This is a genomic window from Novosphingobium anseongense, assembly GCF_037482895.1.
Classification (GTDB): domain Bacteria; phylum Pseudomonadota; class Alphaproteobacteria; order Sphingomonadales; family Sphingomonadaceae; genus Novosphingobium; species Novosphingobium anseongense.
This window is the reverse complement of record NZ_JBBHJZ010000002.1, coordinates 1-111,384: the sequence shown is the minus strand read 5'-3', so window position 1 is coordinate 111,384 and position 111,384 is coordinate 1. Positions and strand designations below refer to the sequence as shown.

Sequence of the window (111,384 nt, the reverse complement as noted above, 5' to 3'; positions counted from 1 at the left end):
CAGCCGCTGCAGATGCTCTTCCGCATGTCCCGAGGTGAACAGCAGCGGCAGTTCGGGCCGGATGGCGCGCGCGCGATGAGCCAGTTCGATGCCATCCATGCCGCCGTCCATGGCAATGTCGGTGAACAGCAGGTCGACCGGCGTGTCGCTGCCCAGCACGGCGAGGGCCGAGTGCCCGTCGAGCACGGCGATCGTCCGATAGCCGAGCGCATCGACCTGCGATGAGACGAACTTGCGCACCATCGAATCGTCCTCGGCGATCAGCACGACTTCGCCGGTACCGCGATCGTCCGCCGTGGCGTGAACCGACGGCGTGCGCGGCAAGGCGTCGGTGGTGGCCGGCAGGTAGAGCCGCACCGTCGTTCCTTCGCCGGGACGCGAGGTGAGTTCGACGTGACCGCCCGACTGGCGCGCGAAGCCGTAGACCATGCTGAGGCCAAGGCCGCTGCCCTGGCCCGGGCCCTTGGTGGTAAAGAAGGGATCGAAGGCCTTTTCCAGGGTCTCTTCGCCCATGCCCACGCCGTTGTCGCCGAGCGCGATGACGACGTAAGGCCCGGGCTGCAGCTCGATGAGCCCGGACTCGTTGCCGACGAGGATGTTTTCCGAAGAGATCTCGATCGTGCCGCCGTCGGGCAGCGCGTCGCGCGCATTGAGCACGAGGTTGAGCAGCGCCATCTCGAGCTGTGCCGGATCGGCGTAGACCGATCGGCTCGAGAACCGCGCGGGCAGCTTGAGCTCGATGCCGTCGGGCACGGCCCGGCGCAGCAGCGGGAGCAGCCCGTCGATCAGTTCACCGATCTTGATTGCGCGCGGGATCAGCGACTGCTTGCGTGCAAACGTCAGCAGGCGTCCGGTGAGGTCGGCGGCGCGTTCGCCGGTGGAGAGGATCAGCCCGGCGAGCTCTCCCAGGTCGCCTTCGCCGAGCTCGAGCGCCAGGGCTTCGCTGTTGCCGATGATGACGGTCAGCAGATTGTTGAAGTCATGCGCGATGCCGCCGGTGAGCTGGCCGAGGGCTTCGAGCCGCTGGCGCTGCGAGAGCTGCTGCTGCAGGTCGATGCGTTCGGTGATGTCCTCGATCATCACCAGGTGGCGCGGGTTCTCGCCATCGGGCGTGTCGAAGCGCGTGGCGGTCAGGCTGGTCGGAACGACCGAGCCGTCGGGCCGCAGATAGCCCTTTTCGCACGAGTAACTGGGGACTTCCCCGTTCAGGAAGGGGGTCACCCCCTCGATGCACTTCTCGAGTTCGGCGAGCGGGGTGATATCCTGCCAGCTCAGCCGTTGCAGTGCAGCCAGATCGCGATCGAGGATCTCCTGGAACTTCGCATTGGCATCGAGGAACAGCCCCGTCACCGAGTCGACCAGCGCAATGCCTAGGGGCGCTCGCTCGAAGATCGCGCGCGCGCGCCATTCGGACAGGCGCAGGCTGTTGCGAAAGCGTGTCGCGGCGCGCTCGGCCTCGAGCGCATCGAGCGCGAGGCCGAACTGAGCACCCATGTCCTGCAGCAGCGTCTTGGTCGTCTCGTCGAAGAACGCGGGTTCGTCGGTGTAGAGCGTGAGCACGTTGACGATCCGGCCCTTCTGGTAGATCGGGATCGCGGCCGCGCCCTTGAGGCCCGAGTTCGCCGCGCGGTCGTGCCAGACCGCCGTGCTGGCATCGGTCACGACGTCGTCGATCCACACCGCGCCCGGGCCGCGATAGGCGGTGCCCGTCGGGCCGCGCCCGAACGGATGTTCGGCGCTGGTCATGATGACGAAGTGCTTGATGTCGTGCGCTTCGGGGTCGCGGCTGAAGCTGGTGATGGGCTCGATGAGGCGGCCATCGGGCGAGGGGCGCCCGACCCAGGCCATGTCGATCTCACCGCGTTCGACCAGGATGCGGCAAATGTCGCTCGACAACTCGTCGATCGACTTGCGTCGGGCGATCGCGAGATTGCAGGCGGCGATCGCCTCGAGCAGCTTGCCGTGGCGACGCGCCAGGATCGCCGCGCGCTTGGCGACGTCGATGTCGAGGTTGGTGCCGACGATCCGTAGCGGGCGACCGTCCTCGTCGCGCTCGCAGGCCATGCCCCGGGCAATGACCCACTTGTAGCGGCCATCCTTGCACTTGATCCGGTGTTCGAACTCGTAGTGGGGGGTGAGGCCGGCGAGATGATCGACAATCAGCTTGTCGACCACGGCATGATCGTCCGGGTGAACCCAATCACGCCACTGGCCCACGGCCGGACCGTCCTCGCCGTCGCCGAAGCCGCGCATTTCCTTCCAGATCCGGGAATAGTAGATGCGACCGGCAACGACGTCCCAATCCCAGACGCCCATACCTGCGGCGTCTAGCGCGGTGCGCCAGCGATCTTCCCCGTCCAGCATAACACTGCTGCCCCCATGACCCTTGATCATCCCGTAAGCCAAAGAATTCAGCAATATGGGGATTCTACCGTAGCCCCGCTCACCTGGTTCCGTGCCTTCGGTGCTCGGCCAGATCGATTGTCGTCGGAATCGACCTGATCTCAGTTTTCCACAGAAAACCATTTGCGATCAAGCTGATACCGGAAATGCCAAGAAAAACTGGCGGTTCGTGAGAAGGTCGCGTCGGATTTTTTCGGCGAAACGTGCCGCAGATGCGGTAGTTCTCCGATATCGCTTATCTTGCGCAGATGCGTATTTGGAACCCCGTCAGGGGGTTTCACGCATGTCGAAGGTCCAGTCGGTCAAGTCTGAGTTCGTGCCACAGGTTCGCGCCGTTTGTCTGGCGAACTATGTCGAGGTGGTGAGCCAACTGGGTGTCGATCCCTATGCACTGCTGCGCAAGGCGCGCATCCGTCCCGAAGATCTCGGCGATCCCGATTCGCGACTGGCAGCCAGCGCCGTGGTCCGCCTGGCCGAAGACACGGTGCGCGAAACCCGTTGCGATGCGCTTGCCCTGTTGATGGTCGAGCCGCGCAACTTCGCCTCGCTGGGTCCGATCAGCCTGCTCCTGCAGCATCGCGGCACGTTGCGCGGCGCCGTCGAATCGCTGGTCAAGCACCAGCGCCTGCTGGGCGATCTCATGGATTACGCGCTCGACGTCGATGGCGACATGGCCACGATCCGCGGTGATATCCTGCCGGGCTACGGTTCGCGTCAGACGGTCGAGTTCGCGATCGGCCTCCTGTTCCAGACGCTGCGCGATCTGTCGAACGGACGCTGGCAGCCCGAATGCATCCACTTCCGCCATTCGGCGCCCGCCGACCTGCGCGTCCACAAGCGCTTCTACCAGTGCCCGGTGCAGTTCGACAGCGACTTCGATGGCATCACCTGCGCTGCGGAGACGCTGGAGATCGGTAACCGCGCGGCCAACGAAGTCATGGCGCGTCATGCCGAGCAGTGCCTCGAGCTCTACGCCGGCCCGCGCCCGGTCGCGACCGTCGCAGAACAGGTGCGCCGCGCCATCTTCGCCACGATCAGCCGCGGCATCGTGACCATGGATAGCGTCGCCGACAAACTGAGCCTGCATCCGCGCATGCTCCAGCGCCTCCTGGAAAAGGAGGGCGCGACCTTCGCCGGACTGCTCAACGAGATCCGTCGCGAGCTCGCGATTCGCTATCTCGGTACCTCGAACCACTCGGTGACCGACGTCGGTCTGCTGCTCGGCTATTCGACACTGAGCTCGTTCTCGCGCTGGTTCACCATCGAGTTCGGCAAGTCGCCCGCCGTCTGGCGCGCGGGCGAGCGTGGCCTGCCGCTGTTCGAGGGCGACTATCGCGTACAGCCCGCCAAGTTCGAAGCCATCGACCCGATCTGCGCCTGAATCTCGCCGTGGCCGCCTTGCGTCGCTACCGGCAGGCCTGACTTGTCTGGCGTGAAAAACGCGCCTATTCGGAAATCCTGGTATTGCATTGACTGACTGACTTGGGTGGCGTCCCAAGTTGAAACTGTACAGTCGTCAAGCTGCTATTGATCACCCGCACAACAGCGTTAGAAGTGGGTTCGCGCAATTCGAACTCTTGCTTTGAAAGCTGCGCGATCGGGTTTCGCCAGGAAAAAGATTTTATGCCAGACCGTGCCGGTTGTTCGGCAAGCCAGATGTCGGCGGCTGCAATTCGTGACGGTCTGAGGGAACTGACGGCCAACCTGATGCGCATCGCGCGAGGGGCCGGTCGGCCCGAACTCGTGCTCGAGCAGACGCTGGCGCTCGTCGGCTTCTTCGAAGCCCATCGCGCGGCCGCGGGAGAAGACCTGGCTGCTGCGCAGGTGGCCGAGGCCCTTCGCCTGACCGAGATACCCGAGGACGAAGAGGCCGTGTGGACCGACTGGGATCGCGCCGTCCGGGCGATGGTCGAGGGTTCGCTCCAGGTCGCGGCCGCTGAAATGATGGCGCAACACGCGCAGGCCGCGGCCGGGCGCAAGGAGCTGTTCGCCGGCTATCGCAACATCGAGAAGCTGCATTCGCGCCAATTGCGCCGCCTGATCCGGCGTTAGGGTGCGGGCGGCAGGCTCGCGGCCGGCACGGCCGGCGCTTTCTCGCGCGTCGCGATCCAGCAGCCGATCACGATCAGCACGGTGCCCGCGACGGTAGCGGGCGTGACCGCCTCGTCGAACCACAGCCAGCCCATCAGCGCCGCCCAGATGAACGCCGTATATTCCAGCGGGACCAGCGCCTGGGCCTCGGCGCGCGCATAGCCCCAGCTCAGCAGCATCAGCGCGATCGCCGCGAGCACCGCCGCGCCGGTCACGTCGCGCAGCGCGAGCGCACTCGGCACGATCGCGAACCACGGCGCGGCGAATACGAGGATCAGGCCGATGAACACGTTCTGGAACAGGGCCACATCGACCGGCCGGGCGATCTGCGCCTGCTGGCGCTGGAGGATCAGGTTCCAGGCATAGAACACGGCCGAAAGCAGCACGGCCAGAATGCCGGGTCCAGCCTCGCCGAATCCGCCGCCCTCGCCGAAGCGCGCGGCCGCGATGACCGCCACCCCGGCAAGACCGAGCAGCGAGGCGAGGATCGCGCGCGAGCGGATCGTCTCGCCGAGCAGGACCGCGGCGAGATAGAGCGCGACCAGCGGCGAGATGAACGACAGCGCCATGCCCTCGGCCATCGGCAGCCGTACGAGGCCCCAGAAGAACAGCAGCGCCATCGCCGCGACCACCGCCGAGCGCAGCGCGTGGACCCTGAGCACCGCGACGGCCGGCCAGCGGCCCTTGGCGAGCAGCCAGACCGGGATCATCAGCGAGGTGCCGATCCCCGCGCGGAACAGCAGCGCGTTGTAGACGCCGGCCTCGATCGAAGCGCTCTTCATCAGCGCATCCATCGTGCTGAAGGTCGCGATGCCCGCGGTGACCGATAGGAACGGCATCAGGCTGGGCGCGCGCGTCATGGCGCGTCGCTTAGAGCATCATTGCGGCCGGTTGAAACCCCGCGGGCGAATCAATTGCTCTTGGGTACCGAGAACGAGCCCGAGACGCGACCGCCGCGGCTGGTCGTGCCGCCGACCGCCGAGGACGAGCCGCCGGCGCGGCCGTCGACGCTCGACACGCCGCTGTTGAGGTCCATCACCAGCCGGCCGCCGTTGAGCGTATCGGAACCCCGACGCAGCGCGACATTGCCCGCCATGGTGATGATCCGGCGGTTGAAGTCGTAGACCGCGACGTCACCGCGGGCGCTCTCGCTGCCCCGCGTCACCGTGACGCCGCCGGTGGCGTCAAGCCGCTGGATCTTGAGCGAATCGGTGTCGGTATAGGCGACCGTGGAGCGCGAGGCGCGCACGCGCAGGTCACCCTGGGTGATGTCGACATTGCCCGAGAGCACGACGCGCTTGGCCTTGTCCTGCAGCTCGATGCGATCGGCCGCATAGTTGACCGGCGCATTGCTGTTGTGCCCGGTGATACCCTGGGCGCCGATCTGCTGCAGCCCGACCAGCGCCGCGCCACTGACGAGGAAGGTGCCGAGCGCGATGCGGAGAGACGAGCCGAAACGCGACATCACTTGGGCATCCTCATCTTGCCGGGAACCATGTTCAACCGGGCATTGCCTTCGAGCGTCACCGTGCGCGCGCCGAGATCGCCGACTATCTTGTCCGCCGCGAAAGTGCCAGCCGGAACCAGCCCCGAAACCCCGCCCGCGCCGGCGATGCGCCGCGTCTTGAGATCGATAGCGACGTTCTGGGTAATCATGCGATAGCCGTCGGCGGCGGAGAAGTTGACCGGTCCGGGCACGGCGACCTGGCTCGTGTCGAAGTTGTAGACCCCGCCCGGCGCGACCAGTTCGGCCGGACCGTCGGTCAGCTGCAGCCGTGCGACCAGGTCGGTCATCTCGAGCTCGCGCGACGTGGCGGAGGGCTGAACCGCGCTGCCCGCGGTGAGCTGGAACGGCCGACCCTGGTTGTCCTCGCCGCGGTACATCGCCTTGTCGACGTGGATGCGCTCGGGCGTGACCGCGACCTTGTTGCGGTCGAGCAGGAAGCTGATCTCGCCGCGCGGGCTCAGCGGCACCAGGATCATCACCGCGGCGACCAGGCCGATGCCGGCAGGCAGCGCGCGCGCGAGGAACTTGACCAGCCGATCGTGCGACCCGCCAGGCAGCGCGAAGTGGTGCCGCTTGTCGCGGATGAGGTCCGCTTGCGCCGTCATTCGTGGCTGAAGATGTCGTGCTCTGGCCAGCCGGCCAGGTCGAGCCGGGCGCGTGCGGGCAGGAAGTCGAAGCAGGCCTGGGCCATTTCGGTGCGGTGTTCGCGCGCCAGCTTCTCGACGAAGATCGCGTGCATCGCGTGCAGGTAGCGCACGTCCGAGGCGGCATATTCGCGCTGCGCGTCGGAGAGTTCGGCGCCACCCCAGTCGCTCGACTGCTGCTGCTTGGAGATTTCCTTGCCGAGCAGCTCGCGGACGAGGTCCTTGAGGCCGTGGCGGTCGGTATAGGTGCGGGTCAGCTTGCTGGCGATCTTGGTGCAGAAGACGGGGGCGGCGGTGACGCCGAGATAATGTTCGATGGCGGCGAGGTCGAAGCGGGCGAAGTGATAGAGCTTGAGCCGCGCCGGATCGGCGAGCACGGCCTTGAGGTTGGGCGCGGCGAAGGCGCTGCCGGGGTTGAAGCGGACGAGGTGCTCGTCGCCGTGGCCATCGGATATCTGGACGACGCAGAGGCGATCACGCGGCGTGATCAGCCCCATGGTCTCGGTGTCGACGGCGACGGGCCCCGGCGCAAGCACGCCTTCGGGGAGATCTTCTTCGTGGAAATGGACAGCCATAGGGCAAGCGGCTTAGGCCTATCTGCTCCGGAATCAAAGGGGTCTAAGGACAAAGCGATGGCAGGCGAGGCGGTTCCCGAGACGTGGCGCGCGGCGATCGAGCCGGTGCTGGCCCTGCCGGCCTCGCGCAAGCTCGGCGGTTTCCTCTCGGCCGAGGAGGCCGCGGGCAAGCGCATCTACCCGCCGCGCGGGCAGCGGCTGCGCGCGCTCGAGCTGACCCCGCTCGACCAGGTCAGGGTCGTGATCCTGGGTCAGGACCCCTACCACGGTGCCGGCCAGGCCCACGGGCTGTGCTTCTCGGTGCAGGACGGCGTGCGGGTGCCGCCGAGCCTGGTCAACATCTACAAGGAGATCGCCAGCGACCTCGGGCTGGAGCGGCCTGCGCACGGCAATCTCGAGAAATGGGCGCGGCAGGGCGTGCTCCTGCTCAACAATGCGCTGACGGTCGAGGAAGGCCGCGCCGGTTCGCACCAGAACATGGGCTGGGAAGCGATCACCGATGCTGCGGTCGCCGCGGTCGCCGCGCGCGAAGAGCCGACCGTGTTCCTGCTCTGGGGCAGTCACGCGCGCAACAAGGCGGCGCGCGTGCCGGGGCTCCAGCAGGGGCCGCACCTGGTCCTGACCGCGCCGCATCCGAGCCCGCTCTCGGCGCATTCGGGCTGGTTCGGCAGCCGCCATTTCAGCCAGGCCAACGCCTTCCTGGAGCAACATGGCCGCGGGGCGATCGACTGGAGCCTCTAGCGCGCGGAAGCTTGCAGCTTCGCGGCGTACAGGACAGCGATCTCGTCCGCTCCGGTGGCGTTTCGTCTGGCGCTCGGCGCCACCGATGATAGGCTCAACGTCTGGCAGGGACAGGCGCAGGAGATCGCGATGAGAACCATGACGACACTTGCATTGGCGGCCTTGGCCCTGCTCGGGCTCGACGGCACCGCCTCGGCCCAGGACAAGCCGGCCCAACCGCGCGCTTGCGCCTTTCCGATCCAGCACGCGGCAACACCTGCCGCGCCCGCAACCTTCCAGCCGGGCCGGCAGCCAGCGATGAAGCTTCGCGCGGTCGATCTCAAGGTCAACGCCTGCTCGGTCCTGCTGGCCGCCAACGGCACGGTGTTCGAGGCGCCCGCCAGAGCCGAGGGGCCGGCGACGATCTCGCCCGCGCGCTGACGGGTACAGCTTTCGCAACCAGCCGAATGCTTGCGGTCAGAAGCCGCCGCCGCCGCGCCAATTGCCCGCGTCGCAGCGTCCGGTGAAATTGGTCGCGGCGCGGATGGCGATGCGGCCCGAGCGTCTGTCGATGTCGATGCGCGGCTTGTTGAGGCCGTTCATGCGATACTGTCCGGTGATCCGATCGGGCGTCACGACCAGATTTTCGATCGTCCACCAGCCATTGTCTCCGCCCGAATGGATCGGGGAGATCAGCTTGCCCTCCGGACGGATGCGGCCACGGCCGTGCCAGATTTCGATCTGCAGATCGGAGGCGAAGCCTTCGCGGCCCAGGGTCGTGCCGAACTGCGGTACGAAACGGTGCGAGCGCGAGTTGTAGGCGTAGCCCGATTGATACTGCGCGGCCGGCGCGCTGCCCCCGCCAAAGCAGACGAGCGTGATCGACGGGCCATAGCGGTCGCCATAGCCCGGGTCGGCCGCGGGCGGTCGATTGTCCGGATAGGACGGCAAGGTGGTCGCGGTCTGTCGGCAGTTCGCGTCCGGAACGCTCTGGATGGCCTCGTAGCGCCCGTTCGACGTGGCGACCTGCACACACTGCCGGGCGCGCTCCTTCCACCAGAACGACCACTTCGTATCGCGCACCGTGTTGGTCGTGACGAAGATGTAACCGCGCGCTTCGAGCTGCGTTTCGCCGCCCGCCGCGCGTGCACCGACCAGATCCGAGAGCTCGGGCACCGATTGCGCGAGCGCGGGTGCCGCCAGGGACATCGCTGCCCCCACGATGGCTAGGCGACTGATGAGCATGGCGAGGGGGACCTCCGATTTCGCGTTGCGAGCCACCTATATCGGTCGTCCGCCGCCTTCGTCCACAGGCCCAAGCCAGCAGAGTGTGCAGTTCTTCGACCTGGTACACCTGTCCCTCTGCCGAGGGACCCCCACGGGCGAGACTAGAACCGCTGTCCGCCGTCCACCCGAATAGTCGTGCCGTTCAGAAAGTCGTTCTCGACCACCTGCTGTGCGAGCATCGCGTATTCGTCGGGATCTCCCATCCGTTTCGGGTTGAGAACTAGCGGCCCGAAGGTTTCCTGGGCTTTCTCCGTCCCCATGCGATCGTAAGCAAAGGTGAGGAATGTGCCGGGAGCGATCGCCATCGAGCGAATGCCCATGGGCGCAAGGTCCCGAGCGAGATTGAGCGCCATGGCAATGATGCCACCCTTGGCGGCTCCATAGGGAACTTGACCGGGCTGTCCCTCGAAGCCCGCAATCGACGCGGTATTGATGATCACGCCGCGCTGGTTTGAGGCGAGCGGCTCGTTTTTGGCCATCGCCTCTGCCGCGATCGAACTCACGCAATAGGCGCTCGAGAGGAAGACGCTTAGAAAGTGATTGAAATGGGCCATGCCGACCCTGTTGCCCTCGCGATCTATGGTTCGTCCGCCTTTGCCAGGAGGCGGTGGGCCGCCATGCGCAACGATCGCGGCCCGCAAGGGTGCAAGTGCAACTGCGGTTTCGACAGCCTGCGCGATGGATGCTTCGTCCATGATGTCGGTGCGGACGTAGGTTGCGCCATTCCCGATTTCGGACGCAAGGGCATTGCCGCGATCATCGGCGACATCCGCAAGAACCACCTTCGCGCCAAGCTTGGCGAGCCGCCTGGCGGTCGCTCCTCCAAAGCCGCCGGCGCCGCCGGTGATGAGCACGGATCCGTTCGAAATATCCACTGTATCCTCCTCTTTTGAGGGTTTCAGAACCCACGCGGGATGGCTTCGTCCAATCCCCTATTGGTCGGCAATGGCGGCTGCGATCGCCTTGCCGCAGGCCAGCGTGTCCGCGGTGCCGCCCAAATCGGCCGTGCGCCCCTGCGGCATGGCCAGCACCGTCTCGATGGCACGAACGATCGAAGCTGCGGCTTCGTGCTCACCGAGATGATCCAACATCATCGCTGCCGACCAGATTTGCCCGACGGGATTGGCAACGCCTTTTCCGGCAATGTCGGGGGCCGATCCATGCACCGGCTCGAACAGCGAAGGATGCGAGCGATCCGGATTGATGTTGCCGGAGGGCGCGATCCCGATCGTCCCGGTGCACGCCGGCCCGAGGTCCGAAAGGATGTCGCCGAAGAGATTGGAGGCGACAACCACATCGAAACGCTGCGGGTTGAGGACGAACTGCGCGGTCAGAATGTCGATGTGGTACTTGTCGTGGCTGACCGTCGGATAGTCTTTCCCGATCTCGTCCACGCGCTGATCCCAGAAGGGCATGGTGATCGCGATACCATTGGACTTGGTAGCCGAGGTCAGATGCTGCCGCGGCCTTCTACCCGCTAGCTCGAATGCATAACGCAGCACCCTGTCCACGCCGAACCGGGTCATCACGGTTTCCTGGATGACAATTTCGCGTTCGGTACCGGGGAACATGTGGCCGCCGACCGAACTGTACTCGCCCTCGGTGTTCTCACGGACGATCCAGAAATCGATGTCACCCGGCTTTCGGCCAGCGAGGGGCGATGGAACTCCGGGCATCAGCCGCACGGGGCGCAGGTTGACGTATTGATCGTATTCGCGCCGGAACTGGAGCAGCGATCCCCATAGAGAAACGTGATCCGGCACGGTCTCGGGCCATCCGACCGCGCCGAACAGAATGGCGTCCGGACGACCGATACGCGCCTTCCAGTCCTCGGGCATCATTCGCCCATGGGCGGCGTAGTAGTCGCAGCTGGCAAAATCATGCCATTGCTGGACCACCGTGAAGCCGAACCGGGCGGCCGCGACGTCGAGCGCGCGCAGGGCTTCGGGCATGACCTCTTTGCCGATTCCGTCCCCCGGGATGACCGCGATGGTATGGCTTCGTTTCTCGTTCATGGGACACCTGGCAATTCGAGACCCGGCGAACTGTCCGGGGTGCATAGCCTTTGCAGTTCCGCCGAGATGCCGACCAGCAGGCGCTCGTCTTCGGGTTGATTGCCTGGCGTCAGAAAGCGGGTCTGGATCAGATAGCCGACGACGATCGCGTTCATGCGCACGGCGCGCAAATGGCCGTCCGGCGGGCCCAGCCATTCGGCAAGTGGCGCGATGACCCGACCTTCGGTGAGGCGCGCGGCAATCGCGCTTGCGTCGCTATCGCCGGCAGCCAGAATGCTCATCAGCAGCCCCTGAATGTTGAGGTCGGGTTTGCTGAGGATCCGATGAATGTAGTCGCCGAACGTCGCGCGTCCGCTCCATTCCTGCCTGGGAGCAAGCGCATCGAGGAGGGCCGCTTCGAAGAGCTGCAACTTGTTTCCGAAATGCCGATCTATCAGCGATGTCGCGACGCCGGCGGCGACCGCGATCTCCCGGACGCCGACCTGCGCGTATCCACGGGTCGAGAAGGCCGTTCGTGCGGCCTCGAGTATCGCCGCCCTGCTCCGCGCGGGGTTTCGCGTGCGGGCCTCGGTCACCGATCGAGAAACCGCATCTTGAACCCCGTCTCGCGCTTCGCAAGCTGCGCTGCCCGGTCGATCGGGTCTATTTCGGCAACGCCACGCGGAAGGACTTTGTCCAGATCATCGAACTTGACGAGTTGCGCGGTCAATGTCGGCATTTCCGATGGAGCGTCGCGGTCGAACGCTTGCCACCGATGGCCGAAGATTGTCTCTCGCAGGCCGTTGGTATCGAGCCAGTTGTGCACGCCAGGGTCCCTATGGGCGACGACATAGGTGAAACGCCCGTCGTCATCAGGTGCCATCTGCATCATGTTCAGGCTGCTGGTGCGAGACCAGTAGTTCAGCGACATGTGGAAATTGTCGGTCAGCATGACGTTGCGGAACCCTGCGCCTGCCGCGGTCGTGGTGACGACAAAAGCCTCGTCGGGAGCCAGGTCCAGATTGCCTTTGGTGCCCCATTGCGTCGCCATGCCTCCGAAGGCACCTGACGATAGCGGCGCTCGCACTTCGTTGGGGCGCTGACCCGAGCCCGACCGCGTGCAGTAATAGGTGTAGTAGAGCCCTTCGAGCAGGTTCTTGGCGGCCCTCTGCGCCAAGGCTGACTCGTCCATCGGCGCACGGCCGGCAGCGTCGATCCGCCTTACCACCAGCGCATTGGCAGACTGATCGATCCAATCGCCAAGTGCGTCGCGAATGAGAATGTGATCGGCACCTGGACGGGTCTGCAAATGATTGCGTCGTTCTCCGGCCGGACTTTCGTCGATGGTGATCGTGAAGCTGCCATCGCTTGCGATTTCCATGTCGAGGCTGTCGAGCAAACCCTGCGTCACCGGTGCGGCATTGCTGTCACCCATCAAGGCGTAGTTCACCGTCGGCCCCAGCGAGCAGGTCTTGCGTCCCTGAACTTCATAGCGGACGCCGTGCTCGACCGGGATCAGCCGGTAGATGAAATCGGGACTGTCGCCCGCCCAGCGCGAGCCCGGCACATCGCGTCCGAACCAGTGATGGGCCGGCGCCATGAACCGCGCGACGCGGGGATGGGCGGCATCGCCGTTCGCCGCGCGCATCGCATAGTGAAAGACGTACTCGTCGATCATATTGTCGAAGCGGTCCATCTGGTCGCGTGCCGGCCAGGCGACCGCGTTTCGCCACAGCATGGTCGCCACATCACGCGCACGTTCCAGCGTGGGGCTTCGGAGCAGGCGCAGAGCCATAGCCTCGATGTCGCGCTGGTCTTCGGTGGCCAGGGGATTGGTCGTCATGCCATTGTCCTTCAAACGAGGCCGAAACGTCGGCTGTAGTCGCTGAACAGATCCTCGACCCATGCCTTGTCGAGGCCAAACGCTTCGTAGCTGTAGGGATAGCGACCGAACCGATCGGCGGCGTTCTCGGGATCCGCTAGCCAATTCTCCACCTTCGTCTCGAACTCGGTGCTCACGGACAGGCCGCGCCGGTCGTAGACCTTACGCACCGCAGCCATCGGATCGGTTGCGATATCCCGGAACGAGAGATGGAGAATGCGCGGGTCGTCGATGCGGTCGTTGGCCATGAGGCGGTCGACCGATGCCTTCAGCGCCTCGACGTGCGCCTTGGCCTGACTGGACCAGTCGCTCGGATACCCGCGGATGGTATCGAAAATGGCGGCGCGTAAGGCGATGTTCGAGGCATAGATTTCTCCCAGCGGCCGGTGCGGCCAGACGAGCAGCGCGTCCGGATAGGCGTCAAGGATCGCATCCAGGTGCATCTGGCCACTCGGTCCCTTGCAGACCCACCGATTGAAGCCCGTGTTCCACTGGAGATGTTGGAGGAACTCCCGATGGAACTTGAAGGCGTCGTCCTGACCGCTGGTCGGAACGGCCATCACATCGAGGGTCGGGATGCGGTAGAAGTGATAAGGGTAGACGTTGCGGAAATCGAGCGTGATGACTTCCTCGTCCTCGATCAGCTGATGGGCACCCTTGTCGATGTAGGGATGCATGGGGCGTTGCGCGGGGCAAAAATCCATCCAGGCTTCGACCTGGCGCTGCGCGTAAGCGATGCGTTCCGAGACGACCGGTCCGGTGCCCGGCGGCGGTGAAGGCGCATACATGTGCCACGATTTGGGCGATTGCGCTTCGGGATCCTCGGCGAGCAGCGAGTGCAGCAGCGTGGTGCCGGACCTGGCGAAGCCGATGATGAAAATGGGACGCTCGATATTCTCTTGCGCAATGGCCGGATACCGCTGCCGATCGAGTGCCAGTTTGAGCCGCGTAGCGAACAGGCGAACGATTTGCTGCGTCATTCCGCGCAATTCATCCGAGCTGTAGGGACCGCGCTCGTTGACCCATTCGACGAGCCAGCGCACGCGCCGGGTCAGACCCTCATCCGCCAGCCCGAACCCGCCGCTCTCCCGTTCCGCGAGCAGGAGGACATCATCAAATGAAAGATCTTCTTTCGTTGATCGTGGCATCTCGCTCTCCAGAGGACCTTATTTCCGGTCGACTCATTTTAGTGGACTACGGTCCACTTATGGTGCGCGGGTCGTATCTGTCAATGGTGGTGGCGGACGCGACAGAGGGTCGGCAGGAAAGCATTCCGCCGAGATTGGCTTGTTGTCGGGTGGAGTGGGCAGTGCATCTCAGGCGTAAGCCGTTGACGGCCAAAGGCTGCAAGTCCGCTCCTTGCGGTGATCCCTTGAACTCGCCGTCCTGTTCATATGCCGACCAGCGCTATCGCGGTGAACGGTTCTCGAGAAGGATGGCATCGTCGGTCGAGGGAACGATTTCGATGTTTTGACGTTCACGCGACTGAAGTGTCTCGAAACAGGGGCGCTCCACCGGGGGCATTATGGCGGGCTTGCTACAGATTAATCCGATCGAATCGCTCGGTGCCGCCCGCGCGGAACCCACGGCAGAGATCGCAGATATCGACTTGCTGCACAGCATATGCGTGGAACTGATCGGCGAGCAGGATCGTGCGCTGCTATATGGCAAGATCGTCGACGCCGCCGTGACGATCACCGGATCGCAGTTCGGAACGATGCAATTGCTCTGCCCGCCCGGAGATTCCTCGGGCCATGGTGGCGAACTCAACCTCCTGTGCTCTCGCGGCCTTCCGCCGGAAGCCGTCGGCTTCTGGGAATGGGTCAGCCCCGCCGCACACAGCAGTTGCACCGCGGCACTCAAGTCCGGTCAGCGCGCCATAATTGCCGATTTCGAGGAATGGGATGAAATCGCGGGGACCGAAGACCTCTTGGCCTTTCGCCGGACGGGCATCCGATCTGCGCAGACGACGCCGCTGCTCTCGCGCGAAGGCAAGTTGCTCGGGATGATCTCGACGCATTGGGCCAAGCCGCATCGGCCTTCCGATCGCGACTTGCGCTTGCTCGACATCCTGGCGCGTCAAGCGGCCGATCTTCTGGAACGTACGATAGCCGAAGAAGCGTTGCGCGCACGCGAACAGGAACTGGCCCGGAGTTGCTCTGCCCTCCAGGAAAGCGAAAATCTGCAGAAGATGCTGACGGGTGAACTGAGTCATCGCGTCAAGAACATGCTTGCGACGGTCCAGGCGATCGCATCGCAGACCTTGCGGAATTGCAATGACCCTGCGGATTTCGTCGAGAGCTTCGGTGGACGGATCCAGTCGATGTCGCGCGTGCATTCGCAGCTCAGCACCAACGAGTGGAAGGGAACGCAGCTCAAGGAGATCGTGAGCGACCAGATGCAGCTTGGTCCCGTCGATGAAGCCCAGGTCTCCGCGTCAGGTCCGCCGGTCGAGCTCGATGCCGCGGTGGTGCCGCAGCTCGCGATGATCCTGCACGAACTTGGGACTAACTCCCTGAAATATGGTGCTTTGTCGAAGATCGACGGCGCGGTGACGATCGACTGGTTGGTCAGCGGGCAAACCCTGAAAATGCGCTGGATAGAACAGGGCGGCCCGACGGTCGGCGCACCGATCCGTCGGGGCTTCGGGACTCGATTGATAGAGGCGAGCGCGCGCGGCGTGGGCGGCGATGCCCGGATGTCGATTGCGGCTGAAGGCGTGCGTTGGCATATCAATGTTCCGCTTCCCGAGGCGCAGGGCGAGAGCGGAGATGCTGCGCTGCCGGTTGACAGGCCGCCGGTCGATCACAATCCAGCCGGCCGGAATGCGCCCGAACGTTCGAAGCGCCTTCTGGGCAAGCGCATCCTGGTGGTCGAGGACGAGCCGCTGCTCGCGCTGGACATCGCCGGGCGGCTGGAGGATGCCGGGGCGTTCGTTCTTGGTCCGGCTGGAAATTCGGCCGCGGCGTTGAGTCTGATCGAGCAATACAGGTTCCACGCGGCCTTGCTGGACGCCAATCTGGGCGGCCATCCGGTCGACGAGATCGCCGCGGCACTGGCCCGCAACGGCATACCTTTCGCTTTCGTCAGTGGCTATGGAAGGGCTTCGCTGCCTAAGTCTTTCGACGATGCCGAGTTGCTGGCGAAACCGTTCGATGCCGGTCAGCTCGTGGAGATCACGGGTAAACTTGTCGCCTAGGCGGTGCGCCCGAAGTTGGCTGTTCACGCCGACATGGCGGGCATAGCGCGGCTGCATTTTCCGCACCTGAAAGTGGCCCGCGTTGCACGGGCGTGCCATGTGCATGCTGTCCTCGAAAGCAGGAAGCAGTCCGTCGAAGGGGCCCGCGCGATCGTTTCCGCCGGCGCGCCGAGCGGGCCGCTGCCGCCCGAGTGCATATCCCGGTTGAACTCTGAGCGAGAAACCGTTTGATTCCGAATCGGGTCAATTCGATCGGAGCGTTGTGGAACACGAAGTCTTGAGGAACCTCTCCGGGAGACAGCGAGAGTTGCTGGAACTCGTTGCGGAGGGCTGTGTCAAATCCAAGGCACTTGCGAACAAGACCGGGATTGCCGCCGGGACGGTCGACAACCAGTTGCAGCAGGCGGCGAAAACCCTCGGCGTCGTCGGCAGGCATGCGGCTGCCGAGCGCTACAGCGCGCTCAAGGAAAATTCTCACGATCCTTCTCACGTGAGAATTTCTCCTCTTCCAACACCCTGGGAAATCACGCCATCTCGAAAGGCCGGCGCTGTTCGGCGCGGACTGAAGGGGGTCGGTCGCTTCTTCCTCGGTCCCGCGCTGGGTGGTGAAGAGTTCAGGCTCCGATGGGACCAGATAACGCTGCGCATCATGTGGGTGGCGGTGGTTTGCCTGACGACCTTCCTGGCACTGGTGCTGTTCGTTCTGGGCATCATCAAGACGTTCGACTGACTGCAATCACACCACCGCCGATCCTCTGGATTGCGGAGAAGGGGAAGCCATGCTCAAATTTCAGGAGGCCGCCGTGCACGTCATCGGCGGGGACATCCGAACGACGCTCGACACCATGGATCAGGCCTTCGCCTCGCATCTGCGACTGGCGGCCGAAGCCGTCGACGCCATGCGGGGATCGGGGATGCCGGTCTCGCAATCGCAGCGCCTGATGACGATACTGCACGAAGGTCAGTCGGCCGGACTTGCCTGGCGCCAGAACATGCAGGCGACCATCGGCCTGATGCAGTCCTTTCAGCGTCGCAGCAACCAGGCCGAGACGGCGGCGGGCTGTCCCGAGGGTTGGGACGACATCGGTTTCTTCACGACGGGCTCGATCACGAGCGCGGAGGTCGCGAGAGCCGCGACGGTCGAGGCGTCCTAGTCCGGAACGGAAGCATCGCGAATTGACGCGGTGCGACCGGCTCGATCTCATCTCGGCATGATCATAGGTCTCCTGTACTGGATCGTCGCGGCGGCTTGTTGGGCCTATGCCCTGGCCTATGGCGGCAAGCCCGTCCGCTGGGCATTCGCCTGCTTCGTGATCGCCATGCTGGGTACCACGGCCGCGACACCCGGCTCGGGTTTTGCCGGTGTCGTCGGCCTGGTGAAGGTCGAAGCCTGGAGCAGGATGAATCCCGTGCTCCTGGCCACCGATACGCTTTATTTTCTGGGATTGTACGCCGCTGCGCTGTCGTGTCGGAGGCACTGGCTGATTTGGTCCGCCGGTCTCCAGTTCATCTGCGTGGCGACACATTTCGGCCCCCTGCTGGATCCAGGCACCAACGCGAAGCTCTACCGCGGCCTGGAGACCGTGTGGTCGATACCGATGCTCGCGACGATGGTCGTCGGCATCTTCAAGGATCGGAGGTACGAACGCCGTGTCGTTTCCACATACCCGCCCTCTTGGCGCGGGCCAGCCTGACCCTGGCGAAATCCAGACGAGGCTCCGGGATCTGCAGGCGCAGGTCTGGGAACTGGTTCGCCAGGTAGCCTTCCTCGCCGAAGCATGCGCAAACCCGCTCGAAGTCACGGCTTCGGCGTTTGAGCCTCAGCCGCCGCCGCTTGGTGTGGTGGCTGAAGACGGCAGCGTGAACCTCGTTCGCAACGCGGGGCCGCCGTTGCCCGATCCCCGGCTGCTGCGGCGCATCGTCCGCAATCGCCAGACGCGTGCCAAGTTCTTCGGCAGCCTGCCATTCGCGGATCCGGCCTGGGACATTCTGCTGGACCTCGCCGCGGCGCGTATTGAACATCAGCCCGTCTGCGTCACGTCGCTGTGCATCGCTTCGGGTGTCCCGCCGACGACTGCGCTTCGATGGATCAAGGTCCTGACCAATGCCGGTCTGTTGACGCGTGTGAACGATGAGACCGACCGGCGGCGTACGTTCATAGCGCTTTCCGATCGCGCGGCCGACGCCATGGCTCGCTACTTCGCGCAGATCGGCGAGGGCGGAGCGCAGTTGATCTAACGAGTCGAGAGGGCGCCTCGGTCGAAACCAAGGCGCCCTTCTTGTATGAAAAACTAGGAGAAGTCGCGGGGCAGACCGAGGAGAGAGAGCGTCCGAACCCGCACGACGGTTCTAGGAGAAATATAGTTAACAGATCGTTGTCGGAGGTCGAATTTTCGACCCGGCTGCGCCGCGCGCCTAGGCTTGGTTGTCGAGGCGCGCGATGATCTCGATCCACGTCACGCGAGCAAGTCAGGCCTGTTGCCGCGCGGCCGCGTCGGGCGCCCGGATCGGTTCCTCGCCTACCAGGGTGAAGCGGTGGAGCAGACGGCCCGAGGCGGGATCGAACGGCCGGGCCCTGTGCAGCGTCCCGGTGTTGTTCCAGATCACCAGATCGTCGGCGCGCCACGCGTGGCGGTAGACATAGCGCGGCTGGTTCATATGGCACCGCAGCCGACACAGGAGGTCGTAGCTGTCGGCCGGGTGCATGCCCTCGACCCAAGCGACCGCAACTCCCAGCATCAGCGACTTAAGCCCCGTCGCATGCTGCCAGACCAACGGCTGGCGCGCAGGCGGTCGGCGGCGCCAGCCGGCGATCTGCTCGTCGCTCGCCCGAGGATTGGCCGAGAGTCCCGAAGTCGTCGCCGTGTGGAACACGTGGAGGCGATCGACCAGGTGGCGATCGGCTTCGTCGAGACCCTCGTAGGCCGCATAGGCGTTGAGAAACTCGGTCTCGCCGCCCTCGTGCGCCAGCCGGACCGGTCGAAACGATCCGCCGAAGCAGGGGACGGTCTGATCGTGATGGCCATCCATGTGCCAGAACAGCGTGCTGGCGAAATAGGCCGCATATTCGGGGCTCACCTGCTCGTCGACCGTGACCTGCTGAAGTTCTTCTCCCGTGCCGTCCGTCTGGATGGTCCCGAGCGAGGCGGTGATCGTCCGTTGCTCGCCGCGATCGATGTCAAGATCGCGAAAGACGAGGACGCCGCGCGCAACGAGAAGTTTTCTCAGATCGCTCGCATGCCGCCCTTCGAGCAGATCTGCGCGGTCGATCATGACCTCGGATCCGATCAGCGGGGTGAGATCGCGTGTCTTCATGTCGGTCCTCTCGCTTGTTGTCCGGAACCAATCCTTACAGGTCAGGTGCCGTGCTGCCGCCATCGCCGGGCCGAGACCTGCGGCGCGCCAGCCAGGCTAACCCCGTCAGACCGGCGACGATAGCCATCGGCAGGCCGACCAGCCAAAAGCGATCGTCGGGTGAGAGATCCCAGGGAAGGGCATGGCAGCTCGAGGCGCTCGGCGCGTAGCCGCAGGCAAGGCTCGTGAGATAGAGGTACGCCAGGACTGCGCCGCCGGCAACGAACGCCGCAGCGGTGAGCAGGAGGGCGGACACGATGCGCATGGTCTTGACCCTTATCCGTTCGGTTGCGGCGATCGCTGTGCGCGCACCGGCTTCTTCGCTTTCCGCTACCAGGTATCGAGCGATCCGGTCCGGTCGGCTTTGGCCGGCGAGGCCGCATCGAGACCGCGGCGGAGCCAGGCGCGCGTCTCGGCCGGGTCGATCACCGCGTCGAGTTCGAAGTAGCTCGCGACGAAGCTCGCCTTGCCCTTCTCGTAGCGTTTGGCGACGCGGTCCGCGAAGAAGGCCTGTCGCTGGACGGGGTCTTCGATGGCTTCGAGCTCTCGCCGGTAGCCGAGTTGGACGCTGCCTTCGAGCCCCATGCCGCCGAGCTCCGCGGTCGGCCAGGCGACGGTGAAGAACGGTGCCTGGAAATAGCCGCCTGTAGCGGCCGCGCCGCCAAGGCCATAAGCCTTCCTCAGCACTATGGCGAAGAGCGGCGTGGTGAGCGCGGCCCCTGCCGCGAAGAGTCGCGCCGAATGGCGCACGAGCCCGGTCGCTTCGGCTTGGGGACCGACCATGATGCCCGGCGTATCGACGAGGCTGACGACGGGCAGGCCGAAGGCGTCGCAGAGCCTCAGGAACCGGGCGGCCTTGTCGGAGGCCGGGCTGTCGATGGCGCCAGCGTTGAACGCCGGGTTGTTGGCGATGATGCCGACCGGACGCCCCTCGATGCGCGCGAGGCCCGTCACATAGGCCGTTCCGAAATCCGCTCTGAGCTCGAGCCAGGTGTCCTTGTCGGCGATGAGCTTGGCAACCTCTCGCACGTCGTAGACGCGCAGGCGATTTTCCGGGACGGCGCCGCGCAGCAGCCGTGGATCGTGCGCGTCCCAATCGGGCAGAGTACCCTGGAAATAGGAGAGGTATTGCTGGGCGACCGCAACCGCCGCGGCCTCGTCCGCGACCGCCACGTCGACGACGCCGCTGCGCGTCTGGACTTCGATCGGGCCGACTTCCTCGGGCGTGAAGGATCCCAGCCCGGCGGCTTCGATCAGGGCCGGGCCTGCCATGCCGATCGTGCTATCCCGCGTCGCGATGATGACGTCTGCGAGCCCCGCGAGCGCGGCATTGGCGGCAAAACAGCGGCCCGAGACGATCGCGACCGTCGGCACCTTGCCGCAGAGCTTCGCCATCTTGAAGAAGCTCGGCGAATTGAGCCCCGTGATCGTCACCGGATCCTCGCGGGGGCGCCCGCCGCCGCCTTCGGCGAAGAGCACGAGCGGCAGGCGGCGCTCGGCCGCCAGGTCGAACAGACGGTCGGCCTTCTTGTGGTTCATGTGGCCGACCGTGCCGGCGAGCACCGTCGCATCGTAGGCGCCGACCGCAACCGTGCTCGCACCGGCGCCATGGATGCCGGCGTTGACCGTGCCAATGCCCGCCACGAAGCCGTCGGCCGGACTGTTCTCGAGAAGTTCGTCGTCCGAATAGCGCGCATGTCGATAGGAAACGGCGAGCTGGCCATATTCGGCGAATGACCCTGCATCGACCAGGTCGGCGACGTTCTCGCGCGCCGTGCGCTGACCGCGGCTGCGCCGCCGCTCGACGGCGGCGGGGCGCTGGTCGTCGAGCGTGCGCGCCTGACGTTCCCGAACCGCGGCGAGATCGGCGCGGATCGCGTCGGGATCGATCGGCGCGGCGATTTCCTCGTCGGCCTCGGCTCCGGCGTCGGGTGCCAGCACAAGGATTGCCGCGCCCTCACCGACCTGGCTGCCGGCGTGTCGCAGGACTGCGCGTACCGTGCCGCCGGTCGTCGCGCGGAGTACGTGTTCCATCTTCATCGCCTCGAGGACCGCGAGCTCGGCGCCGGGAGCGACGGTGTCGCCCTCGGCCACCGCGAGCGATGCGATCACGCCTGTCATGGGCGCCTGGAGCACGACGGTGCCGTCGGTTGGGATGAAGGTATCTGCCGCGGGTTGCTCGGCAGCGTCGACGGCGAGTGCCGGAGGGACCGCGTTGCCGGCGGCGTCCGGCAGGGCCGCCAGGAGCTCGTCGAGGTGCTCGGCAATGAAGCGCGTGGTCAATGCGTTGTCGGCGACCTCGGGCCGCGCGAGAAGGGCCTGGAGAAACGGGATGTTGGTGGCGGGCCCGTCGATGCGGAATTCTGCGAGCGCGCGGCGTGCGCGTACGATCGCGCCGGTATGTCCGAGCGGCGACGTGACGACGAGCTTCGCCAGCAAGGTGTCGAAACCGGCGGTAGGCACATGTCCGAGTCCGCCCGAGCCGTCGACGCGCACGCCAGGGCCGCCGGGCACGTCGTAACCGGTGATCGCGTCGAGGCTCGGGCGCGGCAGACCATCGGCGCCGATCGTCTCGGTGTTGATGCGCAACTGTACCGCCGATCCGCGGGGCGTTCCTATCGCGTCTTGCGTGAGGCCAAGCTCGGCGAGGCTCGCACCGGCGGCGAGCGCAAGCTGGATCGCGACGAGGTCGTGGCCCATGACTTCCTCGGTCACCGTATGCTCGACCTGGAGTCGCGGGTTCGCCTCGATGAAGGCAAAAGCGCCCGTGTCACGCTCGACGAGGAATTCGAAAGTGCCGATCCCCCGATAGCCGCATGCTGCCGCCATCTTGCAGGCGGCGTCGAGCAGACGCGTCCGCAGGTCGGGATCGAGGCCCGGCGCCGGCGCGAGCTCGACGAGCTTCTGGTAGCCCCGCTGGAGCGTGCATTCGCGCTCGCCGAAATGCACCACCTGGGCTCCGTCGCCGGCGATCTGGACCTCAATGTGCCGCGCTCGGGCGATCAGCCTTTCGGCATAGACGGCCTCGACACCGAATGCGCGCAGGGCTTCGGAACGGCTACGCGCATAGGCCTCGGCGAGGTCCTCGGCGCGCTCGACCGCCCGAATGCCCCGCCCGCCGCCGCCGGAGACGGCCTTCAACACGATCTGCCCGTGCTCGGCGAAAAACTCGTTGGCCTCTTCGAGCGAGACCGGGCCCGCCGTTCCGGCGACGATCGGGACACCCGATTGCTCGGCGAGAGCCCGCGCCCGGGTCTTGTCGCCGAAGAGCGCGAGTTGCTCTGCCGGCAGACCGACGAAGGCGAGGCCCGCCTCGGCGCAGGCGCGCGCCAGGGCTGGATTCTCGCTGAGGAAACCATAGCCCGGATGGACCGCGTCGCAGAGGTTCGCGCGCGCGGCCGCGACGATCGCAGCGATGTCGAGATAGGCCGCTGGACCCTGGCCAGGGAGCGCTTGCACGGCCGTCGCGGCGCTGGGCCAGGGTTCGTCCTGCGCGTGGACGAGAACGGTTTCGATGCCGAGTTCGCGTGCGGTGCGCGCGATGCGCAGGGCGATCTCGCCACGGTTGGCGATCAGGAGCTTGGCGAACAGGGGACCCTCCATCGGCTTGCGGCCGCGAATGCGGTCCATCGAGCAAGTCTGCGAAGAGTGCAACGGTATGGCTAGGGGACCGGCCGAGCTCATTCGGCGCGACCGGTCCAAGCCAGGCTCAGGGGACGATGACGAAGTCGGGATGGGCGACGGCGAACACCGCATCGCGATCGGCTGCGGGCGGATAGATCCACACGCGATTGATCTCCTGCTTGAGCGCCTTCGCTTCCGCCCGCGTGAGCCGCACCTGACGATCCCAGCCCTCGGTGTAGAGCGCACCCCAGTCGCCCAGATCGACGCAGGTCACATATTTGGGCTGACTGTAGGGATGAAGCGCGCTCCCGGCGAGTTCGGCGGCGGCATTGTGCCCCGCGACCCGACCCAGGCTGAGCGCATGCTGGCAGGACATGGCAGCGACATTGCCCAGTTCGTCGGTTGCCGCCCGGACCGTGTCGCCCGTCACGAAGATGCCGCTGGCCGCGGGCGCGCGAAGGTAGCTGTCGCCGATCACTCGGCCGATCTCGTCCTTTTCGCCGGGGATCTGAGCTGCGAGCGCGTTGGCGCGCATGCCGGCCGTCCACATGGCGGTTTTCGTCTCGATCCGCTCACCGGACGACAAAGTCACGCTGGTCGCGTCGATGGCCGTCACGCGCACTCCCGTGCGCACCTCGACCCCGGCGAAGGCGAGGGCTTCGGCGAAATAGGGCGCTGCCTCATCCCCCAGCGACCCGCCGGGCTTGTCGGCGGTGTCGATCAGGATGACCCGAAAGGCCGCATCCTCGCCCAGGGCTGCCCGCAGCCGGATCGGCATCTCGGTGGCAGCCTCGAGACCCGTCAGGCCGCCGCCGGCGACGACGACGGTATTGCGAGCGTCGCTCTCCGGCTGGCGGATCAACCCCTTCAGGTGGGCGTCGAGAGCTTGTGCACTGTCGAACTGGTCGGCGTCGAACGCGTATTCGGCAAGGCCCGGCACATTTGGCCGGAACAGCTGGCTCCCCGTCGCGAGGACGAACCTGTCATAAGCGATGGCCTCGTGTCCGCCAGCGATGAGCGCCACCGTCAATGTGCGTGCATCCGTATCGATCGTTTCGACAAGGCCAGGCACATGCTTGACCCCGACGGCAGCGAACAGTTCCTGCAGATCGGGATTCATGTTGTCGAGTTCTGCTTCGTAGAGGCGTGGGCGGATCACGAGGTTGGGGGTCGGCGAAACGACGATCACTTCGATCTCGCCCTGCTTTTCAGCCAATGCGATGGTCCGCGCGGCCGAAAGGGCGGACCACAACCCGGCGAAACCCGAACCCGCGACGACGATCTTCTGCGGCATATGCTTTCCTCCGACGCCGTTCGTCGGCGTTCGTTGCCTAGACGACCTGGAAACAGGGTATGTGACATCGCAACCCGACAAAATGGCGTTGGCGCAAAATCAGTCGGCGATGACGCGACATAGCGGTCGTAACGCCGGCCCGTGCGGTCCTTGACCGTTGGCTACTGTACCTGCGTGACGGGGGGCTTCGCCGCCGCTAGGCGACTGAAGAGCCTCGCGAGGGCGGCGCCGATTTCGCGTTGCGAGCAACCTATTTCGGTTGCCCGCGCCTAGAAGACGTACACGTTGCCTGTCGAAAACGTGTCGAGGCCGGCGAGCCCGGTCGTACCGGCCAGCTTGACGAGCACATCGTCGGCGTCGCTCGCGTTCGACCGCTCGGCGAAGACATAGCTGTCGCCGAGATAGCGGAAGGCCAAGGTCTCGTTGTCGGCTACCGTGGCGGCGCGGGCGGCCGCGAGTGCCTCGGCAAGGCTGGAGGGAGCGGTGCCGAAGGTCAGCAGGCCGTCCTTGACCGCATAGCCGGCCCCTGTCCGATCGGCCGCCTGGACGGCACCGGTCAGGACGATCGTGTCGGCGCCTTGGGGCTGCGCTGCGTCCTCGCCCGCCCCGCGGCGCAGGTTCGAGATCGTGGCGCCGTTCGCGGCGGTGAGCAGGTCGGCACCATTGCCGAGCGCGACGGAGCCGCCGTCGAAAGCGGTGATCGTGCTCGAGGGCTTGAGCTGTTTGAGGTCGAAGCTCACGCCGCCCAGGCTGCCCGAGGCATCGAGCAGGCGCAGGCCGGTGGTTTCGGCACCGGCACCGTCGCGCACCGACAGGCTGAGGTCCGTGAGCGTGTTCAGCGTCAGGCGATCGACACCCTGGCCGGGAATGACGATCAGCTTGAGCGCCTCCGGAAGCGAAACCGGCGCCGCCGTCGTGTTGAACTTGCCGGCGACCACGGTCACGCTGTCGAGCAGGCCGACGGCGGTGGCGCTTTTCACCGTGATCGCTCCGTTCGCTGCGATGGTGTCGAGCGCGATGGCGGCCGAACGCGCGGTGTCGGTCGTCGTGACGGTGACGCCGCCGCTCAGGTCGAGGTCGCGGAAGCCCGCGGTGACGCCTTCGGCCAGGTTGGTGACGTTTGCCGCGGCCTTTTCCTGCCAGAGCTGGCGCAGGCCCTGGTATTTGGAGGCGTCTGTCAGCCCCGCGGCGGGCGGGCCGCTGTTCCGAATGGTGATGACTTCCATGTTTCGCACGGTCGCATCCTGGGGGTAGTCCCGGTTGGCCGTCGCGGTGGCCTGGATGATGAACTGGTCATAAAATTCGCCGCCGACGATCTGGTCGCCCGCCGTGAAGGTGGTCACGGCGTTGCCCGAAGAATCGATCGGTACGTGAGGGATTCCGGTTTCGTCGTCGGGTCCGAACTTGTCGACACCCGTGGTGAGTGGCCTTCCTTGTCCTGGAAAAGCGCCGCCGATCGTTATCGTCACCGGTGCGGTCGTCGGTACGGTTACGCCGCCGAGCGTCATGCCTGCTGCGGTGACCTTCGCGCTGAACCAGCCAAAGCTGCTATCGTCGAAAAAACCGATCTGGGTGCCGTCAGCGTCACCTTGTACCGCTATCCGCGCCACGACGACGGCGCCCGCATAAACGACCAGCTGGTTGCCCTGTTGCTGGTAGGCGTAGACATTGGAATCGGCGAGGAACCGTACGCGATCGACGTTCTGGTCGATCGTCACCCCGGTCACCGTGGGCATATAGGAGATCGCCTCTGCGCCGGCCGTGCCGAACACGCGGCCGCCAAACGTCACGCGCAGAAGATTGTCGTTTTCCGAAAGATAGAGATCCGCCATGCCGCCCCGAACTATATGCCCGGGGCTCGACAGCATGGCGGACTCGACGCCGCAAGCGGAATGACTGCCAAAATGGACTATTCGGCAGGCCGATCAGCGGCTTGGGCGCGCGCCTCGGTTACTTCTTCACCAGTTCCACGCGCCGGTTCTTCGCGCGGCCGTCTTCGCTGGCGTTGTCGGCGATCGGCTTGGTCTGACCGTAGCCCTTCGGGGTCAAACGGTTCATCGTGATGCCCTGGGCCATCAGCGCGCCGACCACGGCGCTGGCGCGGCCTTCGGACAGGGTCAGGTTGTGCGCGGGCGTGCCGGCATTGTCGGTATGGCCCTGGACCTCGAGCTTGAGGCCCGGATTGGTCGTCAGCAGCTTGACGATCTCGCCCACGGTCGCCGCCGAGTCCGGCTTCATCGCGGTCTTGTCGGTGTCGAAGTTGATGTAGAGCGCGACGTGGCCGTCCTTGTCGAGCGCGGCCTTCATCTCCTCGGCGGCGAGCAGCCGCGCGGTCAGTTCGAGCGGCTTGGTCTCCATCACGGTCAGCCAGTAGCCCTTCGAATCGTCCCAGGGCTGGTAGACCTCGACCCAGATCTGGCGATCGGGCGTGCGCACCATGTAGACGCCCATCTTGTCGTACTGGAGCAGGTGCTCGCCGCGATAGCGCTGGTCGGCGAACTTGAGCTTGAGGTTCTCCATCACCTCGCCCGAGCCCTCCCAGACGGTGACGCCGCCGAGGCCCTTGACCAGCGCCTCGTAGGTCTTCTGGATCTGGAACCACGAGGCGGCGGTGCCGAGGCCGCGGGTGACATAGGCGCGGCCCTCGACCGGGATCAGTTTCTTGCCGTCGAAGAATTCGAAGCGCTCGTACTTGACGTCTTCGAGCCAGGCCTTGGCCGAATTGCCGGGGCTGTTCTCCTCGGTCATCCGCGTATAGCCGTCCATCAGGCTGAAATAGGGCCAGGCGCCCGGCGGGTTCTGGCCCTGCGGCGCGGCGGCGGGGTCGAAGCCGCCGACCGCAGGCGCCGCCGCGGCCGCAGCCGGGGGAGCGGCGCTCGGCGTGGCGCTCGCGCTGGCCGCCGCGGCGGCGCTCTCCTCGCCGCCGCCTTTCGAGCAAGCGCCGAGTGCGGCGATGGAGACGATGGCGAAAGCGCTGAGCAGCGGGCGGTCGATCTTCATGGCCGCAAGAAGTAACGCCCTAATAACGCTTGGGAAGTGTGAAAAATCGCCAAGACAAGGTGAGAAACATCACACCTGTGCGGGGCGTTCGATTCGCGGAAGGAACAAACACAGCAGACCCAGCACCGGCATGAAGGCGACCCAGTGATAGACCGTCTCGATGCCGACCTTGTCCGCCGCCCAGCCGAGCGCCGCGGCGCCGATGCCGCCGACGCCGAAGGCGAAGCCGAAGAACAGGCCCGAGACCGTGCCGACATTGTCGGGCATCAACTCCTGCGCGAAGACGATGATCGCCGGAAAGGCCGAGGCCAGGATCAGGCCGATGACCATGGCCAGCGGCGTCGTCCAGGCGAGGCTCGCGTGGGGCAGCAGCAGCGCGAAGGGCAGGGCGCCGAGGATCGAGAACCACAGCACGTAGGTGCGCCCGAAGCGATCGCCGAGCGGCCCGCCCGCGACCGTGCCGGCGGCGACGGCGGCGAGGAACAGGAACAGCTGGAACTGCGCCTGGGCGACCGAGAGGTGGAACTTCTCGATCAGGTAGAAGGTGTAGAAGCTCGTCAGGCTGGCGAGGTAGATGTACTTCGAGAAGACCAGGCCCAGCAGCACGGCGATGCCCAGCCGCGCCTTGCCCTGCGGCAGCGGCGCCGTCTTGCGCGCCTTCTTTCCGGCTTGCAGCCGCGCGAGGCCATGGTGCTTGTACCAGCGGCTGACGTTCCACAGGATCGCCGCCGACAACAGCGAGAGCAGCGCGAACGCGGCGAGGCTGGTCTGGCCCCAGCGCACGACCACCAGCGCGGCGGCGAGCGGCCCCAGCGCCGAGCCAGCATTGCCGCCGACCTGGAACAGCGACTGCGCGAAGCCCGGCCGAGAACCGCTGGCCATGCGCGCCACGCGCGAGCTCTCGGGGTGGAAGATCGACGAGCCCATGCCGAGCAGCGCGGCGCCGAGCAGCACCAGCCAGTAGACGTGCGCGATCGACAGCACGGCAAGCCCGGCCATCGAGAACAGGGTGCCGATCGGCAGGGCCAGCGGTGCCGGCTTGCGGTCGGCGACGAGGCCGATGATCGGCTGCAGGATCGAGGCGGTGATCTGGTAGACCAGGGTGATCAGGCCGATCTGGCCGAAGCTCAGCGACAGCTCCTTGGCGAGCCCCGGATAGATTGCCGGCAGCAGCGACTGCATCATGTCGTTGATCAGATGGCAGAGGCTGATCGCCACGATGATGCCGAGCACGGTCTTGCTGGCGTCGGGCGCGGCAGGGGCGGTAGGACTGATCGTGGCCATGCGGGCATCTCCTTGGAACGCGCTCTTAGCAGCTTCCCCTATGTCCCGCTTCCGCCTATCGGTCATTCATACTTGAGTTTGGGACAAGTCCGGGCCTTCCGACGATGCTGAACGATCCCAATGTCGAAGTCGCGCGCGCCGTGGTCGGAGTCGGCAACGACTATCCGCCCTCGTTCGAGCTGGCGCTGCACACGCATCGGCGCGGGCAGTTCCTTCATGCGACCACGGGCGTCCTGGCGGTCTCGACGCCGCAGGGCGCCTGGGTTTCGCCGCCGCAGCGCGCGGTGTGGATTCCGCCGGGCACGCCGCATGCCGTGCGCATGATCGGTCCCGTCTCGACCCGCAGCGTGATGATCGATCCGGCGATCGGCCAGTTCGATCGCTGCTGCCGCGTCGTCGGCGTCTCGCCGCTGCTCAGCGCGCTGCTCGCCGAGGCCTGCGAGACCGCGCTCGAATACGACGAGGCGGGACGCGACGGTCTGGTCATGCGGCTGATCGTCGCCGAGATCGAACGCGCGCCGGTGATCCCGCTGGCCGTGCCGTTCCCTTCGGCGCCGGCCCTGGCCATGCGCTGCCATGCCTTCCTCGAGGCGCCGAGCGTCAAGAGCGGGGTCGACGAATGGGCCGATGCGCTCCACCTCAACCGCCGCAGCTTCACCCGCCTGTTCCGCCGCGAGACGGGGATGAGCTTCGCCGAATGGCGCCAGCAGGCCTGCCTCGCCATGGCGCTGCAGCGGCTGGTCGCGGGCGCCTCGGTCACGGAGATCGCGCTCGATCTCGGCTACGACAGCCCGGCGAGCTTCTCGACGATGTTCCGCCGCGTGCTCGGCGTGCCGCCGAGCCGGTACAGCGTCTAGGCCATGCCCTTGCCGACCGTGGCGCGCACCGGGATACCTTCGGGTTCGAAATCGTCGAGGCAGAACACGTTCACGCCGACGAAGTCGGGGGTCACGCGCTTGCGGTGGAACGGATAGATCCCGCAGGTCCGGCAGAAGAAGTGTCGCGCGGTGCGGGTATGGAACCGGTATTCCTGCAGGTTCTCGGCGCCGGCGAGAAGCTCGAACGCGCTTTCGTGGACCTTGACCATCAGCGCGTTCTTGCGCCGGCAGATCGAGCAGTCGCAGGTGGTCAGCTCGGGGAAATCGGTGGTGATCGCGAAGCGCACGGCGCCGCAGTGGCAGGAGCCCTCGTGGCGGGCGAGCGGCCGGCTCATGCTGCGGCCAGCCGCGGCTGCGCGGCGAACCAGGGCTCGAGCCGCGCGAGCGCATCCTCGACCAGCGCGGTCGAGACGGCGAAGCTGAAGCGCATGAAGCGGTTGCCGTGGACCGGGTCGAAGTCGATCCCCGGCGCCGTGGCGACGCCGGTCTCCTCGAGCATGCGCCGGCAGAAGGCCAGGCTGTCCTGCGTCAGGTGGCCGACGTCGGCATAGACGTAGAAGGCGCCGTCGGGCGGAGCGATGTGGCTGAGGCCGAGCCGGGCGACGCCGTCGAGCATCAGTTCGCGGTTGCGCGCATAGGTCGCGACATGGCCTTCGAGCTCGTCGCGGCAGTCTATCGCCGCGAGGCCGGCGTGCTGCGCGAGGCTCGGCGGGGTCAGGAACAGGTTGCCCATTCGCGCGCGCGCCGGCTCGACGAGCGCGGGCGGCACGACCAGCCAGCCGAGCCGCCAGCCGGCCATCGAGAAGTATTTGGAGAACGAGTTGATGACGAGCGCCTCGGGCGCGACCGCCAGCGTCGAGCGCACGGGGCCGACGTAGGAAATGCCGTGGTAGATTTCGTCCGAGACGATGGCGATGCCGCGCTGCGCGCAGACTTCGGCGATGCGCGCGAGTTCGTCGGGTTCGATCACCGTGCCCGTCGGATTGGCCGGGCTGGCGATGATCACGCCCTGCGGCGCGGGTTCGACCGCGGCGAGCGCGGCGGCGGTGAGCTGGAAGCGCTCGGCCTCGCCGCAGTCGAGCTCGACCGGCTCCATGTGCAGCGCCTTGAGCGTGTTGCGATAGGCGACGTAGCCGGGGCGGGCGAGGGCGACGCGAGCGCCCGGCGCGAACAGCGTCGACAACGCGAGCACCAGCGCGGGCGAGGCGCCGCAGGTGAGGATCACTTGGTTCGGCGCGATCGTGACGCCGTGCTCCTCGGCATAGAGCCGAGCGATCCGTTCCTTGAGCTGAGGGTTCTCCCAATAGCCCATCGGGTCGGCGTCGAGCACCTCGTGCGCGATGGCGATCGCCGCGGCGGGCGCGCCGGTCGAGGGCTGGCCATATTCCATGTGGATCACCGAGCGGCCCTGGCTCGCGAGCTGGTAGGCGAGTTCGCCGATGGCGATGGCGTGGAAGGGATCGATCGCGGCGGTCATGCGGGGCGTTTCGCATGGGGCGCGGGCGGGCGCAATCTAGACCAGCGGCAGCGCGCGAGACCCGCGGTGGTGGAGCAGCGCGTCGAGCAGCTCGAGCGCGCGTGCCAGGCGATCGCGGCCGAGACTGCCGCCGATCGAGACACGGATGCCGCGCGCGGTCTCGGCGCGGTCGGCGGCGAAGGTCTCGCTGGCGACCGCCGAGAGCCCCGCCGGCGCGAGCGCGGCGGCGAGTTCGGCCGGGGCGATGTCACCGGCGAGCGGGATCCACAGGTGATAGCCTTCGGGATCGGCGCGATAGGAGCCCGCGGGCAGCAGTTCGGCAACGATCGCCTGGCGCGCGACACATTCGGCGCGGACCTCGCCGACGAGCTGGCTCCAGGTGCCGTCGCGCAGCCATTGGCTCGCCGCGGCGACGTTGAGCGGCGGCGCCATCACCGTGGTCTCGTGGACGTCGGCCGCGAGCCGCCAGGCATCGCGCAGCGAGGGGGCGCGCAGATAGGCGACGCGCAGCGCCGGCGAGACGATCTTCGACAGGCTGGCGACGTGCCAGGTGCGCTCGGGCGCGAGGCTGGCGAGCGGCGGCAGCGGATCGGCGCCGAGCCGGCCATAGGCGTCGTCCTCGATGATCTTGATGTCGTGGCGACGCGCCACCGCGACGATCGCCTGGCGGCGCGCGAGGTCCATCGTCGCCGTGGTCGGGTTGTCGTTGCTCGGCACCAGATAGACCGCGCGCACCGTGCCATCGGTGCAGGCACGGTCGAGCGCCTCGGGATCGATGCCCTGGTCGTCGCCGGGAAGCGGCACGATCTGCAGCCCGAGCCGTCGTGCGATCGCCAGCCAGCCCGGATAGACGAAGCGTCCCGTGCAGACCGCGTCGCCGGGCTCCAGGGCGGCGTTGGCGATCGCGTGGAGCGCCGTTTGCGCGCCGCTGACGACGAGCACGGTATCCTCCTCGGCGGGAATGCCGCGTTCGGCCAGCCAGTCGGCGCCGGCCTGGCGATCTAGCGGCGCGCCGCCGCCGGGCTGGTATTGCAGGCGCATGGCCGCAGTCGGGCCGGCGAGCACCTCGCGCAAGGCTTCGGCATAGCGTTCGGGCAGGCTCGAGCGCAGCGGCAGCGGCGGCAGGTTCATGCCCGTATCGAACGGCGCGACCTGCTCGGTCGCCAGCACGCCACCGGCCTCGCGCACGAAGGAGCCGCGGCGGCCGTCGGCGTCGATCAGGCCCAGCCGCCGCGCTTCGGCATAGGCGCGCGTCACCGTGCCGAGGTCGATCCGCAGCGCTTCGGCAAGCTCGCGCTGCGGCGGCAGCCGGTCGCCGGGGCGCAGGGTTCCGGCTGCGATGTCGCGACCCAGCGCAGCGCTGATCGAAAGGTATTTCGGCCCGGCCGAGCCGGTGATTTCAGGCAGCCACATATTGTATGCCTATATGCATTGATTTTGTATCCATACAAACTATATGGGCCGGGTCGACGCGGCGCAAGGGCCGAGTCGGCAACCCCCTCTGCAAAAGGTGTGGAATGTCGGAACCGGTTCTCGAAGGTCGCGCGAAGTTCGACTGGATCGTCCACTGCGGCTGGAAGGGTCTTTGCCCGCGCTGCGGCGAGGGCAAGATGTTCAGCCGCTTCCTCAAGCTGGCCGAGACCTGTCCGAACTGCGGGCTCGACTACCGGTTCGCCGCGCCCGACGACGGCCCGGCCTTCTTCTCGCTTTGCATCATCGCCTTCCCGCTGATCTTTTTCGTGGTCTGGCTGCAGGTGGCTTTCGATCCGCCGTTCTGGGTGCACCTGGTGACCTCGTTCCCGCTGCTCGCCTTCGGCTGCATCTTCCCGCTGCAGCCGATCAAGGGCTGGCTGGTCGCCTCGCAATACGTCAACAAGGCGCAGGAAGCGGGGACCGAGCATCTCTGGGCGCAGCTCCATGGCCGCGCCGCGGAAAAGGCCCCCCTGGACAGGGCTGATGACTGATCCGGTGATCGAACAGGCGCGCGAACTCGCCGCGGCTTTCCTCGACGGCATGCGCCGCCAGGACCTGGCGCTGATGATCCGTGCGGGCGAGGGCGACGACTTCCCCGAAGTGATCACCGCCGCCGCGCTGCTCGAAGGCCTTGGCGCGCGCAACCTGCACCAGGAGCAGGCGCTCAAGGCCTATGCCGATCGCGAGTTCTGGGACGACGACCTGCCCGGCGGCTCGCTCGCTTCGCACGACAAGGGCGCGATGGCGCGCAACGTGCTGGCCGGGCGCGAGCCGTTCTACAACTGCGAGTAGCTTCGGCTCAATCCAGCCTCACCCTCAGGTGGTTGACGCCGCGTGCGACCAGGCCGCCGATCATCTTGGTCGGCTCGCCGCTGTCGTCGAGCCGCATGTTCGGGAAGCGGTCGAGGAGCGCGTTGATCGCCGCGGTCATCTCCGCGCCGGCGACGAAGCGGCCGAGGCAGGTGTGCGGGCCGGCGGCGAAGCCGACGTGGCGCTTGGCCGGGCGGTGGAGGTCGTAGAGGTCGGGATTCTCCCAACGCTCGGGATCGCGGTTGGCGGCGCCGAGGCAGCAGTCGATGATCGCGCCTTCGGGGATCGCCATGCCTTCGAGCACGGTGTCGCGCGTCGCCATGCGGTAGAACAGCGGATCGGTGCAGTTCCAGCGCACCGATTCCTCGATCGCCTGCTCCATCAAGGAGCGGTCGGCGCGCAGGTCCTCGAGCTGGTCGCGGTTGCTGAGCAGCGCGAACAGCGTGATGCCGAGCTGGCGGAAGGTCGTGCCGCCGCCGGCGAGCAGCAGCAGGCGCGAGAATGACAGGATCGCCTCGTCGGGCAGCTGCGAGGCCTTGCCCTCGGCATCGGTGAAAGGCGCGTCGATCATGCGCGAGATCAGGTCGTCGCGGCGCTCCTGGCGGCGCGCGGCGATCGCGCCGAGCAGGACCGTGCGCACCTTCTCGTGCGCGACCTTGCGCGCCGCTTCGGGCAGCATCGGCGCCATCGAGGTCAGCAGGTTGTCGCGGAACTCGAGTGCCTCGTCGGAGGACAGACCATAGGCGGCGGTGACCGTGTGCATCGGCAGGCGGCCGCAGAGCTGCGGGACGAGATCGACCGCCTGCTGACCCTCGATCCCGTCGAGCAGGATCTGGACGAAAGGCTCGATCCACTTCTCGGTCCACCAGCCCATCGCCTGATCGCGCGTCATCATCGGCTGGACCGCGGCGCGGTGGCGCGCGTGTTCCTGTCCGATCATCGTCAGCACCGTGTGCCCGATGTTGAGCATCACGCTCTCCTGCTCCTGGTAGTGGGCGGAGGAGAACTTGGCGGCGTCGACCAGCGCCTTGGAGCAGGCATCGAACGAGAGTGCGGTGAAATGCTGGCGCTGCGGCGAGGTGTGGTCGGGCTGGCCGGTCAGTTCCAGCGACAGGCTGCCCTTGAACACGGGGCCCTGCGCGCGCAGCCGCGCGAAGTCGGGATAGGGATCCTCGAGCATGACGCCGCCCGAGTGCTCGATCTCCTTCTCGACGTTGAACATCTCCTTGTAGCGCGGATCGTCGCGCGTCAGCGCAGAGTCGGTGGTCATTTCTGCTGTGTCCCTTGCTGGCGCGGGAAGCCTTTCACGGCCGCTCCGCCCTCTCCCGTGATATCGCTTGGATCATAGTGAGATCGCGATGGCGACACAATATTCGAAATACGAAACTGTCCCGACGATGTGCGAGAACAAAATGGGTCCACATCGGCTGCAATGGCGCGTTCCTCCAGCGTTTTCAGTGCTATGCAGCGCGCGGGGACACTGGGGAGCGCTGGCATGGTCATCGATTTCTTGCGGGCAAAGCGTTTGCGCGAAGGCCGCGCATCGCAGCTTGCACAGGAGATCGGCGCCACGCTCTCGCCCGACATGGTCCTGCCCGAGCCGCTGCTGCAACTGTTCGACTGGATCGAGGGCCACGGTTTCTACGAAGGGACCAAGTCGGGGCGCGTCGGCTATCTCTATCCGCACCGCGAACTCTACCGGACCTGGACCGATGGCGAGCGCCCCGGCGGCACCTTCATCACCTTCGGCGCGCAGGACAGCGACGACCTAAAATACTGCTTCAATTCGCTGAATCCGGAGATCGTCGCGCGCCTCTGCGTGTTCTCGAACACCAATGGCGACGGATCGCGGATCGGCTTCTGGCTCGACGACGAGGGTGCGCAGAAGATCGTCCTGCTCGGGTCGGGCTCGGGCTGCGCGACCGTCTGCGTCCTCGCGGACGATCCGGTCGATTTCCTGAGGCTCGTGGCGATCGGCTATGACGCGCTCGACGGCGGGGACTTCGCCGCGCTGCCCAATGCCGATCCCGACTATGTCGTCCATCCCAACCTCGCCTTCCGCGGCTGGGTCGAACGGACTTTCGCGGTGTCGATCCCCGAGCGCGGCAGTGAGATCGTGCCCCACGCCGACGCGATGGACGCGGAGAGCTCGGCCGATCCGTTCTGGCAATGGGTTCGGCGCGTGGCGGCTTCACCCCCCGCCTTCGAGGAATAGCGCCACCCAGTCACGGGCCGGGGCTCCCCATTTGGGAATATCCGTCGCGGGTCTCGCGTGCTGTCTGGCCTGGTTCGCTCGCGCCGCAAGAGGCTGTGAGTCTCGAGGCATTGGGAGAGGATCGTCATGGATTTGCAGCTCACGGGCCGCCGCGTGCTCGTCACCGGCAGCAGCAGCGGTATCGGCGCGGCCGTCGCGCGAATGCTCGCCGAAGAAGGCGCCAAGGTCGTGGTTCACGGCCGTGACCGCGCGCGCGCCGAGGCCGTCGCGGCCGAGATCGGCGCCGCGGGCGTGGCGATCGGCGAACTCAGCACCGACGCGGCCTGCAAGGCGGTCCATGCCGAAGCCGTCGCCGCACTCGGCGGCAACATCGAGATCCTGATCAACAACGCCGGCGGCAATTCCGAGGGCAATTCCACCAAGCCGCCGCACCAGATCGATCCCGACCACTTCCTGTCGAACTTCAACGCCAATGCCCTTGCGGCGATCCGCCTGACCAACCTCTCGATCCCCGAGATGGAAGCGGCGAAGTTCGGCCGCGTGATCAACGTCTCGAGCGCGGTCGCGGTCCAGCCGAACAACATGGGGGCCGATTATTCGGCGGCGAAGGCGGCGATGAACAACTTCACCGTCAGCCTGGCCGGCGCGCTCAAGGGTGCGGGCATCACGGTCAACACCGTCTCGCCGGGTATCGTCATGGTCGACGGCCTGTTGCGCATGGGCCGCGACCGGCTCGGCAATCCCGAAGCGAGCTTCGAGGAAGTGACCGAACTGCTCGTCAATGCCGGCGTGTTCACCCTGCCGCCTGCGGGTCGGCTCGGCATTCCCGAAGACCTCGCGATCATTATCTGCACGCTGGCCAGCCCGCGCTCGGGCTATGTCACCGGCGCGAACTATCGCGTCGACGGCGGCCAGATCCGTTCGCTGAATTGAAAGGGCGCATCATGTCGCAGAAGAAATATCGCGTCATCCAGTGGGCGACAGGCACGGTCGGCTCGGCCGCGCTCAAGCACTTCATCACCAATCCCGCGATCGAGCTGGTCGGCGTCTACGTCACCAATCCCGACAAGGCGGGCAAGGACGCCGGCGATCTCGTCGGCCTGCCCCCGACCGGCGTGCTCGCGAGCGACGATTTCGAGGCGATGATCGCGCTCGAGGCCGACTGCGTGCTCTATGCGCCCGCTCAAGGCCCCAGCCTGATCGACACGGCCTGTCGCCTGCTCGCCACGGGCAAGAACGTGGTCTCGCCGGCGGGGCCGTTCCTGCCCAACACGTGGTTCCCCGACGTGGCCGAGCGGATCGAGGCGGCCTGTCGTGAGGGCAACAGTTCGTTCCACGGCTGCGGCGTCCATCCGGGCTTCTCGGGCGACATCCTGCCGCTGACCCTGGCGCGGCTGATGAGCCATGTCGACAAGGTCGAGGTCACCGAGATCATCGACAAGGTCCGCAACCCGATGATCTACACCGAGATGGCCGGCTTCGGGCTCGACCCGCAGGAACTCTTGGCCAACCCGCGCCGTTCGCCCGAGACCTACAAGGCGTTCTATTCGTCGATGGACATGCTGGCCAAAGGCCTCGGCAAAGCGATCGAGAAGGTCACCGTCAAGTTCGAGGTCGCCAAGGCCAGGCACGACATCAAGCACCTCTACGGCGAGGTCAAGGAAGGCACGGTCGGCGGCCAGCATTACGAGTGGACCGCCTGGGCCGATGGCAAGCCGCTGATCGTCTACAACTTCTTCTGGCAGCTCGGCGACAGCGCCGAGGCGCTGGACCCGCTCTGGGAAGAGGGCGAGTCCTGCTACCGCGTGCGCATGCACGGCGAGCCGCCGATGGAAGTGAAGCTCATGGGCATGCCAGAGGCCGACGGCCGCCGCCCGTTTCACGGCCTGCCCTGGACCGGTATCGTCGGCGCTACCGCGGTCCCCGCGGTCTGCGATGCGGCGCCCGGCGTGGTCAGTCACATCGATCTCGGCGTGGTGCAACTGCCGGGGATCGCGGGCTAAGGGTCAGCACTTTGTCCCCGTCGCTCCCCCGCGGGGCGACGGGCGCCTGCGCGGGTTCAGATCGCTTCGAGCGCGGTGAGCAGGTCGATGAAGTCGTCCTTGCGGATCAGGCGTTCGAACTGGAAGCCGGCGCGCTCGGCCGATGCCCAGACGAGGTGCGCCTCGATCCATCCGATCACGGGCAAGCGCATGGCCACGCGATCGCCCTTGCGGAGCATCGGCACGTCCGTCGCCATGAAGCCCGAGGCCGAGATGTTGTTGATCGACAAGCCGATCTCGCCGAGGCGGGGGTGCTGCGCGACCACGTGATGATCCAGCGAGTGCCGCGCTGCCTTGCGCGCATCGATGGCGGAGAGACATGCCTGCAAACCGGAATTCCTTCTGCGGATGAGGGCTTACTTTAGCGCCAACCGCCCCGCCGTCCGGTTAAGAGGCGTTAGGGTACGCCTCTGCTTTTCTTAGACATTGGTCGACACGCGCGGTGAAGGCCGATTCATGGGCGATGGAAATGCCGCCTCTTCGACCGGGATCGGACACGGCCATGGCCCGGGGCTGCCCGCGCCGACGGTCCGGCGCCCTGTCGAGGCGGCGAGATCCCCTATGGATCGGCGGATGCAAGTTGCGATAGGGAAGGGCGATGCCAGGTCTTATCGCCCCGCCGAACGCCCCCACGCCAGGACGCGAAAAATCAGCATTCGCCACGCTGGAGGCCAATCCCGACGCGGGCTTCATGTTGAACGCGCCGCATCCGAACGCGCCGCTGGTGATCACGTTCGCCTTCGTTTCCTGGGATAGCTTGCCGGCATTCGATTTCGTCCGCCGGGTGAACAAATTGAGCGTCGCGACGAACCGCCCGATCAATTGCCTGTACCTGCGCGACAGCGCCAACCTGTGGTATCAACATGGCATTGCCGGGCTGGGACGCGACGTCCACGAGACCGCCAACCGGCTGCGCGAGGTGATACATGCCGTGCGGCCGAGCTCCGTCAGCATCGTCGGGCAATCCATGGGTGGCTATGCGGCCGTGCTGTACGGCGCGCTTCTCGGCGTGGATCGCGTGCTTGCCTTCGGTCCCTTGTCCTACCTGCGCCCGGACTGGGCGCGGCGCGATGGCGACCTGCGCTGGATCAGCGTGATGGACAAGCTGGAGCGGTATCCGCCCGCACCGTGCTACGACGATCTGCCGGCCCTGCTGTCCAGCTTGAGCACGATACCCGAGATTCAGCTCGTTTACGGAACCGGCGCCGAGGACGATGGCACCGCCAATCTCGATGCGCTCCATTCCAGCAGATTCCGGCAGGTAGCGGGGGTTCGCGTCACCGACATTGCCGAAGCGCCGCATGCGGTGGTCAAATGGCTGATCGATCAGGGCCGCATCGATGACATGCTCGCCGCGGCTCTGCTCCCCGAACCGGGGCCCGTCGCGCGCTTCCGGGCACCGCTGCCATCGCCGATGGGAACGAGCCAGTATCTATCGTTTGACGACGAATGGCGCGGCTGGATCGCAGAGAACCTGGTGCATGGCGTCGAACCCGGCGACCTGCTGTTCGAATTGGCGGCGCAGGGCTTCCACCTTGCGGAGGCGCAGCGCGAAATCGACAAGGCTCTGCGCAGTCCCTATCTGGCGCCCGCGCTGCGCTTGAAGGCCTTGGCATCATCGCCGGCATAGACCTGACCGCCGCGACGGCAACGCCGCCGCCCGTCGTCAAACGGGATCAGGAAAACAGCTGCGCCGAAAGCTGCGCGGTGCGGGCTCGGCGGTTTGCTATCGCCAGGTCGGCGCTGGACATCCGCCAGGCGACCGCGTTGCCGCTTTTCCGCGCGGGCTCGTAGCCGGCCAGCGAGGCCAGGGTGAACCACTTGTGCGCCTCGAGCAGTTCGTCGCGCGAGCAGGTTCCCGATGCGAGGGCTATGCCGAGATCGAAGCAGGCGCCGGCGTTGCCCTGCAGCGCCTCGGCCATTCTGCTTTCGATCAGGAGTCGTGCGTTCGGATTGCTGCGAGCCATGGTGGTCTCCACTGTCCTTGTGCCTATGCCGTGAAACATAGTTAACCGCGCGATTCGGCGCCATTGGCCGATGGTCGAAGCGGTACCCGACATTGGTCGCAAAACGGCGGTTTTCGGCGCGGTTCGGCGAGCGCGCCGGCCAACGAAAAAGGGCGCGCCTTGCGGCAGGCCCCTCTCGGTCTTCGGCAGGAAGCGATCAGCGCGGGAGCTGGCTCGCGCCCATCAGCGCCTCGTCGACCGCGCGGGCGGCCTGGCGGCCTTCGCGGATCGCCCAGACGACCAGGCTCTGGCCACGGCGCATGTCGCCGCAGGCGAAGATCTTGGGATCGCTGGTCTGGTAGTCCTGGACGTTGGCAGCGACATTGCCGCGGCCGTCGAGCGCGACGCCGGTCTGTTCGACCAGTCCCTGCTTCTTCGGGCCGACGAAGCCCATGGCGAGCAGGATCAGCTCGGCCTCGAGCACGAACTCGCTGCCTTCGATCTCCTTCATCGCGCCGTCGACCCACTCGACGCGGACGCATTCGAGGCCGCGCACGTCGTTGTCGCCGACCACGCGCTTGGTCAGGATCGCCCAGTCGCGGTCGACGCCTTCCTCGTGGCTCGACGAGGTGCGCAGCTTGAGCGGCCAGTTCGGCCAGCTGAGCGCCTTGGCTTCCTTCTCGGGCGGCTTGGGCATGATCTCGATCTGGGTGACGCTCTTGGCGCCCTGGCGGATCGAGGTGCCGACGCAGTCCGAACCGGTATCGCCGCCGCCGATCACGACGACGTTCTTGCCCGTGGCGAACAGCGAGCCGCGCGGCGCGGCGCGCATCTCGTCATCGCCGGCATTGCGCTTGTTCTGCTGGGTCAGGAATTCCATCGCCAGGCGCACGCCGGGCAGTTCGGCGCCCGGAATCTCGAGCTTGCGCGCATCTTCGGCGCCGCCCGCGAGGACGATCGCATCGAAGTTCTCCTTGAGCGACGCCACCGAGATGGTCACACCGACCTCGACCGAGGTGCGGAACTGGACGCCTTCGGCCTCCATCTGCACCGCGCGGCGGTTGATCAGGTGCTTTTCCATCTTGAAGTCGGGGATGCCGTAGCGAAGCAGGCCGCCGATGCGGTCGTTCTTCTCGAACACGGTGACCGAATGGCCGGCGCGCGCGAGCTGCTGCGCCGCGGCCATGCCGGCGGGGCCGGCGCCGACGACGGCGACGGTCTTGCCCGTGCGCTTCTCGGGCACCTGCGGCGTGATCCAGCCTTCCTGCCAGCCGCGATCGACGATCGCGCACTCGATCGACTTGATGGTCACGGCCTGGTCGACGATGTTCAGCGTGCAGGCGGCCTCGCAGGGCGCGGGGCAGATGCGGCCGGTGAACTCGGGGAAGTTGTTGGTCGAGTGCAGGACCTCGAGCGCGTTCTTCCAATCGCCCTCGTAGGTCAGGTGGTTCCAGTCCGGGATGATGTTGTTCACCGGACAGCCGTTGTGACAGTAGGGAATGCCGCAGTTCATGCAGCGCGAGGCCTGCGCGCGGAGATCGCTCTCCGGCATCGGCACGACGAATTCCTTGTAGTTCTTGATGCGGTCTTCGACCGGACCATACTTGCGGTCCGAGCGGTCAAGCTCGAGGAAGCCGGTTTCCTTGCCCATTTGCCTAATCTTCCCTGATCTTATTCAGCGGCGACCGAAGCGGCTTCGAGCCGCTCGGCTTCCATCTGCTTGAGCGCACGTGCGTAGTCGCGCGGCATCACCTTGACGAACTGCCCCAGCGCATTGTCCCAGTCGTCGAGCAGCGCGCGGGCGCGCTTCGAGCCGGTGTGGAGGTGGTGCCGTTCGAGCAGAACGCGCAGGCGTTCGGCGTCGTGGCGCAGCATGTCGCCCATGCCGTTGTCGTGGACGCCGTTGGTCCGCTGCTGCGGCCGGCCGGCGCCGTCTTCCTCGTCGCGTTCGGCCGAGATGGGCAGCACGTCGACCTGCGCGAGATTGCACAGGTCGGCGAACAGACCGTCGGGGTTGTAGACATAGGCCACGCCGCCCGACATGCCCGCGGCGAAGTTGCGCCCGGTCTTGCCGAGCACCACCACGGTGCCACCGGTCATGTATTCGCAGCCGTGATCGCCGCAGCCCTCGACCACCGCGATGGCGCCCGAGTTGCGCACGGCGAAACGCTCGCCGCCGACGCCGTTGAAATAGGCCTCGCCCGCGATCGCGCCGAACAGCACGGTGTTGCCGACGATGATGTTCTCGGTCGGCTCGCGGTTCACGTGGCCCGGCTGGCGCACGATCACGCGGCCGCCCGACAGGCCCTTGCCGACATAGTCGTTGCCGTCGCCGGTCAGGTCGAGCGTGACGCCGTGCGCGAGGAAGGCGCCGAAGCTCTGGCCTGCGACGCCGGTCAGCTTCACGTTGATCGTGTTGTCGGGCAGGCCGGCATGACCATAGCGCTTGGCGACCTCGCCCGAGAGCATGGCGCCGACCGTGCGGTTGACGTTGATCACCGGGCGCTCGATGCGCACGGCTTCCTTCTTGTCGAGCGCATCGGCCGCGGCGGCGATCAGGTCGTTGTCGAGCGCGTTCTCGAGCCCGTGATCCTGCGTCTCGGTCCAGTTGAGCGACGGGCCTTCACCCAGCGGCGCCTGGAAAAGCAGCTTGGTCAGGTCGATGCCTTCGGCCTTCCAGTGCGACACGGCCTTGCGCGCGTCGAGCCGGTCGACGCGGCCGGTCATCTCGGCGATCGTCTTGAAGCCCATCTCGGCCATGATCGAACGCAGCTCTTCGGCGACGAAGAAGAAGTAGTTGATCACATGCTCGGGCTCGCCGGTGAAGCGCGCGCGCAGCACCGGGTCCTGGGTGGCGACGCCGACCGGGCAGGTGTTGAGGTGGCACTTGCGCATCATGATGCAGCCCGCGGCGATCAGCGGCGCCGTGGCGAAGCCGATCTCGTCCGCACCGAGCAGCAGTGCGATGGCCACGTCACGACCCGTGCGGATGCCTCCGTCGGCCTGCACCGCGACACGGCTGCGCAGGTTGTTGAGCAGCAGGGTCTGCTGGGTTTCGGCGAGGCCGATTTCCCAGGGCGAACCCGCGTGGGTCAGCGAGGTCAGCGGCGAAGCGCCGGTGCCGCCCTCGTAGCCCGAGATCGTGATGTGATCCGCCTTGCACTTGCTGACGCCGGCGGCGACCGTGCCGACGCCGACCTCGGAGACGAGCTTGACCGACACGCGGCTGGTCGGATTGACGTTCTTCAGGTCGTGGATCAGCTGGGCGAGATCCTCGATCGAGTAGATGTCATGGTGCGGCGGCGGCGAAATCAGGCCGACACCAGGGGTCGAATGGCGCGTGGCACCGATGGTCTTGTCGACCTTGTCGCCGGGCAGCTGGCCGCCCTCGCCGGGCTTCGCGCCCTGCGCCATCTTGATCTGGATGTCGTCGGCATTGACCAGGTATTCGGCGGTCACGCCGAAGCGGCCCGAGGCGACCTGCTTGATCGATGAGCGCATCGAATCGCCGTTGGGCAGCGGCAGGAAGCGCTTGGGATCCTCGCCGCCTTCGCCGGTGTTCGACTTGCCGCCGATGCGGTTCATCGCCAGCGCGAGGGTGGTGTGCGCCTCCCACGAGATGGAGCCGTAGCTCATCGCGCCGGTGGCGAAGCGCTTGACGATCTCGCTCGCGGGTTCGACCTCGGCGAGGTCGATAGCCTTGTCGGCCTTCTTGAGATCCATCAGGCCGCGGATCGTCAGCATACGCTCGGACTGGTCGTTGATCGACTGCGCGAACTCGAGATACTTCTCGGGCAGGTTGCCGCGCACCGCGTGCTGGAGGCTGGCGATGTTGGACGAGGTCCAGGCATGCTCTTCGCCGCGCAGGCGCAGGCCATACATGCCGCCGACGTCGAGCATGTTCTTGTAGATCGGGTTGTCGCCATAGGCCGCCGCGTGACGGCGTACGGTCTCCTCGGCCACCTGAACCAGGCCGACACCCTCGATGGTCGTCGCGGTGCCGGTGAAATAGGCTTCGATGAACGGGGTCGACAGGCCGACGGCGTCGAAGATCTGCGCGCCGCAATAGGACTGGTAGGTCGAGATGCCCATCTTGGACATGACCTTGAGCACACCCTTGCCGATGGCCTTGATGTAGTTCTTCTCGACCTGCTTGGGCTCGAGGTTGGGCAGCTTGCGGCTGCGGATGTCCTCGAGCGTTTCGAAGGCGACGTAAGGGTTGATCGCCTCGGCGCCATAGCCCGCGAGCGCGCAGAAGTGGTGCACTTCGCGCGCTTCGCCGGTCTCGACCACGAGGCCGGTCTGCATGCGCAGGCCCTGGCGGACGAGGTGGCTGTGCACCGCGGCCGTCGCCAGCAGCGCCGGCATGGCGATGCGGTCGGGACCCTGGGCGCGGTCCGACAGGATCAGGATGTTCTTGTCGGCCAGCACGGCTTCGGTGGCCGACCAGCACATTTCCTTGATCGCCTGCTCGAGGCCCGCGGCCCCGGCCTTGGCGTCCCAGGTCATGTCGATCGTCTGCGTGCGGAAGGCGCCGTCGAGCGCCGCTTCGATCGAGCGGATGCGCGCGACGTCTTCGTTGGTCAGGATCGGCTGGTCGATCTCGAGCCGCTTGTGCGTGCCGGCGTCGTGGCCGAGCAGGTTCGGACGCGGACCGATCATCGAGACCAGGCTCATGACCAGCTCCTCGCGGATCGGGTCGATCGGCGGGTTGGTGACCTGCGCGAAGTTCTGCTTGAAGTAGTCGTAAAGCAGGCGCGAGCGGCCCGACAGCACCGCGATCGGCGTGTCGGTGCCCATCGATCCGATCGGATCGTCACCGTTGGCGGCCATCGGCTCGAGGAACTTGTTGGTGTCCTCCTGCGTGTAGCCGAAGGCCTGCTGGCGATCGAGCAGGCTCGTCGTTTCGACGGGCAGCGCGGCGAGCTCGGGCTCGACGACCTCGAGGTCCTTGAGCTTGTACTGGGCCGAAGCCAGCCACTCCTCGTAGGGCTCGGCGCCCGAGAGCTGGGCCTTGATTTCCTCGTCCTCGATGATGCGACCTTCCTCGAAGTCGATCAGCAGCATCTTGCCGGGCTGGAGGCGCCACTTGCGGACGATGTTGTCTTCCTTGATCGGCAGCACGCCCGATTCCGACGCCATGACGACGAGATCGTCGTCGGTGACGAGGAAGCGCGCGGGGCGCAGACCGTTGCGGTCGAGCGTCGCACCGATCTGGCGGCCGTCGGTGAAGGCGACGGCGGCGGGGCCGTCCCAGGGTTCCATCAGCGCGGCGTGGTATTCGTAGAACGCGCGGCGCTTGCTATCCATGATCGGATTGCCGGCCCAGGCCTCGGGGATCAGCATCATCATCGCGTGGACGAGGCTGTAGCCGCCCGCGAGCAGCAGCTCGAGCGCGTTGTCGAGGCAGGCGGTGTCCGACTGGCCGTGCGGGATCAGCGGCCACATCTTGTCGAGATCGGGGCCGAGCAGCTCCGATTCCATCGTGCGGCGGCGCGCGTTCATCCAGTTGACGTTGCCGCGCACCGTGTTGATCTCGCCGTTGTGGGCGATGAAGCGGTAGGGGTGCGCGAGCTTCCAGCTGGGGAAGGTGTTGGTCGAGAAGCGCTGGTGCACGAGGCCGAGCGCCGAGACGCAGTCCGGGTTGCGCAGGTCGTCGTAGAACGAGCCGACCTGGGTCGCCAGCAGCAGGCCCTTGTAGACGATCGTCCGGCTCGAGAAGCTCGGCATGTAGAGTTCGGACAGGCCGGGCAGGTTGTGCTTTTCTTCGAGCGCCTCGAGCGGGTTCTGCGCCTGCTTGCGGATCGCCAGGATCTTGCGCTCGAAGGCGTCCTGATCGGCGATGTTGTCGCCGCGGCCTATGAAGCACTGGCGGATCACGGGCATCGAGGCGATCACGGCCTTGCCCAGACCGTCGAGCGTGGTCGGCACGTCGCGCCAGCCGATCAGGGTCTGGCCTTCCTTGGCGATGAACTGTTCGAAGTGCTCGATCGCGAAGTTCCGAGCGGCCTCGTCCTGCGGCAGGAAGCACATGGCCACGGCATAGTCGCCGGCGGCGGGCAGGGTCAGGCCTTCGCCGTCCGCCCACTTGCGGAACAGCAGATCGGGCATCTGGATCAGGATGCCGGCGCCGTCACCCAGCAGCGGGTCGGCGCCGACGGCGCCGCGGTGGTCGATATTTTTGAGAATCTCCAGCGCCTGGCTAACGATCGCATGGGTTTTGGCGCCCTTGATGTGGGCAACGAAGCCCACGCCGCAAGCGTCGTGTTCATTACGCGAATCGTAGAGCCCTTGGGGCTGAGGAAAACCCATCGATAAACCCATCCTGTCATTGGCCGGCCCCGCTGTGCGGGAACCGGTCGGCAAGCGCGACTCACCCCACCGGAAACCGGCGTAGGGAGTGCGAGCGCGCCCCATGACAATATGATGGTATTTTTGCAACCGCGAAGAGATTGCCGGGGTTTTCCGCGCGTGTGCCGGTCGTGGACTGGCGCAATAAAACTGCGGAAAGTGCTTCGATCCTTGCGGTTCAGCCGCCGCGCGTGCCGCTCATCCGCTGGAGTTGGGCGAGGGCGTGACGCAAGGCCATTTCGGTTTCCTGCGGTGCGACCAGCGGCGTCGGCGCGCTGGGTGCCGGACGGGCGTTGCGACGGTCGGTGAAGTCGGGGAAATGCACGACCGGGCCGGACTCGGCGGTCCTGGTTTCCTCGGCTTCCGACAGAGCCTCGCGCCGCTGGAGCGCGATGGCGAGTCGTTCGATCAGTTCGACGTGCGAGAGCTCGGCGAGATCGGCGGCGGCGATCCGCTCGGCGGCGGTCGGTTCGCGCGATTCGGGCTCGGCGAAGAAGGGTTCGGTGACCAGCGGGGCGATGTCGACGATCGCGGGTTCGGCCTCGATCGTCACTTCGGCGGCGGCGACTTCGATCGCTTCGGTGCGTTCCGTCGCCGGGGCGATCGGTTCAGGCAGTTCGGCTACTTCGGGTTCGGACGTGAGCTCGGGTACGGCGGCGAGTGGTGCCGCGATCGGCTCCGCGGCGAGGCTGGCGGGATCGAGCACGGGCTTGGGCTTCGTCTTCGCGACCTTGGGCGGATCGACATCGGCCACCTTGAACACCTGCGGCGCGCGGCGTTCGGCGGGTTCGGCGACGCGCTTGGCCAGGAACCAGCCGATCGCCGCGCCGAGGATGCCGAAGGCCAGCGAGACCGCCAGCCGCGCCTTGATGCCCAGCGGCGGGGCGGCGGCGGCGATCATCGTGTCGATGCCCGTGGCGATGACGAAGCGTTCGAGCAGGCCGGTGCTCAGCGCCAGGCTGCCGACGCCGAGCAGGGCGGCGAACCACAGCGCGACGATCGCCGGGAACAAGGGATGGCGCGTGATCGGTTCAGGCTTGGCAGCCTGTTTGCGGTCGCGCGGCGTGCTGTTCGGCTCGGCCAAGATCGTCTGCCCCTGTTCCCTATGCGCTGCCGCTCAAGCGGCGTGCAGCTCGGATTGCGGCTGTTTGCCTAGCACGCGATGGTAAACGTCTTGATAACGTTCCACATTGCGCGCCCAATCGTGTCGCGTTTCGACATGGGTGCGGCCGGCGGCGCGATAGGCGTCCCAGCGACCGCGTTCGGCGAGCAACTGCGCGAGGGCTTCGGCGCAGGCGGAAGGGTCGTCGGGGGTGAACAGCCGGCCGGTCACGCCGTCGGTGATCAGCTCGCGGTGGCCGCCGACGTCCGAAGCGGCAACGAGCTTGCCCTGGGCCATGGCCTCGAGCGGCTTGAGCGGGGTGACGAGGTCGGTCAGGCGGCTCTTCTTGCGCGGATAGGCCATGACGTCGGTCAGCGCGTAGTAGCGCTCGACCGCGTGGTGCGGGACGCGGCCGACGAAGCGGATCGCCCGAGCCGCGGGCGAGGCGAGGGCCTGGGCCTTGAGTGCTGCCTCGCGCGGGCCGCCGCCGACGAGCAGCAGGCGCGCGTCGGGCTGTTTGGCGATCAGTGCGGGCATCGCCGCGATCAGGTCGTCGATGCCTTCGTAGTCGTAGAAGCTGCCGATGAAGCCGATCACCGGGCCGTCTCCGAGGCCGAGCTCTTCCGCAAGCGCCGGATCGCGCGCGATCGGCGAGCCGAACAGCGCCAGGTCGACGCCGTTGGGCATGATCGCGATGCGCGTCGCGTCGTGGCCGCGGGCGATCAGGTCGTCGCGCAGGCCGTCGCAGATCGTCACCACGGCGTCGACGTTCGACACGACGTGATTTTCGAGCGCGCGCGTCAGGCGATACTTGGCCGAACCCTCGCGGCCCGCGCCGTTGCCGACCGCTGCGTCCTCCCAGAAGGCGCGGATTTCGTAGACCACGGGAATGCCCAGACGCTGGCCCGCGCGCCGCGCGGCCTCACCGCCGAGCGCGGGCGAATGGGCGTGGAGCAGGTCGGGGCGCCATTCGCCGCAGAGCCTTTCGATCGCCGCCGAGAGCCGTGCGATCTCGCGCCACTCGCGCAGCCCCGGTGGGCCGCTCGTTTCACCCGGCGTGCGGTGGAACAGCAGGCCGTCGGCCTCTTCGAGCGGACGCTGGTCGATCTCGGCCTCGGGCCCGGCCATGGCGCGCAGCTCGGCCGCATGCCGCAGGCCCGTGATGCCGCGCACGTCGAAGCCCATGGCCTGCTGCGCCTTGAGGATCGCGCGCGTGCGGAAGGTATAGCCGCTGTGCAGCGGCAGCGAGTGGTCGAGGACGTGCAACACGCGGGTCATGCCGGCTTTCCTAGGCGATTAACGCTTAACGGCCCGTCAACCGCGTGCTGCTAGGCAGGCGGCGATGATCGACCTGTTCGGCATTATCCTGACGCATGGCCTGCTGGCGCTCGCCGCCTGGCGGCTGTTGAGTCGCGCCGATCTCGATTGCGATCCCGGCACCGAGAAGGAGCCGCGCAAGCGGCCCGGAATGCGCGCGCCGCGTGACTGACTACACCTTCTTCCTGTTCTTCGTCGGCTTCGTCGCGCTCGGCTTCAAGCGGCCGTTCCTCTGGGTTCTTTGCTACTGTTACGTCGACATCGTCTCGCCGCAGAAGGGCTCGTGGCACCTGCTCGCCTCGCTGCCGGTCTCGCTGATCGTCTTCGCCGCGGCCGTGGGCGGGTGGCTGCTCGTCGACGACAAACGCGATTCGCGCTTCACCTACCGCCAGGGGATTCTCTGCGCTCTGCTGGTCTATTGCGGCATCACGACCCTGCTGGCCGATTTCCCGGTCGAGGCGCTGGGCAAGTGGTCGTGGGTGTGGAAGGCGCTGCTTTGGGCGATCATCCTGCCGCTGACCCTGCGCACCAGGCTGCGGATCGAGGCGACGGCACTGGTCCTGGTGCTGTCGCTGGGGGCGATCATCATACCCGGCGCGATCAAGACCGTGCTCGGCGGCGGCGGCTACGGCACGCTGCGCCTGCTGGTTGACGACAACACCGGCCTGTTTGAAGGCAGCACGATCTCCTTGGCGGCGATCGCCGTCATTCCGCTGATCTGGTGGCTCGCGCGGTTCGGCACGATCTTTCCGAAGCACTGGACCGTCACGCTGTTCGCCGTGGCCCTGACCGGCGCCTGTATCCTCATGCCGGTGGGCACGCAGGCGCGTACCGGCCTGGTCTGCCTGGCCGTGATGGGGGTTCTCGTGCTGCGCACGGTCAAGCATCGGTTCCTCTACATGGCGCTCGGCTCGATCGCGCTGATGGTTGCCGTTCCTTTCCTGCCCAAGAGCTTCACCGATCGCATGAACACGATCGAGAATCACAAGGCCGATCAGTCTGCCAGCACCCGTCTCGCGGTCTGGGGCTGGACCTGGAACTATGCCAAGGATCATCCGGGCGGCGGCGGCTTCGAGGTCTATCTGGCCAACAAGGTGCGCTACCGGCTGAAGAGCGATCCCGCGAGCGACGGCAATTCGAGCGAACCGGCCTATATCGAGGAAGCCGGCCGCGCCTTCCATTCGAGCTATTTCGAGATGCTGGGCGAACAGGGCTGGCCGGGGCTGATGTTGTGGCTCTGGCTGCACGCTTCCGGGCTCTGGCAGATGGAGCGGATCCGCCGCAAATGGCGCAAGCGTACCGGCCCCGACGAGCTATGGGTCGCGCCGCTGGCCAATGCGCTGATGCTCGGCCACGTGGTCTACATGGTCGGCGCTCTGTTCGTCGGGATCGCCTATCAGCCCTTCATCCTGATGCTGGTCGGCCTGCAATGCGGCTTCTGGAGCTATCTGAAGCGCATCGACCAGCCGGCGCGCCGGCCGATGGGCCAGGCACGCCATCCGCGGCCGCTGGCAGGCGGGGAACCGCTCGGCGTCTGAAGGCGGTTTAGCGGTCGCTTTCCCTGCGCGTTCGGGCTACCGCCTCTGCCGCATGAAGGGTCGGATCCGCGATAACAGGCAGGCGCCGTACAGGAATGGCCGGGAGAACGCCGATGCGCGGCGCTGAATCGACGGCACCTGCGCATCTCGATGCCCTGACCGGCATCCGCGGTATCGCCGCTTGGCTGGTGGTGTTCTACCACATGCGCTTCTCGCTGCTGACCCTGCTGCCGATCGATGCGATCAAGGTGCTCGCGCGCGGCTATCTCGCGGTCGACCTGTTCTTCATCCTCTCGGGCTTCGTGCTCTGGTACAATTACGCGCCGCGGCTGCGCGACGGCGGCCTGATCGAGGCCGGGCGCTTCCTCTGGCGGCGGATCGCGCGAATCTGGCCGCTGCACATCGTCCTGCTCGGTCTGTTCGTGATCTACGCCCTGGCCCTGCTGGCGCTGGGCCGCGATGCCTCGTTCTATCCTTTCGCCGAACTGCCGCTGCATGTCCTGCTCATGCAGAACTGGGGCTTCACCGAGGCGCTGCGCTGGAACGACCCGTCGTGGTCGATCAGCACGGAGATGGCGGCCTACCTGGTCTTCCCCCTGATCGTCCTGGCGGCCAAGTGGGAACGCATGCCCACCGCCGTGCTCGTGGCGATCGGCCTCGGCCTCGCCGCAGCGATCCCGCTCTATTTCTGGTCGCACGGCCAGACCTCCATCGGCGCCGACATCTCGCAATTCGGCTTGGGGCGCTGCCTGTTCGAATTCTCGCTGGGCAACGTCATGTGCCTGCTCTGGCTGCGCTGGCGCGGGCAGCGCCATGCCGCGCTCGCCGCGCTGTTCGCGGGTACCGTCTTCCTGGGCGTGGCCGTGGCGCTGCGCCTGCCCGAGACCGTGCTCGTCCCGATCCCCTTCGTCGCCGGTCTGCTGGCGCTGGCGCTCGGCCGCGGACCGATCGTCCGCCTGCTCGGCATGCCGGTCATGCGCTATCTGGGCGAGATCAGCTATGCCACCTACCTCGCGCACACCTTTCTGTTCCTGGTGTTCAGGCCGATGCTGGCCGACGCGCAGGGGCAGCTTGGCTGGCTTCCTTTCCTGACCTTCGTCGCGATCCTGCTGGCGGCTTCGGCAGGGTTCTACCATCTGCTCGAGAAACCGGCCCAGCGCTGGTTCAACCGCCATCCGCCGCGCTTGCGGTTGCGCGCGAACGAGGTGCCTGCCGAATAGGACCTTGCGTTGCGCGCCGCCTGCGCCATGCTGTCTTCCGACCTTGGAACAGGGAGTGACGCGTGAAGCTCGAGGAACTGCAGGCAAAAGTGGGCGAGGTGATCGGCACGTCGGATTGGCTTCTGGTCGACCAGGCCCGCATCGACGCTTTCGCCGATACCACCGAGGACCATCAGTTCATCCACGTCGATCCCGAAGCGGCCAAGGCGACGCCCTTCGGCCAGACGATCGCGCACGGCTTCCTCACCGTCTCGCTGCTCGCGCCGATGATGGCGCGGATGGACAAGCCCGAGGTGCAGATGAGCGTCAACTACGGCTTCAACAAGCTGCGGTTCCTCACCCCGGTCAAGTCGGGCAAGCGCATTCGCGGGCATTTCAAATTGCTCGAACTGATCGAGAAGCGTCCGGGCCAGTGGCTGCAGACGGTCGAGGCGACGGTCGAGATCGAGGGCGAGGCCAAGCCCGCGCTGATCGCCGAATGGCTGTTCCAGCACTTCGTATAATTGCCGCGCGGCCGTCGCTCCGGCACGGCTGACAGAGAAGCACAGAGGAGACCTGACATGCGCGACGCCGTCATCGTAGCCGCAGCCCGCACGCCGATCGGCCGCGCCTACAAGGGCGCCTTCAACGCCACGGCCGCGCCCACGCTCGGCGCGCTGTCGATCGAGGCCGCGGTTGCGCGTGCCGGCATCGAGGGCGGCGAGGTCGAGGACGTCGTCTGGGGCGCCGCGCTCCAGCAGGGCGGCCAGGCGCTCAACATCGGTCGGCTCGCCGCATTGCGCGCCGGCCTGCCGGTGACCGTCGCGGGGATGAGCGTCGATCGCCAGTGCGGTTCGGGCCTGATCGCGCTCGCCACGGCCTCGAAGCAGGTGGTGCTAGACCGCATGGACGTGGTGATCGCGGGCGGCCAGGATTCGATCTCGACGGTCCAGACCAAGGACTTCCGCGTCGAGTTCGACCGCGATCTCATCCGCTTGCGCGAGGCGGCCTACATGCCGATGCTGCAGACCGCCGAGGTCGTCGCCCAGCGCTATGGCATCGCGCGCGAGGCGATGGACGAATATGCGCTGCAGTCGCAGCAGCGCACCGCTGCGGCTCAGGCTGCGGGTGCCTTCGATGCCGAGATCGTGGCGACCACGACGACGATGAGCGTCACCGACAAGGCCACCGGCGAGACGTCGAAGAAGGAGGTCACGCTCACCAAGGACGAGGGCAACCGCCCCGAGACCACGCTCGAAGGACTGGCGGGGTTGAACACCGTGATCCCCGGCGGCACGACCACCGCGGGCAATGCCAGCCAGCTCTCGGACGGTTCGGCCGCGCTGGTGGTGATGGACTCCGCGCTCGCGGCGAAGAAGGGCCTGGCCCCGCTCGGCCGCTTCGTCGGCCTCGCCGTTGCCGGCACCGAACCCGACGAGATGGGCATCGGCCCGGTCTTCGCCGTGCCCAAGCTGCTCCAGCGCTTCGACGTGAAGATGGACGACGTCGGCCTGTGGGAGCTCAACGAGGCTTTCGCGGTGCAGGTGCTCTATTGCCGCGACAAGCTCGGCATCCCCAACGAACTGCTCAACGTCAACGGTGGCTCGATCGCGATCGGCCATCCTTACGGCATGACGGGCGCGCGCTGCGCGATGCATGCGCTGATCGAGGGCAAGCGCCGCGGCGCGAAATACGTGGTGGTAACGATGTGCATCGGCGGCGGCATGGGGGCCGCCGGACTGCTCGAGGTGCTTTAGGTAAAGCCCCTTACAGAAGCTTACCCGCGATGCGCTTTCCCGCAGCCTGCTTTCGCCTCGTCGAAAAGAAAGTCGTTACGCGAGGCTAAACATTGGCAACGCGTTTACGGCAAATTAACCTTTAATGTTCATAGGTCCTATGGTTAATGGATCACATGGCCCTTCACCCAAGGGTCACGTTTTATTTTGTCGGGCCAAAACAAGGGGTTTCGCATGCGAGTGCTGCTGATCGAGGACGAGCCCACCACTGCACGGGCGATCGAGCTTATGCTGAGCGCCGAGGGCTTCAACGTCTATTCGACGGACCTGGGCGAGGAAGGCCTCGATCTGGGCAAGCTCTATGACTATGACATCATCCTGCTCGACCTGAACCTGCCCGACATGCACGGGTACGACGTTCTGAAGAAGCTTCGCGTCGCCAAGGTGCAGACGCCGGTGCTGATCCTGTCGGGCATTTCGGAGATGGATTCGAAGGTGCGCAGCTTCGGCTTCGGCGCCGACGACTACGTCACCAAGCCGTTCCATCGCGAAGAGCTCGTCGCCCGCATCCATGCGGTCGTCCGTCGCTCGAAGGGTCACTCGCAGTCGGTCATTCGCACCGGCAAGCTGATCGTGAACCTGGATGCCAAGACCGTCGAGGTCGATGGCGCCCGCGTGCACCTGACCGGCAAGGAATATGCGATGCTCGAGCTGCTCTCGCTGCGCAAGGGCACGACGCTCACCAAGGAAATGTTCCTCAACCACCTCTACGGCGGCATGGACGAGCCCGAGCTCAAGATCATCGACGTGTTCATCTGCAAGCTGCGCAAGAAGCTGGCCCACGCCTGCGGCGGCGCCAACTACATCGAGACCGTCTGGGGCCGCGGCTATGTCCTGCGCGATCCCGATGAGCGCCAAGAGGCCGCCTGATCTCGTACGAAAACAAGTTTCTCCTCGACTAACACTCTCTCTCCGGTCGAAGAGCGGCCCGTTGCCCCAGGCAGCGGGCTGTTTTCGTTTTGGCGGCCCATGTGCCATGCAGCGCGGATGGAATTCGATCCCGCCAAGCTGCCGCCGGCCGGCCCGCGCCCCTGGTACGCGCATCTCTACGTCCAGGTCCTGATCGCGATCGCGCTGGGCGTGTCGATCGGCCATTTCGCGCCGGCGACGGGCGAGGCGCTCAAGCCGCTCGGCGACATGTTCATCAAGCTGGTCAAGATGGTGATCGCGCCGGTGATCTTCCTGACGATCGTCACCGGCATCGCCGGCATGCGCGATCTCGGCGCGGTCGGGCGCGTGGCGGCCAAGGCCTTCGCCTATTTCCTGTTCTTCTCGACCCTGGCGCTGGTGGTCGGCCTGATCGTCGCCAATGTCGTGCGGCCGGGCGAAGGGCTGAACATCGATCCCGCCACGCTCGACGCGGGCAAGGTCGCGCAATATTCGGCCAAGGCGCACGCGACCAGCCTGGTCGGTTTCGTCTCGGCGATGATCCCCGATACGCTGGTTTCGGCGCTGACCGGTGACAACGTGCTCCAGGTGCTCGTCGTCGCGATCCTCTTCGGCATTGCGCTGGCCTCGATCGGCGATCGCGGCCAGCGCGTGCTCGACCTGCTCGAGGACGTCTCGCTGGTCGTGTTCAAGCTCGTCGGCCTGGTCATGCGCGCGGCGCCGATCGGCGCTTTCGGCGCCATGGCCTTCACCATCGGCAAGTACGGCGTCGGCAGTCTCGCCAATCTCGCGGCGCTGCTGGCGACCTTCTACCTGACCTCGCTGCTCTTCGTGCTCGTCGTGCTCGGCGCCGTCGCGCGGCTCGCGGGCTTCTCGATCCTGCGGCTGATCGCCTATCTCAAGGGCGAGCTGCTGCTCGTGCTCGGCACCTCCTCGTCCGAAAGCGCGCTGCCCGCGCTGATCGAGAAGATGGAGCGCGCCGGTTGCCCCAAGGCGATCGTGGGCCTGGTCGTGCCGACGGGCTATTCGTTCAATCTCGACGGCACCAACATCTACATGACCCTGGCCGCGCTGTTCATCGCCCAGGCCTGCAACGTCGAGCTGAGCATCGGCCAGCAGCTTTTGCTGCTGTCGGTGGCGATGCTCTCGTCGAAGGGCGCGGCGGGGGTGACCGGCGCGGGCTTCATCACCCTGGCGGCGACGCTGTCGATCGTGCCCTCGGTCCCCGTCGCGGGCATGGCGCTGATCCTGGGCGTCGATCGCTTCATGTCCGAATGCCGCAGCCTGACCAATTTCATCGGCAACGCCGTGGCGACCGTGGTGGTCTCGCGCTGGGAAGGCACGCTCGATCGTGCCCAGCTGGACGCGGCGCTCGGCGGCACGAGCGCGGCAGAGCGGGCGGCTGCCGCCTAGGACAAGCGGGGCGGCTTTACCGCGGCCGGAAGCCCACGCTACGCTCGGCGCATGTCACAGCAAGCACCCGACTGGCTGGCCCGCGCGCTGGCCCAGCCCGGCACCGATCGCACGGTCGAGGTCGCCGGCTGTCCGATCCACTATCTCGAATGGGGCACGCGCGGCCGGCCGGGGCTCCTGTTCGTGCCCGCCAGCGCCGGCCATGCCCATTGGTACGATCACGTCGCGCCGCTCTTCGCCGACCAGTTCCACGTCGTCGCGATCGACCTTGCCGGCTGTGGCGATTCGGGGCGGCGCGAGGCCTATACGACCGCGCAGATCGCCGCGGAGATCTTCGGCGTCTGCGCCGACGCGGGCATGCTCGAGGCTGCGGTCCCGCCGACGATCGTCGGGCATAGCGCCGGCGCGCAGTTCGCGATGCGCGCGGCGATCGCGCACGATGCGGCGCTGCTCGGCGTCGTCACGATCGACGGGCTGCGCTATGCCCGCCTCGAGAAGGACCATGCGGTCAAGGTGCTCGACGGCGAACGTGCGCCGCCGCGGCCGCCGCGGGTCTATGCCGATCTCGACGAGGCGCTGGGGCGCTTTCGTCTGATGCCGCCGCCGCTGGCACCGATCGCGGCCGATGCCGTGATCGCGCATATCGCGCGTCACTCGTTTCGAGCCGTCGAGGGCGGCTGGGCCGCCAAGTACGACGCCGCGCAGGGTTCGACGATCGGCCTCGCGCTCGATCTCGTCGATGCACTCGAGGACCTGCGCTGCCGCTCTGCGGCGATCTTCAGCGAGCATACCCATCTCGCCGACGAGACCGCCGCGGACGTGATCGGCGCGGCCTCCGGCGGGCGGACCGTGGTCTTCACGATCCCCGGCACGACGCATTACCCGATGATCGACAGTCCCTTCGCCTTCGTCGCCGCGGTCAAGGGCGTCGTCCTCTCGTGGATCGCGGAGCACCGCGCCGCCTGATCGGTACGAGTCGTTGACCCGCGCGCGCTTTTCCGCCACGCGCCCGCCTCATGACCGCGAACAAGCCCGGCGATCCGACCACGCTCAACCGTCTCTACGGGCGCTCCCAGGGGCGGCCCCTGCGCAAGTTCCAGCAGGAGCTGGTCGACACCCTGCTGCCGCGCATCGCCGTGCCGACGGAGGGCGAGGTCACGGCCGAGCGGCTGTTCGGCCACGACTGCCCGCTGCATTTCGAGATCGGCTTCGGCGGCGGGGAGCACATGGCCTATCGCGCCGACATGCTGCCCGACCATGGCTTCATCGGCGCCGAGCCCTTCCTCAACGGCGTGGCCCAGGCGTTGGCTCACGTCGACGGCGACGGCGGCAAGAACACGCCGCTCGGCAACGTGCGCATCCAGCACGGCGACGCGCTCGAAGTGCTGAGCCGCATTCCCGATGGCGCGCTCTCGTTCATCTACCTTCTGCACCCCGATCCCTGGCCCAAGGCGCGTCACGCCAAGCGGCGGATGATGAACGACGGCCCGGTCGACATGTTCGCGGCCAAGCTCAAGCCAGGCGGCGAGCTGCGCTTCGGCACCGATCACGCGATCTACCTGCGCCACGCGCTGATGGTCATGCGCCGGCATGGCGACCAGTTCGAATGGCTCTGCGACAAGCCGTCCGATTTCCAGAACCGACCCGGCGGTTGGCCCGAAACGCGCTATGAACACAAGGCGCGCACGGTCTATGGTCACGAGGTCTGGTACTTCCGCTATCGGCGGCGTTAGCCCGGGGCCGTCGCGACGCACCGACAAAGAATTTCTTTTCCCTGTCGGGCTCTAACTCAATCTACTGAGTCGACATTACGATTCGCGGGGCATCGATGGACCTTGGCTTTCTGGATATCGATACCCTGCTGCCGTTCATGGCGATCGGGTTCGCGGCGCAGCTCGTTGATGGGGCGCTGGGTATGGCCTTTGGGGTCATCTCGAACACGCTGATGGTCGGCGTGCTCGGCGTCCCGCCAGCCCTGGCCTCGCAGCGCGTCCATCTGGTCGAGTGCTTCACCACGGCGACCTCGGGTATCAGCCACCTGCTCCACGGCAATATCGACAAGCGCCTGTTCTTCAAGCTGCTGATCCCGGGCATCGTCGGCGGCGTGCTCGGTGCCTATGTGCTGAGCTCGATCGACGCGGGCGTGATCAAGCCGTTCATCCTGGCCTACCTGTCGGGCATCGGCCTCTACATCCTGTGGCGCGGGCTGTTCTATCCGCCCAAGGTCAAGGATCCGAAGGTGATCGCGCCGCTGGGTCTGGTCGGCGGTTTCCTCGACGCCGCGGGCGGCGGCGGCTGGGGACCGGTGGTCACCTCGAACCTGCTGATCCAGGGCGCCGATCCGCGCAAGGTCGTGGGTACGGTGAACTCGGTCGAGTTCTTCCTGACACTGACCGTCTCGGCGGTGTTCATCTATCATCTGGGGGTCGCCGACCTCGCCGGCGCGACCCTGGGCCTGCTGATCGGCGGCCTGCTGGCCTCGCCGCTCGGCGCCTGGGCGGCCAAGCACCTGCCGGCCAAGCAGATGCTGATCCTCGTCGGCTTCGTGCTGTCGCTGACGAGCGCCTACGGCGTCTATCGCGCGCTGATCTGAGGCGGGAGCTGGCGGGGCGGTCGTGCTGCCCCGCGGACCAGTCGCGAGGCAGCCTTCGACCGAAGGTGGAGCGCCTTCGCCAAAGTTGGGTTGCTGCCGTCGGAAACCTGCCCGAACAACCCCCCGGTGCGACCCGGTCCAGTGGTCCGCGACGACAGCGATCGAGCCGCTATGCCGCCTGGCGCCGCCTGTAAATCACCCGGAAGCGCTGTTGCTACCAAGGTCTAAGGCGCGGCCGCGATTAGGATGTCAGGCTGGCGCGAGAGCGGCCCGGCGGCGGTCCAGCAGGCTCAGGAGGTGACGGCGCAGCGGCACGTCGATTCGCGTGTTGAGCCACCAGGCCGCGGCGATCAGCAGCACCCAGAGGTAGGCGGGCGATCCGCCCAGCTCGTTGCAGGTCTGCACGATGACGCCGTGAATGCAGTAAAGCGGATAGGATAGACCGCCGACCTGTTCGAACAGCCGCGTGCGCGGCGCTTCCCAGATCGTGGCGAGCCAAAGGATGAGCGGCAGTGCCACGAAGACGCTGGCGAGGTTCCAGAGCGTCTGGCCACCGCTCACCTGCAGGGTGACGAGCACCAGGGCGACGGGTAGCAACCAGGCCAGCCGGGTCTCGCGCCGCTGTACGGCGAAACGGACGTGCAGCCGGTGCATGGCGACGCCGAGCGAGAAGGAGAACAAGGTCCGCGCGAGGCCGAAGCCGATCGTCGGCCAGAAGGCGCCGAGCTCGGCAAGCGAATGGTGCAGGGCGCCGGCCAGGAAAATCGCGCCGCTGGCCAGGATGACGGCCACGAGGCCACGCCAGCCGAGCCGGACGATGACGAGCGCGAAGAGAAGATTGGCCAGGAGCTCGAGCGCCAGGGACCACATCGGGCCATTGCCCGGATACAGCGGCATCAGGCCGGGAGAGCGGACAGCCATCCCCTCGAAACTGGGTAGCAGCAGTAGCGATTCGAAATAGCGGCCTGAAAGGAAAACGCCGATCGCCGCGCCGACGAAGGCCATCGGATAGACCCGCACGAGCCGTAGCAGCGCGAACTCGCGCAGCGGCATGCCATCGCGCAGGCGCTGCTCGTAGGCATGAGCGATAACGAAGCCGCTGAGCGCGAAGAACAGATCGACGGCGAGATAGCCGCCCGGCACCCGGATCGGCGAGAAGGGGCCCAGGTGGTAGAACAGCACGAGGATCGCGGCGAAACCGCGGAGCCCGTCGAGAGTGTTGAAGCGCATTCGCTTGTCCGTCTGATCCGCCAAAGGCCGCGATAGACGTTTATGGTTAACGAAACCCTGCCGCCCGCCGGTAAGGGCGGGCGGAACGGCCGCGGGTCAGCCGGTGATGCCCGCTGCGGCCAGCACGGCCAGGGTCAGCACGTCGGGGGCGATCGCGGTCATCGGGGCGATCTGGACGGGCTTCTCCATGCCGATCAGCATCGGGCCGATCGTGGTGTTGCCGCCGAGCTCGCGCAGCAGCTTGGCCGAGATGTTGGCCGACTGCAGCCCCGGCATGACCAGCACGTTGGCAGGCGCCGACAGGCGGCTGAACGGATAGTTCTTCATGATGTTGGGGTTGAGCGCCGCATCGGGGGCGAGGTCGCCCTCGTACTCGAAGCCCGGGTCGCGCGCGTCGAGGATCGCCACGGCGTCGCGGATGTTGTCGAGCCAGCGCCCTGCCGGATTGCCGAAGGTCGAGAACGAGAGGAAGGCGACGCGCGGCTCGTGGCCGAGGCGGCGCGCGACGGCGGCGGTCTCGGTGGCGATGTGCGCGAGGTCCTCGGCCGAGGGCCGCTCGTTGATCGTCGTGTCGGCGATGAACACCGTGTTGTTCTTGGCGATCGTCAGATGGATGCCGAAAGGCAACGCGCCGGGCTTCGGATCGAGCACCTGGCGAACTTCCTTGATCGACTGCGAGAACGGCCGCGTCACGCCCGAGATCATCGCATCGCCGTGGCCCAGCGCAACCAGCAGCGAGGCGAAGACGTTGCGGTCCTGATTGACCATGCGCTTGATGTCGCGCTCCAGGAAGCCGCGGCGCTGCAGGCGATTGTAGAGATAGTCGACCATGGCCGGCACGTGCGGCGAAGTGGTCGAATTGTGGATTTCGAAGGTCTCGGGATTGCTGATGCCCAGCTCGAGCAGCTTGTCGGTCACCGCCTGGGTGCGGCCGACGAGCACGGGCGTGCCATATTCGAAATCGCGGAACTGGATCGCCGCGCGCAGCACGACGTCTTCCTCGGCCTCGGCGAAGACCACGCGCTTGGGATTGGCCTTGGCCTGGGCATAGACGTTGGTCAGCACCGAGGTCGTCGGGTTGAGCCGCGCCTTGAGGCTGTGGCGATAGGCCTCGAAGTCCTCGATCGGCAATTGCGCCACGCCCGAATCCATCGCCGCCTTGGCCACGGCCGAGGAGACGACTTCCATAAGCCGGGGATCGAACGGCGCGGGGATGATGTAGTCGCGGCCGAACTGATGGGTCTGGCCATAGGCCGCGGCGACTTCCTCGGGCACTTGCTGGCGCGCCAGTTCGGCGATGGCCACGGCCGCGGCGATCTTCATCTCCTCGTTGATCGCGGTCGCACGCACGTCGAGCGCGCCGCGGAAGATGAAGGGGAAGCCCAGCACGTTGTTGACCTGGTTCGGATAGTCCGAACGGCCCGTGGCGACGATCGCGTCGGGGCGCACGGCCTTGGCGTCGGGCGGGGTGATCTCCGGATCGGGGTTGGCCATGGCGAAGATGATCGGCTCGGCCGCCATCGTCTTGACCATGTCCTGCGTGATCGCGCCCTTGGCCGAAAGTCCCAGGACGATGTCGGCGCCCTTGATGGCTTCGGCCAGCGTGCGCTTGTCGGTTTCGATCGCGTGGGCCGACTTGAACTGGTCGATGCCTTCGCGGCCCTTGTAGATCACGCCCTTGGTGTCGCAGACCGTGACGTTCTCGTGGCGCACGCCCATCGACTTGATCAGCGCGGTACAGGCCAGCGCCGAAGCGCCGGCGCCGTTGACCACGACCTTGACGTCCTTGAAGTCACGGCCCGTGATGAAGCAGGCATTGACCAGGCCCGCGGCGGCGATGATCGCCGTGCCGTGCTGGTCGTCGTGCATCACCGGGATCTTCATCCGCTCGCGCAGGGTCTGTTCGATGATGAAGCATTCGGGCGCCTTGATGTCCTCGAGGTTGATGCCGCCGAAGCTCGGCTCCATCATCGCGATCGCCTCGATCAGCGCGTTCGTGTCCTCGCTGGCCAGCTCGATGTCGATCGAATCGACGTCGGCGAAGCGCTTGAACAGCACGGCCTTGCCTTCCATCACCGGCTTCGACGCCAGCGCGCCGAGGTTGCCCATGCCGAGAATGGCCGTGCCGTTCGAGATCACCGCGACGAGGTTGCCCTTGGCGGTGTAGTCGTAGGCCGTGGCGGGATCGTCGTAGATCGCCTGGACGGGCACGGCGACGCCCGGGGAATAGGCCAGCGACAGGTCGCGCTGGGTCGCCATCGGCTTGGAGGCGATGATCTCGATCTTACCGGGGCGGATCGTCTTGTGATAGAACAGCGCTTCGCGCTCGGTAAAACGGACGTTGCTTTCGTCGGCCAATGGAATTCTCCCCGCTGTCGGGCCATGCCCTAACCAATGTTAAGCCCCGGCGATAGGGGGTTGCGCGTTTCGCTTCGGTAATAATCGAAAATTATTTACCGCTCGCGAAGCAGTGATGTTGCGCGGCCATTTTGGGGGAAAGCCGGGCGCACCGCCATTCCGAATCGCCGGCCTGGGCGCTACCGCAGCACCATGTCCGCGCCCGTGACCCCGATGATGGCCCAGTACCTCGCGCTCAAGGCGCAGGCCGAGGACTGCTTGCTGTTCTATCGCATGGGCGACTTCTTCGAGCTGTTCTTCGACGATGCGCGGACCGCGGCGCAGGTGCTCGACATCGCGCTGACCAGCCGCGGCGAGCATGGCGGCGCGCCGATCCCGATGTGCGGCGTGCCCGTGCATTCGGCCGAGGGCTATCTCGCGCGGCTGATCAAGGCCGGCTGCCGCGTCGCCATCGCCGAACAGGTCGAGACGCCCGAGGAAGCCAAGAAGCGCGGCGGCTCGAAGGCGCTGGTCGCGCGCGACATCGTCCGCTTCGTCACGGCCGGCACCCTGACCGAGGAGGCCCTGCTCGAACCGCGTCGCGCCAACGTGCTCGCCGCGGTCTGCGAGGTGCGCGGGCTCGTCGGCGTGGCGACCTGCGACATCTCGACCGGGCGCATGGAGCTCGAGGAATGCGCGCCCGACCGGCTCGGCGCGGCGCTGGCGCGTGTCGGCGCGAGCGAGGTCGTCGTGCCCGAGGGCTTCACCGCCAATGAAAACGGGGGCGTCCCGATCGACGCGATCCCGCGGCCGTCGCGCGATTTCGGCAGCGATCAGGGCGAGGTACGGCTCAAGGACGTCCACGGCGTCGCCACGCTCGACGGCTTCGGCAGCTTCACGCGGGCGATGCTCGGCGCGGCCGGTGGCCTCGTCGCCTATCTCGACCATGTCGGTCGCGGCACTTTGCCCTTGCTGCTGCCGCCGGCGGTGCGATCGGGCGAGGCCCATCTGGCGATGGACGAGGCGACGCGCGCCAGCCTCGAGATCCTCCAGTCGAGCCAGGGCGGGCGGCGCGGCAGCCTGATCGATGCGATCGACCGCTGCGTCACCGGTGCGGGTGCGCGCCAGCTGTCGGAAGACCTGTCGGCGCCGCTGACCGACCTCGCCGTGATCTCCGAGCGGCTCGAGCTCGTGCAATGGCTCCATGGCAATGCCCTGCTGCGCGGCGATCTGCGCTCGGTGCTCCGCGCGCTGCCCGATGTCGGCCGCGCGCTCGGTCGCGTCGTCGCGGGGCGCGGCTCGCCGCGCGACCTGGGCCAATTGCGCGACGGGCTGACCGAGGCGCGGCGCGTGCGCGATCACCTGCTCAAGCTCGGCGACCGGCCGGCGCTGCTCGACCGGCTGCTGCCGAGCCTCGGCGGCCACGGCGCGCTGACCGATCTCTATGCGCGCGCGCTGGTGCCGTCGCCGCCGACCGAGCGCGGGCAGGGCGGCTATATCGCCGAGGGCTACGACGCCGCGCTCGACGCGCTGCGCGACACCTCGGGTCACGCGCGCCGCGCGATCGCCGCGCTCGAGGCCAAGTACCGCGACCAGACCGGCGTGGCCGCGCTCAAGATCAAGCACAACGGCGTGCTCGGCTACTTCATCGAGGTCCCTGCCAAGCATGGCGACGCGCTGATGAAGCCCGACTCTGGCTTCACCCACCGCCAGACCATGGCCGGCGCCGTGCGCTTCAACGCCCTGGCGCTGCACGAGGAGGCGAGCCGTATCGCCGAGGCGGGTGGCCATTCGCTCGCCGCCGAGGAAGCCCATTTCGAGGAACTGGTCGCCGCCGCGATCCAGGCGCGCCACGCCATCGCCGCCACGGCCGAGGCCCTGGCGCGGATCGACGTCTCGACCGGCCAGGCCGAGCGCGCGGCCGAGGGCGGCTGGACGCGGCCCGAGATCGTCGATCATCCCTGCATCGAGATCGCCGGCGGCCGGCACCCGGTGGTCGAGACGGCGCTGGCGCTCAAGGGCGAGCGCTTCGTCGCCAACGACTGCCGCCTCGCGCCCGACGACCGGCTCTGGCTGATCGGCGGCCCGAACATGGGCGGTAAGTCGACCTTCCTGCGCCAGAACGCGCTGATCGTGCTGCTCGCCCAGGCCGGCGGCTTCGTGCCCGCGGCTACGGCGAAGATCGGCCTGGTCGACCGCCTGTTCAGCCGCGTGGGCGCCTCGGATAACCTCGCGCGCGGGCGTTCGACCTTCATGGTCGAGATGGTCGAGACCGCGGCGATCCTCGCCCAGGCGACCGAGCGCTCCTTCGTGATCCTCGACGAGGTCGGCCGCGGCACCTCGACCTACGACGGTCTGGCGCTGGCCTGGGCCGTGGTCGAAGCCGTGCACGAGACCAACCGCTGCCGCTGCCTCTTCGCGACGCATTACCACGAGCTGTCGCGGCTCGCCGAAAGCTGCGATGCGCTGTCGCTCCACCACGTCCGCGCGCGCGAGTGGAAGGGCGATCTCGTGCTGCTGCACGAACTCGCCGAAGGGCCGGCCGATCGGTCGTACGGCCTCGCCGTCGCGCGGCTCGCGGGTGTCTCGCCGGCGGTGTTGTCACGCGCCAAGACCGTGCTCGACAGGCTCGAGAAGGGTCGCGCCGAGACGGGCGGGCTCGCCGCGGGTCTCGGCGATCTGCCGCTCTTCGCCGCGGCCTTCGAAGCCGATTCGGAAAAGCTCGACACGATCCGCGAGCGCCTCAACGGGCTCGACGTCGATGCCCTGTCGCCGCGCGAGGCGCTCGACCTGCTCTATGACCTGAAGCGCGAGGCCGGCACCGATCATTAACCGCGCGGCGCTATGCTGCGCGCATGTTCGGACCGCGCATAACCACCGTCTTCCGTAGCAAGTGGCGTGCCCTCTGGTTCGCCGCGAGCGTGCTTCTCGGCGTCTGGTTCTCGGTGCCCAAACAGGGCGAGAAGACCGATCCGGCGCAGCAGCAGGCGATCGAAGCGGTGGCCGGGCTCGTCGGTCAAGGCCAGCCCGCACCGGCCGAGAAGCACGTCAATCCGTGGGCCAAGGACAAGCCCTAAGCGCCGGGCGCCTCAGTCCTCCTCGCCGGACTCCCCGAGCCCGTCTTCCTCGTCATCGTCGTTGCGTTCGCCGCGGAAGGCGTCGTTGTCGATGCGGCCGCTGGAGACCATCTGCTCCATCTTGTCGACGAGGTCCTGGGCGTCGTCGCTGTCGTCGCCGGACGAGACCTTCTCGCTGTCTTCGCTGGGGAATTCGCCGGACCCGCGGCCCAGGGCTTCGTCGGCCAGCGTCTGCGCTTGGCTGTCCGCGTCTTCCTGCTCCGAGTTCTGGTTCTCGGGCGCCAGGCCTTCGGTCTGCTGGTCCTCCCCATCAAAACTTTTGGGGCCGTCGAACTTGCGCGGGTTTTCGGTCATGGCAGTCTCCTTCGCCCGCTCAACGAGCCGGCGAAGGGACAGGTTCCCCGATCAGCGCGTCGGGACGGGGACGTCGCCGGTATAGTCGTAGAAGCCGCGGCCGACCTTGCGGCCGATCCAGCCGGCTTCGACGTATTTCACCAGCAGCGGCGCCGGGCGGTACTTGCTGTCGCCGGTAGTCGAGTAGAGCACCTTGATGATCTCGAACAGCGTGTCGAGGCCGACGAAGTCGGCCAGGGTCAGCGGGCCCATCGGGTGGTTGAGGCCGATGCGGCAGCCCTTGTCGATGTCCTCGATCGAACCCATGCCCGCGCCCAGGACGAAGATCGCCTCGTTGAGCATGGGGCAGAGGATGCGGTTGACCACGAAGCCCGGCTCGTCGCCGGCGAGGACGACTTCCTTCTTGATCGACTCGGCGAAGGCGCGCGCCTTGGCGGTCGTCTCGGCCGAGGTCGGCAGGCCCGGAATGATCTCGAGCAGGCCCATGACCGGCACCGGGTTGAAGAAGTGCATGCCGATGAAGCGCGAGGGATCGGGCACGCGCGCGGCCATGCGGGTGATCGGGATCGAGCTGGTGTTCGAGGCGAGGATCGCGTCGCTCTTCAGCACCGAGACGACCTGTTCGAAGATCTTGTGCTTGATCTCTTCGCGCTCGGTCGCGGCTTCGATGACGATGTCGGCCTCGCCCAGCGGGGCATATTCGCCGACCGGCGTGATGCGCGAAAGCACCGTCTTGGCTTCGGCGGCGTCGAGCTTGCCGCGGCCGACCAGCTTGTCGAGCGTCTTGGCGATGGTGGCCTTGCCCTTTTCCGCGATCTCCAGGGAGATGTCGGTCAGCAGCACCCGATGGCCAAATTGCGCGGAAGTCTGGGCGATGCCCTGACCCATCATGCCCGCACCGATCACGCCAACGATAGACATATTCCGTTCCTTCTTCGCACCCGCAGCAATTGCGCGGGGATTTAGCGCGAGCGAAGGGCCTTGGCTAGCTCTCCATTAAGCGGGCGATTAACGATTCTGGCCGGGCACCCACAGGACGTCGCCCGAGCCGGCAGCGTTGATTGCCCGAGCGAGCACGAACAGGAAGTCGGACAGCCGGTTCACATAGGCAAGCGCGGCCGGATTGGTCGGCGCCTCGGCCGCGAGCGCGGTCATCGCCCGCTCGGCCCGGCGCGTGGCGGCGCGGGCGACATGGACACGCGCGGCGGCTTCGCTGCCGCCGGGCAGGATGAAGCTGGTGAGCGGCGCGAGATCCTCGTTGAGTGCGTCGATCGCCGTTTCCAGCCAGGTGGCCTGGGTCGGCACGATCCGCAGCTTCATGGCCGAAGGCGTGAAGTCGCCGCCCGGAGTCGCGAGGTCGGCGCCCAGGTCGAACAGGTCGTTCTGGATGCGCGTCAGCGTTTCGGCGTGCGGGCTGCCCGGCAGCGCGCAGACCGCGAGGCCGATCGCGCTGTTGGCTTCGTCGACCGCGCCGATCGCGTCCATCCGCGCGGCATGCTTGGGGAGGCGCGAGCCGTCGACCAGCCCCGTCGTCCCGGCATCGCCGGTGCGCGTGTAGATCTTGTTGAGCTTGACCAAAGGTTTAGCGCGCGACGGCCATCAGGATCACGACGATCGCGATCGCGGCGCCCTGATACTTGATGCGCGCCCACATCATCTTGTTCTGCTTGAGCTGGAGCAGATGCGCGCCTTCGGGATCGACGTCGGCGTCGAGCGCCTGGCGGAAGGCGTTGAGGCCCTTGAGCAGGCTGAACAGGGTCAGGCCCATGAGGATGATCAGCGCGGGGATGAGGATGTAGATCATGACGCCTCATTTAGGCTTTGTGACAACGAAATGCCAGCGGGGAAGCGATGCGCGCGCAGGGCTTGGGCCAGCGACGCGCCGTCTTCGCCCGCATGGCGGCGATCGGCCAGCGAGGGCGATCCGCGGCGCTTGGCGAGCTTGCGCCCGTCGGGCTCGACCAGCAGGCCGTGGTGATGCCAGACGGGCACGGGCAGATCGAGCAGCGCCTGGAGCAGCCGGTGTATGTGGCTCGCGGCGAAGAGGTCGGCGCCGCGCGTGACCAGGGTCACGCCGTCGGTGGCGTCGTCGAGCGTCGCGGCGAGGTGGTAGCTGGCCGGCGCTTCCTTGCGCAGCAGGACGACGTCGCCGAACACCTCGGGCGTGGCGACCTGCGGCCCGGCGCGTTCGTCGACCCAGGCGAGCGGACCGGCGAGCGCGGCCGCCTTCGCCACGTCGAGCCGCCAGGCGGCGCCCCCAAGATCCCCGGCGGGATCGACCTCGCGATGCCGGCAGGTGCCCGGATAGATCGCGCCGTCGGGGCCTTGCGCGGTCGCCGCCGCGGCGATCTCGGCGCGCGTGCAGCGGCACGGATAGAGCAGGCCCAGCGTCTTGAGCCGCTCGCCCGCCGCGGCATAGGACGCGAGCCGCGCCGACTGGCGCACGACTTCGCCATCCCAGGCGAGACCCAGCCAGGCGAGGTCGGCGAGGTGCTCCTCGGCCAATTCAGGCCGGCTGCGCGTGCCGTCGATGTCCTCGACCCGCAACAGGAACTCCCCGCCCCGCGCGCGCGCCAGATCGTGTGCGACCACGGCGGCATAGGCGTGGCCGACATGCAGCGAGCCGTTGGGGCTGGGGGCGAAGCGCGTGCGCATGCGGTCGCCCTAGCAGGCGTCGAAGAAGGAAGGAATTTTCTCGCACGAAGACACGAATATCAGGCGGCGGCCGAAGGCTTCTGCGTCGCAACGCTATTGCCGGTCATGAGGCCGGGGGATGAGGGCGGCTTTGCCGCGGCCACGACCTCATCGCGTCTTCGTGGCTGCGCGCGAGGCTCATTTTCCTTCTTTACCTCCCACCTGTGGATTCTCGCGCAGCAGCCTTGACGGCAAATTCGGCGAGGCTCAGAAAACACCCATGCGTTGCCATCAAATCGCAACAGCGGCCTGCGACAGGAGGCCATGCTCAAGTCGGAGCTGATAGAGCGCGCGGCCCGGTTCCGCAGCGCGGGGGATGATCCCTCCCGGCATTTGTCCGACTGTCCGGCGCTCGTGCTCAACGCCGATTACACCCCGCTCTCCTACTATCCGCTCAGTCTCTGGCCCTGGCAGACCGCGATCAAGGCGATCTTCCTCGAGCGCGTCGACATCGTCGCCTCCTACGAACGCGTGGTCCACTCGCCGTCCTGGTCGATGCAGGTGCCCTCGGTCATCGCGTTGCGCCAGTTCGTCAAGCCGAGCGAGTTCCCCGCTTTCACGCGCTTCAACCTGTTCCTGCGCGATCGTTTCGCCTGCCAGTATTGCGGCAGCCCGCAGCACCTGACTTTCGACCACGTCGTCCCGCGCCGCCTCGGCGGGCAGACGAGCTGGGAAAACGTCGCGACGGCCTGCGCGCCCTGCAACATGCGCAAGGGCGGGCGCACCCCGCGGCAGGCGCGGATGCCCTTGCTGATCGAGCCGATCCGCCCGACCAACTGGCAATTGCAGGAGCGCGGCCGCGGTTTTCCGCCGAATTACCTGCACGAGAGCTGGCGCGACTGGCTCTATTGGGACGTCGAGCTCGAGGCTTAGTTCGGGCGTTTTTCTTTCGCTCTAAGGCCCTGCGCCGAGGGCGATCCTAGGCTCCGATTAACCTGTCTTCGCTATGACCCGATCGCATGGGTCGGGCATTGTCGCATTGGGGTTGGCGCGCGGGAGCGCTCGCATGGGCGGCTGCGCTCGCCTGGCTGCCGTCGGTGGCATCGGCCGGCAGCCGGACGTCCGATTTCGCGGCGCTCGACATGCTCGAAACCCCCAACGAAATCCAGGCGGACATGGACCGTGAGGCTGCGCCGCTGCGCCTGTCGACGCGCGCCCTGCGCACCTACCGGCCGATCCCGGTCGAGCGCGCCGCCGCGAGTTGGACCTTCGGCGAGGCGGTGGCGCCTGCGATCGGCGGTGGCTGGCGCGAGGATGCCACGCTCGTCCGCTTCGAGTTGACGGGCAAGCGTCGGCTAGGCCGACACGTCTTCGCCGCGACGATCGGCGGGGTCGAACTCGGCAAAGTGCCGACCGCACCGACCGCGACCGCGAGCCTCGCGCAGTTCCGCCAGCCGACACCGCTTTCGGGCGAAGTCATCGACTATGTCCAGCCGCGCTATGGTCATCCGCTGCTCGATTTCGCGCCCGGCGCCTTCAAGCGCCCCGGCTTCTACGGCAAGCTCGCCTGGACCGCGCCCGTGCCGGTCCGCGCAGAACTCATGCATTTCGACAGCAGTGCCGATCCTGCGGTCGCCGGCGGGAATCGCGAATGGGGCCGACGCACGACCTTCGACGCGCTCGGCCTGGTCGCCGACGTCGGTCGCGGCTGGGAGTTGCGCGCGCAGGCGCTGGCCGGGCGCACGCGTCTGGGAGAGCGCATGGGCGGCGACGACTGGATCGATATGCGCTTCCGCGCCGCCTACGGCATGGTCACGCGCCGCCTCGCGCACACCGCCCTGTCGGCGCGCGTCGATCTCTACAAGACGCGCAACGCGGGCAGCGCCGGCCTTGCCGACGACGAGGCCGGCTGGGCCGTGACTCTTGCCGCGCGGCGCCAGATCGGCCCGCAGCTCGCCGCGCTCGTCGAAGTGCTCCACGCCGAGAGCGACGGTCAGGCCTGGCTGCGCCCGGCCAGCGCCTTCGCGGGCCACCGCAGCCAGGTGATGATGGCGATGCGCGCGCACTGGTGAGCCGCCGATCTTCTGCCCCACGCAAAACGCCCCTCGCGAGGAGGAGCGTTCCGGCGTGACGACCCCGCGGGTCGGCTAAGCTTGGTTGTCGGTCAGCCGGCTTCCTGACCGAAATCGTTGTCGCCGCGTTCGCGCAGACGGATCTTGTCGCCTTCGATGCCGGCGACCTGGCTCAACGAGACGTAGTGGTGTTCGCCGTCGCTCGAATCCGAGCGCGCGAGCTTGATGCGATCGCCATCGACGTGATCGACCGTGCCGACGTGCTGGCCGGCATCGTCGATCACTTCCTGATGCTCGCGGATCTGGTCGGCGAAGCGGTCGTTGCCGCCGCCGCCCGACTGCTGGCCGCCGGTCTGGTCGAACTGCTGCTGCTGGCCGCTGCTGCGCGCGGCGTCCGAATCGCCGAGCGGGCTGACGCCGCTCTGGCTCTGCTGCGGCTGGCGGTTCTGCTGGTCCTGCTGGTTGCGGTTGTCTGCCATCGATCTTCTCCGGAATGGGCCGCGAGGCGGGGGATGCCTCTCGGCGAGGGGGTACTCGGGCAACCCTGCGGCGGGGCATTCCGTTCCAGGCATTCGGCTCGCTTCGATCGCGATGAGACGGGCCGCAGATGCTCAGGCGACGAACCGTGCGGCGGCCTCGAGCAGCGCCTCGGTCAGCGCCTCGGGCGCGCAGAGGAAAGGCGAGTGATCGGCGGTCAGGGTCAGCACCGGATCGCAGGGCGCCGCCGCCTGCATGGCGCGCTGCTTGGCGAGCGAGACCGTCGCATCCTCGCTGCATTCGATGAAGGCGCGCGGCACCTTGCCCCAGCGCTCCCAGGTCACCGTCGCGGGCTCGTGCATCACGCCGAGCGGTTCGGGGTGGAGCCGCGCCAGCGCCCAGGCGGCATCCGCGTCGCTGCAGCCCGAATAGAACTGCGCCTTGGCGATCGCGGCGAGCGCTTCGGGCGCCAGCGGCGGCGCGTCGGGATCGGGGCGGTGGCCGGTGACCTCGGCCAGGCTCTGCCCGGGCGGGACGATCAGCGCGGTGACGTAGACCAGCCCGGCGATGCGATCGGGCGCGCGCTCGGCCGCCTCGCCGATGACGAGCCCGCCGCGGCTGTGCCCGACGAGCACCACCGGCCCTGGCGCGGCGCGGACGGTCTCGGCGACGAAGTCGCCCCAGTTGGCCAGGGTGACGCGTTCGACCGAGATCGTCTGGTTGGTGCCCATGCCCGGCAGGTCGGGCGCGATCACGCTGTGGCCGGCGGCTTCGAGCCGCGGGACGATCCGGTCCCAGGTCCAGCGCCCGTGCATGGCGCCGGGGATCAGCACGAAGCTTGCCATGGCCTCTCTCCTCTTCTGTTATCGCCAGCGAAGCGAGCAGGCGGCGGGAAGCCTGTCAATCGGTGAGGAACAACATGGGTCAGCCGCTGACGTTCTACGGCATGTCGAGCCCCAACGCGCGCAAGGTCGCGATCCTGCTCGAGGAAATCGGCCTGCCCTATCGCACCGAGCATGTCGCGGTGTTCCGCGGGCGCCAGTTCGACGAGAGCTTCCTCGCGCTCAGTCCGATGGCCAAGGTGCCGGTGATCGTCGATCCCGACGGCCCCGCGGGCGCGCAGCCGATCTTCGAATCGGGGGCGATCCTGATCTATCTCGCCGAGACCTATGCGCCGCAGTTCTATCCCGCCGCAGGCCCGGCGCGGTGGGCGGTGCTGCAATGGCTGATGCTGCAGATGAGCCAGGTCGGCCCGGTCTTCGGCCAGCATTCGCACTACCGGCTGCTGGAGGGGCAGGACTACGCCGCGGGGCGCGCGCGGCGGGGCATGGCGCAGATCTTCGCGGCGCTCGAACGCCGGCTCGGCGAGGCGCAGTGGCTCGGCGGCGGGGCCTATTCGATCGCCGATATGGCGACCTATCCCTGGGCCAAGCGGCTCAAGCGCTACGGCCTCGACCCCGCCGAATATCCGAACCTGACCGCTTGGCGCGCGGCGATCGAGGCGCGGCCGGCGATCGCGCGCGCGCACCGCGTCATCGCCGCCTGGGCCCAGCAGGACACCGCCGACCGTGCCGCCGCGACGATGCAAGAAAATGAAATGTTTCAGGGGCTTCACATTCGCGCGCCGAGCGCGCAGGCTGCTGCTGCACATAACGGCCAGATCGAATCCGAACGGGAAAGGAAGGGACATGGCTGACCAGAAAGGGGCTGACCTGAGCAGGCGGCGCGTCGTCACGGGTCTCGACGCGCTGGGCCGCAGCACCGTCCTCTTCGACGGCCCGATTCCGCATCACGACGATTCGGCCGCGGCGGTCGTCTGGCGCACCCATGGCCACCCGGCCGACAACAGCGGCGCTGCCGATACGGTCGCGCCCTACGACACGGCGATGCTGCACAATCCGGGTTCGAACTTCGTGATCTGCCAGTTCCGCCCGCACACGCCCGAGATCATGCACGCGACCAACACGATCGACTATCTGGTGATCCTCTCGGGCCGGGTGATCCTCGTGCTCGAGGAGAGCGAGATCGAACTCGGTGCGGGCGACTGCGTGGTCGATCGCGGCGTGCTCCACGGCTGGCGCAACCCGCACGACGAGCCCTGCGTCGCGGTGGTGGTCAACCTGCCCGCCTATCCGGTAGGGAAGGGCCGGACGATATAGGCGATAAGGGGCAGGGCCGATGCGGCGGGTGGTTACCGGGCTCAATGCCGAGGGCAGGTCTTGCGTCGTGTTCGACGGCGAGGTGCCGCGCCACCAGCCCGCGGCCAACCTGATCTGGCGCAACAGCCTGCCCGCCGACAACAGCGGCGCGGCCGACGCCGCCGTGCCCTACGGCATGGATCTGCTTCACGACGGCGGGGTCAATTTCATCCTGACCGAACTGCCGCCCGGCCTGCCCGGCAGCGCTTTCCTGCACGCCACCGACACGATCGACTACCTCGTGATAATCGCCGGCGAGGTCGTGCTGGCGCTCGAGACCGGCGAGCTCACCCTGCGCGCCGGCGACCTGATCGTCGACCGCGGCGTGATCCACGGCTGGCGCAACGACGGCACCGAAACCGCGGTCTTCGCCTCGGTCACGGTGCCGGCCCTCCCTGTAGGCAAGGGGCGAACGGTCTAGATCCGTTCCTCTTCGACGGGCTTGTCTTCCTTCTTGCCGATGACTTCCTCGCGCTCGCTCGGCTCGGGCTGGCTGCCGTCGGCCTTGGGCGGGGCGCCGTCGACATTGGTCCAGCGGCCGTCGGGGGTCGAGGCCGTGCCCGTGACGTTGCGCGAGTCCTCGGGTTCGTATTCGCCCATGGCATATCTCCTTGGCTAAAGGCCGCGCGGCGGCCATCCTACCTGTAACCACAGGCAGAGCGGCGCGGTTCCGCGCGTCGCCGCAACGGGAAAGGCGTCCGTCCTAAATGTCCGAGAAACTCGTCCTCCACGGCATGCAGAGCCCCAATGTCGTCAAGGTGATCCTGATGCTCGAGGAATGCGGGCTCGACTACGAGCTCAGGCACACCGCGGTCTTCGCCCAGGCGCAGTTCGAGCCCGAATTCCTCGCGCTCAACCCGCTCGGCAAGGTGCCCGTGCTCGAGGACCCCAAGCTCGGCCAAAATGGAAAGATGGGGGCTTTGTTCGAATCGGGCGCGATCCTGCTCTGGCTGGCCGAGCGCGAGGGCAAGTTCCTGCCGACCGCGCAGCCGCAGCGCGCCGAGGTCATGCAGTGGCTGATGGTGCAGATGGCGAACTACGGCCCGATGCTCGGCCAGGTGAACCACTTCAACATCGCCCCGCCCGAGACCGCGCCTTACGCCAAGGCGCGATACGCCGCCGTCGCCGCGAAGCTCAACCGCCTGCTCGACGAGCGCCTGCAGAGCCGCGAGTGGATCGCCGGCGACGCCTATTCGATCGCCGACATGGCGACCCAGCCCTGGGCCTGGTACGTCGAGCGCCACGGCTTCGACCCGGCCGACTATCCGGCGCTGATCGCCTGGCGCGAGAAGATCGCCGCGCGCCCGGCCAGCCAGCGCGCGATGGCGCGCGTCGCCGAAGCCTTCGACGAAGTCGCCAACGCCACGCGCAAGCAGGCCTCGCGCGCCGATCTCGACCGCTTCTTCGGTCGCACCGAGACCGTGCCCGAGACCGATTTCACCGCCGTCCAGCAGATGTAGCGAATGCGCCTTCGCAGGTGTTGATAACCGCCACATCCTGTGGCGAGCGGCCGCGCGAAACACTATGTAGGGTGTTCGGCCGCAGTCCCGCGGGTGCCGGTTCACGCCGGAACGCCTGGAGAACAGGGGCCGAATCGCTTACAGACACAGCCGTCCGATCCGAAAGGTCGCTCCAGATGCCTCTTCTCGAAGCCCGCAAGACCTACAAGCCCTTCGAATATCCCTGGGCCTACGAGTTCTGGAAGCGGCAGCAGCAGATCCACTGGATGCCCGAGGAAGTGCCGCTCGGCGAGGACTGCCGCGACTGGGCGCAGAAGATCAGCGACCACGAGCGCAACCTGCTGACGCAGATCTTCCGCTTCTTCACCCAGGCCGACGTCGAGGTGCAGGACTGCTACCACGAGAAATACGCGCGGGTGTTCAAGCCGACCGAGATCAAGATGATGCTCGCGGCCTTCTCCAACATGGAGACCGTGCACATCGCCGCCTATTCGCACCTGCTCGACACGATCGGCATGCCGGAGAGCGAGTACGGCATGTTCCTCGAATACGAGGAGCTCAAGGCCAAGCACGACTACCTGCAGACCTTCGGCGTCGACAACGACGAGGACATCGCGCGCACGCTCGCCATGTTCGGCGGCTTCACCGAAGGGCTCCAGCTCTTCGCGAGCTTCGCGATGCTGATGAACTTCCCGCGCTTCAACAAGATGAAGGGCATGGGCCAGATCGTCTCGTGGTCGGTCCGCGACGAGAGCCTCCACTGCGAGGGCATCATCAAGCTGTTCCACACCTTCACCAAGGAACGCGGCTGCCTGACCAAGGCGGTCAAGGAAGATATCATCGACTGCTGCCAGAAGACCGTGCGGCTCGAGGACGCCTTCATCGATCTCGCCTTCGAGCAGGGCCCGGTCCCCGGCATGAGCGCCAAGGAGATCAAGCGCTACATCCGCTACATCGCCGACTGGCGCCTGGGCCAGCTCGGCCTGCCCGAGATCTACATGATCGAGGAGCACCCGCTGCCCTGGCTGACGCCGCTGCTCAACGGCGTCGAGCACGCCAACTTCTTCGAGACGCGCGCGACCGAATATTCGAAGGGCGCGACCAAGGGCGACTGGCAGACCGTCTGGTCGAGCTTCGACCAGCGCCGCAAGGCCAAGGGCTCGGATGCCGCCAACGAGACGGGCGAGGTCGAAGGGCCGGACATGTTCGCCAAGGCGGGGATCGCGGCGGAGTGAGATCTGGAAAATTTTGAATGCTGTCGCTGATTTACCTGACGTTAAATCGGGGAGCTTGTTAAAGTTTCGGTGTGGGGTGGGAAATGGCTTGGGCTGTTCCGGAGAATGAACGTTCCATAGTTACAAGGCTGGAAAGAGTTTATTGGAGGGCGCGCGAGGAGGGATTTCTGAGTATCTAGACTCGCTTGGCGTTATCAACAATTGGCGCGCTTCTCACGCATTTCCTCTCAATACCTTCCAAATGAATTTGCGTCGTAAGGGGCGTGCGTTGGATGATGAATGTTTGATTGCTCAAAGAATTAAGAGACTATCCTCTATTGAGCACAAACTTTCTCGTTTCCCCAGTATGAAGCTGTCGCAAATGCAGGACATCGGAGGGTGTCGTGCAATTCTTAAAGATGTAAAACTTGTAAATGCGCTTGTCAGTGACTTTAAATCTAGCGATATTAAGCATAAGCTTTCATCCGAAGATGATTATATTATAAGTCCAAAAACATCTGGGTATAGAGGAATCCATTTAGTCTATAGGTATTTTTCTGATAGAAAAGAAACCTATAATGATCTGAAAATAGAACTTCAGATAAGGTCGCAACTTCAGCATGCTTGGGCGACATCAGTTGAGGTGGTGGGGACTTTGATTCGTCAGGCCTTGAAGTCCAGTCAAGGCGAAGATGACTGGCTTCAATTTTTTCGTTTAATGGGATCTGCAATTGCAATTGAAGAGGGGTGCGGACCTGTTCCGAATACCCCTAAAAGCGAGATGGCGCTTTCTCGCGAAATTAGAAAGTTGGCTCGAACGTTGAGGCCTATCCAGCGACTAGATAATTATAGTAAAATGATTCAAGTTGTTGAAAAATCTGCGAAAAGAGCAAGATATTACCTGCTGGAATTGCGCCCCGACGCAGGACGCCTCAGTGTTACGGGGTATATGGAGGCGGCCAGCAAGGCGGCGTCCGATGACTATCTAAAAGTGGAAAGATCACTTAGCGCAGATGATGGAGACGAGGCGGTTTTGGTGTCGGTCGACTCCATTGATGCTCTCAGAAAGACGTACCCAAACTACTTTTTGGACACCACTGTATTCACGAATGCTGTTCGTCGTTGGGTTGGGCCTTAGGTGTTGTAGGTCGCGTTGTCGTTCTGGTATAATCTATTCACTGTGATGGCCACGATCAACTTCATCACCTTCGCCGCCTTCGGCATCGACAAGACGCTGGCCGAGGCACAGCGCCGTCGGGTGCGGGAATCGACCTTGCTGTGGTTCGCCGCGCTCGGCGGGACGCCGGGCGCCTATGTCGGCCGGGCCCTGTTTCGCCACAAGACGCGCAAGCAGCCGTTCTCCCGCCGGCTCCACGCCGTGGCCGCGTTTCAGCTCCTGCTGCTGGCCGGTGCCCTCGCCTGGGCCGTGACGCGATGAGCCGCGATCGGCGCGGCTAGGCCGCAGGCTACCGCCATTTTCCTACAGGCCGCGCCTCTGTCATGGTCGCCCCATGCCCGCCCGCCGCCGCCTCAGCCCCGCCTATCACTGGACCGACGAGAAGACGGTCGCCTTCATCGAGGCCCTGGCCGCGACCGCCTCGGTCTCCGCGGCGGCCGCGAAAGTGGGGATGAGCCGGCAATCGGCCTATCGCCTGCGCGCGCGGCTCGATCCGGAGTTCGCGGCGATCTGGGATGGCGTGGCGGTGCTGGCGCGTCGCCTGCACACCGCGCGCCGCAGAAGGTGACACGGCGCGGGCTTGCCCCCCTGTCACTTTTGTCACCTATGTCACTTTCGTCGCCTTGCGCGCGGCCCTAGCAAGGATCCGGCCCCCATGTTCCACGGCAACCTCCCGCTCGACATCGCCGAAGGCCTGCGCACCCTGCGCAGCCGCATCGAGGCCGCGGCGATCCCGCCCTCGAAGCTCGACGAGACGCTCAACGTCGCCACCTGGAACGTGCGCGAATTCGGCACCAAGCGGCGCAGTGCGGCGGCGATCCACTACATCGCCGAGGTGATCGGCCAGTTCGATCTCGTCGGCCTGGTCGAGCTCAACGAGAACCTGCAGGACCTGCAGCGCATCCTGCCGATCCTCGGGCCCTATTGGGACGTCGTCTATTCGGACGCGATCCGCGACTACGGCGGCAACTGGGAGCGGATCTGCTACCTGTTCGACAAGCGCGCCTGCACCTTCAACGGCATGGCCGCCCAGGCCTTCCCGCCGCGGGTCAAGAAGGGCGCCGAATACCTGCCCGAGACCTCGTGGTGGCGGCTGCCCTATGTCGCCGCGTTCAAGGCGGGCAATTTCGACTTCCTCGCCTTCACCACCCACGTCCGCTGGGGCAAGAGCGAGGCCGAGCATGGCGTCGAGATCCAGGGGCTGGCCAACTGGCTCGAGGCCAAGATCAAGAGCAAGTTCAGCGAGGACCAGGACGTCCTCGTCATGGGCGATTTCAACATTCCCGCGCGCGACCACCCGACCTTCAAGGCGCTGACCTCGACCGGGCTCAAGCTGCCACGCGCGCTGCTCCACGACGATTTCGGCACCAACCTCGCGCGCGACAAGCGCTACGACCAGATTCTCCACTTCGCCCGCTTCGACGAGAGCTTCACCGACAAGGGCGGCGTGCTCGACTTCTACAAGGGCGATCACAAGCCGCTGTTCCCCGACCTGACCAAGGACCAGTTCACCTACCAGATGTCCGACCACCTGCCGCTGTGGATCCAGATCAACACCGACATCGACGGCGCCGTGCTCGACCAGCTGATCCAGCGCAAGCGCGGGGGCTAGCGGGCCGGCGGGGGCGTCGCTGACGCGCCGAGTTTGGACGGTTTCGGACCAATCACGGGGGTTCCCGGATTGTGCGCGCGGAGCGATGCGGCATGCTTCCCCGGTCAGTGGGAGTGCAGCCGATGGGCGAAGGGACCACCAGGGATAGCATCGAAAAGGTCCGCATGGTCTGCGGCCAATGCGGCTCGGACGAGGTCACGCGCGATGCCTGGGCGGCCTGGGATGCCGAGGCGCAGCAATGGGCGCTGCGCGCGACCTTCGACTACGCCTTCTGCCACCACTGCATGACCGACGCGAAGATCGAGGAGGTGCCATGCTGAACCTGACTCCCATGCTGCCGCCCGCGCTGGCCCTGGCCGCGCTCCTGTCGACCCCGCCCGCCGCCGCCGCCGAGCCGCGCGCCGAGCCCGACGCAACCGTCGACGTCCGCACCGACGACCGGCGGATGAACGCCGCCAAGGCCAAGGCGCGGCGGACCCTGCCCAGCTTCCTCGCCGTGCTCGCCGCGCCGCCGGCGGGCGCGCGCGACCTCAGCTTCAAGTACCCGCTCGAGGGCTGGGAGCATATCTGGGTCGAGCAGGTCGTGCGCCGCGGCGAGAGCCTGACCGGGCGGCTCGCCAACAATCCGCAGGCGCGCGGCTATCGCCTGGGCCAGCGGGTCACCGTGCCGCTGAGCGCGGTCAGCGACTGGGCCTACCGCGACGGGGCCGGCGTGATGCAGGGCCACTTCACCACGCGGGCCTTGCTCTCGCAGCTCGCCCCCGACGAGGCGCGCCAGATCCGCGAAGCCTTCGGTTGGGCCACCCCGCGCCGACGCCTGTCGGCCGCCAAGCCGCCGCCCTGATCGCCGGCGCGGGGCATGCAGGGGCCGCAACGGGGCCGCGCGCCAGGGCAAGGTCGCTGCCCGGCGCCGCGGACGGCGGGGCAATGGGGATGGGCGCTCCGCCGGGATCGCTCCCTCGCTGCGGCCTCTGCGTGCCCCGCGCGGAGCCTATGGGCCCCGAGCGCCGCGCAGCGATTGCCTGGACGGGCAAGGGCGGGCATGGTCGGCACCGGCGGCGGGGAGGCCGCTGGAAACAAGGGGGAAATGCCGGATGCTCACCAACCAGGTCTCGATCTTCGTGCCGATGCTCGTCATCGTCGCGCTGACCTTCGCCGCCTTCCTCAAGATGGGCGCTGCGCGCGGCGCGGCGGTCAAGGGCGGCCACGATCCCAACTACTACAAGGCGCATCTGGGCACGCCCGAGCCCGAGCCGACCGTCGCCGCGGTGCGCCACTACGGCAACCTGTTCGAGCTGCCGACCCTGTTCTACGCCGCCTGCCTGACCGCTTTCGTGCTCGGCGTGGTCTCGACCTGGGTGCTGGTCTTCGCCTGGGGCTACGTCGCCGCGCGCGTGGTGCAGAGCGCGGTCCACGTGACCTACAACAACCCGGGCCACCGCGGCGGCGCCTTCGTGCTCGGCGTGCTGTTCATGCTCGCGCTGTGGGTGACGCTGGGCGTCGCGATCCTGGGCAAGCTCTGAACGCGGAAACGGCCTCGCGTCCGCACGCGAGGCCGTCGGTCCGGAGCTAAGGCTCGGTCAGTGCGTCAGCGGCGCCGGTCGCGGATGCATGAAGGCGAAGCGCTTCACCTGGCCGGTGATCAGGTGCTTGGCGAAGATCCGCCGCATCACTGCGCCGCCGTCGGGCGTGACCGCGACGACATGGGTGCCGCCCGAGGCGAGCGTCTCGATCGCGCTGATCTCGACCTCGGCCTTCGCGCAGAGCGCGACGACTTCGGCCTCGGGAAGCTGGACGTTCATGGCCCGGCTCACAGTGCCGCACTCCGCACGAGCGGCGTGCCGAAGGCACCGAGCCGCTGCTGGAGCTGGCCGATGCGCGAGGCGATGCCGTCGGCCAGGCCGCCGAGGCGGTGGCGCTCGGCGCAGTCGGGCGCGCTGTGAACGCGCATCACGGCGATCTGATGGCGGAAGAAGAGTTCGTTGAGGTCCACGGCTGGGCTCCCGGAGCGTAAGCGGGAGCGCGATGGTCTCTCGGCCGCGAGCGCCTACGAGGTCGAATGCGCGCGGTAACCTCGATATGGGGGCGAACTGCCCGAAAAGCAAGGCATTCCCCGGCGCGTCGCGGCGCGCCGGGGCAGGGGGATCAGCGGTAGTTGCCGGCCAGAGCGATCTCGGCGACGGGCTTGCGCGGGCTCGGCACTTCGCCGCCGCGCAGGCCTTCGGGGAGCCGCTCGGGCGCATCGCGGCGACCGATCGCGACCGCGGCTTCGAGCCGGATGTCGTCGGGCAGGCCGAGCTCGGCGCGCGCCTTGTCGAACTCGAGGCCGGTCATGCCGTGGGCATGATAGCCGAGCAGGCTCGCCTGCAGCGCCATCTGCGCCCAGGCCGCGCCGGCATCGAACGAGTGGCTGTAGAAGTCGGCGTGATCGTCCCCAGAGGCGTTGGCGTCCTTGCGGTGCTTGGTGTCCGAGACGATGAACACGAGCGCGCCCGCGTCCTTGGCCCACGACTGGTTGAACGGGATCAGCAGCGACAGGAAGCGGTCCCAGTTGGCATCGCCGCGGCGCGCGTAGAGGAACTTCCACGGCTGGTAGTTGAAGGCCGAAGGCGCGAGGCCGGCGGCGCCGAAGATCGCTTCGAGATCCTCGTCGGGGATCGCGCTCTCGTCGAAGGCGCGCGGCGACCAGCGGTCGACGAAGACCTGGTGGACCTTGGGATGGGCGGTGCGGGTGGTCATGGCGGAACTCCTGAAATTGAGCAGGGGGTGGCCCCTCCCCGCGGGGGAGGGAAAGGGGAGGGGCCGGGGGGGCTTCGTTAGGCCGCGTCGACGAGGACGATCTCACTGTCCTCGAGCGCGGTCAGCGTGATGCTCTCGACGCCGGTGACGGCAACGCCGTCGCGGGCATTCGCCTCGACATCGTTCACGCGGATCTTGCCCGTGGCGGGGACGAGATAGGCGTGGCGGTCGGCGGTCAGCGGGTAGGTGACGCTGTCGCCGGCCCTGATCGTCGCGCCGACGACGCGGGCGTTGCTGCGGATCGGCAGCGCGCCGTCGTCGCCCGCGATGCCCGAGGCGAGCGTGACGAACTTGCCGGCGCGGTCGTCCTTGGGGAAGGGCTGCGCACCCCAGCTCGGCTCGCCGCCGCGACCGTCGGGCAGGACCCAGATCTGGAACAAGGTCGTCTCCTCGTCCTCGAGGTTGTATTCGGCATGCTGGATGCCGCTGCCCGCGCTCATCACCTGGACGTCGCCCGCTTCGGTGCGGCCTTCGTTGCCGAGGCTGTCCTTGTGGGTGATCGCGCCCTTGCGGACATAGGTGATGATTTCCATGTCGCTGTGCGGGTGCGGCGGGAAGCCGGACTTCGGGGCGATGGTATCGTCGTTCCACACGCGCAGCCGGCCCCAGTTGGTGCGGGCGGGCTCGTGGTAGCCGCCGAACGAGAAGTGGTGGTGCGCGTCGAGCCAGCCGTGGTTGGCGGCGCCGAGGCTGGCGAAGGGGCGGAGTTCGATCATCTGCTGTCTCCTGAAGGAGTGAACCTGTTGAGGTGGAGATAGGCCTTGTCGTCCCTCGGAAGAATTGGGATAAAATCGGCCAAGATGTTCCAGAAAGTCGAATAGATGGATGTCGGCCAGCCTAGCCTCGATCAACTCCGCGTTTTCCTGACCGTCGCCGAGGAGGGCAGCTTCAACCGCGCGGCGCAGCGCCTCGGGCGGGCGATCTCGGTGGTCTCCTATGCGATCGGCCAGCTCGAGGGGCAGCTCGGCGTCTCGCTGTTCTCCCGCGAAGGCTCGCGCAAGCCGCAGCTCACGCCCGAGGGCCAGGCGCTGTTGGCCGAGGCGCGCGCCGTGGCGAACGACGTCGACGCGCTCGTCGCCAAGGTCCGCAGCCTGCAGCAGGGGCTCGAGTCCGAGCTGTCCCTGGCGGTCGACGTCATGGTGCCCGGCGATGCGATCGCGCGGATCCTGCGCGAGTTCCAGCGCATGTTCCCGACCGTGCCGCTGCGGCTCCACGTCGAGGCGCTCGGGGCGGTGGCGGCGCTGGTGATCGACGGGCAGGCCGATATCGCCATCGGCGGCCCGGTCGCGGCCGACTGCCCCGAGGTCGAGCGCCAGGCTATCGGCTCGGTCGAACTGATCCCCGTCGCCGCGCCGAGCCATGCCCTGGCGCAGATGCAGACGATCCCGCCGGGCGAGACGCGCAAGCATTTCCAGCTGGTGCTGACCGATCGTTCGCCGCTGACCGCGGGACGCGACTTCTCGGTGCTGAGCCCGCATTCGTGGCGGCTCGCCGACCTTGGCGCCAAGCACGTCCTGCTGCGCGAGGGGCTCGGCTGGGGCAACATGCCGCGTCACATGATTCTCGACGATCTGGCCAAGGGCGCGCTGGTCCATCTCGACGTGCCCGAGGGCCCGCGGTTCGACTTCCAGCTCAGCGCGCTGTGGCGCCGCGATCGCGTGCCGGGACCGGCGGCCTTCTGGATGCTCTCGGCCTTTCAGGATGCGCGTCTCGGCCAACCCTAGGGCACGCTTCGGCGAAACGTTCCTCGGCTCGTCGCTTCAAGCCTTCTCCCCGGCGCGTGGCGCTTGTGCCCCTGTCGGGCGCCGTGAAGGTCGTTCCGGGGGCAAGATGCAAGTTGGGACGGGTTCGCGCACAAATGTCGCTATTCAATAGGTTTTCTTTTTCGCCCTGCGATCTCGCGATCGATCTGGGCACCGCCAACACCGTCGTCTACGTCAAGGATGAGGGCGTGATCCTGGCCGAGCCTTCGGTCGTCGCGATCCAGACCATCAACGGCATCCCCAAGGTCATTGCCGTGGGCGCCGACGCCAAACTGATGCTCGGCAAGACCCCCGACAACATCAAGGCCATCCGTCCGCTGCGCAACGGCGTCATCTCCGACCTCGAAGTCGCCGAGCAGATGATCAAGCACTTCATCCAGAAGGCGCAGGGCGGACGCGGGCGTATGCGCTCGGGGCCCGAGATCGTCATCTGCGTGCCCTCGGGCTCGACCCAGGTCGAACGCCGCGCGATCCGCGATGCGGCTTCGAACGCCGGCGCGCGCAAGGTCTGGCTGATCGACGAGCCGATGGCTGCGGCGATCGGTGCCGACCTGCCCGTGACCCATCCGATCGGCTCGATGGTGGTCGACATCGGCGGCGGCACGACCGAAGTCGGGGTGATATCGATCGGCGGCATGACGCTGAGCACATCGGTCCGCGTCGGCGGCGACAAGATGGACGAGGCGATCTCCTCGCATGTGCGCCGTACGCACAACCTGATGATCGGCGAGGCCACGGCCGAGCGCGTGAAGAAGGAGATCGGCACGGCACGGATCGGCAAGTCGAAGCCTGCGATCAAGACCTTCATCAAGGGCCGCGATGTCGCCCGCGGCGTGCCGCGGGAGATCGAGATCAACCAGGCCGAAGTGCTCGAGGCCCTGGCTGAACCGCTCGGTGCGATCATCGAGATCGTGCGCACCGCGCTCGAAAGCACCGCGCCCGAGATCGCCGCCGACATCATCGACGCGGGCATCATCATGACCGGCGGCGGCTCCTTGCTCGCCGAGATCGACACGGTGCTTTCGAAGGAGACCGGGCTGCCGGTGCGCGTGGCCGAGAACCCGCTCGACTGCGTCGCGCTCGGCGCGGGCCGTGCGCTCGAGGATTCCTCTTACCACTGCGTTCTGCACGCGGCCTGATCTTCGGCTCGCGGAGCACCGTCGCGCGCGAACCTCCAGAACGGGGGTGATCCGCGTTGACGGTGCTGACTGCTTTGCCCATGCCGTCGGATCACTGATAGAAAACAGCGCGGAGTCGCCGGACGTCAGGGAGGTCGATGTCAGGAGACGGACATGGACGAAACCACGCCGCTGGGCAGCTGGCTGGACCGGATCGACCAGATCGCGCGCGAGCATCCCGATGTCACCGCGCTCATCATGGCGGGCAAGTCGCCGGCGAGCGGCCACCGCGAAGTTCTCACCTGGCGGGATATTGCCTGGCGCTCGGCGGGCGTGGCGCGCCTTTTCGCCGAACGCGGGGTGACGCTGGGCTGCACGGTCGCGATCCAGCTGCCCAATTCGGTGCCCTTCGTCCTCGCCGCGCTCGCGGCCTGGCGGCTGGGGGCCACAGTCGCACCGATCCGCTGGGACCTGACCGCGGGCGAACGCGCGCAGCTCGTGGCGATGGCGCATCCGGCGTTGATCGTCACCGAGGCGGGTATCGGCGAGGACGAGATCGCCGCAGCCGCGATCGCCCAGGCCGCGCCGGTCGATCCCGCGAGCCTGCCCTGCTCGCTGATCGCCGCGCCGGCCTGGATGACCGCGTCGGAGGCTCTGAGCACCGCGCCGACCTTGATCGCCCCGAAGGTCACCACCGCGCTCGGCAGCGCCAGCGGCATGGGTCTGGTCGGCGGCCGTTCGAGCTTTGCCGACAACACGCACCACCGCCATCCGGTGCATCTCGTCTGCACGCCGCTCTATCACATGCAGGGTTTCGCGCTGCTGTTCCGCGCGCTGACCGAGGACTTCCGCGTCATCGTCATGGAGCGCTTCGAGCCCGAGCAGTTCCTCGACCTCGTCGAGCGTGAGCGGGTGAATTTCGTCGCGCTGGTGCCGGCGATCACGGTGCGTTTGCTCAAGAGCCCGACGATCCAGGATCGCGACCTGACCTCCATCGAGAACGTGATCCTCGGCGCCGGCGCCACACCCGACTGGGCGATCCGCGCGCTGATCGAACTGACCAGCCCCGAGACGATCAAGCTCGGCTACGGCATGTCCGAAGGCGTCGCCGCCGCCTTTCTGCGTGGCGACGAATGGCTGCAGCATCCGGGCAGCGTCGGCAGGCCGAGCGGGGTCGAGACCCTGGTGGTCGATGCCGAAGGCCATACCGTGCCGCCGGGCGAGGAGGGCGAGCTGTTCTTCCGGCCGCTCGGCGGCACCGGCGACAGCTTCAAATATGTCGCCGAGGACGAGACCCATCGGCTTCCCGGCGGCTGGACCTCGAGCGGCGACCACGGCCGCGTCGATCTCGACGGCTATCTCTACATCACCGATCGTGGCGACGATGCCTTGGCCAGCGGTGGCAATGTCTTTGTCAGCGAGGTCGAGGCGGCGTTGCTCCAGCACTCGGACGTTGCCGACGTCGCAGTGATCGGACTGCCCGATCCCGAGTGGAACCGCCGCGTCCACGCGATCGTCCAACTCCGGCCGGGGGTCGACGCTGCCGGCATGGACACCGCACTACGCGCCCACGCCAAGCAGCATCTGGCCGCGCACAAGGCGCCCCAGAGCTACGAATACGTGGCGGAATTGGCATCTGCCGAGGCCGATCGCGAGCGGGCGGGCGCGAAGGAGGCACGGTGACGCGCAACACCGCGGATTGCACCGCACCGATGGCGCTGCTGCTGGGCCGCCTCTAGCCGACCGTCTGGGCTATGCGATCGTCGCGCAGCTTGCCGCGGCGAACCTTTCCGGCCTCGTCGCGCAGGGGCTGTCCGGTGAACTCCACCGCCCGCGGCAGCTTGTAGGCGACCAGGCGCTCGGCCGCGAAAGCGATCAGCGCTTCGGCGTCGGCATTCGCGGCGTCCTCCAGTCGCACCACCGCATGGACGCGCGCGCCGAGATCGTCGTCGGGCAGGCCGATGACCACGGCTTCGGCGACGGCCGGATGCTCGAGCAGCGCGCCCTCGACTTCGGCCGGATAGACGTTGTGCCCGCCGGAAACGATCAGGTCGGTGCGCCGGTCGGCGATGTAGAGATAGCCGTCGTCGTCGACCCAGCCATGATCTCCGAGCGATTCGAAGCCATCGTCGAGCCGCCGCGGTTCGGCACCGACGTAAGCGTAGCTCGGCGCGCCCGCGCCGGCCTTGCGCATGAAGATCTCGCCGATCTCACCCGCTGGCAATCGTGCACCGTCCTCGCCGCGGATCAGCAGTTCGCCACCCGCGGGCCGGCCGACCGAGCCTCGGTGCGCGAGCCATTCGCTGCCGTTCAACTGGGTCGTGCAGAAGCCTTCGGTGCCGCCGTACATCTCCCAGATCCGCTCTGGACCGAGCCAGTCGATCCAGAACCGCTTGAGCGAAGCGGGGATCGGCGCCGCCGTGTGCCAGACCGTCTCGAGCGAGGACAGGTCGTGCGCGAGCCTGGCTTCCTCGGGAAGGCGCGCAATCCGCTGCATCATTGTCGGTACGAGGCTGACCCATTGCACGCGATACCGCTCGACCAGCGCGAGGAATTCGGTCGCATCGAACTTCGCCATGCCGACGACCGAGGTGCCGTGCATCAGCATCATGTGGGTCATCGCGAAAGGGAAGTTGTGATAGAGCGGCGCGGGATTCAGCATGACCCCGTCGGCGGGCATGGCGAGGCCGCGGAAGCCGTCGTCCATCCGCGAGCTTAGCGCGTCGACGATCAGCTTGGGACGCCCCGTCGATCCGCCCGAGGTCATCGCCTTCCAGTGCGGCGCTTCTTTGCTGGCCAGCGGCGAACCATCGGCATGGTCTCGGCCGAAATGCTCGGGCAGGGCGCCCAGTGCGGCCTGGAGCGCGGGATCGGCTGCGACCACCGCGCGCGGCTCTGCCAGCGCGACGATCGCCTCGAGCTCGGTCGCGGGCAGGCGGGGGGAAACCACGGTCGGCGTCGCGCCGAGCTTCCAGAGCGCGAAAGTCCATTCGTACAGGGCATTGGCGTTGGGCAGCGCGAGAACCACACGATCGCCCTGCGATACGCCCTGGCCGGTCAGCGCATGGGCGCGGCGCAGCGCGCGCTCGGCGAGTTCGCCCCAAGACAGCACTGCGTCGCCATGGCGCAAGGCCCAGCGGTCGGTGCCGAGGCGCGCGGCATTGCGTGCGGGCACGTCTCCGAGCAGGACTTCGGCCACCTTTCAGCCCTCTGTCTTGGATGCAGCCAGCGCGGCTTCGAGATGCCGGCGCACCGATTCGGGCAGCTTGGTCACGTCGATCGGAAAGCCGTGGAGCAGCATGTTCTGCAGGTGGCCGATCTGGTGGTTGGCGAAAGCGGCCTTCATCGCCGCGCCGCGGCCCATCGCATCCTGCGCGGTGTTGATCGAATCCTTGATGAGCTTGAGCGTGAAACGATCGGTCCGCGCGATCTCCTCGGCGAGCGCCAGCGCGCGATCCTGGAGGTCGGCGCGCGGCACCACCTCGTTGACCATGCCCGCGGCGGCGGCGGCATGGGCCGACAGCCAACCGCCGGTGAACAGGAACTGCTTGGCGCGGCGCACGCCGAGCTCGAAGGGATGGTTGAAGAATTCGACCCCGGGCACGCCCATGTCCGAGCCCGTGTTGTCACGGAAGCGCGCGTCGTCGGCTGCGACGATGATGTCGGCCATCCACATCAGCATGAGCCCGCCCGAGATGACGCTGCCCTGGACCGCGGCGATCACCGGCTTGGGTGCATTGCGCCAGCGCTCGGTGATCTCGAGATAGACCTCGCGCTCGCGCGCATACATGCCTTCCCAGCCCGGCCCGCCATACTGGCCCCAGAGCGTGACGCGCTCCGCTTCGGCCGCGGCTGGGGCTTCGGACATCGACAGGTCGTGTCCGGCGCTGAAATGATCGCCCTCGGCCGCGAGGACGATGACGCTGATCGAATCGTCCTGGCAGGCGCGGCGCATCGCCGCATCGAGCTGGTAGGTCATCACCGTGCCCTGGGCATTGCGCTTGTCCGCCCGGTCGAGAACGATGCGCGCCACCTTCGGGAACGGCGTTTCGTAACGGATCTGCGGCCCATCTGCGATTCTGGCGGCGGTATCGGCCATGGTTCTCTCCGTGCGGCTCTGGATCGGCCCCTTGCGTCCGCGCGACCATATCGGTGACGGCCCGCGCGGCAAGAATGATCTCGCGAATGAAAAACAGGCAAAACGGCCCTTGCGCCCGAGGCAGGTGCTGGCTAAAGGCCTGCCCCTGCCGAAGGCAATGTCCGGGGGCACGCCGCTTTAGCTCAGCCGGTAGAGCACATCATTCGTAATGATGGGGTCAGGTGTTCGAGTCACCTAAGCGGCACCACCTGTCCGTTCGCCAGATACCGCGAACGGTTGAGAAAACCCCGGAAATTCGCTAGATTTAGCCCAGGCCTGACCGCCTGGGTTCACTCCCATTCGCCCGCATTCGGATGAAATGGGGGCCGGCGTGGGGGCCTTTCGGTAGCGCCGAAAACGGAGGCCCCCAATGTCACTGACCGACACCGCGATTCGCACGCTCAAGCCGCGAGAAAAGCCCTACAAGGCGGCCGACGAAAAAGGCCTCTATCTTCTCGTGACTCCGGCCGGGGGGCGGCTTTGGAAGCTGAAATTCCGGACCTTGGCCGGAACCGAGAAGAAGCTATCGTTAGGGACATATCCTGAAATCAGCCTGCGGGAGGCGCGCGGTCGCCGTGATGAAGCTCGCAAGCAGCTTGCCAACGGGATCGATCCGGCTGAGCAGAAGCGCCAGGATATCCGGGCAGCGAAGATCAGCGCCGCCAATACCTTCAGTGCTGTCGCAGAGGCCTTCATCGCCAAGAACGAACGCGAGGGTCTGGCGGCTAACACCATCATCAAACGCCGCTGGTTCGTGAAGATCCTTCAAAAGTCGCTCGGCAATCGCCCCATCTCCGAGATCAAGCCATACGATGTCCTCGAAGCCGTCCGGCCTTTCGAGGCTGCGAAGAACGATGAGAAGGCGCACCGAGCTCTGCAATTCGTCGGCAGCGTTTGCCGTTTCGCAGTGGCCAATCAGCTCGCGCTCGTCGACCCTACGCGTGATTTGCGCGGCGCGCTCGCGCGGCCGAAGCCCAAGCACTTGGCGGCTATTCTCGATCCCGACAAGGTCGGCGAACTGCTACGCGCGATGGACGGCTACGAAGGGCAGGGGCTGTCGATTACCCGAATCGCGCTGCAACTATCTCCTTACGTGTTTGTGCGGCCGGGTGAGCTTCGCCGCGCGGAATGGCGGGAGCTCGATTTCGACAGGGCCATCTGGCGAATCCCGGCTGAAAAGATGAAAGCGCGGCAGGAGCACGTCGTCCCGCTCTCGAAGCAAGCAATACGGCTGTTCAAGGTGGCGCAGAAGCTCACGGGCGGGGGCAATTACGTTTTCCCTTCTATCCGCACGTCCACTAAATCCATGTCGGAAAACACCGTCAATGCAGCGCTCCGGCGACTAGGCTTCTCCGGTAATGAGATGACAGCCCACGGATTTCGGGCGATGGCGAGCACTCTGCTGAACGAATCTGGAAAATGGTCTGCCGATGCGATCGAACGCGCTTTGGCGCACAAAGATCGCGACAGCGTACGATCCGCGTACCATCGCGGTGCGCATTGGAGCGAGCGCGTCGAGATGGCGCAGTGGTGGGCGGACTACCTCGACGGCTTGAAAGCGAACGTCGCCGTCGCGGCCTAGCAGCAGATCCTGCAAACCACGGCATAAGGCTCCTCGACCATCTTGACCGGCAGCTTCTCAGCCATGTGCTGGCCATAACGGCGCCTACGGCTTCGAGATGCTTCGCAATTCCCGCATCTCCGAACCAGAAGAACCTTCACTCTTTCGGGAGGCGGCGCCCTAGCTCAAATCCGAGCATACCCGGGGCTGTAAAATCATCGCGAAAGTAAGGCTGCGGCTTCGCGGACTGGATCGTTGCGGAAGCTTTCGGGTTGTTGACAGTCATCCAGGCTAACTGCACTGGCGCGAGGCATTCTTCTCGAATGTCGCGCTGCTACTAACACGACCCGTTGACAGCGCGAACCTCAAAGCCCTCGCTTCGGCGGGGGTTCTCTTTTTTGGGGTCAAACAGGCCCGTCAGCTTTTCGCGCGCTTGCGCTCCAAAAAAGAAGGGTGCCTGGCTGGAGATGCAGGCACCCTCGAGCAGGGAGCTGGCCACACGGGATCAAAGGCGTGACCTGCTTGCAGCAGCGGTCGTAGCGCCCCGTGGTTAACAAACCGCTATTGCGACGCGCGATGGCTGTCGCGAGTATAGCGCTCCGCGAACTTGGACCTTCGGTGTTTCGTCCGTGGAGGTGCGGGCCCGGTCACGGCTGACGCCGAGCCCGCGATCCGCCCCTAGAGGCATCATCGTTAATACCGGGTTGCCGATCGCTTTCGCAATTTGGCGATCCCGGCGGCTAACCCATTTTGAAACAGCGCAAAAATATGCCGTTCAGCCGTTTCATAGCATGCGTTAAAAAGACTTCGGGAAATGTCGAGGTCGTAGTGGAATCATTCGTTTTTGTTGAGGGCTCATCAGCCGATGGGATCTTGCGCTATCACGTTCGCCTGCTGAAACATGGCGCGGTCAGTGATTTAAGTGAGCATAGCACCTTTGCCGAAGCCCAGGAGGCCGCGAACCGCATCAACTCTGAAATGGACGATAAGGCGGCGGGCGAAGACGACGCGTAGCGGCCAGTTGCGTTGCTAGCCGGCGACGCCATAGACGTTGCCATCCTCCTTGGGGATGCCCAGCACATCGAGGAGGCGGTTGCAGGATCCGATCAGCTCAATAGGCGACTCGATCGGGAAGTCGACATGGCCATCTTTCAGAGCCACCTCATCGTCCTCCTGGTCGCGGATCTGACAAGGCGGGGGAGCTTGGTCAGTTTTCCTATCTGCGCGAACTGGCGCATCCTCAATCGGTGTCATCGCCCTCGTTGTCGCCGACAGCCGCTCCAATCGTCGCCGTCCGTATTGCAGGATCACCGGCATTTGCCAAAAGAATGTCCGGCTCGCGCATCGTCTTCAGTACCGCGACCGCCATCGCCAGGTAGTTGAACCATTCAGCGTCAATCTCGTCGGCGACCGAAGTCTCAGCCTTCGGCGTTGATGCTTAGGTGCTCTGCGGCGATGACCCGGGCAATCCGCTTTACGGCCGTCAGTTCGGATACGGGCATCGGCTAGGCCTTCATCGCCTTGGCGGCGGCGTCCAGGGCTTCGCGGCTATTGCCGTGCTGTTTGATCAGCTTCTCAGCCAGCTCGATCGATATGTCGTGCGTGTCAGCGAAGTGGCGAACTTCGTACGGCTCGCCCCGCGCAATGAATTTCCGGTCGCGGCCCTGCTTGGTTTTGTCGTCAGACATTGTGCGCTCCTTCATCCATCCAACAGAGCAGCAATCGAGCAGTTCCGGGATCGCCTGACTCTTCACGGCGGTCCCGACGACCTCTCCACACATGCAACCGGAAACACCAGAGCGAGAAAGCCGTTTCGACATGGCTGCGCGAAGACGATGTGCTCGGCGAACCGACTTCACCGATCGGCCCGGCGAGCTATTTCCCGCGGTCCAGAAGACCGCACGCCAAAGGCTTGATGGTGACGCTTAGGTCTAATGCGACCGAATGGCGGCCCTGTGGACATTCAGATCACCATGCCCAGGCTCTTAGACGTGGGCGCGCTCGATATGGTACTATATCCGTCGCATGACCCCCGCGGGTCCGCATGGGCGGCGTCAGCCGTCGCGAGGGATTGGCACGTGCTCTATCGAGAACCCAATTCGTTACTCAAAGAGTAGGAGTGTCTTGCAGGGTCCACTCCGCTCGCGGGCCGCTCCGCTCCCACACTTCATAGGGTGGCGTCTTTGCCCGTAGCAGGTGGATGTCCCCCAAGTCAGAGGCGGCCCAATTCTGGTGCCCCCCTTTGCGGGCTTTCACCCAAATCTCATTCAGTTCGACTTGAGTCACGGCGTGCCCTCCCCCCGAGTCGCGCCCCTAATCATTCTCTCATTCTGCTGCTTGAACAACGCCTTTCCGCTGAAGCGGGCCTCAAAATTGAGGAAGCCCTCGCGCTTGAGCGCGTTGCGAATTTTCCCAACTCGTTCGGCAGTTGCCTTCGCGAGTCAGTTTAAATGCGGGGCGAATGGATCATGGTAAGGACGTGCATCCTTAGTCAACGGGATCTCAGGCCAGGCGTACCGCGTAGGATGCGAGCCTTGAAAACGGCTACGACCAAGCGTGCGACAGAAGCGTCGAGAGCCTCCAGCATTAACGCCTTGATAACCATAATCGTCAATTCTAACGCCATGAAACTCAACGCGAAATCTGATCCCAGTGCCTCGCAATCAGTTTCCGCGAGCATTCTCGTCGTAGAGGACGATTTGCTCAACGGCTTCCTGATAGAGGAGACCCTCCATCTTGCCGGTCACCGCGTGTTAGGGCCAGCAAAGACCGTTCCCCGTGCCCTGGCCCTCCTGGAAAGCTGCCAAGTCGATGCGGCAATCCTGGATCTGCAAATCCAGGATCAGACTTCGCTCCTCGTTGCGCGGCGGCTCGATGACCTCGGGATACCTTGGGCCTTTACCACCGGCCACTCTAGCGCGGAAATTCCCGCCCAGTTCGAGCATATCCCGGTGCTCAAGAAGCCGTTTTCGATTAACAACCTTCTAGAGCTAACGTCTGATGCTTTAGGCCGCCGTCGCGGGTTCAGTTGACTCAGTAATTTCCGGTCTTTCCGGTCTTTCCGGGCCGAACGGCACGGCGAGCCTGTGATCCATTCATCTGATTCGGATGGCCCTACGACGTGACCGATGACCAGCGGGTGGAAGGCCATTCCGGCTTAGAACGTTGGAAGCCGTATTTCCCCGAAACTAAAGCTGACGCTGACTGTTGCTCTGCCGCCCGGCGTAATTTCCACTTGCTCGAGCGATAGATAATGCCCGGCGGAAGAGGGGGAAAAAGCAAGAGCGAGGGCTAAGGGGGGCAGGGCGCCTTTCTCCTGCTCGGGCAATTGCTGGTACTTCGCGCCTACGGAAGACCACCAGAACTGGTCCTGCGCTTCTCGAACAGATCCAGCGCTAGCGAGCGGAAGGTGGGAGGTCATTTGCCTTTCCTCGGCCAACACGCGACCCAACCCGATCCCTGCTCTCGAACTTGCCAGCTCTTGGTCACTAACCGCGTCAACGAAGGCTGGAGGAGCCACGAGAGGAATCTCCGGAACGCCCCATTTCAGAGCCATAATCAGGGTGAATGACATGGGCATTTTGGCAGCCTTCCAAGAGCGGAGGCGCACGAATACCTTGAACAATTTAACATCTTGCTGCGGGGAGGGACGAGGTGGCCGTGCCCACGGATATCGGCGCTGCAACAAGCGTCGGCACGGCCGCCAGGTCTGTAGTCCCGGGCTCGACCTCGGGTTCGCGTTACCCGCGATATACGTCTCAGGTCAGTGGGCTCGGCCGCGCGCAAACTTGATACGATATTGAAAAGCCATAACTTCATCTGTTGCCGCCCGAAGAATTCCCAGGCAGGTTCGATCCTTGAACCAGGAGCTACTCATGCGCATCACGATGATCGGATCCGGTTATGTTGGGCTCGTTTCAGGAGCCTGCTTCTCGGATTTTGGTCACGACGTGACCTGCGTCGACAAGGACGAGGCCAGGATCGCAGCCTTGAACGCGGGCGAGGTGCCCATCTTTGAACCGCGACTCGATCATCTCGTCGCCGGCAACGTCAAGGCCAAGCGCCTGTCCTTCACCACCGACCTGGCCGCCGCGGTGCGACAGGCCGATGCCGTATTCATCGCCGTGGGCACGCCATCGCGTCGTGGCGACGGCTATGCAGACCTCTCCTATGCCTATGGCGCCGCGCAGGAGATCGCAGAGGCGCTCGACGGCTTCACCGTCATCGTCAACAAGTCCACCGTACCCGTCGGCACCGGCGACGAGGTTGAACGCATCATCCGCGAGACAAATCCCAAGGCCGAATTCGCGGTGATCTCGAACCCCGAATTCCTGCGCGAGGGCGCCGCCATCGCCGACTTCAAGCACCCCGACCGGATCGTCATCGGCGGCGAGGACGAGCGCGGGCTCGAGGTCATGCGCGAGATCTACCGACCGCTGTTCCTCGGCGGCAAGTCGCCGCTGGTCGAGATGAGCCGTCGCGGCGCGGAACTGACCAAGTATGCGGGCAACGCCTTCCTTGCGACAAAGATCACCTTCATCAACGAGATCGCGGATCTCTGCGAGAAGGTCGGCGCCGACGTGCGCGAGATCGCGCGCGGCATCGGCCTCGACAACCGCATCGGCTCGAAGTTCCTCAACGCCGGCCCCGGCTATGGCGGCTCGTGTTTCCCCAAGGATACGATCGCCCTGCTCAAGACCGCGCAGGACTTCGAAGCGCCGCAGCGCATCGTCGAAGCCGTCGTCGCGGTGAACGACAACCGCAAGCGCGCGATGGGCCGCAAGGTCATAGCCGCGGCGGGCGGCGACGTGCGCGGCAAGCGCGTCGCGATCCTGGGGCTGACCTTCAAGCCCAACACCGACGACATGCGCGATTCGCCGTCGATCGCGATCATCCGCGCGCTGCAGGATGCCGGTGCGACGATTGCCGCCTGCGATCCAGAAGGCGTGGATCAGGCGCGCAAGGTGCTCGACGACGTGATCTTCACCGACGATCCGTGGGAAGCGATCGAAGGCGCGGTTGCTACGGTGATCGTTACGGAATGGAACGCTTACCGTGCGCTTGATCTCAAGCGAATGAAAGCGCTGCAGGAAAAGCCTGTTCTGGTTGATTTACGCAACGTCTACGATCGCAGCGCAGCCGAGGCAGCGGGAATGAATTATCACGCCATCGGCAGGTGATATCCGCGAAGCCTCGCGCCCAGCTGACATCCTGTTGGAATTCGCACTTTCCCTCAAGCTTGGTCTGGGACACAGCGATAGGCTCACAGTACGGGTTGCATAGCAAACTCCGGCGTCTCGAAATGGGATGTTGATGGGATGGCCTCGTGTTGTAGAAGCTGCTGGACGATCACCGCTTCGTCCATGGTCCCCGATAGCTCAGCGGTAGAGCATTCGACTGTTAATCGAATGGCCGTAGGTTCGAATCCTACTCGGGGAGCCAGCGCATTACCCAAGCCTGCCTCGGCCCACTGAGCGGGCCTTTGCTGTCTTCTCTCAGGCGGTGAGCGCGGAAGTGGGGCCGTGGCACTTCTCTTCGATTTTGCTGCTCGCTTTGGCATCCCCGCTGCGGCGATCACGGGTAATGCGTGCGCCGCAGGAGCTCTCCGCATGTGCGGCCAGCGGCCACGTCGGAATTGCAATACGCAATTTTACCGTAACCCGCTGAAACCATTTCCGATTGGCGGCGTTTTGGAACCGGAATGCGCGCGCATCACCTCCAAATTTCTGTGCTTGGTTCAAGATCTTGATCTGAATCAATATATCGGAATTGGATAAGTTGCAGCATTGCTGTCTAAGTATAAAGTTCAGCGGTGGTTAATTTGTCCAAGATTAACGAGATGTTCTTCAATGAACTGTGAGGTTCACCCCTAGTTGGTTATTCGTTTTGGGGATGCGTCACCAGGGGCTGTGTCAAAATGAGCCTGGCGACTTGATCTGGCAGAAACTAACTAGTGCGCGATTAGCAATGTGTGATAAATCAGTGACGACGAGTCGTTGGGCATGTGCGCCAAGTCGATCGTCGAAGGGGGCTAGCGAGACTCGATGCAGGGCGAGCGGATTTTGGTTACCGGGGGCGCCGGTTTCATCGGTCGTGCAGTTGTTCGCGAACTTACTGCGCGCGGCTGCAGGGTTAGGGTGCTCGATTCTCTCATCGACCAAGTTCATTCAGGTCAAGGCTGGCCCGATCTTGAAAGTGACGATCGTGTTCTCGCCGATATTCGCGATGCGGATGCGCTACGCGCTGCATTGGCGGGCGTAGACCGGGTTGTGCATCTCGCTGCTGAGGTCGGCGTCGGTCAGAGCATGTATGCGATCGAGCGCTACACGTCGGTGAACGACCTCGGCACAGCCGTGCTCATGGAGGTCCTGTCGCAGCAGCCGGTTCAACGTATCGTGACTGCATCCTCGATGAGCATATATGGCGAAGGCCTTTACATCGACGTCGACGGCGCGGTGCAGGAGGATGTCGTTCGAGACGGTGCTGCTCTCGCCCTTGGGCAATGGGATCCGGTCGACTCGCATGGACGGCCCTTAAAGCCACTTCCGACACCCGAGACGAAGCGTCCAAACCTCGCATCAGTTTATGCCATAGGCAAATATGTCCAGGAAAAGCTGACGATGACGGTCGCGCCCGCCTACGGGATGACGGCATCGTCTTTGCGCTTGTGGAACGTGTTTGGCCCGGGACAGGCCCTATCAAACCCTTACACGGGCGTGCTTGCGATTTTCGCGTCGCGGATCGCAAGCGGACAGCCGCCCTTGGTTTTTGAGGATGGCGAACAGCTTCGCGACTTTGTCCACGTTGACGATGTTGCTCGGGCTTTCGTGTTGGCCCTTGAAGGGAAAACGGAATGCGATGGCGTGTTCAACGTCTCGAGCGGCCAGCCTCGTACGGTGAACTCCGTTGCAAAGGCTCTTGCGACGGCAATGGGGTCCAGCATCGAACCAGAATTGGTTGGCAAAGGTCGTGTCGGAGACATCCGCCACTGTATTGCCGATGTGACGAAGTCCAGCGATGTCCTGGGTTTCAATCCTAAAGAAGATTTTTCCGCTCGTTTGGTCGATTTGGCTGAATGGGTGGTTACGCAAAATATAAATGACCGGGTCAGCGAAGCCAAAAATGAACTCGAGTTGCGCGGATTGGTGACATAACCAGTCCCGCCTGAAAATAGAGGGAATGTATGACCGCCATTCTGAGGAAGGGCCGCGCGCTTGTAGCGGGCGGCGCCGGGTTTCTTGGTTCTCATCTCTGTGAAGCTCTTCTCGAGCAGGGGATGGAAGTCATTTGTGTCGACAATTTCATGTCTGGCCATCTCGCCAACTTAGAGGGCGCGCTGACACATCCCAAGTTCAGCTATCTTGAGGCTGATGTTTCCGCCCCATTGCCCGCTGAGGTAATGGAGCGACATTTCGATGAGATTTATAATCTCGCTTGTCCTGCTTCGCCTCCCATTTATCAGCGCGACCCAGAGCACACTCTTCTTACTAGCGTTCTTGGCACACACCAGTTGTTGCAACTGGCCGAGCGCACCGGTGCCCGCTTCCTGCTTACGTCGACGAGTGAGATCTACGGCGAACCGCTTGAGCATCCGCAGCGCGAGACCTATCGCGGCAATGTGAACCCTATCGGGCCACGCGCTTGCTATGACGAAGGCAAGCGGGCCGCGGAAACCCTGGCATTCGATTTCGAGAGGATGGGCCGTGTGCAGGTCCGTGTGGTTCGGATCTTCAATACCTATGGTCCGCGTCTGGCACCCGACGACGGCCGTGTGGTCTCGAACCTCATCAAGCAAATCCAGGGCGGTGGAAGTCTCACCATCTATGGCGATGGGCTCCAGACCCGGTCCTTTTGCTTCGTGGCTGATATGATCGCAGGGTTGATCACCATGATGCGATATGAGGGGGAGCAGCCGGGACCGATCAACCTTGGTAACCCGGAAGAGGTAAGCATCCTCGAGCTGGCCCAGAGGATCTCGCAGCTCACGGGCGTTCCGATCGACCTGGAATTCCTGCCGCGGCCTTGTGATGATCCCCATCGTCGTCGACCCGATATCACAAAGGCTAAAACCGTGCTGGGTTGGCAGCCCACGGTCAGCCTTGACCAAGGGCTGGCTTCCACGATCTCTTGGTTTAAAACAGGCAGCGACGCTGATCCGCTGGTGACCTCAGGTTTGGAGGTCCTCCAATGATCGAGATGCAAGGTAGATCGTTCCGCCCGCCGTTCGTAGAACGATCCATGGCGCCTTCGGGCTGGACGGCATCGGTATCGGCGCCGGTTGACCTCGACGACGGTGTCCAGGCGCCTCTCCAGGCTTACGCCGATGGATTGCGCGTTCGCTTTGGCGCGACCGCAGTCGCATTCGTCTGGCACGATGAACTTGCCGGGGCGAAATGTATTGCCACGAGTGGCGTCTTGTCGGTTTCGAAGGTGATGCGCTCGCTTTCGGCTAGATCCTGGGCCCGCGGCGAGAAGCCGCAGCCGCGTTGGCAGTGGAGTCGCTTGCCTGATTGCACCGATGATTGGCTGCAGATCGAGTTTCCGCTCGCGAGTGGGAGTGTGACCGTCGTCGGTTCGGTTGCTGACGACCTTTACGGCCGGGAGCGACTGGAGCTGGCGTTGCCGGAGCTGGTAGAAGAGGCGGCCCCCTTTTTCCACCTGTGCGAGGTCACCCTCAGAAGCCAGGCGTCCGCAGGCCGACTACGGGCGGCGGCGAATCTGTCCGCGGTCGGAATCGTGATTGTCGACGCTTATGCGAACGTATTGTTTGCAAACGATGCCGCGGAACGGATCTGTGATGAGAGTAGGGCGCTGCGTCTCACCGATGACGTCATCCGTGCAACAGCCCTAAGCGACAGTCTGCGCCTCCAAGCGGCAATCGAGCATGTCGTTTCCGGGCGGGACTCAAGCACCCTAGAGGCGCCGGTCATCGCGCTAAACCGAGCACGCGGACGCCCTGTCATGTTGTCTGTGAACCCGATGGGGTCTTCGGCGCTGCAAAATGACCAGGCCGCGGCTATCCTGTGCATATTCGATCCGGAATGTAATTTTGCCTCGTCGATCAAGCCCGCATGCGAGTTTCATCGTCTCTCAGCGATGGAAAGCAGGGTGGCCGAGTTGATGGTGAAAGGTCACAGCATCACGGAAGCGGCCGACCGGCTGGGAATCAAAGAGTACACCGCCCGCTCTTACCTCAAGCAAATTTTCCAAAAGACTGGGACGAATCGCCAGGGCGAACTTGTCGCCCTCCTGCTTCGCGCATCCGTTCAGACTGTCCCGCAACGGAACATGCGATTGGTCGACTAAATTTCGAAACCGCCATTTGAGGGTGGCGAATCCTGCCATGCGGGGGAAGCGGAATCGAAAGAGGTTTATTATTAGTTAATGGTGCCCGAGTGGCGCCACACATGTGGGGGCTGATCCGCGCAGTGTGTGCAAACCCAGGAGAGTTTGAGATGAAGATTCAATTCCTTAAGGCTTGCTCAGTCGCTGCGCTCGCAATCGCGATGCCCTCCATCGCCCACGCTGATGTTAGCGCCGGGCAGAACGGAGCGCAGGGCGGCTCGAGCGCCACGTCCGACTCGAACAACAACAACTCGCAGCAAAACGATAGCTCGGACAATTCCAACCAGGGCAGCAGCAACCTGTCGGGCAACGTTGTCAATTCGAACAACAGCACCCCGATCAACGCCACGGACAATTCGAACCAGGGCAATAACTCGGGCAACAACAATTCGCAGAACTACAACGTGCCGGTTGATGTCGCGCTGACCGACAGCCTCAACGACAATTCGAACCAGGGCAATGGCAGCAACAATGCCACTGCGACGGACACCAACAACGACAAGTCGATCAACACCGATGTCGCGCTGACCGACAGCCTGAACAACAATTCGAACCAGGGCAACGACCAGTCCGACAATTCGAACCAGGGCAACGGCAGCAACAACGACCAGTCGCAGAACACCGACCTGGCCGTTGGCATCACCGACAGCTTCAAGGATCAGTCGAACACCAACAGCGGTAACGACAATTCGAACAGCTCGACGAACAACAGCAACAACGATCAGTCGCAGAATACTGATCTTGCTGTTGCCGATGTGGCAAACAACAAGTCGACCAACAACAGCAACAACGACCAGTCGCAGAAGAACGACAACTCGTCGGGCGCTTCGGGCGGCCGCGTTGCTGCTAACAACGGTGGCCAAGCTACGGACGAGTCGACCAACGTTGATGTCGCAATCAGCGACAGCCTCAACAACTCGTCGACCAACGGCAGCAACAACGACAACTCGGAGCAGAACGACAACCGTCAGAACACGGAGTTCGCTCTCTCGGTTGCTGACAGCTTCAACGACAACTCGGACTCGTCGGGCGTCAGCAACGGTGCCGCCCGCACGCAGAATGCGTTCGGTAACAATGCCGTCGTCGCCACCAGCACGCTCGCAAGCCTGGTGACCGGCGTCAACGTGACGTTCAACGGTTCGTCCAGCGCTTCGGACGGTACCACTGACAACTCGCTCTCGGTTGGCGGTAACGCGTTCCAGGCGTTCGCCGGCGTTCAGGCTCTCAACCAGAACACGGGTGTCGGTGCTTCGCAGAACGCAAACGTTTCGATCGCCGCTCGCACGGGCGACGTGAACTTCTAATGTAGTGAGGCCGGCACCTTTAAAGTGCCGGCCTTTCTTTTTTCGGTTGGGAATGCTCATGCACGCTCTTCGCCTCAGGGCGCTTACTAGTGCCGCGCTCACGCTTGCGACGCCTCAACTGGCGATGGCCAATCCTGCTGACGGTTTTAATGGCCTCTCCTTGGAATATGGCGCGTCTGCCGCCGAACTCGACGCCGCGGCTCACGATGTTCTGAACCTCGACGTCGGCTTGCGCGATCCCTCACCGTTCGGGGAGTCCGCGATTGATGACGGCGCACTGCATCGGATCGCTGGACGCGAAGATCTGAATCAGCTGTCTTACGCTGAGCAGGTTGCCGGTGTGACCAAGAATTCGATTGGCGACAACTCGACCACAGGTAGCGCTCAGATCTCGGACAACGCTTTCCAGAACCTGTCGGGGCTTTCGATCCTGAACGTCAACACGGGTAATAACGTGGCCATCAATGCCGCAATGAACGTCAATATTTCTTTCAACGCGCAGCCTTGAGACGCGATGTGCGCGGCCTTCTGCTAGTCGCGCTTGCAGGCGCACTGGCCGGCTGTGCAACCGGCCCTCGGGATCAGGTCCGCTTCTTCGTAAGCGCAGCGCCGGTAGGCGACTATTCTGTTGCCCTGCGCAGCGTGGAAGACATGCGTTTCACCGGCATCGTGCGGCAGCGTTTTGACTTCAGCTGCGGTTCTGCCGCGCTGGCAACGCTCCTCCGCTACCATTACAATTTCAACGTTCGTGAAGATAACGCCTTTCGGGGTATGTGGGCTCGGGGCGACCAGGCGCAGATCCGCAGGTTAGGCTTCTCGCTCCTCGATATGAAGAGCTGGCTCGCGAGCCGCGGTCTCCAGGCCGATGGCTACAAGGTTTCCTTGGAGGACGTCGAGAAGACCGGGCTGCCGGGTATCGCGCTCATATCCATAAAAAATTATCGTCACTTCGTGGTCGTAAAAGGCATCCGTGGGGACGAGGTCCTGGTCGGTGACCCATCTTCGGGTCTCACCGCCATGCCGCGCAAGGAATTCCTAACGGTCTGGAACGGCGTGTACTTTATCTTGAACGACGAGCAGCTGCAGGCAAAGACCCGGTTTAACCGGAACGGGGAGTGGGTCTCCTTTGCTCGAGCGCCGGTCGGGCGGCCATTCTCCGAGCCGCTCAGCCTTCAGGCGCTTTCATTAACCGCTCCTTTTTATGGTGACATCTCATGAGCTGGTTGATGCCTCTTTTGCTTTCGCAGGCGATGGCGACGCCCTTTTCGGCTTTTCCCGTTGCGGACGAGGAATTGGCGCAGATGCGAGGTGGCTTTAGCCTACCAAACGGCATCGACGTCGCTCTCGCGGTTCAGACCCAAACGACCATAGACGGTGCGATTGTTCTAAGAACGGTCTTCCAGGCGAGCGAAGGACCTGCTTCCTTTGCTGCCTACGTTCCGGCAGCTGGTCAGAACGCTGCGGATGCCAACGTTTCGCAAAAGGCTCAAACATCGAGTACCACTCCGGTGGCCATAGAATTCGACAACCGGAACGGCTTTCGATTTTCTCCTGGCGTACCCCTGCCTGTGGTCGGTTCGGGGAGCCAGAGCGAAAAGATCGCGGAGGGCACGCCTGCAGGCTTTTCAGAGATCGGGGCAAATGGTCCGACCGTCACAAGCGCGGGTGTTGTGACGTTGTCAAAGATTGGCTCGTCCTATACCGCCACGCTGGATGACACGATGCTTCGGGTGACGCACCTCGCGGGACAAGCGTTTGGCAGCATCGTAGCGAATTCTGCAGATAACAAGGCTATCGACGTCGAGACCACAATCGACTTAAATCTCTCCGGGGCTAGCCCCGATGTCTTGGGATCGGCTATGTTTCGCGTTGAGAACACTGCCCTAGATGCGCTGAGGTCTCGTAATCAATGAAGTTGAGCAGCCGGTTGCGCCTGAGTTTTGGGTCGACAGTTAGTGCTATCGGGCTCGTCATCACTACCCCCGCGCTCGCGCAGGTCGAGCCAGCAGCGAGTACGTCCGTGCAAGGGCAACTCGATGCTGCGATGGCTTTGATACGTGAACAATCGAGGCGAATTGACAGCCAAGCTGCCGAGATTGCGGCTCTGCGAGCGAGGCTTGACGCCAATGGTGTACCACCTGTCGCTGGCGCTCGTACTGCGAATGGCGGTTCGCCAACGAGCGTAGGGGCGACGGCCGCACCTGTCGCACCCAATCGGACGTCTCCAGCCGCCGGGGCGCTCGCGCAGCAATCCTCAATCACACCTCTCGAAAGAGTCGGACAGGCACCTGAGGACTCTGATCGCCCCCTTGAGATCGCCGTCCTGGACAGCCAGGGAAGCGTGGTCTCTAGGAAAGGTCAGCTGACGGGCGAAGTTCAGTTCGATTATGCGCGCTCCGATCGCAGCCGCGCGGTGTTTCGCGGTATCGAGCTAATCGAATCCATTCTGGTAGGCGTATTCGATATCAACGAAAGCCGGCAGGACGTGCTGACGGCTTCTGGTTCGCTACGCTATGGACTTACGAAACGGCTAGAGGTCGGCGTCCGGGTGCCGTATGTCTACCGGTCTGACACGTCGATCGTCACCCCGATTGCGGGAAGCACCAACGATGACGCGGCTGCCACGATCGATTCCTCGGTCAAAGGCAACGGGATCGGCGACATCGAGGTCAGTGCCCGATATCAGATCCGGGATGGCAAGAATGGCTCGCCCTACCTCATCGCTAATCTGCAAGGTATCCTCCCGACCGGTCGAGATCCCTTTTCGATCCCCCGCGACTCGCTTGGTCGTGCGACGGCTGCTGCGACGGGGTCTGGTTTCTACGGAATAGCTCCGAGCATAACAGCGATCCTCCCTAGTGATCCCGTAGTCCTCTTTGGCACCCTCGGATACACGTTCAATCTCGGGAAGGCCGTCAACACACGGCTTCCTCCGGTCATCATCAGCTACGTGGATCCTGGAGACTCGATTTCCCTATCCGCTGGCATTGGTATCGCCTTCAATCAGCGGGCGACGCTCAATATCGGGTATGCCCACAGCTGGGCGTTCGGGACCAAGACCCGTACTCGGCTCATCGACCCGACGCCCGAATGGCCTGGCGAACGTCAGACCACGTCGCGCCAACTTCAGATTGGACGCCTTCTTTTCGGCGTGACTTATAGAGTTTCAGACAGAGCAAGCCTCAACTGGTCGGTCGAAGCTGGGGCGACCGAGGATGCAACGGATGTGCGCACGTCGTTGCGTATTCCGCTGGTCTTGCTGTCTGGTGGATAATACACAAAGGGGGCGCTGCGCGTGTCGGATTCGCTACTGACGACCATATTGGTCGTTCTATTTATCGCCTCCCAGGTCCTGTACCTCTGCTCATTCTTCGTTGAGGGTTACTTCTACACTCGCCCAGTGAATTGGGTCGACGAAGAAGAAGCGATTCCGCCGGGAGAGACGCTTCCCTACATCGTCCTGCTCTACCCGGTCCTGCGCGAGCTTGAGACAACGATGCGCACGACCTTCAAAGCTCTTGCGAAACTTGACTATCCGGCGGACCGCTTTGAGATCGTCGCAATCCCAAACCATGACGACGCGTCCACGATCGACTCGTTGGAGCGCCTGTCGGAGGAGTTTACATTCCTCAAGGTCATGCCGATTCCCCCGACGAGCGATCCGAGTTGGGAGGTCGTGTGGGCACAGTGGGAATCGAACCCGAAAGCCTATTGGTGGCATGCGGGCAACAGAGCGAAGCAGCGCGATCTTCCCGCAAAGAAGACTCGTCAGATGATATACGCCTTCTACCAGATTGCGGATCGCCGCGGTGGTGGCGAAGATTTCCTACTTAACTACATCGACGCTGACAGCGCGCCGGCACCGAACCATTTCCTCTCCGGTGCGCGTGGCATCCGCCATTATGACGTGCTGCAGTCGACCAACGTCGCCGGCAATCTCAACTCCAGCCTCGCGGCTAGCTTTCACGCTTTCGACCATATGATCTGGGATGGCCGAAAGTACGCCCACATGACCGCAAACGGTCGTCACCCCTTTTGGGTGTTGGGTAAGGGGTTGTTCTTCAAAGGCTCCGATCTTGTCGCGCTGGGGGGCTTTAACCCTTGGACCGCCATCGAAGATCCGGAAGTCGGCATGCGTTTCTGGAAAAATGGCCGCCGACTGGGTATGATTGCGACGCCCTTGATTGAAGAGGTGCCCGAGACATTCGGTCACGGCATCACCCAGCGAAAGCGTTGGGTGGCGGGCTTCTTCCAAAGCTTGACGACGCCCCTCAAGGCCATGGATTTCACCTTCACCGAGAAGTTGCGCGCTTGGTTGAACTTCGCGCCGTGCCTCTCACTGGCCTTCAATATCGTCGGTTTGCCTGTCGGCATCTGGGCCTTGGTGACTTGGATTAATGGCACCGGTCCTTTGCCCGAATGGACCTACGTACTGGCCGGGATCAATATGGCGATCTACGTGATAATGATGGGATCGCAGTACTGGCTCACCTGGAAACGCACGAAGCTGGTCCTCGATCGTAAGCGCGACCGCCTGTATTATATCCTGCGCGTCAATCCGCTCTTCATCTGGATCTGGTGGTTCATCTGGTTGGTGCCGCTTTGGATCGGATGGGGTATGTATCGCCGAGATCACGGCCTGACCTGGGAGCGCACCGAGAAGATCGACGCGAATGCAGAACTGGTTCGTCGCAGGCTTGGCGAGACGTCGCGGAGTTCGCCTCCGGGCAGGGCGGTATGAACGACGTCAAGATCGGCCGGGTTCAAGGCCAAATCGAGATTAGGAGTAGAATGATGGGGGTTTGGTCGCGGCCGCTCGCGCTGATCGTTGCATGTTGTATCGCGCCTGGGGTTGCCCATGCCCAGGCGTTCACCCAGCCAGCTGGCCAAGGTCGCGTCATCACAAGCGTGATCCACACGAAGAGCGACAAGATCTTCGATGACAACGGCGCCGCAACAGATGTTCCGGACATCAGCAAGACGGAGATTTATCTTCAGGGCGAGTACGGCGTGACCGACGACCTCACTGTGCTGCTGACCCCGAGCTTCCGGTTTATCTCCGTGGAGGGTGGGGCGGATAGCGCCAACCTCGGGTACACGGATATCGGCGCTCGCTACCGCGTTTTAAATGACGATAATGTCGTTCTTTCCTTGCAGGGGAAGGTCAGGATTCCAGGCCAAACGCAGCGCAACTCTTTGGCACAGATCGGGCAGACTGATGCGGAGTACGATTTTCGCGGACAGTTGGCCTATACCTTTGGCCAGGGTAGCTTCGTGTCCGTGGAATCGGGGTATCGCGTGCGGGCCGGCGAGCCCCCCAACGAATTCCACGTCGACGCCACTGTCGGTATCAGAGCGTCAGAGAAATTTCTGATCACTGCCAACAGCTTCAACGTTATTTCCGATGGCCGGGGAAGCGGCATTTTTTCTTCGCCGCACCGGTATCATAACCTCTTTCTTGGAGGCGCATATGACGTCTCGTCGCATGTAACGCTGCAACTGGGTGTCACCGGTACGATCGATGGTCGTAATGCGCTGCGAGAGCGCGGCGCCTTCGCAAGCGTCTGGACGCGGTTCTAACCGAGCTCGGGTCAGGCTCGGGCTGGTTGGCCCGCCTGACCTGCCTTTGCGATCGCCGCTTGAATGACCTGATTCATCGGTTTCGGCGTCAGGTTGGCATCGTACGGAAGACCGCGGTTGATCGCAGCACTGTCAATGACACCGTCTGCCATCGCAGCTTCAGTTTCAGGCGACTTTTCCTGAAGCCAGCTGTGACGATCGCTCATCGACCAGGTCACGACGCTTGTCATCTTCGGCTGGTCGAGCGCCACGTCAAGAAAGGACGCGGTAAGATCCGCCACGCGGCGATCCCGCTCGTCGAGCGACAGGCTTCGATCATCTTCAAGGACATCGAGTTCGGTGACAGCCACCTCGACTTCGAGACTAACGAGATCGCTGAGAAACCTCGACATCCGCTTCTGCGGGATGTTGCCTTTGGCAAGCTCGAGGTGTCCCTGGATACCGACCATGTGCAAGGGCGCGCCTTGGGTCTTCAATTTTTCCACTAGCCGCAGCAAAGCGTTCCGGCGGCTTTCGTCGCCGGGATTGTCGTGCTCGATGCTGAACTCATTTATCATGAGCTTGGCATCAGGATCGAGCACGTGCGCGGTTTCCAAGGCGCGGCGGATATAGTCGTTGCCGTAGGCGCGCTGCATCGAGTTGCGGCGAATGCCCCGGTGTCCATCTTCGGTGTCGATCATCTCATTGACGACGATCCATTCGCGCATTTTCCCGCGATAGCGCGGCAAAAGCGATGCGAAATGTCGCTCGACGGTCGACCAGCTACGATCACGCGTCATTTCATCGCGCGCCCATTGCGGTGTCATCTGTTCCCAAAGCAAGGAATGACCGCGAACCATCATGTCATGCTTGCGCGCGAAAGCGGTGATCAGATCGAGATTGCCATACCATGGCTCTCCCCGGTTCCATTCCACGGCGCTCCATTGTCCATGATATTCGGGGACGAGGAGACTGCAGTCGCGTCGGATCGTGCGCTCGAGGTTGTCCCTGGCAACAAGCTGCTCGGGACGCACCGCGGTACCCAGTCGCACAGCTGTCGACTTCAGCTCAGCCTTTGAAGGCGACATGGCGATGCCTCGGCCCTCGGGAATGAACGCCATCGCCGTCATCCCAGCCAAGATGTCGCGGCGGGCTATCAATGCGGTCATCAAGCTCGTTCCACGCCGAAGGTTGGAGCGTGGAAAGATCGCACGGTTGGGTTAAGCGGTTGGTCATCACCGCTGGTAAACGGGCCGCTAAGGAATTGGGCGCAGCGCCGTCTTTAAGAGGCTCGATCGCCATCTAAGCCTGCCGTTGGGAAAGGGCGTCTAGGATTGCCGAATGCATCGGTTTCCGCCGCATATCAGTGTCGAACGGGAGCCCACGATTTCCGGCCGGAACGTCGAGCCAAGAGTATCGATCAGAGAGGCCCCAACAGGTGATGGAACCGACAGCACGGTTCTGAAGGGCAACGCTCAGGAAACTGCGCGTCGCTTCCGCAACCGCGCGATCGCGCTCTGCCACAGATCCATCGGAATCCTTTTCTTTCACGTCGAGTTCGCTGATGCGGACCTGCAAGCCCATCGCACCCAATTCGTCGAGGAACCGAGCAAACACGGCAGGATCGAAGTGGTGATGCTGCGATAGGTCAAGATGCGCCTGCACGCCCACGCAATCTAACGGGATGCCGTCGCGTCGTAGCTCGGCCAAGAGTTGCACGAGGCCGCGCCGCTTTCGCTCGTGTTCGGGCGTATTGTACTCGATGCCGTATTCATTGATGCACAGGACTGCCCTAGGCGCATGCCGACGGGCCGACACCAGGGCGCGCCGTATGTAATCGGGTCCGAAGGCATGCAGAAATGCTGACTGCCGCAGGCCATCTGGCTGTTCAGCCGGGCCGATGGGCTCGTTGATGACGTCCCAGCTTTCGACGCCGGAATACCGCCGGGCCATCGCCGCCACGAACCGCTCGATGCTGTCCCAGTCATCCTGCAGGCGCCCCGCCTTCATGGCCCAGTCTGGGATACTTCGGTGCCAAAGCAACGCGTGACCGTGAAGGCGCTTCTGGTGCGCATGCGCGAAATTGGCGACGGCATCCGCGTCCTGAAACTCGAATTGGCCCTCATGTCGCTCGACGTGCGACCATTTCATTTCAAGCTCAGCGGTCAGGGATCCGGTTTCGCGGAGAATCGCTTCGCATAGCGCCGCATCGCGAAGGTGCGCCGCGCTGACCGCAGCTCCGAAAAGCATTCGGCGTGAGCCCGCGACATCCTGCAAGAATGATCCCGCACCGACACGTGATGGCACGGGAACGGCCAGCGCTGCCAGTCCTACAAGGGCGTCGCGACGGCGCCATCGGTGCTGATAGCAATCGCGCGAGCTCTGAAGTTTCTTTGTGCTCAAAATAGATGATCCGCCGTGCCCGCCACGCCGATACTCGCGGATTTGGCGACGACCTACAAGGGATCGAGCTGAAAGGGCGGCGATGCAGATCAGCACCTGGGCATGCGAGGAGAAGGCAGCATCTCTTCTCCTCGCAAGCGTCGTCAGAGCCAGGTCGTCGAGGTTATTTCGATAGGCGACACCACCACCGGCACCAGATTGGCCAACGCGACGTGATGCAAAATCACTTCGCCGCCATTGTTGAACGTGATCTTGAGATCCGCTGAGCCGTCGCGATCGAAGTCCGAGACTTTCGTCGATTTTACCGTCGTTCCCGGATTGACCATCAGAGTGTCAACACCGACCTGGAAATCGAGAATTTCGTCTTTGCCGCCGTTCCATAGGAACGTGTCCGCCCCAGCGCCGCCGACGAGAATGTCATTGCCAGCATCACCAGCGAGTCGATCGTTGCCGGCCCCACCCTCGAGGCGATCGTTGCCAGCGCCGCCGAGCAAGATGTCATTGCCATCATCGCCGAACAGTTCGTCTTTCCCAGCCTCGCCGATCAGGCGGTCAGCCCCGCCACCGCCGCGCAGAGTGTCGTTACCTGCACGGCCTTCGATGGTCTCGTTTGCAGAGGTTCCCTTAAGATCGTCCGCGCGGCCGGTTCCGATCAAAGATTTCGACGCAACGCTTGTGCCCTCAAGGGTCACACGTGCCACGGCTGAACTCGTGCCACCTTCGGCATTGGTAACGGTGTAGCGGAAGCTGTCCGATGCCGTTTCGCCAACCTTCAGCCCCACGCTGGCGGCCGAACTCGAATAGGCTAGCGCCTTTGTCACGGGGTCGAAGGTGATCTGACCCAGGGTACCCGTCGTGTCGACGCCCGTAATCTTGAGACCGGTTCCGCCCGTGTCGTTGCTCAGCAGCTGGGTGTAAAGGTTGGCGAACGATGCGTCCGCTTTGACCTTAACGCTGTCATCACGGGCCACAGGCTGGATGGCTGGAGCAGGCGGAGTGACAGGCGTCGTCGGAACGGTCGGAGGCACAGGCTGCGTGCCCGTGGAAGAGCCCGGGACTGCCGGCACCGAGGGCGTTGTTCCGCCCGACACCGGAGCCGGAACATATACGCCGTCCTTTAGTGACAAAAGACCGTTGTCGAAGAATCGAACGAATTCCACGTCTTTCAGCACGGCATTTTGGTGAAGGCCGGCGTTCTCGGACAGCGAGGTGCGGCCGTCCGAAAGTTGTTTAACGACGTAATCCGAAAAGGATCCCAGGACGTTCACAACGTCGACGCCCGCGCCGCCATCGACCGCAATCGGCGATTTGGCAGTCCCAACATCATTGCGCGCTACCGCGTCATTCCAAGGCGCCGCGTCGAACACTGTATAACCGCCATTCCACTGGCTTACCGTGCCGCCGGCCCCACCGACCGGCAGGGCTTGCGCAAACGATCCGCCCGAAGAGGGCAAATATGTTGCGTTCTGTAGTTCGACGCCATTGACGGTCACCGAGTGGAAGAAGGTCGAGGAGCTGACTCCGGACACCGAAGCAGCGCTGGCGAAGCCTACTTTGAGCTCATTGATGGAGGTGAGAGTCGGAACGCTAAACGTGTAGGTCTGGGTCGTCGTAAAGTGAATGCCCTGCGGCGTCACATATCCGCTGTCGATGGGCTTGAGCGCCACTTGGCCGAAGTCCTGGCCATTGATGATCACGTTGATGACGGGCGCGGAGCCACTGAGAAGCGCACCGGTCAGCTTGATGGTCACTTCGGTTTCGAGCGTTGTCTCGAGCGACGCGCGCTTGCCGCTTTCGGCGATCCGGGCATTCTCTGCCGGATCGTACAGATACAAAGTATCGTCCGTCAGGCCGCTGGCCATATTGCGTTGGCCTGCCGCGATTATCGTCTCTCCGCCGAACCATGACGAAATGACCTGCTCAGCGGGCTTTCCAAAGAAGTTGTAGCTGCGCGAACCGTAGTCGTTTCCGAGGTCGGCAGGATCGTTGTTGAAAACATAGACTCCCTTCAGCCAACTGGGGGGATTGGTCGCCCACGTCGTGAAGAACGACTGCCACCAATCTGCCTGTTCGCCGAAATCGACAGCTGCCTTCGTGCCGATCGTGCCATCGGTGGTGGTCACGCGGTCGCTAGTACCGTCGAAGCTTGCCGCGCCGGTCTCGGTGAAGACGACCGGCTTGCCGACCACTTTGGCCATCTGGTCGAGGAAGGCGACGTAGTCCTGCTTGTTGCCGTAGACCGTAAAATTCCGCCAGGCGGCGTTGAGATCGGCCACGGTCGGATCATTCTTGGCAGCAAGGCTCGGGTAGACGTCGAACCCTGCGAAATCGAGCTTATCCCAAAAGCCGATCTGCGTGATCTCGTTGGAGCTGGAATTTGCCATCACGGGCGCCAGCGCCGCATAGGTCAGCTGGCCGCTGTAGACCTCGCGGATCGAGGCGATGATGTCGTTCCAGTATGAGGTATACTGCGGCTTCGTGGCGGCGACCATTTCGTTGCCGATCGAGAGCGCCGAGGCTCCGCTCTTTTCGGCGAGTTTGGCCCATTCAAGGATATGGGTCTTGTAGCTTGCGAAAAACGCCTTTGGGTCCTGGATCTGAAGATCCGGGTTCACCAGGTTGATCCAGGACGCAGCCGTGTAGCGAGCAAAGGCCGGGTCATTGGTGACGAGCTGGGGCTTCAGCGTTACCTCAAGGCCTGCTTCTTTGGCGATTTTAACCGCCGAAGCGACGTCCTCCATGCGAGCGGTCTGGTTAAACCCGTTCTCAATGACGCTGGTGATCTTGCTGCTTTTGAGGTCGACGTACGAAACGTTGCCCAGAACGACCGTGTTCGCGCCGCTTGCCGCTACGAGGCCGACATAGGTTTTCACGTCGTCATCGGCATAGCCGTCGATGCTGAAGGTTGAGAGGCTGATGCCTTGTACGTCGAAGGATGGGTGGTTCACGTGCGGCCTCGCTCTGAAATGGTGAGGCCCGAATGAAGCGAAATGCTGAAATAGGAGTGTCGAATCCGTGGTTAACGCTGATTAACGGCGTCTACATCGCGAAGAGACCCCGGGGACCTCGTCGAATTTCGCACAAGATCGAAGTTGAAGATTTGGTCCGTTCAGGAATGACATAGGAAAATAAATATCTAGTAACTCGATGGTTGGTTGCGATGAGACTGAATTTTTGTAGCGAGATATCGTCATAAAGGTATGGCATTGGCTAAAAGTTTAGCGACATTATTCGATGCTGGAATGACGATATATTGCATCAGATGAATCGTATATTTTTTTATATAGACTGCATAAAATTAGATATAAATTTCTGATGAAAAAAGCATGACGGTTTTTATTTAGTGAACTTAAAGAATGTGACTTCAGTGGCAACTGAAGAGATTTATGTCTATAAGGATGTAGGCAATTTAATAACAAGCGAGCTGTGTAAGGCATTCCGCGAGGGCCTCTTAGACTGCGGTAGAATTTATGCTTGTATAATCTGATGCGCAATGTGCTATCGTTAACCAAAACGATAAACTGTACTATGTTTGGTTTAGGAGATTGGGTGCTTTAATTTAATGAATCAGCCAGGGCTTGTCTCGTTCTGAAACATGGGTCGAGGAGGCTCATTGCGTCGCTCATGCGAAACGGCTAACCGCAAATGGCGACGGA

At 65.0% G+C, this 111,384-nt stretch carries 111 protein-coding genes and 2 tRNA genes (1 of these 113 only partly in view); 62 read left to right on the top strand and 51 right to left on the bottom strand.

Features of this window, described 5'->3' with window-relative positions; all coding sequences use genetic code 11:
- Nucleotides 1-2,364: the 5' portion of a PAS domain-containing protein gene (locus WG901_RS09235; RefSeq protein WP_339586777.1), read on the bottom strand. It extends 90 nt beyond the left edge of the window; only the first 2,364 of its 2,454 coding nucleotides appear in the window; it begins with the start codon at nt 2,362-2,364; its stop codon lies beyond the left edge, outside the window.
- A 322-nt stretch (nt 2,365-2,686) separates the two neighbouring features.
- On the opposite strand from WG901_RS09235, the gene WG901_RS09230 reads away from it, so the two are divergent.
- Together WG901_RS09230 and WG901_RS09225 are read left to right on the top strand one after the other, a co-directional pair.
- On the top strand, nt 2,687-3,784 hold the full coding sequence (locus WG901_RS09230) for an AraC family transcriptional regulator (protein WP_339586776.1): 1,098 nt from the start codon (nt 2,687-2,689) through the stop codon (nt 3,782-3,784).
- 242 nt (nt 3,785-4,026) lie between these two features.
- Nucleotides 4,027-4,455 (top strand): hypothetical protein, encoded by a 429-nt coding sequence (locus WG901_RS09225; protein ID WP_339586775.1) that lies wholly within the window; start codon nt 4,027-4,029, stop codon nt 4,453-4,455.
- Here the strand turns inward: WG901_RS09225 and WG901_RS09220 are convergent.
- The 4 genes from WG901_RS09220 to WG901_RS09205 are packed head-to-tail and all read right to left on the bottom strand — an operon-like array spanning nt 4,452 to nt 7,220.
- Complete coding sequence (locus WG901_RS09220) at nt 4,452-5,354, bottom strand: DMT family transporter (protein ID WP_339586774.1); 903 nt, start codon at nt 5,352-5,354, stop codon at nt 4,452-4,454. The genes WG901_RS09225 and WG901_RS09220 overlap by 4 nt on opposite strands.
- A 50-nt stretch (nt 5,355-5,404) precedes the next feature.
- Nucleotides 5,405-5,959, bottom strand: coding sequence for an LptA/OstA family protein (locus tag WG901_RS09215; protein ID WP_339586773.1), 555 nt, complete (start codon nt 5,957-5,959; stop codon nt 5,405-5,407).
- A complete protein-coding gene (locus WG901_RS09210) occupies nt 5,959-6,606 on the bottom strand; it encodes an LPS export ABC transporter periplasmic protein LptC (RefSeq protein ID WP_339586772.1) in 648 nt (215 codons plus the stop codon). The genes WG901_RS09215 and WG901_RS09210 overlap by 1 nt, the downstream gene beginning before the upstream one ends.
- Complete coding sequence (locus WG901_RS09205) at nt 6,603-7,220, bottom strand: ribonuclease D (protein WP_339586771.1); 618 nt, start codon at nt 7,218-7,220, stop codon at nt 6,603-6,605. Before WG901_RS09205 ends, WG901_RS09210 begins: the two co-directional genes overlap by 4 nt.
- 57 nt (nt 7,221-7,277) lie before the next feature.
- Between WG901_RS09205 and ung the strand changes: the two genes are divergently transcribed.
- Nucleotides 7,278-7,961: a uracil-DNA glycosylase gene (gene ung, locus WG901_RS09200; RefSeq protein WP_339586770.1), complete on the top strand. Its 684-nt coding sequence runs from the start codon at nt 7,278-7,280 to the stop codon at nt 7,959-7,961.
- Nucleotides 7,962-8,015: 54 nt separating this feature from the next.
- Nucleotides 8,016-8,381 carry a hypothetical protein gene (locus WG901_RS09195; RefSeq protein ID WP_339586769.1) on the top strand — a complete coding sequence of 122 codons (366 nt, stop codon included), beginning with the start codon at nt 8,016-8,018 and terminating at the stop codon, nt 8,379-8,381.
- Between the two features lie 36 nt (nt 8,382-8,417).
- Here WG901_RS09195 and WG901_RS09190 read toward each other — a convergent pair whose 3' ends face one another.
- The 6 genes from WG901_RS09190 to WG901_RS09165 form a co-directional block, all read right to left on the bottom strand.
- On the bottom strand, nt 8,418-9,149 hold the full coding sequence (locus WG901_RS09190; protein ID WP_339586768.1) for a hypothetical protein: 732 nt from the start codon (nt 9,147-9,149) through the stop codon (nt 8,418-8,420).
- Nucleotides 9,150-9,328: 179 nt separating this feature from the next.
- On the bottom strand, nt 9,329-10,102 hold the full coding sequence (locus tag WG901_RS09185) for an SDR family NAD(P)-dependent oxidoreductase (protein ID WP_339586767.1): 774 nt from the start codon (nt 10,100-10,102) through the stop codon (nt 9,329-9,331).
- A gap of 57 nt (nt 10,103-10,159) precedes the next feature.
- Nucleotides 10,160-11,242: a tartrate dehydrogenase gene (locus WG901_RS09180; RefSeq protein WP_339586766.1), complete on the bottom strand. Its 1,083-nt coding sequence runs from the start codon at nt 11,240-11,242 to the stop codon at nt 10,160-10,162.
- Entirely contained in the window at nt 11,239-11,817 is a 579-nt protein-coding gene (locus tag WG901_RS09175) for a TetR/AcrR family transcriptional regulator (RefSeq protein ID WP_339586765.1), read from the bottom strand. The genes WG901_RS09180 and WG901_RS09175 overlap by 4 nt, the downstream gene beginning before the upstream one ends.
- On the bottom strand, nt 11,814-13,079 hold the full coding sequence (locus WG901_RS09170) for a hypothetical protein (RefSeq protein ID WP_339586764.1): 1,266 nt from the start codon (nt 13,077-13,079) through the stop codon (nt 11,814-11,816). The genes WG901_RS09175 and WG901_RS09170 overlap by 4 nt, the downstream gene beginning before the upstream one ends.
- Nucleotides 13,076-14,251 carry a sulfotransferase family protein gene (locus tag WG901_RS09165; RefSeq protein ID WP_339586763.1) on the bottom strand — a complete coding sequence of 392 codons (1,176 nt, stop codon included), beginning with the start codon at nt 14,249-14,251 and terminating at the stop codon, nt 13,076-13,078. Before WG901_RS09165 ends, WG901_RS09170 begins: the two co-directional genes overlap by 4 nt.
- A gap of 377 nt (nt 14,252-14,628) precedes the next feature.
- Between WG901_RS09165 and WG901_RS09160 the strand changes: the two genes are divergently transcribed.
- From WG901_RS09160 to WG901_RS09140, 5 genes are all read left to right on the top strand, one after another.
- The gene (locus WG901_RS09160; protein WP_339586762.1) at nt 14,629-16,302 is read left to right on the top strand and encodes an HWE histidine kinase domain-containing protein; all 1,674 of its coding nucleotides are present in this window, start codon (nt 14,629-14,631) and stop codon (nt 16,300-16,302) included.
- A 262-nt stretch (nt 16,303-16,564) separates the two neighbouring features.
- Nucleotides 16,565-17,032, top strand: a complete 468-nt coding sequence (locus WG901_RS09155; protein ID WP_339586761.1) for a sigma factor-like helix-turn-helix DNA-binding protein — start codon at nt 16,565-16,567, stop codon at nt 17,030-17,032.
- A gap of 49 nt (nt 17,033-17,081) precedes the next feature.
- Entirely contained in the window at nt 17,082-17,456 is a 375-nt protein-coding gene (locus tag WG901_RS09150; protein ID WP_339586760.1) for a hypothetical protein, read from the top strand.
- 57 nt (nt 17,457-17,513) lie between these two features.
- On the top strand, nt 17,514-17,996 hold the full coding sequence (locus tag WG901_RS09145; RefSeq protein WP_339586759.1) for a hypothetical protein: 483 nt from the start codon (nt 17,514-17,516) through the stop codon (nt 17,994-17,996).
- A gap of 166 nt (nt 17,997-18,162) precedes the next feature.
- Nucleotides 18,163-18,540, top strand: coding sequence for a winged helix DNA-binding protein (locus WG901_RS09140; RefSeq protein ID WP_417602626.1), 378 nt, complete (start codon nt 18,163-18,165; stop codon nt 18,538-18,540).
- Nucleotides 18,541-18,771: 231 nt separating this feature from the next.
- Here WG901_RS09140 and WG901_RS09135 read toward each other — a convergent pair whose 3' ends face one another.
- From WG901_RS09135 to WG901_RS09105, 7 genes are all read right to left on the bottom strand, one after another.
- Nucleotides 18,772-19,617, bottom strand: a complete 846-nt coding sequence (locus tag WG901_RS09135; RefSeq protein ID WP_339586758.1) for a TauD/TfdA dioxygenase family protein — start codon at nt 19,615-19,617, stop codon at nt 18,772-18,774.
- Between the two features lie 34 nt (nt 19,618-19,651).
- Nucleotides 19,652-19,921, bottom strand: coding sequence for a hypothetical protein (locus WG901_RS09130; RefSeq protein WP_339586757.1), 270 nt, complete (start codon nt 19,919-19,921; stop codon nt 19,652-19,654).
- Nucleotides 19,922-19,986: 65 nt separating this feature from the next.
- Nucleotides 19,987-23,286, bottom strand: coding sequence for an acetyl-CoA carboxylase family protein (locus WG901_RS09125; RefSeq protein WP_339586756.1), 3,300 nt, complete (start codon nt 23,284-23,286; stop codon nt 19,987-19,989).
- Nucleotides 23,287-23,365: 79 nt separating this feature from the next.
- On the bottom strand, nt 23,366-24,574 hold the full coding sequence (locus tag WG901_RS09120; RefSeq protein WP_339586755.1) for an NAD(P)/FAD-dependent oxidoreductase: 1,209 nt from the start codon (nt 24,572-24,574) through the stop codon (nt 23,366-23,368).
- A gap of 269 nt (nt 24,575-24,843) precedes the next feature.
- Complete coding sequence (locus WG901_RS09115; protein WP_339586754.1) at nt 24,844-26,406, bottom strand: hypothetical protein; 1,563 nt, start codon at nt 26,404-26,406, stop codon at nt 24,844-24,846.
- A gap of 118 nt (nt 26,407-26,524) precedes the next feature.
- A complete protein-coding gene (locus WG901_RS09110) occupies nt 26,525-27,574 on the bottom strand; it encodes an OmpA family protein (protein ID WP_339586753.1) in 1,050 nt (349 codons plus the stop codon).
- 69 nt (nt 27,575-27,643) lie between these two features.
- Nucleotides 27,644-28,858: an MFS transporter gene (locus WG901_RS09105; RefSeq protein WP_339586752.1), complete on the bottom strand. Its 1,215-nt coding sequence runs from the start codon at nt 28,856-28,858 to the stop codon at nt 27,644-27,646.
- A 104-nt stretch (nt 28,859-28,962) separates the two neighbouring features.
- Here WG901_RS09105 and WG901_RS09100 point away from each other — a divergent pair, with 104 nt between their 5' ends.
- The gene (locus WG901_RS09100; RefSeq protein ID WP_339586751.1) at nt 28,963-29,715 is read left to right on the top strand and encodes an AraC family transcriptional regulator; all 753 of its coding nucleotides are present in this window, start codon (nt 28,963-28,965) and stop codon (nt 29,713-29,715) included.
- Here the strand turns inward: WG901_RS09100 and WG901_RS09095 are convergent.
- From WG901_RS09095 to WG901_RS09085, 3 genes are read right to left on the bottom strand one after another with little or no spacing between them, the layout of a single operon-like run.
- Nucleotides 29,712-30,071, bottom strand: a complete 360-nt coding sequence (locus tag WG901_RS09095; RefSeq protein WP_339586750.1) for a GFA family protein — start codon at nt 30,069-30,071, stop codon at nt 29,712-29,714. The genes WG901_RS09100 and WG901_RS09095 overlap by 4 nt on opposite strands.
- On the bottom strand, nt 30,068-31,213 hold the full coding sequence (locus WG901_RS09090; protein WP_339586749.1) for an aminotransferase class I/II-fold pyridoxal phosphate-dependent enzyme: 1,146 nt from the start codon (nt 31,211-31,213) through the stop codon (nt 30,068-30,070). The genes WG901_RS09095 and WG901_RS09090 overlap by 4 nt, the downstream gene beginning before the upstream one ends.
- Before the next feature lie 36 nt (nt 31,214-31,249).
- Nucleotides 31,250-32,626, bottom strand: a complete 1,377-nt coding sequence (locus WG901_RS09085; RefSeq protein ID WP_339586748.1) for an aminotransferase-like domain-containing protein — start codon at nt 32,624-32,626, stop codon at nt 31,250-31,252.
- Between the two features lie 104 nt (nt 32,627-32,730).
- Here WG901_RS09085 and WG901_RS09080 point away from each other — a divergent pair, with 104 nt between their 5' ends.
- Both WG901_RS09080 and WG901_RS09075 read left to right on the top strand, forming a co-directional pair.
- Nucleotides 32,731-33,177 (top strand): DUF983 domain-containing protein, encoded by a 447-nt coding sequence (locus tag WG901_RS09080; RefSeq protein WP_339586747.1) that lies wholly within the window; start codon nt 32,731-32,733, stop codon nt 33,175-33,177.
- On the top strand, nt 33,170-33,478 hold the full coding sequence (locus WG901_RS09075) for a hypothetical protein (RefSeq protein ID WP_339586746.1): 309 nt from the start codon (nt 33,170-33,172) through the stop codon (nt 33,476-33,478). The genes WG901_RS09080 and WG901_RS09075 overlap by 8 nt, the downstream gene beginning before the upstream one ends.
- A gap of 7 nt (nt 33,479-33,485) precedes the next feature.
- Here the strand turns inward: WG901_RS09075 and WG901_RS09070 are convergent, their stop codons facing one another.
- Complete coding sequence (locus WG901_RS09070; RefSeq protein ID WP_339586745.1) at nt 33,486-34,766, bottom strand: cytochrome P450; 1,281 nt, start codon at nt 34,764-34,766, stop codon at nt 33,486-33,488.
- Nucleotides 34,767-34,991: 225 nt separating this feature from the next.
- On the opposite strand from WG901_RS09070, the gene WG901_RS09065 reads away from it, so the two are divergent.
- The 3 genes from WG901_RS09065 (at nt 34,992) to WG901_RS09055 (ending at nt 37,714) form a co-directional block, all read left to right on the top strand.
- Nucleotides 34,992-35,711 carry a hypothetical protein gene (locus WG901_RS09065; RefSeq protein WP_339586744.1) on the top strand — a complete coding sequence of 240 codons (720 nt, stop codon included), beginning with the start codon at nt 34,992-34,994 and terminating at the stop codon, nt 35,709-35,711.
- 126 nt (nt 35,712-35,837) lie between these two features.
- Complete coding sequence (locus WG901_RS09060) at nt 35,838-36,644, top strand: SDR family NAD(P)-dependent oxidoreductase (protein WP_339586743.1); 807 nt, start codon at nt 35,838-35,840, stop codon at nt 36,642-36,644.
- 11 nt (nt 36,645-36,655) lie between these two features.
- Nucleotides 36,656-37,714, top strand: coding sequence for an NAD(P)H-dependent amine dehydrogenase family protein (locus WG901_RS09055; RefSeq protein ID WP_339586742.1), 1,059 nt, complete (start codon nt 36,656-36,658; stop codon nt 37,712-37,714).
- 56 nt (nt 37,715-37,770) lie between these two features.
- On the opposite strand, the gene WG901_RS09050 is transcribed toward WG901_RS09055, so the two are convergent.
- Nucleotides 37,771-38,082, bottom strand: a complete 312-nt coding sequence (locus WG901_RS09050) for a PilZ domain-containing protein (protein ID WP_339586741.1) — start codon at nt 38,080-38,082, stop codon at nt 37,771-37,773.
- Between the two features lie 269 nt (nt 38,083-38,351).
- On the opposite strand from WG901_RS09050, the gene WG901_RS09045 reads away from it, so the two are divergent.
- The gene (locus WG901_RS09045) at nt 38,352-39,383 is read left to right on the top strand and encodes an alpha/beta fold hydrolase (protein WP_339586740.1); all 1,032 of its coding nucleotides are present in this window, start codon (nt 38,352-38,354) and stop codon (nt 39,381-39,383) included.
- 46 nt (nt 39,384-39,429) lie between these two features.
- On the opposite strand, the gene WG901_RS09040 is transcribed toward WG901_RS09045, so the two are convergent.
- The 5 genes from WG901_RS09040 to WG901_RS09020 form a co-directional block, all read right to left on the bottom strand.
- Nucleotides 39,430-39,720, bottom strand: coding sequence for a hypothetical protein (locus tag WG901_RS09040; RefSeq protein WP_339586739.1), 291 nt, complete (start codon nt 39,718-39,720; stop codon nt 39,430-39,432).
- A 196-nt stretch (nt 39,721-39,916) separates the two neighbouring features.
- Nucleotides 39,917-41,350, bottom strand: coding sequence for a glutamate synthase subunit beta (locus WG901_RS09035; RefSeq protein ID WP_339586738.1), 1,434 nt, complete (start codon nt 41,348-41,350; stop codon nt 39,917-39,919).
- Nucleotides 41,351-41,370: 20 nt separating this feature from the next.
- On the bottom strand, nt 41,371-46,011 hold the full coding sequence (gltB, locus tag WG901_RS09030) for a glutamate synthase large subunit (protein WP_339586737.1): 4,641 nt from the start codon (nt 46,009-46,011) through the stop codon (nt 41,371-41,373).
- Between the two features lie 217 nt (nt 46,012-46,228).
- Entirely contained in the window at nt 46,229-47,134 is a 906-nt protein-coding gene (locus tag WG901_RS09025; RefSeq protein WP_339586736.1) for a hypothetical protein, read from the bottom strand.
- A gap of 33 nt (nt 47,135-47,167) precedes the next feature.
- Nucleotides 47,168-48,430 carry a TIGR04063 family PEP-CTERM/XrtA system glycosyltransferase gene (locus tag WG901_RS09020; protein ID WP_339586735.1) on the bottom strand — a complete coding sequence of 421 codons (1,263 nt, stop codon included), beginning with the start codon at nt 48,428-48,430 and terminating at the stop codon, nt 47,168-47,170.
- Between the two features lie 64 nt (nt 48,431-48,494).
- Here WG901_RS09020 and WG901_RS09015 point away from each other — a divergent pair, with 64 nt between their 5' ends.
- From WG901_RS09015 to WG901_RS08970, 10 genes are all read left to right on the top strand, one after another.
- Nucleotides 48,495-48,641, top strand: coding sequence for a hypothetical protein (locus WG901_RS09015; RefSeq protein WP_339586734.1), 147 nt, complete (start codon nt 48,495-48,497; stop codon nt 48,639-48,641).
- A complete protein-coding gene (locus WG901_RS09010; RefSeq protein WP_339586733.1) occupies nt 48,634-50,007 on the top strand; it encodes a putative O-glycosylation ligase, exosortase A system-associated in 1,374 nt (457 codons plus the stop codon). The genes WG901_RS09015 and WG901_RS09010 overlap by 8 nt, the downstream gene beginning before the upstream one ends.
- Before the next feature lie 113 nt (nt 50,008-50,120).
- Nucleotides 50,121-51,227: an acyltransferase family protein gene (locus tag WG901_RS09005; protein WP_339586732.1), complete on the top strand. Its 1,107-nt coding sequence runs from the start codon at nt 50,121-50,123 to the stop codon at nt 51,225-51,227.
- A 62-nt stretch (nt 51,228-51,289) separates the two neighbouring features.
- A complete protein-coding gene (locus tag WG901_RS09000; RefSeq protein ID WP_339586731.1) occupies nt 51,290-51,730 on the top strand; it encodes a MaoC family dehydratase in 441 nt (146 codons plus the stop codon).
- Nucleotides 51,731-51,787: 57 nt separating this feature from the next.
- The gene (locus tag WG901_RS08995) at nt 51,788-52,963 is read left to right on the top strand and encodes an acetyl-CoA C-acyltransferase (RefSeq protein WP_339586730.1); all 1,176 of its coding nucleotides are present in this window, start codon (nt 51,788-51,790) and stop codon (nt 52,961-52,963) included.
- 213 nt (nt 52,964-53,176) lie between these two features.
- A complete protein-coding gene (gene ctrA / locus WG901_RS08990; protein ID WP_339586729.1) occupies nt 53,177-53,872 on the top strand; it encodes a response regulator transcription factor CtrA in 696 nt (231 codons plus the stop codon).
- Between the two features lie 117 nt (nt 53,873-53,989).
- Nucleotides 53,990-55,303, top strand: coding sequence for a dicarboxylate/amino acid:cation symporter (locus WG901_RS08985; protein WP_339586728.1), 1,314 nt, complete (start codon nt 53,990-53,992; stop codon nt 55,301-55,303).
- A 51-nt stretch (nt 55,304-55,354) separates the two neighbouring features.
- A complete protein-coding gene (locus WG901_RS08980; protein ID WP_339586727.1) occupies nt 55,355-56,269 on the top strand; it encodes an alpha/beta fold hydrolase in 915 nt (304 codons plus the stop codon).
- Between the two features lie 50 nt (nt 56,270-56,319).
- On the top strand, nt 56,320-57,036 hold the full coding sequence (gene trmB, locus WG901_RS08975; protein WP_339586726.1) for a tRNA (guanine(46)-N(7))-methyltransferase TrmB: 717 nt from the start codon (nt 56,320-56,322) through the stop codon (nt 57,034-57,036).
- Nucleotides 57,037-57,131: 95 nt separating this feature from the next.
- Nucleotides 57,132-57,896, top strand: a complete 765-nt coding sequence (locus WG901_RS08970) for a sulfite exporter TauE/SafE family protein (RefSeq protein ID WP_339586725.1) — start codon at nt 57,132-57,134, stop codon at nt 57,894-57,896.
- Between the two features lie 249 nt (nt 57,897-58,145).
- Here the strand turns inward: WG901_RS08970 and WG901_RS08965 are convergent, their stop codons facing one another.
- Entirely contained in the window at nt 58,146-59,126 is a 981-nt protein-coding gene (locus WG901_RS08965; RefSeq protein WP_339586724.1) for an acyltransferase family protein, read from the bottom strand.
- Nucleotides 59,127-59,222: 96 nt separating this feature from the next.
- Nucleotides 59,223-61,484: an NADP-dependent malic enzyme gene (locus WG901_RS08960; protein WP_339586723.1), complete on the bottom strand. Its 2,262-nt coding sequence runs from the start codon at nt 61,482-61,484 to the stop codon at nt 59,223-59,225.
- A gap of 192 nt (nt 61,485-61,676) precedes the next feature.
- On the opposite strand from WG901_RS08960, the gene mutS reads away from it, so the two are divergent.
- Both mutS and WG901_RS08950 read left to right on the top strand, forming a co-directional pair.
- A complete protein-coding gene (mutS, locus tag WG901_RS08955) occupies nt 61,677-64,295 on the top strand; it encodes a DNA mismatch repair protein MutS (protein WP_339586722.1) in 2,619 nt (872 codons plus the stop codon).
- A 23-nt stretch (nt 64,296-64,318) separates the two neighbouring features.
- Entirely contained in the window at nt 64,319-64,540 is a 222-nt protein-coding gene (locus WG901_RS08950; RefSeq protein ID WP_339586721.1) for a hypothetical protein, read from the top strand.
- 12 nt (nt 64,541-64,552) lie between these two features.
- Here the strand turns inward: WG901_RS08950 and WG901_RS08945 are convergent, their stop codons facing one another.
- From WG901_RS08945 to gluQRS, 5 genes are all read right to left on the bottom strand, one after another.
- A complete protein-coding gene (locus tag WG901_RS08945; RefSeq protein WP_339586720.1) occupies nt 64,553-64,894 on the bottom strand; it encodes a hypothetical protein in 342 nt (113 codons plus the stop codon).
- 51 nt (nt 64,895-64,945) lie between these two features.
- Nucleotides 64,946-65,815, bottom strand: coding sequence for a 3-hydroxyacyl-CoA dehydrogenase family protein (locus tag WG901_RS08940; protein ID WP_339586719.1), 870 nt, complete (start codon nt 65,813-65,815; stop codon nt 64,946-64,948).
- Between the two features lie 87 nt (nt 65,816-65,902).
- The gene (locus WG901_RS08935) at nt 65,903-66,472 is read right to left on the bottom strand and encodes a cob(I)yrinic acid a,c-diamide adenosyltransferase (RefSeq protein WP_339586718.1); all 570 of its coding nucleotides are present in this window, start codon (nt 66,470-66,472) and stop codon (nt 65,903-65,905) included.
- Nucleotides 66,473-66,476: 4 nt separating this feature from the next.
- A complete protein-coding gene (locus WG901_RS08930) occupies nt 66,477-66,698 on the bottom strand; it encodes a hypothetical protein (RefSeq protein ID WP_339586717.1) in 222 nt (73 codons plus the stop codon).
- A complete protein-coding gene (gene gluQRS / locus WG901_RS08925; protein ID WP_339586716.1) occupies nt 66,695-67,549 on the bottom strand; it encodes a tRNA glutamyl-Q(34) synthetase GluQRS in 855 nt (284 codons plus the stop codon). The genes WG901_RS08930 and gluQRS overlap by 4 nt, the downstream gene beginning before the upstream one ends.
- Nucleotides 67,550-67,852: 303 nt before the next feature.
- Between gluQRS and WG901_RS08920 the strand changes: the two genes are divergently transcribed.
- A complete protein-coding gene (locus tag WG901_RS08920) occupies nt 67,853-68,461 on the top strand; it encodes an HNH endonuclease (RefSeq protein WP_339586715.1) in 609 nt (202 codons plus the stop codon).
- Nucleotides 68,462-68,547: 86 nt separating this feature from the next.
- A complete protein-coding gene (locus WG901_RS08915) occupies nt 68,548-69,600 on the top strand; it encodes a hypothetical protein (protein WP_339586714.1) in 1,053 nt (350 codons plus the stop codon).
- A gap of 92 nt (nt 69,601-69,692) precedes the next feature.
- Here the strand turns inward: WG901_RS08915 and WG901_RS08910 are convergent, their stop codons facing one another.
- Complete coding sequence (locus tag WG901_RS08910; RefSeq protein ID WP_339586713.1) at nt 69,693-70,079, bottom strand: DUF2171 domain-containing protein; 387 nt, start codon at nt 70,077-70,079, stop codon at nt 69,693-69,695.
- A gap of 132 nt (nt 70,080-70,211) precedes the next feature.
- The gene (locus WG901_RS08905) at nt 70,212-70,922 is read right to left on the bottom strand and encodes an alpha/beta fold hydrolase (RefSeq protein WP_339586712.1); all 711 of its coding nucleotides are present in this window, start codon (nt 70,920-70,922) and stop codon (nt 70,212-70,214) included.
- Between the two features lie 74 nt (nt 70,923-70,996).
- Between WG901_RS08905 and WG901_RS08900 the strand changes: the two genes are divergently transcribed.
- The 3 genes from WG901_RS08900 to WG901_RS08890 are packed head-to-tail and all read left to right on the top strand — an operon-like array spanning nt 70,997 to nt 72,696.
- The gene (locus tag WG901_RS08900; protein WP_339586711.1) at nt 70,997-71,773 is read left to right on the top strand and encodes a glutathione S-transferase family protein; all 777 of its coding nucleotides are present in this window, start codon (nt 70,997-70,999) and stop codon (nt 71,771-71,773) included.
- A complete protein-coding gene (locus tag WG901_RS08895; protein WP_339586710.1) occupies nt 71,766-72,236 on the top strand; it encodes a cupin domain-containing protein in 471 nt (156 codons plus the stop codon). Before WG901_RS08900 ends, WG901_RS08895 begins: the two co-directional genes overlap by 8 nt.
- 19 nt (nt 72,237-72,255) lie before the next feature.
- Nucleotides 72,256-72,696, top strand: coding sequence for a cupin domain-containing protein (locus WG901_RS08890; RefSeq protein WP_339586709.1), 441 nt, complete (start codon nt 72,256-72,258; stop codon nt 72,694-72,696).
- Here the strand turns inward: WG901_RS08890 and WG901_RS08885 are convergent.
- Complete coding sequence (locus WG901_RS08885; protein ID WP_339586708.1) at nt 72,693-72,875, bottom strand: hypothetical protein; 183 nt, start codon at nt 72,873-72,875, stop codon at nt 72,693-72,695. The two genes, WG901_RS08890 and WG901_RS08885, sit on opposite strands and share 4 nt — an antisense overlap.
- Before the next feature lie 107 nt (nt 72,876-72,982).
- Here WG901_RS08885 and WG901_RS08880 point away from each other — a divergent pair, with 107 nt between their 5' ends.
- The 9 genes from WG901_RS08880 (at nt 72,983) to WG901_RS08840 (ending at nt 79,261) form a co-directional block, all read left to right on the top strand.
- On the top strand, nt 72,983-73,735 hold the full coding sequence (locus tag WG901_RS08880) for a glutathione S-transferase family protein (protein WP_339586707.1): 753 nt from the start codon (nt 72,983-72,985) through the stop codon (nt 73,733-73,735).
- Nucleotides 73,736-73,911: 176 nt separating this feature from the next.
- Complete coding sequence (locus WG901_RS08875) at nt 73,912-74,970, top strand: ribonucleotide-diphosphate reductase subunit beta (protein WP_339586706.1); 1,059 nt, start codon at nt 73,912-73,914, stop codon at nt 74,968-74,970.
- A 241-nt stretch (nt 74,971-75,211) separates the two neighbouring features.
- Complete coding sequence (locus WG901_RS08870) at nt 75,212-76,087, top strand: RelA/SpoT domain-containing protein (RefSeq protein WP_339586705.1); 876 nt, start codon at nt 75,212-75,214, stop codon at nt 76,085-76,087.
- 45 nt (nt 76,088-76,132) lie between these two features.
- Entirely contained in the window at nt 76,133-76,387 is a 255-nt protein-coding gene (locus tag WG901_RS08865) for a DUF1294 domain-containing protein (protein WP_339586704.1), read from the top strand.
- A gap of 73 nt (nt 76,388-76,460) precedes the next feature.
- Nucleotides 76,461-76,694 (top strand): hypothetical protein, encoded by a 234-nt coding sequence (locus WG901_RS08860; protein WP_339586703.1) that lies wholly within the window; start codon nt 76,461-76,463, stop codon nt 76,692-76,694.
- An 87-nt stretch (nt 76,695-76,781) separates the two neighbouring features.
- Entirely contained in the window at nt 76,782-77,738 is a 957-nt protein-coding gene (locus WG901_RS08855; protein WP_339586702.1) for an endonuclease/exonuclease/phosphatase family protein, read from the top strand.
- Nucleotides 77,739-77,860: 122 nt separating this feature from the next.
- Complete coding sequence (locus WG901_RS08850; protein WP_339586701.1) at nt 77,861-78,058, top strand: hypothetical protein; 198 nt, start codon at nt 77,861-77,863, stop codon at nt 78,056-78,058.
- On the top strand, nt 78,052-78,582 hold the full coding sequence (locus WG901_RS08845) for a YegJ family protein (protein WP_339586700.1): 531 nt from the start codon (nt 78,052-78,054) through the stop codon (nt 78,580-78,582). Before WG901_RS08850 ends, WG901_RS08845 begins: the two co-directional genes overlap by 7 nt.
- 250 nt (nt 78,583-78,832) lie before the next feature.
- Entirely contained in the window at nt 78,833-79,261 is a 429-nt protein-coding gene (locus WG901_RS08840; protein ID WP_339586699.1) for an MAPEG family protein, read from the top strand.
- A 57-nt stretch (nt 79,262-79,318) separates the two neighbouring features.
- Here the strand turns inward: WG901_RS08840 and WG901_RS08835 are convergent, their stop codons facing one another.
- The 4 genes from WG901_RS08835 to WG901_RS08820 form a co-directional block, all read right to left on the bottom strand.
- On the bottom strand, nt 79,319-79,540 hold the full coding sequence (locus WG901_RS08835) for a hypothetical protein (protein ID WP_417602606.1): 222 nt from the start codon (nt 79,538-79,540) through the stop codon (nt 79,319-79,321).
- An 8-nt stretch (nt 79,541-79,548) separates the two neighbouring features.
- Nucleotides 79,549-79,731, bottom strand: coding sequence for a hypothetical protein (locus tag WG901_RS08830; protein ID WP_339586697.1), 183 nt, complete (start codon nt 79,729-79,731; stop codon nt 79,549-79,551).
- A gap of 152 nt (nt 79,732-79,883) precedes the next feature.
- Complete coding sequence (locus WG901_RS08825) at nt 79,884-80,477, bottom strand: nitroreductase family protein (protein WP_339586696.1); 594 nt, start codon at nt 80,475-80,477, stop codon at nt 79,884-79,886.
- 77 nt (nt 80,478-80,554) lie between these two features.
- On the bottom strand, nt 80,555-81,253 hold the full coding sequence (locus WG901_RS08820; RefSeq protein WP_339586695.1) for a pirin family protein: 699 nt from the start codon (nt 81,251-81,253) through the stop codon (nt 80,555-80,557).
- A gap of 105 nt (nt 81,254-81,358) precedes the next feature.
- On the opposite strand from WG901_RS08820, the gene WG901_RS08815 reads away from it, so the two are divergent.
- The 3 genes from WG901_RS08815 (at nt 81,359) to WG901_RS08805 (ending at nt 85,101) form a co-directional block, all read left to right on the top strand.
- Nucleotides 81,359-82,261, top strand: coding sequence for a LysR family transcriptional regulator (locus tag WG901_RS08815; protein WP_339586694.1), 903 nt, complete (start codon nt 81,359-81,361; stop codon nt 82,259-82,261).
- Between the two features lie 134 nt (nt 82,262-82,395).
- Nucleotides 82,396-83,439: a rod shape-determining protein gene (locus WG901_RS08810; protein WP_339586693.1), complete on the top strand. Its 1,044-nt coding sequence runs from the start codon at nt 82,396-82,398 to the stop codon at nt 83,437-83,439.
- A gap of 153 nt (nt 83,440-83,592) precedes the next feature.
- On the top strand, nt 83,593-85,101 hold the full coding sequence (locus WG901_RS08805; protein WP_339586692.1) for a class I adenylate-forming enzyme family protein: 1,509 nt from the start codon (nt 83,593-83,595) through the stop codon (nt 85,099-85,101).
- A 52-nt stretch (nt 85,102-85,153) separates the two neighbouring features.
- Here the strand turns inward: WG901_RS08805 and WG901_RS08800 are convergent, their stop codons facing one another.
- Together WG901_RS08800 and WG901_RS08795 are read right to left on the bottom strand one after the other, a co-directional pair.
- Entirely contained in the window at nt 85,154-86,617 is a 1,464-nt protein-coding gene (locus WG901_RS08800) for an AMP-binding protein (protein ID WP_339586691.1), read from the bottom strand.
- Between the two features lie 3 nt (nt 86,618-86,620).
- Nucleotides 86,621-87,517 carry an enoyl-CoA hydratase gene (locus WG901_RS08795; RefSeq protein WP_339586690.1) on the bottom strand — a complete coding sequence of 299 codons (897 nt, stop codon included), beginning with the start codon at nt 87,515-87,517 and terminating at the stop codon, nt 86,621-86,623.
- Here WG901_RS08795 and WG901_RS08790 point away from each other — a divergent pair.
- The 4 genes from WG901_RS08790 (at nt 87,516) to WG901_RS08775 (ending at nt 90,131) form a co-directional block, all read left to right on the top strand.
- On the top strand, nt 87,516-87,698 hold the full coding sequence (locus WG901_RS08790) for a hypothetical protein (RefSeq protein WP_339586689.1): 183 nt from the start codon (nt 87,516-87,518) through the stop codon (nt 87,696-87,698). The genes WG901_RS08795 and WG901_RS08790 overlap by 2 nt on opposite strands.
- A tRNA-Thr gene (locus tag WG901_RS08785) sits at nt 87,689-87,764 on the top strand. The genes WG901_RS08790 and WG901_RS08785 overlap by 10 nt, the downstream gene beginning before the upstream one ends.
- A 162-nt stretch (nt 87,765-87,926) precedes the next feature.
- On the top strand, nt 87,927-89,138 hold the full coding sequence (locus tag WG901_RS08780; RefSeq protein ID WP_339586688.1) for a tyrosine-type recombinase/integrase: 1,212 nt from the start codon (nt 87,927-87,929) through the stop codon (nt 89,136-89,138).
- A 729-nt stretch (nt 89,139-89,867) separates the two neighbouring features.
- Nucleotides 89,868-90,131, top strand: coding sequence for a hypothetical protein (locus tag WG901_RS08775; RefSeq protein WP_339586687.1), 264 nt, complete (start codon nt 89,868-89,870; stop codon nt 90,129-90,131).
- 15 nt (nt 90,132-90,146) lie between these two features.
- Here the strand turns inward: WG901_RS08775 and WG901_RS08770 are convergent, their stop codons facing one another.
- Together WG901_RS08770 and WG901_RS08765 are read right to left on the bottom strand one after the other, a co-directional pair.
- Complete coding sequence (locus WG901_RS08770) at nt 90,147-90,434, bottom strand: hypothetical protein (RefSeq protein WP_339586686.1); 288 nt, start codon at nt 90,432-90,434, stop codon at nt 90,147-90,149.
- 188 nt (nt 90,435-90,622) lie between these two features.
- On the bottom strand, nt 90,623-90,805 hold the full coding sequence (locus WG901_RS08765) for a DUF3606 domain-containing protein (RefSeq protein ID WP_339586685.1): 183 nt from the start codon (nt 90,803-90,805) through the stop codon (nt 90,623-90,625).
- A gap of 936 nt (nt 90,806-91,741) precedes the next feature.
- On the opposite strand from WG901_RS08765, the gene WG901_RS08760 reads away from it, so the two are divergent.
- On the top strand, nt 91,742-92,149 hold the full coding sequence (locus tag WG901_RS08760; protein WP_339586684.1) for a response regulator: 408 nt from the start codon (nt 91,742-91,744) through the stop codon (nt 92,147-92,149).
- A gap of 125 nt (nt 92,150-92,274) precedes the next feature.
- On the opposite strand, the gene WG901_RS08755 is transcribed toward WG901_RS08760, so the two are convergent.
- A complete protein-coding gene (locus WG901_RS08755) occupies nt 92,275-92,538 on the bottom strand; it encodes a hypothetical protein (RefSeq protein ID WP_339586683.1) in 264 nt (87 codons plus the stop codon).
- Nucleotides 92,539-92,992: 454 nt separating this feature from the next.
- On the opposite strand from WG901_RS08755, the gene WG901_RS08750 reads away from it, so the two are divergent.
- Both WG901_RS08750 and WG901_RS08745 read left to right on the top strand, forming a co-directional pair.
- Entirely contained in the window at nt 92,993-94,297 is a 1,305-nt protein-coding gene (locus WG901_RS08750) for a UDP-glucose dehydrogenase family protein (RefSeq protein WP_339586682.1), read from the top strand.
- Between the two features lie 187 nt (nt 94,298-94,484).
- Nucleotides 94,485-94,559: transfer RNA gene (locus WG901_RS08745), tRNA-Asn, on the top strand.
- A 53-nt stretch (nt 94,560-94,612) separates the two neighbouring features.
- On the opposite strand, the gene WG901_RS08740 is transcribed toward WG901_RS08745, so the two are convergent.
- Nucleotides 94,613-94,876 (bottom strand): hypothetical protein, encoded by a 264-nt coding sequence (locus tag WG901_RS08740; RefSeq protein ID WP_339586681.1) that lies wholly within the window; start codon nt 94,874-94,876, stop codon nt 94,613-94,615.
- A gap of 285 nt (nt 94,877-95,161) precedes the next feature.
- Here WG901_RS08740 and WG901_RS08735 point away from each other — a divergent pair, with 285 nt between their 5' ends.
- From WG901_RS08735 to WG901_RS08690, 10 genes are all read left to right on the top strand, one after another.
- The gene (locus tag WG901_RS08735; protein WP_339586680.1) at nt 95,162-96,271 is read left to right on the top strand and encodes an NAD-dependent epimerase/dehydratase family protein; all 1,110 of its coding nucleotides are present in this window, start codon (nt 95,162-95,164) and stop codon (nt 96,269-96,271) included.
- 29 nt (nt 96,272-96,300) lie between these two features.
- Nucleotides 96,301-97,308 carry a UDP-glucuronic acid decarboxylase family protein gene (locus WG901_RS08730; protein WP_339586679.1) on the top strand — a complete coding sequence of 336 codons (1,008 nt, stop codon included), beginning with the start codon at nt 96,301-96,303 and terminating at the stop codon, nt 97,306-97,308.
- A complete protein-coding gene (locus WG901_RS08725) occupies nt 97,305-98,423 on the top strand; it encodes a helix-turn-helix transcriptional regulator (protein WP_339586678.1) in 1,119 nt (372 codons plus the stop codon). The genes WG901_RS08730 and WG901_RS08725 overlap by 4 nt, the downstream gene beginning before the upstream one ends.
- A gap of 200 nt (nt 98,424-98,623) precedes the next feature.
- Nucleotides 98,624-99,766, top strand: coding sequence for a hypothetical protein (locus tag WG901_RS08720; RefSeq protein WP_339586677.1), 1,143 nt, complete (start codon nt 98,624-98,626; stop codon nt 99,764-99,766).
- 124 nt (nt 99,767-99,890) lie between these two features.
- Entirely contained in the window at nt 99,891-100,274 is a 384-nt protein-coding gene (locus tag WG901_RS08715) for a hypothetical protein (RefSeq protein WP_339586676.1), read from the top strand.
- Between the two features lie 8 nt (nt 100,275-100,282).
- On the top strand, nt 100,283-100,984 hold the full coding sequence (locus tag WG901_RS08710) for a C39 family peptidase (protein WP_339586675.1): 702 nt from the start codon (nt 100,283-100,285) through the stop codon (nt 100,982-100,984).
- Nucleotides 100,981-101,679: a hypothetical protein gene (locus WG901_RS08705; RefSeq protein WP_339586674.1), complete on the top strand. Its 699-nt coding sequence runs from the start codon at nt 100,981-100,983 to the stop codon at nt 101,677-101,679. The genes WG901_RS08710 and WG901_RS08705 overlap by 4 nt, the downstream gene beginning before the upstream one ends.
- A gap of 428 nt (nt 101,680-102,107) precedes the next feature.
- A complete protein-coding gene (locus tag WG901_RS08700; protein WP_339586673.1) occupies nt 102,108-103,040 on the top strand; it encodes a transporter in 933 nt (310 codons plus the stop codon).
- 21 nt (nt 103,041-103,061) lie between these two features.
- Nucleotides 103,062-104,507 (top strand): glycosyltransferase family 2 protein, encoded by a 1,446-nt coding sequence (locus WG901_RS08695; RefSeq protein WP_339586672.1) that lies wholly within the window; start codon nt 103,062-103,064, stop codon nt 104,505-104,507.
- On the top strand, nt 104,504-105,346 hold the full coding sequence (locus tag WG901_RS08690) for a transporter (RefSeq protein WP_339586671.1): 843 nt from the start codon (nt 104,504-104,506) through the stop codon (nt 105,344-105,346). The genes WG901_RS08695 and WG901_RS08690 overlap by 4 nt, the downstream gene beginning before the upstream one ends.
- An 11-nt stretch (nt 105,347-105,357) precedes the next feature.
- On the opposite strand, the gene WG901_RS08685 is transcribed toward WG901_RS08690, so the two are convergent.
- From WG901_RS08685 to WG901_RS08675, 3 genes are all read right to left on the bottom strand, one after another.
- Nucleotides 105,358-106,494 carry an endo-1,4-beta-xylanase gene (locus WG901_RS08685; protein WP_339586670.1) on the bottom strand — a complete coding sequence of 379 codons (1,137 nt, stop codon included), beginning with the start codon at nt 106,492-106,494 and terminating at the stop codon, nt 105,358-105,360.
- 133 nt (nt 106,495-106,627) lie between these two features.
- Nucleotides 106,628-107,632, bottom strand: a complete 1,005-nt coding sequence (locus tag WG901_RS08680) for an endo-1,4-beta-xylanase (protein ID WP_339587692.1) — start codon at nt 107,630-107,632, stop codon at nt 106,628-106,630.
- A gap of 239 nt (nt 107,633-107,871) precedes the next feature.
- A complete protein-coding gene (locus WG901_RS08675) occupies nt 107,872-110,676 on the bottom strand; it encodes a glycoside hydrolase family 113 (protein WP_339586669.1) in 2,805 nt (934 codons plus the stop codon).
- Nucleotides 110,677-111,384 lie beyond the last annotated feature (708 nt).

Bases quoted from the DNA above. Each gene is read 5' to 3' on its own strand.
- WG901_RS09230 (WP_339586776.1), top strand. From the start codon at position 2,687: ATGTCGAAGGTCCAGTCGGTCAAGTCTGAGTTCGTGCCACAGGTTCGC.
- WG901_RS09225 (WP_339586775.1), top strand. From the start codon at position 4,027: ATGCCAGACCGTGCCGGTTGTTCGGCAAGCCAGATGTCGGCGGCTGCA.
- WG901_RS09220 (WP_339586774.1), bottom strand. From the start codon at position 5,354: ATGACGCGCGCGCCCAGCCTGATGCCGTTCCTATCGGTCACCGCGGGC.
- WG901_RS09215 (WP_339586773.1), bottom strand. From the start codon at position 5,959: ATGTCGCGTTTCGGCTCGTCTCTCCGCATCGCGCTCGGCACCTTCCTC.
- WG901_RS09210 (WP_339586772.1), bottom strand. From the start codon at position 6,606: ATGACGGCGCAAGCGGACCTCATCCGCGACAAGCGGCACCACTTCGCG.
- WG901_RS09205 (WP_339586771.1), bottom strand. From the start codon at position 7,220: ATGGCTGTCCATTTCCACGAAGAAGATCTCCCCGAAGGCGTGCTTGCG.
- ung (WP_339586770.1), top strand. From the start codon at position 7,278: ATGGCAGGCGAGGCGGTTCCCGAGACGTGGCGCGCGGCGATCGAGCCG.
- WG901_RS09190 (WP_339586768.1), bottom strand. From the start codon at position 9,149: ATGTCCCTGGCGGCACCCGCGCTCGCGCAATCGGTGCCCGAGCTCTCG.
- WG901_RS09180 (WP_339586766.1), bottom strand. From the start codon at position 11,242: ATGAACGAGAAACGAAGCCATACCATCGCGGTCATCCCGGGGGACGGA.
- WG901_RS09165 (WP_339586763.1), bottom strand. From the start codon at position 14,251: ATGCCACGATCAACGAAAGAAGATCTTTCATTTGATGATGTCCTCCTG.
- WG901_RS09160 (WP_339586762.1), top strand. From the start codon at position 14,629: ATGGCGGGCTTGCTACAGATTAATCCGATCGAATCGCTCGGTGCCGCC.
- WG901_RS09150 (WP_339586760.1), top strand. From the start codon at position 17,082: ATGCTCAAATTTCAGGAGGCCGCCGTGCACGTCATCGGCGGGGACATC.
- WG901_RS09145 (WP_339586759.1), top strand. From the start codon at position 17,514: ATGATCATAGGTCTCCTGTACTGGATCGTCGCGGCGGCTTGTTGGGCC.
- WG901_RS09135 (WP_339586758.1), bottom strand. From the start codon at position 19,617: ATGAAGACACGCGATCTCACCCCGCTGATCGGATCCGAGGTCATGATC.
- WG901_RS09130 (WP_339586757.1), bottom strand. From the start codon at position 19,921: ATGCGCATCGTGTCCGCCCTCCTGCTCACCGCTGCGGCGTTCGTTGCC.
- WG901_RS09125 (WP_339586756.1), bottom strand. From the start codon at position 23,286: ATGGACCGCATTCGCGGCCGCAAGCCGATGGAGGGTCCCCTGTTCGCC.
- WG901_RS09120 (WP_339586755.1), bottom strand. From the start codon at position 24,574: ATGCCGCAGAAGATCGTCGTCGCGGGTTCGGGTTTCGCCGGGTTGTGG.
- WG901_RS09115 (WP_339586754.1), bottom strand. From the start codon at position 26,406: ATGGCGGATCTCTATCTTTCGGAAAACGACAATCTTCTGCGCGTGACG.
- WG901_RS09110 (WP_339586753.1), bottom strand. From the start codon at position 27,574: ATGAAGATCGACCGCCCGCTGCTCAGCGCTTTCGCCATCGTCTCCATC.
- WG901_RS09105 (WP_339586752.1), bottom strand. From the start codon at position 28,858: ATGGCCACGATCAGTCCTACCGCCCCTGCCGCGCCCGACGCCAGCAAG.
- WG901_RS09100 (WP_339586751.1), top strand. From the start codon at position 28,963: ATGCTGAACGATCCCAATGTCGAAGTCGCGCGCGCCGTGGTCGGAGTC.
- WG901_RS09095 (WP_339586750.1), bottom strand. From the start codon at position 30,071: ATGAGCCGGCCGCTCGCCCGCCACGAGGGCTCCTGCCACTGCGGCGCC.
- WG901_RS09090 (WP_339586749.1), bottom strand. From the start codon at position 31,213: ATGACCGCCGCGATCGATCCCTTCCACGCCATCGCCATCGGCGAACTC.
- WG901_RS09085 (WP_339586748.1), bottom strand. From the start codon at position 32,626: ATGTGGCTGCCTGAAATCACCGGCTCGGCCGGGCCGAAATACCTTTCG.
- WG901_RS09080 (WP_339586747.1), top strand. From the start codon at position 32,731: ATGTCGGAACCGGTTCTCGAAGGTCGCGCGAAGTTCGACTGGATCGTC.
- WG901_RS09075 (WP_339586746.1), top strand. From the start codon at position 33,170: ATGACTGATCCGGTGATCGAACAGGCGCGCGAACTCGCCGCGGCTTTC.
- WG901_RS09070 (WP_339586745.1), bottom strand. From the start codon at position 34,766: ATGACCACCGACTCTGCGCTGACGCGCGACGATCCGCGCTACAAGGAG.
- WG901_RS09065 (WP_339586744.1), top strand. From the start codon at position 34,992: ATGGTCATCGATTTCTTGCGGGCAAAGCGTTTGCGCGAAGGCCGCGCA.
- WG901_RS09060 (WP_339586743.1), top strand. From the start codon at position 35,838: ATGGATTTGCAGCTCACGGGCCGCCGCGTGCTCGTCACCGGCAGCAGC.
- WG901_RS09055 (WP_339586742.1), top strand. From the start codon at position 36,656: ATGTCGCAGAAGAAATATCGCGTCATCCAGTGGGCGACAGGCACGGTC.
- WG901_RS09045 (WP_339586740.1), top strand. From the start codon at position 38,352: ATGCCAGGTCTTATCGCCCCGCCGAACGCCCCCACGCCAGGACGCGAA.
- WG901_RS09040 (WP_339586739.1), bottom strand. From the start codon at position 39,720: ATGGCTCGCAGCAATCCGAACGCACGACTCCTGATCGAAAGCAGAATG.
- WG901_RS09035 (WP_339586738.1), bottom strand. From the start codon at position 41,350: ATGGGCAAGGAAACCGGCTTCCTCGAGCTTGACCGCTCGGACCGCAAG.
- gltB (WP_339586737.1), bottom strand. From the start codon at position 46,011: ATGGGTTTTCCTCAGCCCCAAGGGCTCTACGATTCGCGTAATGAACAC.
- WG901_RS09020 (WP_339586735.1), bottom strand. From the start codon at position 48,430: ATGACCCGCGTGTTGCACGTCCTCGACCACTCGCTGCCGCTGCACAGC.
- WG901_RS09015 (WP_339586734.1), top strand. From the start codon at position 48,495: ATGATCGACCTGTTCGGCATTATCCTGACGCATGGCCTGCTGGCGCTC.
- WG901_RS09005 (WP_339586732.1), top strand. From the start codon at position 50,121: ATGCGCGGCGCTGAATCGACGGCACCTGCGCATCTCGATGCCCTGACC.
- WG901_RS08995 (WP_339586730.1), top strand. From the start codon at position 51,788: ATGCGCGACGCCGTCATCGTAGCCGCAGCCCGCACGCCGATCGGCCGC.
- ctrA (WP_339586729.1), top strand. From the start codon at position 53,177: ATGCGAGTGCTGCTGATCGAGGACGAGCCCACCACTGCACGGGCGATC.
- WG901_RS08985 (WP_339586728.1), top strand. From the start codon at position 53,990: ATGGAATTCGATCCCGCCAAGCTGCCGCCGGCCGGCCCGCGCCCCTGG.
- WG901_RS08980 (WP_339586727.1), top strand. From the start codon at position 55,355: ATGTCACAGCAAGCACCCGACTGGCTGGCCCGCGCGCTGGCCCAGCCC.
- trmB (WP_339586726.1), top strand. From the start codon at position 56,320: ATGACCGCGAACAAGCCCGGCGATCCGACCACGCTCAACCGTCTCTAC.
- WG901_RS08970 (WP_339586725.1), top strand. From the start codon at position 57,132: ATGGACCTTGGCTTTCTGGATATCGATACCCTGCTGCCGTTCATGGCG.
- WG901_RS08965 (WP_339586724.1), bottom strand. From the start codon at position 59,126: ATGCGCTTCAACACTCTCGACGGGCTCCGCGGTTTCGCCGCGATCCTC.
- mutS (WP_339586722.1), top strand. From the start codon at position 61,677: ATGTCCGCGCCCGTGACCCCGATGATGGCCCAGTACCTCGCGCTCAAG.
- WG901_RS08950 (WP_339586721.1), top strand. From the start codon at position 64,319: ATGTTCGGACCGCGCATAACCACCGTCTTCCGTAGCAAGTGGCGTGCC.
- WG901_RS08945 (WP_339586720.1), bottom strand. From the start codon at position 64,894: ATGACCGAAAACCCGCGCAAGTTCGACGGCCCCAAAAGTTTTGATGGG.
- WG901_RS08940 (WP_339586719.1), bottom strand. From the start codon at position 65,815: ATGTCTATCGTTGGCGTGATCGGTGCGGGCATGATGGGTCAGGGCATC.
- WG901_RS08930 (WP_339586717.1), bottom strand. From the start codon at position 66,698: ATGATCTACATCCTCATCCCCGCGCTGATCATCCTCATGGGCCTGACC.
- gluQRS (WP_339586716.1), bottom strand. From the start codon at position 67,549: ATGCGCACGCGCTTCGCCCCCAGCCCCAACGGCTCGCTGCATGTCGGC.
- WG901_RS08920 (WP_339586715.1), top strand. From the start codon at position 67,853: ATGCTCAAGTCGGAGCTGATAGAGCGCGCGGCCCGGTTCCGCAGCGCG.
- WG901_RS08915 (WP_339586714.1), top strand. From the start codon at position 68,548: ATGGGTCGGGCATTGTCGCATTGGGGTTGGCGCGCGGGAGCGCTCGCA.
- WG901_RS08910 (WP_339586713.1), bottom strand. From the start codon at position 70,079: ATGGCAGACAACCGCAACCAGCAGGACCAGCAGAACCGCCAGCCGCAG.
- WG901_RS08905 (WP_339586712.1), bottom strand. From the start codon at position 70,922: ATGGCAAGCTTCGTGCTGATCCCCGGCGCCATGCACGGGCGCTGGACC.
- WG901_RS08900 (WP_339586711.1), top strand. From the start codon at position 70,997: ATGGGTCAGCCGCTGACGTTCTACGGCATGTCGAGCCCCAACGCGCGC.
- WG901_RS08895 (WP_339586710.1), top strand. From the start codon at position 71,766: ATGGCTGACCAGAAAGGGGCTGACCTGAGCAGGCGGCGCGTCGTCACG.
- WG901_RS08890 (WP_339586709.1), top strand. From the start codon at position 72,256: ATGCGGCGGGTGGTTACCGGGCTCAATGCCGAGGGCAGGTCTTGCGTC.
- WG901_RS08885 (WP_339586708.1), bottom strand. From the start codon at position 72,875: ATGGGCGAATACGAACCCGAGGACTCGCGCAACGTCACGGGCACGGCC.
- WG901_RS08880 (WP_339586707.1), top strand. From the start codon at position 72,983: ATGTCCGAGAAACTCGTCCTCCACGGCATGCAGAGCCCCAATGTCGTC.
- WG901_RS08875 (WP_339586706.1), top strand. From the start codon at position 73,912: ATGCCTCTTCTCGAAGCCCGCAAGACCTACAAGCCCTTCGAATATCCC.
- WG901_RS08870 (WP_339586705.1), top strand. From the start codon at position 75,212: ATGAATTTGCGTCGTAAGGGGCGTGCGTTGGATGATGAATGTTTGATT.
- WG901_RS08865 (WP_339586704.1), top strand. From the start codon at position 76,133: ATGGCCACGATCAACTTCATCACCTTCGCCGCCTTCGGCATCGACAAG.
- WG901_RS08860 (WP_339586703.1), top strand. From the start codon at position 76,461: ATGCCCGCCCGCCGCCGCCTCAGCCCCGCCTATCACTGGACCGACGAG.
- WG901_RS08855 (WP_339586702.1), top strand. From the start codon at position 76,782: ATGTTCCACGGCAACCTCCCGCTCGACATCGCCGAAGGCCTGCGCACC.
- WG901_RS08850 (WP_339586701.1), top strand. From the start codon at position 77,861: ATGGGCGAAGGGACCACCAGGGATAGCATCGAAAAGGTCCGCATGGTC.
- WG901_RS08845 (WP_339586700.1), top strand. From the start codon at position 78,052: ATGCTGAACCTGACTCCCATGCTGCCGCCCGCGCTGGCCCTGGCCGCG.
- WG901_RS08840 (WP_339586699.1), top strand. From the start codon at position 78,833: ATGCTCACCAACCAGGTCTCGATCTTCGTGCCGATGCTCGTCATCGTC.
- WG901_RS08835 (WP_417602606.1), bottom strand. From the start codon at position 79,540: ATGAACGTCCAGCTTCCCGAGGCCGAAGTCGTCGCGCTCTGCGCGAAG.
- WG901_RS08825 (WP_339586696.1), bottom strand. From the start codon at position 80,477: ATGACCACCCGCACCGCCCATCCCAAGGTCCACCAGGTCTTCGTCGAC.
- WG901_RS08820 (WP_339586695.1), bottom strand. From the start codon at position 81,253: ATGATCGAACTCCGCCCCTTCGCCAGCCTCGGCGCCGCCAACCACGGC.
- WG901_RS08815 (WP_339586694.1), top strand. From the start codon at position 81,359: ATGGATGTCGGCCAGCCTAGCCTCGATCAACTCCGCGTTTTCCTGACC.
- WG901_RS08810 (WP_339586693.1), top strand. From the start codon at position 82,396: ATGTCGCTATTCAATAGGTTTTCTTTTTCGCCCTGCGATCTCGCGATC.
- WG901_RS08805 (WP_339586692.1), top strand. From the start codon at position 83,593: ATGGACGAAACCACGCCGCTGGGCAGCTGGCTGGACCGGATCGACCAG.
- WG901_RS08790 (WP_339586689.1), top strand. From the start codon at position 87,516: ATGGTTCTCTCCGTGCGGCTCTGGATCGGCCCCTTGCGTCCGCGCGAC.
- WG901_RS08795 (WP_339586690.1), bottom strand. From the start codon at position 87,517: ATGGCCGATACCGCCGCCAGAATCGCAGATGGGCCGCAGATCCGTTAC.
- WG901_RS08780 (WP_339586688.1), top strand. From the start codon at position 87,927: ATGTCACTGACCGACACCGCGATTCGCACGCTCAAGCCGCGAGAAAAG.
- WG901_RS08770 (WP_339586686.1), bottom strand. From the start codon at position 90,434: ATGCCGGTGATCCTGCAATACGGACGGCGACGATTGGAGCGGCTGTCG.
- WG901_RS08765 (WP_339586685.1), bottom strand. From the start codon at position 90,805: ATGTCTGACGACAAAACCAAGCAGGGCCGCGACCGGAAATTCATTGCG.
- WG901_RS08760 (WP_339586684.1), top strand. From the start codon at position 91,742: ATGAAACTCAACGCGAAATCTGATCCCAGTGCCTCGCAATCAGTTTCC.
- WG901_RS08755 (WP_339586683.1), bottom strand. From the start codon at position 92,538: ATGACCTCCCACCTTCCGCTCGCTAGCGCTGGATCTGTTCGAGAAGCG.
- WG901_RS08750 (WP_339586682.1), top strand. From the start codon at position 92,993: ATGCGCATCACGATGATCGGATCCGGTTATGTTGGGCTCGTTTCAGGA.
- WG901_RS08735 (WP_339586680.1), top strand. From the start codon at position 95,162: ATGCAGGGCGAGCGGATTTTGGTTACCGGGGGCGCCGGTTTCATCGGT.
- WG901_RS08730 (WP_339586679.1), top strand. From the start codon at position 96,301: ATGACCGCCATTCTGAGGAAGGGCCGCGCGCTTGTAGCGGGCGGCGCC.
- WG901_RS08725 (WP_339586678.1), top strand. From the start codon at position 97,305: ATGATCGAGATGCAAGGTAGATCGTTCCGCCCGCCGTTCGTAGAACGA.
- WG901_RS08720 (WP_339586677.1), top strand. From the start codon at position 98,624: ATGCCCTCCATCGCCCACGCTGATGTTAGCGCCGGGCAGAACGGAGCG.
- WG901_RS08715 (WP_339586676.1), top strand. From the start codon at position 99,891: ATGGCCAATCCTGCTGACGGTTTTAATGGCCTCTCCTTGGAATATGGC.
- WG901_RS08705 (WP_339586674.1), top strand. From the start codon at position 100,981: ATGAGCTGGTTGATGCCTCTTTTGCTTTCGCAGGCGATGGCGACGCCC.
- WG901_RS08690 (WP_339586671.1), top strand. From the start codon at position 104,504: ATGAACGACGTCAAGATCGGCCGGGTTCAAGGCCAAATCGAGATTAGG.
- WG901_RS08685 (WP_339586670.1), bottom strand. From the start codon at position 106,494: ATGACCGCATTGATAGCCCGCCGCGACATCTTGGCTGGGATGACGGCG.